Source organism: Microbacterium sp. NPDC055521, assembly GCF_053619695.1.
The window spans coordinates 1-115,343 of sequence record NZ_JBSHJX010000008.1 but is presented as its reverse complement, the minus strand read 5'-3'; the positions used below and the strand labels follow the sequence as shown (position 1 = coordinate 115,343).

The following is a 115,343-nucleotide window of genomic DNA, read 5'->3' as shown; positions in this document are numbered from 1 at the left end:
GCGCACGGTGATCGAGGCGTGGGCAGACCGCACAGCCGCTCTGTCGTCGCTGCCCGGCATCCAGCAGGTGTTCCCGTTCGAGAACCGCGGCGAGGCGATCGGCGTGACGCTGCCCCACCCGCACGGACAGATCTACGCCTACCCGTACGTCACGCCGCGCACGCAGCGGCTGCTCGACAGCATCCATCGCACCGCACCGGACCTGATGACGCGGGTGCTCGACTCCGAGCGCGACTCCGACCGCGTCGTGCTGCAGGGCGAGCACTGGACCGCCTTCGTGCCGTTCGCGGCACGCTGGCCGCTCGAGGTGCAGCTCATGCCGCACCGCCACGCACCCGACTTCGCGGCGCTCACCGACGCCGAGCGCGACGAGCTCGCGCCTCTTTATCTGCGCCTGCTGCGCGGGGTGGATGCGCTGTACCCGACCCCCACGGCCTACATCGCCGGATGGCACCAGGCCCCCGTGAACACCGGCCGTGACACCGTGCGCATGCGCCTCGAGCTGACCAGCCCGCGCCGCGCGGAGGACAAGCTGAAGTTCCTCGCCGGGTCCGAGGCCGCGATGGGCGCGTGGACCGCCGAGATCCTTCCCGAGGTCGCCGCCGAGCGCCTCCGCACCGCCATCCAATCCGTTCCCGAGGTCACCGCATGAGCGCTCTCGACGCCGCCCGCACGCTGTTCACCCGGCTCACCGGCCGCGATCCCGAGGGCGTCTGGTCGGCGCCCGGCCGGGTGAACCTCATCGGCGAGCACACCGACTACAACGAGGGGTTCGTGCTGCCGTTCGCGATCCCGCATCGCACGTTCGCCGCCGCGAGCCTTCGTGACGACGACCGCATCCGGGTGACCTCGACCTTCGCTCCGGACCCGGTCGAGGTCGGCCTGGACGAACTGGCGACGCTGTTCCCGACGGCGTCGGGAGCGGAGCCCGCCGTGCCGGAGTGGTCTGCGTACGTGCTCGGTGTCGCCTGGGCCCTGCAGCTGGCAGCACCCGAGGCCCCGCTGCGCGGCGTCGACATCGCGATCGCATCCGACGTGCCGGTCGGGGCGGGCCTGTCGTCGTCCGCCGCGATCGAAGGCGCCGTGGCATCCGCCCTGAACGACCTGTGGAGCCTCGACCTCGACCCCGTCGCCCTCGCGCAGGTCGGTCGGCGCGCCGAGAACGAGGCGGTCGGCGCACCGACCGGGATCATGGATCAGATGGCGTCGATGCTCGGCCGCCCGGACGCGGCCACGTTCATCGACTGCCGTTCGCTGACCGCCGACTCGGTGCCCACCGGGTTCACCGGCGAAGGGCTCGAGGTGCTCGTCATCGACACGCAGGTGAGCCACTCGCACTCCACCGGCGGGTACCGCGAGCGGCGCGACGCCTGCGAGCGGGGAGCGGCGCTGATGGGCATTCCGTCGCTGCGCGATGCGGCCGAAGCCGACCTGCCGCGCGCCGCCGAGCTGATGGACGAGGTCACGTTCCGCCGTGTGCGCCACGTGATCACCGAGAACCAGCGCGTGCTCGACACCGTACTGGTGCTCAGATTCGACGGGCCGCGAGCGATCGGCGACCTGCTGGTCGCCTCGCACGCGTCGATGCGCGACGACTTCGAGATCTCGGTTCCCGAACTCGACCTCGCCGTCGAGACGGCGCTCGCGCACGGTGCTGTCGGGGCGCGGATGACCGGCGGCGGCTTCGGCGGCGCCGCGATCGCGCTCGTCGAGCGCGACGCCGTCGACCGGATGACGGATGCCGTCGCCCAGGCGTTCGCGGATGCCGGATTCGGCGCGCCGCACGTGTTCACCGTGCACCCCTCTGACGGCCCGCGCCGGGACGCCTGACGTCCCCATCCGGCAGCTCGTCGTCGAGCACGACGGCCGCGCCGCCGGCTGGGCGAGCTACGGTGACACACGCGAGGCCGATGCGCCCGGCCCGGGTGAACTGTGCCGCACCTACGCGCATCCGGATGCCTGGTCGACCGGCGTCGGCCACGCGCTGATCACCGCGGCGGAGGATGCCCTGCGCTCAGACGGCCACGAGACCGCGTACCTGTGGGCGCTCTCCTTCATTCTGCGGATTCGGGAGTTTTAGCGGGTTCTGTCTTCGGATCCGGTTGCATACGATGGGTTCTCATGTCAGGATCGGCGCATGACTGACAAGCCGAAGACCGCGACGCTGGACGACGTCTCGAAGCGGATCATCGAGCTGCTGCAGCAGGACGGCCGTCGGCCCTACGCCGAGATCGGCCGGGCGGTCGGTCTCAGCGAAGCCGCGGTCCGGCAGCGCGTGCAGCGTCTCACCGACTCGGGCGTCATGCAGATCGTGGCGGTCACTGACCCCCGGCAGCTCGGCTTCGCGCGGATGGCGATGATCGGCATCCGCACCTCCGGCGATCCGCGCGAGGTCGCCGAAGCCGTGAAGGCGTTCGACGAGATCGCGTACGTCGTCGTGACGCTCGGCACCTTCGACGTGCTCGCCGAGGCGATCTGCGAGACCGACGAAGACCTTCTCGAGCTGGTGTCGATGCGCGTGCGCGCGATCCCCGGGGTCGAGCACACCGAGAGCCTCATCTACGCCGGCCTGCACAAGGACTTCTACAACTGGGGCACGCGCTGACATCCGGCCCGACCCTCTTCACGAGAGAACGAGAACCATGGGCACCACCGTGTTCGAACGCTCGCGCCCGCGCGACAGCCTGATCGACGCCGCCCTGCGCGACACCAGGCACGCGACCTTCTGGCTCGACGACATCGAGCGCCCGAGCTACCCGCCGTTGGCCGACAGCACCCGCGCCGACCTCGTCATCGTCGGCGGCGGATATGCCGGTCTCTGGACGGCCGTGCGCGCCAAGGAGCGCGACCCGCAGCGCTCTGTCGTCGTGCTCGAGGCCGCCCGGATCGGCTGGGCGGCATCCGGTCGCAACGGTGGCTTCTGCGAGGCCAGCCTCACCCACGGCTACGAGAACGGCATGAGCCGCTGGCCGGGCGAGATGGAGCAGCTCGAGCGGCTCGGGCTCGAGAACCTCGACGGCATCCAGGAGGCGGTCGAGCGCTACGGCATGGACGTCGACTGGGAGCGCACCGGGCAGCTCGCCGTCGCCGTCGAGCCGCATCAGGTCGACTGGATGCAGGGCGAGGGCTTCCTGGATCAGGATGCCGTGCGCGCTGAGGTGCACTCCCCCACCTACCTCGCAGGCAGCTGGGACCGCATCGGATGCGCCATGATCCACCCGGCCAAGCTCGCGGTGGAGCTGGCGAGGGTGGCCACCGGGCTGGGCGTCGTGATCCACGAGCGCAGCCGCGTCACCGGCATCCGCGGGTCGGGTCGCCAGACCGTCGCCGTCGCGGGCGGGGCGACCGTCACCGCCGACCACGTCGCTCTCGCCACGAACGTGTTCCCGTCGCTGCTCAAGCGCAACCGGCTGATGACCGTGCCGGTGTACGACTACGTTCTGATGACCGAGCCGCTCAGCGCCGAGCAGCTGCGGTCCATCGGCTGGCGGAACAGGCAGGGGCTCGCCGACAGCGCCAACCAGTTCCACTATTGCCGGCTCAGCGCCGATGACCGCATCCTGTTCGGCGGCTACGACGCGATCTATCACTTCGGCGGCAAGGTGCGCGCCGAGCACGAGGAGCGCCCCGAGAGCTTCCGCAAGCTCGCCTCGCACTTCTTCACGACGTTCCCGCAGCTGGAAGGCGTTCGTTTCACCCACCGCTGGGCCGGCGCGATCGACTCGTGCAGCCGCTTCTGCGCGTTCTTCGGCACGGCCCGCGGTGGGCGCGTCGCGTACGCGACGGGGTTCACCGGCCTCGGCGTCGGCGCGAGCCGATTCGCCGCCGACGTCATGCTCGACGAACTCGAGGGGCTCACGACCGAGCGCACCGAGCTCGAGATGGTGCGCACACGCCCGATCCCGTTCCCGCCCGAACCCGCTGCGGCGCTCGGCGTCAACCTCGTGCGCCGAGCGATGGATCGCGCAGATCACAACGCGGGCAAGCGCGGCCTGCTGCTGAAGACCCTCGACGCCGTCGGAATGGGGTTCGACTCGTGAGCCTGCCGCTGGATGCCGCCGGAATCGTGAGCCCCTCACGCATGACCGGCTGCCCGCAGAGGTGGTTCGGGCGGGGGCGCCCGCTGTCGGCATCCGGGAATTCGGCCCGTTCGCCGGAGTCGAACTGGGCATCTGGGAGATGACCGGGGGTGCGGCGGTCGATACCGAGGTCGACGAGGTGTTCATCGCCTGACCCGGATACACACGGGGGGCCGACACTCCAGGTGTCGGACGTATTCGCAGGATGGGTCCGACATCTGGAGTGTCGGCCCCCGTTCTGTATGCGGGCGGACATGCGGGCAGGCGGGCGACGGGCGGGTCAGCCGCGGGCCAGCAGCGCGAGGTGCAGCGCCGCGACGGTCTCACCGTCGTCGAGGTCGACGCCGAGCAGGTCGGAGATCAGGGAGAGACGCTGGTAGAACACCGACCGTGACAGGTGGGATGCCGATGCCGCCGCGGTGCGGCTGCCGGGATGCGCCACGACGGCGGCGAGCACCCGCACCAGGTCGCCCTGGTGCTGCTCGTCGTACTGGATCAGCGGCGCGAGCAGACGCTCGCTGTGCTCCTGCAGCCGGTGGTCGTCGCCGAGCTCGCTGACCAGCCGGGTGAGCGGCCGGTCGTCGACACGACGCACCTCGCCCGCCCGCAGTCGCGCGGCGAGCAGACGAGTGGGACGGACGGATGCCAGCAGCTGAGCCACCGTGGCCGCATCGGGCCCCACGGCGAGACCCACCGCGGCCTCGCGCGCGGCTCGGCTCAGCGCGTTCGAGCGCAGCGCAGACGGTGCGGACACCAGCATCACGGCCGAACCGTCATACACGGCACCCAGCGCCCTGGCAGCGCCGCGATCGGTGGCCTCGGCTGCGGTGAGGATGGCGATCAGGGCATCCAGCGCCGCCTCATCCGCACCCTCGGCGACCAGCACCCCCAGCAGCCGCCCCCGCACCGGGAGCCCCGCCGCCTGCAGGCGGGCGGCGACATCCTCGTCGCCGGTGTGCCTGCCGCTGAGCACCGCGTCGACCAGATCGCGCGCGGGCAGCACGGCCCATTCGTCGGGTCCGTCCGCCAGCCGCGCGAGCGCGAGGGCGGTCGCGGCGAGCTCGAGCACGGTCACCCGTCCCGCCGGATGCTCGGGCCCCGGCAGCGCGACGAGGGAGCCCCAGCGCACGCCGCGGGCCTCGACCGGCACCGCGAGCAGTCCGCGTCCGGACCGCGAGCGCGCCGGCCAGTCATCGAGCGCCTCGCTCGCCGCCTCCCCCCACAGCTCGGCGGTGACCACCTCGCGGCTCAGCGTCTCGAGCACGACCGGCGCACCCAGCGCCCGCGCGGCGGCGTGCACGACGGTGTCGGCCGGAGCTCCGCGCAGCGTCAGGCCGGTGAACAGCTCGTGCAGGCGCTGCCGTTCCTGCAGCGCCTCCCACTGTCCCGCGATGATGCGCCGGTGCACCGCCTCGGTGACCGCCACGAACTTGACAACGCGCTCCAGCGCGATCAGAGCGAGACCGTGCGCGCGGCATGCCGCGATCAGTGCGGGCGGCGCGAGCGGGAACCGGGTGCCGAGCTCGAGCACGACACCCGCCACCCCGGCATCGGCCAGGCTCGCGGCGACCGAGCGCAGCGCGGCATCCGTTCCGCTCCACCCTGCCGCTGTCGTCAGCAGCAGCTCACCGCCGTCGAGCAGACCCGCGACTTCGTCGCTGTCCGACACGTGCACCCAGCGCACCCGGGCATCGAGCGCGGCGCCGCCGACGAGCACCTGCGGGTCACCCCGGCTCAGCACTCCGGCATCGAGCACGTCACGCACCCGCGGCAGCGCGATATCGTCCGGACTATCTGTCCGGATGCATCGATTCTCCGTACGCTTTGCGGCCATGCATCCATCCTGCCCAATGCTTTGATGAGAAACGAGCCGGATCGTTCTTCCGGACAGTCTGTGCGAACGCGCCCATCTCGACGAGGAGAATCCCCGTGACAACGATCCGTCACTACATCGACGGCGCCGAGACCGGCGCCACCGACCGAACGCTGCCGGTCTACAACCCCGCCACAGGCGAGGCGCACCGCCAGGTCGCCGCCGCCAGCGCGCACGAGGTCGAGGCGGCGATCGCGTCGGCCAAGGCCGCGCAGCCGGCGTGGCGCGCCTCGAGCCTGATCAAGCGCGCCGATGTGTTCTTCCGCCTGCGGCAGATCCTCGCCGAGCGCACGCATGAGCTGGCTGCGATCGTCACCAGCGAGCACGGCAAGGTGCTCTCGGATGCCGCCGGCGAGGTGTCGCGGGGCATCGAGAATGTCGAGTTCGCGGCCGGCCTGCTGCACCACCTCAAGGGCGAGCGCGCCGAGCAGGTCTCGCGCGGCGTCGACGTGCACTCGGTCAAGCAGCCGGTCGGCGTCGTCGCCTGCATCACGCCGTTCAACTTCCCGGTGATGGTGCCGCTGTGGATGGTCGCCTCGGCGATCGCCTGCGGCAACACCGTCGTGCTCAAGCCCAGCGAGAAGGATCCGTCTGCGGCGATCTGGCTGGCGAAGGCGTTTCAGGAGGCGGGCCTGCCCGACGGCGTGCTCAACGTCGTGAACGGCGACAAGGAAGCCGTCGACACCCTGCTCGATTCGAAGGACATCGGCGCAGTGAGCTTCGTCGGCTCGACGCCGATCGCCCGGTCGATCTATCAGCGCGCGTCTGCCAACGGCAAGCGCGTGCAGGCTCTGGGTGGCGCGAAGAACCACATGGTCGTCATGCCCGACGCCGACCTCGACGGCGCGGTCGCGGCGGCGATCTCGGCCGCGTACGGCTCGGCGGGCGAGCGCTGCATGGCCGTGTCGGTGCTGGTCGCGGTCGGCGACATCGCAGACGACCTGATCGACGGCATCCGCTCCCGCATCGCCGACCTGCGCATCGGTGACGGCACCGACGCCGCCAGCGAGATGGGTCCGCTGATCACCCGCGAGCACCGCGACCGGGTCGCCTCGTACGTCGCCGGCGCCGCAGCGGAGGGCGCCACCGTCGTCGTCGACGGCACACAGAAGGCGTTCGACGGCGACGGCTTCTTCACCGGCGTGAGCCTGATCGACGGCGTCGAGCCGGGCATGAAGGTCTACGAGGACGAGATCTTCGGTCCGGTGCTCTCGGTCGTGCGCGTCGACAGCTACGCCGAGGCCGTCGAGCTGATCAACGCCAATCAGTACGGCAACGGCACGGCGATTTTCACCCGCGACGGCGGCACCGCGCGTCAGTTCGAGTTCGACATCGAGGTCGGCATGGTCGGCGTCAATGTTCCGATCCCCGTGCCGGTCGGGGCGTTCTCGTTCGGCGGCTGGAAGGACTCGCTGTTCGGCGACTCGCACATCTACGGCCCGGAGTCGATCAGCTTCTACACGCGCTCGAAGGTCGTCACCACACGCTGGCCCGACCACACCCCGGCGCAGGTCGACCTCGGCTTCCCGAGCAACCACTGAGGGAGAGGATCATGAGCCAGTACACCGACCGCCACGGAACCACGCACCCGCTGCCGGATGCCGAGGCCGAGGCGCAGGTGCGCGCCGACGACCGCGCGCACGTCTTCCACTCGTGGAGCGCACAGGCGCTCATCGACCCGGTTCCGGTCGCTGCCGGAGCGAGATCGACGTTCTGGGACTACGCCGGAAACGCGTACCTCGACTTCGCGAGCCAGCTGGTCAACCTGAACCTCGGGCACCAGCATCCGGATCTCGTCGCGGCGATCCAGCAGCAGGCGGGACGCCTGGCGACCATCCAGCCGTCGGTGGCGAACGACGTGCGCGGAGAGCTCGCCCGGCTGATCGCCGGCGTCGCTCCCGACGGCCTCGAGAAGGTGTTCTTCACCAACGGCGGCGCCGAGGCGAACGAATACGCGGTGCGCCTCGCACGCCAGTCGACGGGCCGCCGCAAGGTGCTCTCGATGTATCGCAGCTACCACGGCTCGACGTCGACGGCCATCTCGCTCACCGGCGACCCGCGGCGATGGGCCAATGACGTCAGCGACACCGGAGCCGTGCGCTTCTTCGGACCGTACCTGTACCGGACGCCGTTCCACTCGTCGACTCTGCAGGAGGAGTCGCAACGCGCTCTCGAGCACCTCGAACAGACCATTCTGCTGGAGGGGCCGTCGACGATCGCGGCGATCATCATCGAATCGGTGGTCGGCACGAACGGCGTGCTCGTGCCACCGCCCGGGTACCTGCAGGGCGTGCGCGAGCTGTGCGACCGGCACGGCATCGTCTACATCGCCGACGAGGTCATGGTCGGCTTCGGCCGCATGGGCGAATGGTTCGGGTTCCAGGCGTACGGCGGGCAGCCCGACCTGATCACGTTCGCGAAGGGGGTGAACTCGGGATACGTGCCGCTGGGCGGCGTGGTCATCTCCGACCGGATCGCCGAGCACTTCGACACGACGCCGTTCGGCGGGGGACTCACTTATTCGGGGCATCCGCTGGCGTGCGCCGCCGGCGTGGCGACCTTCGAGGTGTTCGCGCGCGACGGGATCCTCGAGCGGGTGCGCGACCTCGGTGAGCGGGTCGTCGAGCCGACGATGCGCTCGTGGGTCGACTCGCATCCGAGTGTGGGCGAGGTGCGCGGGCGCGGACTGTTCTGGGCCGTCGAGCTGGTTCGCGACCTCGAGACCCGCGAGCCGCTCGTGCCGTTCAACGCGTCGGGAGCGGATGCCGCCCCCATGGGCGCGTTCGCCGCCGCCGCGAAGAAGGCGGGCGTCTGGCCGTTCGTGCACTTCAACCGCACGCACATCGCCCCGCCGCTCGTGATCACCGAGGACGAGCTGGTGCGCGGCCTGTCGGCGATCGACGAGGCCCTGACGGTGGCGGACGAGTACACCGCCTGACGCCTCGTACGCGGCGGGCGCCGCCCGCGGGGATGGAAGACGCCGGTGAGCACAGCCGCGCACCGGCGTTTTCCATCCCGGGGTTCGCCCGGCGGGTGAGAAACGCCGGTGAGCACACCCCCGAAAGGGGTGGATACGCTGATGCGGTGGAGCAGCAGTCGCAGACAGAGGTCGCGCAGACGGCCGAGGGGCCGGTGCGCGGCATCCGCCGGCCGGATGGATCGCTTGCGTTTCTCGGCATCCCGTACGCCGCCCCGCCCACCGGGCGCCGACGCTTCCAGCCGCCGCAACCCGTCACGCCGTGGACCGAACCGCTCGACGCGACCCGGTACGGCCCGACGCCGCAGCGCCGCGAGGAGCCGAACGCGATCATCCCCGAACCGAGCATCCCCGGCGCCGGGACCCTCAACCTCAACATCTTCACCGGTTCGCTCGACGGATCCCGCCCCGTGCTCGTCTGGATCCATGGCGGCGGGTACTCATCGGGTTCGTCGGCGAGCCCGTGGTACGACGGCCGCGCCTTCGTGCGCGACGGGATCGTCGTGGTCGCGATCTCGTACCGCCTCGGCTTCGACGGCTTCGGTGTGATCGACGGAGCACCCGACAATCGCGGCGTGCGCGACTGGCTCGCCGCTCTCGATTGGGTGCAGCGCAGCATCGCAGCCTTCGGCGGCGACCCGTCGCGCGTGACGGTCGCGGGGCAGTCGGCCGGCGGCGGGGCGGTGCTCACGCTGCTCGGGATGCCCGAAGCGCAGCACCTGTTCCGCGCGGGCATCTCGATCAGCGGCGCCCTCAGCGACCTGCCGCGCGACCGCGCGAGGAAGCGCAGCGAGCGCCTCGCGTCGATGGTCGGCTGCGAACCGACGCTCGACGGGTTCCGCGGTGTGAAGGAGCGCGAGCTCACGCGGCGCCAGTACGAGGCATCCCTGCTCGGCAAGACCGGCCTCGCCGCGACGACCGCCACGCTCACCGACGGGCTGCCCTGGGGGCCGGTGATCGACGGCGAGCTGATCACCCGCCCGACCGTCGACTCGTACGCCGCGGGCGTCGGCGCCGACAAGCCGCTGCTGCTCGGCGCGACCGACGACGAGTTCACGATGGTGTTCGATCACGCCCCGCGCATCCTGCGCTGGGTGCCCGTGCCGCTCGCGCTGCTCATCGTCGAGAAGACCCCCGCGCTGCGCCGCGGCTGGCGCCGGGCGAACCGCACGCGACGCCGTGCGGGCGCCGCGCTGGGTCGTTTCGTCACCGATCGCGTCTTCCGCTCACTCGTCGTGCGGATCGCCGAGACCAGACGGGATGCCCGCACCTGGGCGTACCGGTTCGCCTGGACGTCGCCGACGAACGGGTGGTCGTACCACTGCCTCGACGTGCCGTTCTGGTTCGACTGCCTCGCCGACCCGCACGTGGCCCGCATCGCCGGCGAGCGTCCTCCCCAGCGCCTCGCCGACGAGATGCACGCCGCGGCGGTCGCGTTCATCCGCGACGTCGATCCCGGCTGGCCTGCCTGGCGCAGCGAGCCGGGCATCACCCGCGTGTTCGGCGACCAGCCTGCGCTCTCGCGCTCGGCCTACGACGACGCGCTGCCGCTGATCTGAGCCGCCGCTCGCGCGTCCCTGCCGCTACACGCCCTCCGCTGGGCCCGAATGGCGGCCTCGCCCGAGAGGAGGCGACCATTCGGGACCAGTCAGCGAGCACAGACGAGGAGTCCACATTGATTCCTCATCTTCCCCGCTCCTAGGGTCGCTGCCAACGACCGAAGGAGTTCGCATGTTCAGCCCCACCCGTCGCACCCTCTTGCAGCTCGGCGGCGTCGCCGTGGCGTCGGCACTGCTCATGGATGCCGCCCGCCCGCTGACGGCCACCGCATCTGCGCGACCGCTCGGTGTCGGCGCGCCCGAGATCGAGGCCCTCCGTGCCCGCTGGGTGGAGACGCTTACCGGACGCAGCGTCATCACCGGTTCTCCCGCGACGTTCGCCTCGGCGATCGCTCGTCTGGATCGGGGCACCGATGCCCTGCTCGCGAAGGTGCGTCCCACGGCCACCCGCTACTTCTCCGACCAGGACTGGTCGGTGGGTGCCACCGAGATCGCCAAGTCCAACGCCATGCGCATGAACTACTCGGGCATTCAGAACCTGGCTGTCTCGTGGTCGACCCCGGGGTCGAAGCACGAAGGCTCGGCTGTCGTGCTCGACGCGGCGCTGCGCGGTCTCGCGCACATGCATGAACACGTCTACAACCCCAACACTCAGTGGTGGGGAAACTGGTGGTCGTGGAACATCGGCGCCGCCCAGCCGCTGGCGAACACGATGGCCCTGCTGCACGACGAACTCGATCAGACCGCGATCGACGCGTACTGCGCATCGATCGACCACTTCCTCCCCGGCCGCGACCCGAGCATGCAGCAGCATCCGTCAGGACCGCAGAAGTCGGACGGCGCGAATCGCGTCGACATCTGCCAGGCGATCATCGTGCGGGCCATCGCGCAGCCCGATCCCGATCTGCTGCGCGCCGCGGTCGCCGCGCTGAGCGACACCTGGCAGTATGTCACCGGTGGCAACGGGTTCTTCCGCGACGGCTCATTCGTGCAGCACTCCACGATCGGCTACACCGGGACCTACGGGCTGGTGCTGCTGGGCGGGCTGGCAAAGCTCTTCGCGCTGCTCGCCGGAAGCTCGTTCGACGTCACCGATCCCAGCCGAGCCAACGTCAGTGGTTTCGTCGAGGGATCCTTCGCGCCCCTGATGTTCCGCGGTCAGATGATGGATGCCGTGCGCGGGCGCGCCGTAGCCCGCTACGCCGAGCGCAGCATCAACAACGGCAACGACCTGATCGAGCACACCCTGCGCCTCGCCCAGTCCGCCGATGCCGAGACCGCGGCGCGCTGGCGCGGCCTGTGCCGACAGTGGATCGAGAGCAACTCGGCGACGAACATCACTTCGACGACCAGCATCGTGCGTCTCTCGCTGGTCACCGAGCTGCTGAACTCGGATGCATCGGCCGTCGCCGACCCGACCGGACCTCGCTTGTTCCCCGCGATGGACAGGCTGGTGCACCGCTCAGCGGATGCCTCCTGGGCTCTCGCCATCGCGATGTGCTCGAACCGCATCGCCTGGCACGAGGGCACCGAAGCCGAGAACTTCGAAGGAGTGAAGACCAGCCAGGGAATGACGTACCTGTACCTGCGCGGCGACGAGGACCACTTCGACGACGAGTTCTGGTCGACCTCCGATCTCACCGCGCCTCCGGGAACCACGGTCGATCTGACCCCGCTGCCGCGCAACCCGGAAGGCGAGTGGGGCGAGCGCACGCCCGACAACGAGTGGACGGGCGGAGTCACCTTCGAAGACACCGCCCTCGCCGCCATGCATCTCGTCGCTCCCGGAGGGACGGGCCTGGTGGCCCGCAAGATGTGGGTCACGCTCCCGGATGCCTACATCGCCCTGGGAGCGGACATCTCCACCCGCAGCGAGGGCGAGGTGCGCACGATCATCGAGCATCGCAACCTCGGCACATCCGCTCGCCGGCTCCTCGTCGACGGCGCGGCGGTGACGACCTCGCAGACGGTCGAAGGGGCGCGGTGGGCGCACCTGGAGGGTGTCGGCGGCTATGTGCTTCTCGACGGCCCTGCCGACCTCATCGCCGGGGTCGAGGAGCGCGAGGGAACCTGGCGGCGCAACAGCACCAACGCCGCGACCGGCACGGATGCGCTGCAGCGCCGCTGGTACGGGACGGTCAGCCTGTCCCATGGCGTGGGTGCCCAGGCGCACGGCGGGTACGCCTATGCGGTGCATCCCGGAGCGGATGCCGATGCGACCGCGGCCGCCGCTCGCGCTCGGCGCTTCCGGGTGATTCGCAACGACGGCGTCGCGCAGGCGGTCCAGCTCTCCAAGCACGTCACCGCGGCAGCCTTCTGGTCGGCCGGCAGCGCCGGTGCGCTCACCTCCGACCGTGCGGCCTGCGTGATCGCCCGCGTCACACCGGGTATGGCGCGGATGTCGGTCAGCGACCCGACGCAGAGCGCCGCAACTCTGGTGATCGACGTCGCCGGCAGTCGCGTGACGAGGGTCAAGGGCGACGACGCTGACCGCGTCAGGGTGGCCCGCCGCGGCGACGGCATCCGGCTCACCATCGACACCGCAGGCACCGCGGGTACGACCCTGGAGTTCTCCTTGCACCGCTGATCGGGGCCGGTCTCCGGCATCCACTGGGCCCGAATGGCCGCCTCACCCGAGGGGAGGCGACCATTCGGGCCCAGTCGGCGCGAAGCGAGAGAGCCGACCCGCGACTCAGCGCACGGGCTCGAGCAGCGGAACCTCGTACCGGTGCGGGGTGCCGAAGCGGTGCGCCGTGATCGACACGGCCTGCTCGCGCACGAAGGTGAGCATCTCGACGCGACCGGCCGAGACCACCGGGTTCGCGTAGATGGCCAGGCTCGGCGAGCCCTCGACGGCCGTCGCGGTCGCGAGCGCGTCGGCGCCGATCAGGCGCACGCGTCCGCCCGCGGCGGCGAGGCGACGCGCGTGGGATGCCCAGGCCGCGGCGTCCTCGGTGACCACGACGACATCGTGTGCGCCCAGCCAGGTGACGACCGGCGCGGGCAGAGCGGATGCCGTGCTCACCGTGACCCGTGCGCGCAGACGCGCGCCGGCCGCGGCGACGCGCAGCAGCTCGGCCACACGGTCGCCCTCGTAGCGGATGGTGACCGGCAGCGCCTGGTAGCGCAGCGCGTTCTGCTCGGTGACGAGGCCGGTGGCATCCCGCACGACACCGAACTCGGCCGCCAGCACGTCGATGTCGGTGGCCAGCGCGCCGCGCAGCCACTCGGCGTCAGCACCCTCGACAAGAGCGACGGCCGACGACGCGAGCGCGTCGAGCGACGTGCCCGACTGCACCGGGGCATCCGTCCACTCCGCCAGCCCGACGAGGTAGTTCGGGCCACCGGCCTTGGAGCCGGCGCCGACGGCGGCCTTCTTCCAGCCGCCGAACGGTTGCCGCTGCACGATGGCGCCGGTGGTGCCGCGGTTGACGTACACGTTGCCGGCCTGGATGTTCGCCAGCCACTGCTGCACCTCGTCGACGTCGAGGGAGTGGATGCCGCTGGTCAGGCCGTAGTCGATGTCGTTGACGATGTCGATCGCCTCGGTCAGCGAGTCGGCGGTCATCACGCCGAGCACGGGCCCGAAGTACTCGACCCGGTGGAACTCGCTGCCGCGCTGCACGCCGTCGCGGATGCCCGGGGTCCAGAGCTGCCCGGCGTCGTCGAGCTTCTTCGGCTCCAGCATCCAGGTCTGTCCCGGGTGCAGCTGGGTGAGGGCGCCGAGCAGCTTGCCCTCGGCCGGCCCGATCAGCGGTCCGATGCGGTTCGTGCCGTCCTCCGGCGCGCCCACGTCGTATGCGCGCACGGCGTCGATGAGCTGACGACGGAACCGCTCCGACTTCGCGACCGACCCGACGAGCACGACGAGCGAGGCGGCAGAGCACTTCTGGCCGGCGTGACCGAAGGCCGAGTACGCGACATCCTTCGCGGCCAGGTCGAGGTCGGCCGACGGCGTGACGATGATGGCGTTCTTGCCGCTGGTCTCGGCGAGCAGCGGCAGGTCGGCCCGGAAGCCGCGGAACAGCTCCGCGGTCTCGAAGCCACCGGTGAGGATGACGCGGCCGACGGCCGGATCGCTGACCAGCTGCTCACCCAGCGAGCGGCCGTCGAGCTGCACGTACTGCAGCACATCGCGCGGTACTCCGGCCTCCCACAGCGCCTCGACCATCACGGCGCCCGAGCGGCGGGCCTGGCGGGCGGGCTTGATGATCACCGGCGAACCGGTGGCGAGCGCCGACAGGGTGGAGCCGGCGGGGATGGCGACCGGGAAGTTCCACGGCGGGGTGACCACGGTGAGTCCGACGGGCTGCATGACCGCGCCGTCGACCTCGGTGAGCTTCTTGGCGCTTTCGGCGTAGTAGTGCGCGAAGTCGATCGCCTCCGACACCTCGGGGTCGCCCTGCTCGATGATCTTGCCCGCCTCGGAGCCCATGACCTCGAGCAGGTCGGCGCGGCGCGCCTCGAGGATGTCGCCCGCGCGGTGCAGGATCTCGGCACGACCGGCGGCGCCGAGCGCGCGCCATGCCTCGCCGGATGCCACGGCCGTGGCGATCCGCTCGGAGACCTGCTCGGAGGTGCTGAGCGTGTTGGCGGCCACCGTGTCGTCGCCCAGGGTCGAGCCGGTCATGCGCGAGCGGATCGCGTCGGCCCAGGCGCGGTTTCCGGCCAGCGACGGGTCGGTGTCGGGGGTGTTCACGAAGCCGTCACGCTGCGCCGGTTCAGCGGGCAGCTGACGGTTCTGGGTGCGGTTCGCGGGAGGCACCTCCGTCGGGATGGTCTGGATGGATGCCAGGAAGCGCTGCTTCTCGCGCTCGAACAGCGCGGGGTCGGTGTCGAGATCGAACACGGCCGACATGAAGTTCTCGTGTGACGCGCCCTCTTCGAGGCGGCGGATCAGGTAGGCGATCGCGACGTCGAACTCGTCGGGGTGCACGACGGGGGTGTACAGCAGCAGCGACCCGACGGTGCGCTTGACGACCTCGGCCTGGGCGGTGGCCATGCCGAGCAGCATCTCGAACTCGACGCCCTCGGTGACACCGCGCTTCTCGGCGAGCAGCCAGGCGAGGGCGATGTCGAACAGGTTGTGGCCGGCGACGCCGATACGCACGTTGCCGATGTGCTCGGGGCGCAGCGCGTACTCGATCACGGCCTTGTACGAGGAGTCGGACTGCTGCTTCGACGACCAGGTGGCGAGCGGCCAGCCGTGCGTCTCGGCGTCGACGGTCTCCATCGGCAGGTTGGCGCCCTTCACGACGCGCACCTTGATCGGCGCTCCGCCCGAGGCGACGCGAGCGGCGGCCCACTCCTGCAGGCGCATCATCGCCGAGAGCGCGTCGGGCAGGTACGCCTGCAACACGATGCCCGCCTCGAGGTTCTGGAACTCGGGTCGGTCGAGGATGCCGGTGAAGACCGCGATGGTGAGGTCGAGGTCCTTGTACTCCTCCATGTCGAGGTTGATGAACTTCCCGGTCCGGGAGCCCGTCGAAAGGCCGCGCGCGGCGATCCGGTACAGCGGCAGCAGCGCCTCGGCGGCGTCGGCGACGGCCTTGTCGAAGGCCCAGGGGCTGTGCGGGGCGACGGTCGAGGAGACCTTGATCGACACGTAGTCGACGTCGTCGCGCTCGAGCAGCCGACGTGTGCCGTCCAGGCGGCGCTTCGCCTCTTCGCGGCCGAGGATGGCCTCGCCGAGCAGGTTGATGTTGAGCTTCACGCCCTGCGACTCGCGGATGTGCTTGATCGCCGCACCCAGCTTCTCGTCGCGGGCGTCGACGATGAGGTGGCGCACCATCTGGCGCAGCACGGCGCGTGCCGACGGCACGACGACACGGGGCAGGACGCCTGCGGTCGCACCGCCGAGGCCGATCGCGGCGCGCATCGGCGCGGGCAGGAAGCCCGGCGTCAGCGGCACGAGCTCCTTGAGCTTGGTCGCCGCGACCTTGAGGTCTTCGGGGCGCACGACCCCGTCGACGAACCCGACGGTGAAGTCGAGGCCGTTCGGGTCGCGCAGCACTCCCGCGAGACGCTCACCGGCGGCATCCGTCGGCACGTCGCGACTCTCGACGAGCCACTTCTTCACCAGGGCTACGGCTTCGTCGCCGAGTGAGGCGAGTTCGGCGATGGATGCTTCGGAGGCGGGCGCAGGAGTGCTCATTGCTACAGGATGCCGCCGCGCACCGTACAAGAAAAGCGATCGTTTCTGAATGATAATGTTCGATGAAGACGACGAATCAGAGAGGTCCCAGATGCTCGAGTTGAGACGGCTCCGCCTACTGCACGAACTGGCCCTGCGCGGCACGATCGCCCAGGTCGCTGCGTCGCTCTCGTACTCCCCCTCGACCGTTTCGCAGCAGCTCGGCCTGCTCGAGAAAGAGACCGGAGTCACGCTGCTCGAACCCGACGGACGCAGGGTGCGTCTGACCCCGCAGGGACGAATGCTGGCCGAGCACGCCGCCCGGGCTCTCGAGCTCGATGAAGAGGCTCGCGCAGCTCTGACGGCGCACGCGGGCTGGGAGGCGGTGCGCATCGCCGCGATGCCCACCGCGGCGCAGACCCTCGCACCGGCCGCTCTGACCCTGCTCGCCGAGCGCGCGCCGGGCCTGCGTGTCGAGCTCGCCGAACTGCCGCCCGAGGAGAGCCTGTTCGAGCTGTGGGCGCGCCGGTTCGACCTGGTGATCGCCGAGCAGTACCCCGGGCAGACCCGCGAGCAGCGCGACGGCGTCGTGCACGAGCTGCTGGGCGAGGATCCGATTCGCATCGTGCTGCCGCCGACCGAGCATCCGCTCTCGCTGTCCGAGCTGCGCGATCGGGTGTGGGTGATGGAACCCGAGGGGACCGCCGTGCGGCAGTGGACCGTGCAGCAGTGCCGGGCCGCCGGGTTCGAACCCGACGTGCGCTTCGAAGCGGCCGACCTCACCGCGCACGTCCGCCTGGTGGCATCCGGTCACGCCGTGGGCATGCTGCCCGACCTCATCTGGGGCGACGAGCCCAGCCCGCTCACCGTCGCGGACCTGCCCGACTCCCCCGTGCGCGAGGTCTTCACCGCCGTGCGCGCGGCGTCGCGTGCGCACGAGGCCGTTGATGTCGTGCGCACCGCGCTGCGCGACGCCTTCGCGGCGCACCGCCGCATCGCGCGGTAGACAGCGCCGTGCGTCAGACCCCGTCGCGCGGTAGACCGCGTCGGCGCCCTGCGTGAAGATGGTGGCGTGACCCCCTATCTGCGCCCCGCGATCGAGTCTCCGGTCTTCCGCGACGACGACGGCCACGTGATCAACTACGGGCACAGATGGTCGGACTCCCCGCCCGACGACACCTACTCGGTCGAGCGCGACACCGAGCGCTTCGCTCCGCTGCACGCGATCGCCGATGCGCTCATCGCCCATCTCGCCAGCACCTACGACGTGCACCTGCAGGAGGGCACCGAGGTCGCCGCCGACCTGCTGCACCCGCACCACGACGTCGTGCGCGCCGTGCGGGTGTCGCCGAACGACTCGGCGTGCGCGGCGCTGACCTTCGTGTTCACCGGGTTCCCCGGCATCCTCCTGCATGCCGGACTGCTGCACGACTTCCGCTACCCGCCCTGTGGGTGCGAGGCCTGCGATGAGGAATGGTCGGGCCAGGCCGCCGATCTCGAGCAGCAGGTTCTCGCGGTCGTGACCGGAAACTACCGGGAGAGCGTCGGGCGCGGCCGTCGGCCGTGGATCGAATCCGAGACGACGTTCGACAACGGATCGAGCTCGAGCCAGTCACGTGGCGAGGATGTGCCGGCAGAGCGACGGGCATCGGCTGTCGAGGCGCTCGCCGGACGCTCGGGGCCCTGGGCTGCGTGGCCCCTGGCACCGATGCGTTGAGTCGGACCGCGCGGGGTCAGACCGCGCGTACCTCGGCATGCGGCATCCGCTCGCGCATCACCCGGATCGCCTCCGGGTTGTCGTCGACGAGCACGGCGTCGCGGCCGAGCGCCGACGCGACCGCGCCGGTGGTGCCGGAGCCCGCGAACAGGTCGAGCACCCGATCGCCCGGCCGGCTCGACGCCTGCACGATGCGGCGCAGGATCCCCTCGGGCTTCTGCGTCGGGTAGCCGGTCTTCTCACGCCCGGTGGTGGGCACGATCGTGTGCCACCACACGTCTGTGGGCAGCTTGCCGCGCGCGGCCTTCTCTGCCGTGACCAGCCCCGGAGCCATGTAGGGCTCGCGGTCGACGTCGTCGGCGTTGAACACGTGCCGCCCGGGATTCTTCGCGTAGACCAGGATCGTGTCGTGCTTGGTGGGCCAGCGGGTGCGCGGCTTCGCGCCGTAGTCGTACGCCCAGATGAGCTCGTTCAGAAAGCAGTCGCGCCCGAACACGGCATCCATCATCACCTTGGCGTAGTGCGCCTCGCGGTAGTCGAGGTGCAGGTACAGCGTGCCGTCGTCGGCGAGCAGCCGCCAGGCCTCCTCGAGCCGCGGCACGAGGAAGTCGCCGTAGTCGTCGAAGCGGTCGTCGAAGCTGCGCAGCATGCCGCGCACCCGCTCGTACGAGTGGCCGTGGAACCCGTACCGGATCTCCTTCGCCACCTCGAGCGGCTCTCCCTCGGGGGCCTCCGCGTCGGAGGGCACGAGGCGGCGTGCGGTGACGACCTCGCGGCCGCGGGTGCGGCCGGTGTTGAAGGGCGGGTCGAGGTAGACGAGGGTGAAGGATCCGGATGCCAGCGACGCGGCGACCTCGAGGTTGTCGCCCTCGATGATCTCGACGACGCCGGTCACGGCACGTCGCAGTCAGGGAACACGGTGCAGCCACGCGTCGGTCGCGAACTTGCTCTCGACGAGCGCCTCGGCGGCAGCGTACTCGTCGGCGGAGATCGCGCCGTCTTCAGCGCCGGTGAGCGCGCGGAAGGTCGCCTTGAAGCGCTCGATGATCTCGGCGCGCTCCATGCCGGTCTGCGTGCGCAGCGGGTCGACGCGCTTGGCCGCAGACGTGGTGCCCTTGTCGCTGAGCTTCTCGCGGCCGATGCGCAGCACCTCGGTCATCACCTGGCCGTCGATGTCGTACGAGATGGTGGCGTGGTGCAGCACGCCGCCGTTCGCGAGCCTCTTCTGCGCGGCGCCGCCGATCTTGCCGGTGGGCGAGGCGATGTCGTTGAGCGGCTGGTAAGTCGCGTCGATGCCGACCGAGCGCAGCGCCTGCAGCACCCAGTCGTCGAGAAAGGCGTACGAGTCGGCGAAGGTCATGCCCTGCACGAGCGACGCGGGCACGTACAGCGAGTAGGTGATGATCTGCCCGGCGGCCATCATCATCGCGCCGCCGCCCGAGATGCGGCGCACGACGTCGAAGCCGTGGCGAGCCGCGCCGTCCGGGTCGACCTCGTTGCGGTACGACTGGAACGATCCGATCACGACCGCCGACTCGTCCCATTCCCAGATGCGCAGCGTCGGGCGGCGACGCCCCTCCCCCACGCGCGATGTGAGCACCTCGTCGAGGGCCAGGTTCACGCGCGGCGAGACCGCCTTCTCGTGCACGATCTCCCAGTCGAAGTCGCGCCAGCCCGGTGCGGTCACCAGCGCGCGACGCACGGCGGTGCCGACGGCCTCGGGAGAGAATCCCAGCAGCTGGGCTCCCTCGGGAAGCGCGGCGCGCACGGCAGCGGCGATCGTGGCGGCATCCGCTTCGACCGGCATCCCTTCGACGGCGGCGTTGATCGCCTCGAGGGCCGTGTCGGGTTCGAGGAAGAAGTCCCCCGCGAGACGGAAGTCGCGGATCAGTCCGTCTGCGACCCCGAGGTCGACGACGACGAGCTTTCCACCGGGAACCTTGTACTCACCATGCACTCTTCGATCTTAACGGCGCGGGCAGGGCACCGCCGGGCCCGGACTCAACCGCGCCCGCCGCGCACGGTCGGGTCGGGCAGATCGGTGTCGATGCGCGGTTTGTCGGCGCGCGACGCGCGCATCCACACGAAGAAGCCGACGATCGTGAACGCACCGTAGAACAGGTACATGAGCGCGGTGGCGTAGTAGCCGGCCGAGAACAGCAGCGGCACGCCCACCGCATCCACCGCCACCCAGATCAGCCAGAACTCGACCCACCCCTTGGCCATCGCCCAGGTCGCCAGCAGCGACCCGACGAACGTCCACGCATCGCTCCACACCGGCTCGTACGATCCGAGCATCCGGAACAGCGGGGTGATCGCCGCCGTCCCGACCAGCAGCGCCGCGACCAGCAGAACGCGCGTGCGCCCCGACGCCCACCGCGGGGTGACGGCGTGGCCCTCGCTGTCGCGGGCCTGACGCCAGCGCACCCAGCCGTACACCGAGACGGCGATGAATATCACCTGACGGCCGGCCTGCCCGAGCAGGTTGGCCGCATGCTCGGTGCCGAACACGCTGCCGACGAAGACGGTGAGCAGCAGCACGTTGCCGACGATGCCGACCGGCCACGCCCACAGCCGCCGACGCATCGCGCCGAGAGCGCTGGCGAGGCCGAAGACGTTGCCGACGACCTCGCGCACGAGCAGCGACGACGAGCCGACGGAGATCTGAGCGTTGAATGCGTCGATCAACCACTGCAGAACGGCGGCCACCTCAGCCCTGCGCGGGGATGCGCGCGTCGAGCCAGGCCACCAGGTCGGCGCGCACGTCGTCCTGCTGTAGCTCGTTGAACAGCTCGTGGCGCGCGTCGGGGTAGACGAGCGTCGTCACGTCGGTCAGGCCGGACCGGTTGCGGTACGCGTCGGCGAGCTTGTGCACACTGCGCGGACCGCCGACCGGGTCGTCGCCGCCGACCATCAGCAGCACCGGGATGCCCTTCGGCGAGCTCTGGGACCCGAGCAGGTTCTTCTTCGGCAGTCCGTACAGCCGTGCCGCCTCGATCGGGCCGAAGAGCGTGAGCAGCGGCACCTCGGTCGTCAGCGGGTCGTCGCGGAACGACGGCCAGACCGCCTCGTCGCGCGTGAGCCATTCGAGCCCGTGCGCGTCGGGGCCCTTCCACCGGGCGTTCAGCGGGCGCGGGTTGAGATCGGTCGGAGTCCGCAGGGCGGATCCGGTGAGCACGACCGCGTCGTAGGCCTCGGGATGCCGGTTCAGCAGCATCTGCGCCAGGAACGACCCCCACGAATGGCCCAGCAGGACGAGCGGGAGGTCTCCGCGCTCGGCGCGGATGATCTCGGTCAGCTGCCCGCACGCGTCGACGGCGGCGCGCATGCCGCCGCGGCCGAGGCGCCCGAGTTTCGCCGGATCGCCGTGCTGCCGGATGCCGGTGCGCCCGTGCCCGCGGTGGTCGTCGGCGTAGACGTGGAACCCCGCCTCGACGAGCACCTCGATGGTGCGGACGTAGCGGCCGGCGTGCTCGCCCACTCCGTGCAGCAGCTGCACCACGCCCCGGGCTGTGCCTGCCGCCTCATAGACGTCGTAGACGATGGTGATGCCGTGGGCATCGACGAACTCAGCAGTGCGCGGGGTGGGCATGTCCCGAGTCTACGGAGCAGATCCCTCGAGGGCGGTCCGCTTGTCAGACCGCGTGCGACACCGCGAGCGCGTCGACGATCGAGCGCGCGGCCTCGAGGTCGGTGACCTCGTGCCCTCCGACGCCGTCGCTGGCCGAACCCAGCCGCACACCGCCGTCGACACTGACCGTGCGCTTGGCCGAGAAGTGCACGGCGTCGACGCCGGTTCCTGCGACGGCGACGACGTCGGCGGCGGTGATCCCGCTGCCCGCCATCACCTCGATGTCTCCGGCCGCTTCGCGCACGAGAACGCGCACCACGTCGAGACCGTCGGCCGCGCGCGAGGCGCCTCCCGAGGTGAGCACGCGGCGAAGCCCGATCTCGAGGGCGATACGCAGCGCGGCGACCGGGTCGGGGGTGGTGTCGATCACGCGGTGCAGGGTGACGCATGCGCCGTCGGCCGCGTCGCGGAGTCGCGCGAGACCGTCGCGGTCGAGTTCGCCGGTCGCGTCCTGGCATCCGATCACCACGCCGTGCGCGCCCGCGGCGAGCGCGTCGCGCACATCGCGCTCCATGACGGCGAATTCGTCGCGGTCGTAGTGGAAATCACCGGCGCGAGGGCGGATCAGCACGTGCACCTCGGGCCCGTCCTCCCCACCCGCTTCGCGCACAAGCTCGATCGTGCCGCGAGACGGGGTGAGCCCGCCGAGACTGAGCGCCTGCGTGAGCTCGACCCTGGCCGCGCCGATCTCGCGCGCGACGCGCATGCCGGCGGCGTTCTGGACAGCGACTTCGAGATCGAGAGGCACGAGAATTATTCTCGCATTCACACCCGGACGACCGCAGGATCAAGAACAAGATTTTCATCGGGCCGTGTCCGACGAACGTTAGTTAGACTATCTAAGTAATGACTGCCGACTCAGATGACTCCGCCGCAGAGCTGCGCTACGCGCTGTTCCGCCTCACCCGGCGCCTTCGGTCCGCCCGAGCCGTCGACGCGATGAGCGATGCGCAGCTGGCCGCCCTCGGTGCACTGCGCGTGCACGGACGGCGCACCCTCTCCGGTCTCGCCGAGCATGAGCACGTGACCGCCCCGACCATGAGCGCCACGGTGAACGGACTCGCCGAACTCGGACTCGTGATCCGCGTGCCCGATGAGCACGACCGGCGCCGGGTGTACGTCGAGCTGACCCCGCAGGGCGAGAGCGTCGTGACCGAGACGATCCGCAAACGCAACCGTCTGCTGGCCGACCTCGTCGATGCGCAGCGGTTCGACGACGACGAGCTCGCCGTGCTGGACGCCGCTTCGGCTTTGCTGAAGAGGATGGCCGACGCGTGAGCGCCTCGTCGGGCATGTTCCGCTCGTTCCGGAACTTCAACTACCGCACGTGGTTCCTCGGCGGTGTCATCTCGAACGTCGGCGGTTGGATGCAGGCCACCGCTCAGGACTGGGTGGTGCTGACCGAGCTCACCGACAACGACGCCACCGCCATGGGAGTCACCATGGCCCTGCAGTTCGGTCCTCCCCTGGTGCTCGTGGGCCTGACCGGCTGGGTGGCCGACCGCTTCGACCGGCGCAAGGTGCTGCTGTGCACCCAGACGGCGCTCCTGCTGCTCGCCCTCGGCGTGGCGGTATTGCTGCTCACCGGCGTGATGACCCTGCCGCTGATGTTCGTCTTCGCTGCCGCCTTCGGCGTCGCCAACGCGTTCGACGCCCCCGCCAGACAGGCGTTCGTCTCGGACATGGTGAGCCTCGAGGACACCTCCAACGCCGTGGCGCTGAACTCCGCGGCGTTCAACATGGCCCGCCTGGTCGGACCTGCGATCGGCGGCATCCTCATCGTGCTGCTCGGCTCGGGCTGGGTGTTCGTCGCCAACGCCGTCACCTTCCTCGCGATGATCATCGCGCTGACCCTGATCCGGGTCAACGAGCTGACCCCGCGAGTGAAGAGCAGACGCGGCGGCGGCCTCGGCGAGGGTCTTCGCTACGTGAGCGGCCGACCCGATCTCATCGTCGTGTTCGTGATGGTGTTCCTCATCGGCGCGTTCGGCATGAACTTCCCCATCTTCGCGTCGACCATGGCGCTGGAGTTCGGGCGCGATGCCGACGGGTACGGCCTGCTCAGCTCGGTGCTCGCGATCGGCTCGCTGGCCGGCGCTCTGCTCGCGGCCCGCCGCGATCGGGCCCGGGTGCGGGTGCTCGTGATCGCCGCGGGAGGGTTCGGTGTGGCATCCGTCGTCTCTGCCGCCATGCCCACCTACCCGACGTACGCCGCGGTACTGGTCCTCGTCGGCTTCTCGACGGTCTCGATGCTCACCACCGCCAACGGGTACGTGCAGACCACGACCGACGCGGCGCTGCGCGGCCGCGTGCTGGCGCTCTACATGGCGGTGATCATGGGGTCCACTCCGATCGGCGCTCCGATCGCCGGGTGGATCGTCGACACCTTCTCCGCGCGAACGGCGATCACCGTCGGCGGGATCGCGGGGATCGTCGCCTTCGGCATCGGCGTGGGGTGGATGCTGTGGTCGGGCCGACTGCGCCGCCGCGACGGACGGCGATTCCGGCTGACGCTCGACGAGACCCGACCTCTGTCCGTCATCCGCGCCATGGATCCCGGCTCGTTCGACGACCACCCCACCACTGCCACCCCGATCCGGCTCGCCGACCCCCGCGACGACGAGGCCTGACCGGCCCGGCGTCTCCTGCGCCGGCCGCGCGCTGTCAAGGGGGTATGAGCCGCCAGCGTCTCGGAATACCTTCTCGGGCATGAACGAGCAGACCCCGATGTACGGCTCCTCCGACGGTCAGCATCCGCACGTCCCCGGACACGATCCGCTCGGCAGCGGTCTGCCGCGCCAGCAGGACGCCACGCAGGCAGAGCCGGACGCACCGGCCGACGACGCGTCCGAACCTGCCGACGAAGCCGCCGGCACCGGACCCGGCGACGACGCTCCCGAATCCGTCGGCGACGGTGCCCCGCTGGGCGGCGACCAGAACACCGAAGACCAGCTGACAGCGGACACCGCCGTCGAGCGCGACGCGCTGAAGTCGCTCGACCCCGACGACACGCCCGCGTGACGCCGTCGGATCCCGGTACCGTGGCGGCATGAGCGAAAGCAGAGAGTTGTCGGGGTCGAGCGCGCCCACCGCCGAGCGCACCCCCCAGGTGCTCCGGTGGGTCTTCTGGCCGGCAGCCATCATCGTCCTCGCATTCGCGCTGTTCGCCCTGCTGCTGCCCGGTGTCGCCGAGACGGCGTTCCAGGCGGTGCAGACGAGCATCGTCAACGCGTTCAATTGGTACTACGTGCTGATCGCCGCCTTCTTCGTCGCGTTCTGCCTGTTCATGGGCTTCAGCCGATTCGGCGACATCAAGCTCGGCCGCGACGACGAAGAGCCGGAGTTCTCGGCGATGAGCTGGTTCGCGCTGCTGTTCGCCGCGGGCATGGGCATCGGGCTCGTGTTCTACGGCGTCAGCGAGCCGCTGTCTCACTTCACGAACCCGCGCCCCGGAGTCGAGGGCACGCCCGCCCAGCTCGCGCAGGCGGCGCTGGGCCAGACCTATCTGCACTGGGGCGTGCACGCGTGGTCGATCTACGTCGTGATCGGCCTCGCGCTCGCCTACGCCATCCACCGCCGCCGTCGTCCGATCTCGATCCGCTGGACCCTCGAGCCGCTGCTCGGCAAGAAGGTCGAGGGCGGCTGGGGCCACGCGATCGACGTGATCGCCCTGGTCGGCACGCTGTTCGGCGTCGCCACCTCGCTCGGCCTCGGCGTGCTGCAGATGAGCGCCGGCCTGCACTCGGCCGGCATCGCCGACCCCGACGAGACGACCCAGGTGATCCTCATCCTGGTGATCTCGGTGTTCGTGCTCATGTCGGTGCTGTCGGGCGTGACCAAGGGCATGAAGTGGCTCTCGAACGCGAACCTCGTGCTCGCGGGCATCCTCGTCGTCTATCTGCTGGCGGTGGGGCCCACCGAGTTCCTGCTGCGCGATTTCGTGCAGTCGATCGGGTACTACGTGCAGAACTTCGTCGGACTCTCGTTCAACGTCAGCGCCTATCAGGGGGCGGCGGGAGAGCAGTGGCAGGCCTCGTGGACCTCGTTCTACTGGGGCTGGTGGATCTCGTGGGCGCCGTTCGTCGGCATCTTCATCGCGCGGGTGTCGAAGGGCCGCACGGTGCGCGAGTTCGTGGTCGGCGTGATCCTCGTGCCGACGCTGCTCGGCATCCTGTGGTTCGCCGTGCTGGGCGGATCCGCCCTCGCCCTCGAGCTCAGGGAGCCCGGCACGCTCACCGGTGCCGACGGGACGGTCGACTTGCAGGGCGCCCTGTTCGCCCTGCTGCAGAACGTGCCCGGATCGACGATCGTGAGCATCGGCGCGATCCTGCTCCTGGCGATCTTCTTCATCACCTCCGCCGACTCCGGCGCGCTGGTGATGGGCATGATCGCCACCGGCGGCGAGCCGGAGCCCAAGCGCTGGATCCGCATCTTCTTCGTCGCGGTCACCGCGCTGCTCGCGATCGCGCTGCTTCTCTCGGGTGGGCTGACCGCGCTGCAGACCGCGGCGATCATGATCGCGCTGCCGTTCAGTGTCGTCATGCTGCTGATGTGCTGGTCGACGGTCGTCGCGTTCAGCCGTGAGCGCCGCGCCTACGCGAAGGCCGAGCGGGCCCAGTTCATCGACAAGATCGGCGACTACTACGGGCTCGAGGTCGAGGCGCACGACGCCACGGGTGTGTTCGGCGCTCAGCCCCGATGGGTGCGCCGCGTGCAGCGTACGTTCCGGCTGCCCGTCGCGCCGTCCGACCCCGCGCGGGCGACGCCGGGTGCGCTCTCGGCCGAGAGTCACGTCGACGCCACCCCGTCGACCCGCGACGTCGATCAGCTGATCGCCGAGGACGAGCTGGCGGGCCTCGACGATCCGGAGGCCCGCCAGCAGGACACCGGGCCGTTCCTGAACGACTGACCCCGTGCTGGTGCGCAGCGCAGCGTTCCGCGACCTCTACGCCGCAGAGCGCTCCGCGAACCGCGGCCGCGGTGCAGTCGATCGCCGCCGAGATGATCGCGGCAGGGCGACCGTCTCCTGATGGGTGCGGGCGGGGTGTCAGCCCGCGAGCACGAGGCGCAGCTGCTCGACGGCCCAGTCGAGCTCGGTCGCCCGGATCACCAGCGGCGGCGCGACGCGGATCGTCTGACCGTGCGTGTCCTTGACGAGCACACCCCGCTCGCGCAGCTTCTCGGCGACCTCGCGACCGGTGCCGAAGGCCGGGTCGATGTCGACGCCCGCCCACAGTCCGGCGATGCGCACCGCGGTGACTCCGTGGCCGATGAGCGGCTCGAGGTCGGTCGCCAGGTGAGCCCCCAGCTTCCGGGCCCGATCCTGGAACTCGCCGGTGCTCAGCATCTCGACGACCTTCCGGCCCACCGCTGCCGCCAGCGGGTTGCCGCCGAAGGTCGAGCCGTGCTCGCCGGGGCGGATGACCCCCAGCACGTCACGGTCGCCGACGACGGCCGAGACGGGCAGGATGCCACCGCCGAGGGCCTTGCCGAGCAGGTACAGGTCGGGCACGATTCCCTCGCGGTCGCACGCGAAGGTCTCGCCGACCCGACCGAGCCCCGACTGGATCTCGTCGGCGATGAACAGCACGTTCTTCTCGTCGCAGATCTCGCGCACCCGGCGCAGGTAGCCCTCGGGCGGGATGATCACGCCGCCCTCGCCCTGGATCGGCTCGATGAGCACCGCGGCGGTGTCATCGGTGATCGCGGCGGCGATGGCATCCGCATCCCCGTACGGCACCGTGTCGAAACCGGGCGTGTACGGTCCGAAGTCGTCGCGCGCCTGCTCGTCGTCGCTGAAGCTGATGATCGTGGTCGTGCGGCCGTGGAAGTTTCCGGCCGCGACGATGATGCGCGCCCTGCCCTCGGCGATGCCCTTGACCCGGTAGCCCCACGCGCGCGCGACCTTGATGCCGGTCTCGACCGCTTCGGCGCCGGTGTTCATCGGCAGCACGAGGTCTTTGCCGCACAGTTCGGCGAGCGCGGCGGCGAACGGCTCGAGCTGGTCGTTCATGAAGGCGCGGCTGGTGAGCGTGATGCGACCCAGCTGCGCGACGAGCGCCTCGACGATCTCCGGATGCCGGTGGCCGAAGTTCACGGCCGAGTATGCGGCGAGAAGGTCGAGGTAGCGCTTGCCGTCGGCATCCGTCACCCACACGCCGTCGCCCTCGGCGACGACGACGGGCAGCGGGTGGTAGTTCTCGGCGACGTGGGGCTCGGGGCCCGCTGCTCCGCGCAGCACGTCCTCAGTCTCCACGGTCGACATCATGCACCCCGCAGTTCGAGAGTGCAGCACTTGATGCCGCCGCCGCCGAGCAGCAGCTCCGACAGGTCGACGGTGATCGGGTTGTAGCCGCGCTCGCGCAGCTGCTTCTCGAAGCCCTTCGCCCGCGGCGAGATGATCACGTTGTAGCCGTCGCTGGCGGAGTTCAGGCCGAACACAGAGCCGTCCTCGTCGCTGACGAGGATCGCATCCGGAAAGCGCTCCTCGAGGATCGCGCGGCTGGCGTCGTCGAACGCGCCGGGGAGGTACGCGATGTTCGCGCGCTCCGGTCCGCCGTTCTCGACGCCCTGCACCGGGTCGAGCACCGCGATGGCTGTGTCGAGGTGGTAGAAGCGGGGATCGATCAGGGTGAGCGAGACGACCTCGCGGCCGAAGACCTCGCCCACCTCACGGTGGCTGTCGCCGGTCGAGCGGAAGCCGGTGCCGGCCAGGATCACGTCGCCGACGAGCAGGAAGTCGCCCTCGCCCTCGTTGACCTCTTCCGGCATGACGGTGTCGAAGCCGTTGGCGCGGAACCAGTCGGCGAAGGCGGGCGCCTCGCCCTGACGCTCGACGAACCGGAACTCGGGCACATAGGCGCGCCCGCCGATCACGAATCCGCCGTTGGCGGTGTAGACCATGTCGGGGTAGCCGGCGAGCGGCTCGATGAGCTCGACCTCGTGGCCCAGCTCGAGGTACAGGTCGTACAGCTTCTGCCACTGCGCGACGGCGTTGGCGGTGTCGGTGGGGCGTGCGGGCTCCATCCACGGGTTGATGGAGTAGTTGACCGTGAAGTGCTCGGGCCGGCACATCAGGTAACGACGGTGGTGCGCGGTGCGAGTGGCCACCGGGGTGCCGGCGATCGTGGCGGTTTCAGGCGTGGACATGAGTGCTCCTCAAGAAGGTGCGGCGGACGCTGTCCAGGGGCCTGGCGGAAGTTCGACCCACTCCTCGACGGGAGCACGGGGAAGATGCGACACAGGCACGCCACCTCTATTTTTGCATCCGGATGCTGGATGCCGCCACCCTCCGCGTCCGAACCCGCGAGGCTGAGGCCGTCAGCGCCAGACGCTGGGCGCCGGCTTCTTCGTCGAGGGCAGCGCCGAGGCCGAGGCCCAGTCGTGGATCCACGGCTCGACCTCCGGCAGGCCGGCAGGCTTTCCGACGGCCGCGAACAGCTCCTCGTTGGTTACGATGCCGCCGCTGCGGCGCAGCATCCGCGAGCTCACGATCACCCGCGCGTACACCTCGCCGTCGACCACGGCGCGGTGCTCGAGGAAGACCGCCTTGTCGTCGTGGCCGACGAAGCGCGACTCGACGTCGAAGCGCTGCCACAGCTCCAGCGACTTGCGGAAGGTGACCGTCTCGCTCGAGACGACCGCGTACCAGCCGCGCGAGTTCATCGCGTCGAACAGCCCGGTGCGGATCAGCAGGTCCCAGCGCCCGAGGTCGAACAGCGACAGGTAGCGGCCGTTGTTCATGTGCCGCAGGATGTCGATGTCGGTCGGCAGCGTCGTGAGCCGGATGCGGCTGACCGCCGAAGGCTCGAGCGCGCCGTCGCGGCGCGTGCGCCGTCGCGCCTGGAGGATGACGAGGAGGGTGCGCCAGATCACGTTCACAAGGGGCGATAGTAGTGATCCACGAGGGATCGCCCAACTTCGTTGGCTGGTCACGACATGCGCGCACACGTGTCTGTCGCCGATTTCACCTCCGCGACAGCGGCGCGTAGAGTCACGCACATGAGCACCGAAGCCCATACCGAGATCATCGTCCGTCCCGTCCGCGATGTCGATGCGGAGGCTCTGGGCCGCGTGCACGCGCAGTGCTGGCACGAGACCTACGACCACCTGATCAGCAAGGCCGCCCTCGAGCGCATCTCACCTCGGCGCATGGCCGAGCTGTGGACGAACTGGGCTCGCCAGGGTGACGACTTCCGTATGAGCGCGGCTCTGGTCGATGGGGAGATCGTCGGCTTCGTGGGCTCGGGTCCCGCCCGCGACAAGGATGCCCCGGCACTGCGCGAGCTGTACTTCATCTACCTGCTCGACGCGTACCACGGCACCGGCGTCGGCCAGAAGCTGTTCGATGCCGCCGTCTACGAGAGCGAGCCGTGCTACCTGTGGGTGGCCGAAGACAACCCGCGCGCGCATCGGTTCTATCAGCGCAACGGGTTCACCCTCGACGGCGAGAGCCACACCGAGCCGTTCCTGGGCGAGAAGCTCACCGAGGTCCGCTTCGTCAGGCCCTGACGGCCTCGCCCCCTTCGCCGAGACCCCTGGTTCGCGCCGAGACCCCTGGCTGTGGACGCTCGCAGCTGGGGGTCTCGGCGACTACCGGGGGTGTCGGCAGAACAGCCTCGCGGACGGGCGCCGCGACCGTGTCACAGGGCGCGGATGATGTCCTCCACCCGCTCCTTCGCGTCACCGAACAGCATCTGCGCGTTGTCGCGGAAGAACAGCGGGTTCTGCACGCCCGCATAGCCGGCCGCCATCGAGCGCTTGAACACGATGACGTTCTCGGCCTCCCAGACGTGCAGCACGGGCATCCCGGCGATCGGGCTTCCCGGATCCTCCGCCGCGGCCGGGTTCACGGTGTCGTTCGCGCCGATCACGAGCACGACGGAGGTCGACGCGAAGTCGTCGTTGATCTCGTCCATGCCGAGCACGATGTCGTACGGCACCTTCGCCTCGGCCAGCAGCACGTTCATGTGCCCGGGCAGGCGTCCGGCGACGGGATGGATGCCGAAGCGCACCTGCACGCCGCGTTCGCGCAACCGCGCGACGAGGTCGGCGACGGGGTACTGGGCCTGCGCGACGGCCATGCCGTACCCGGGGGTGATGATGACGCTGGTGGCCGCCGAGAGCATCGCCGCGGCGGCTCCCGCGGTGATCTCCCGGTATTCGCCGTGCTCGGCGTCGGAGGAGGCGGACGCCACGATCCCGAACCCTCCGGCGATGACCGACAGGAACGAGCGGTTCATCGCCCGGCACATGATGTATGACAGGTACGCACCGGACGATCCGACCAGGGCACCGGTGACGATGAGCAGGTCGTTGTTCAGCAGGAAGCCGGCGGCGGCCGCCGCCCACCCCGAGTAACTGTTCAGCATCGACACGACGACGGGCATGTCACCCCCGCCGATCGAGGCGACCAGGTGCCAGCCGAGCGCGAACGCCAGCGCCGTGACGGCAATCAGCAGCCAGAGCTGCTGATCGACGACGAACCAGACGGTCAGCGCGACGAAGGCGACGAGCGCGCCGACGTTCAGCACGTTCTTGCCGGGCAGCATCAGCGGGCGCGACGACATCTTCGCCGACAGCTTGAGGTACGCCACGATCGACCCGGTGAAGGTCACACCGCCGATGAAGACGCCGATGAACACCTCGGCGTTGTGGATGTCGACGAGCTGCGGCGGGATCGGCGCGTGCGCGAGGTGCCCGTTCCAGCCGACGAGCACGGCAGCAAGGCCGACGAAGCTGTGCAGCAGGGCGATCAGCTCGGGCATCTCGGTCATCTGCACGACCCTGGCGCGCCACAGCCCGATCGCCGCACCGATCAGCACGCCCGCGCCGAGCAGGCCGAGGCCGAGGGTCGCCCCGGGCTCACCCCAGGCGTCGGCGAGGGTGAGTGCCAGGGTCGCGCCCAGCGCGATCGCCATCCCGGCGATGCCGTAGATCACGCCCGCGCGGGCTGATTCGTGCCGGCTGAGACCGGCGAGACTGAGGACGAAGAGCAGTGCCGCGACGATGTACGCGGCGGCGGCGAAGGCGGCGACGCTCACTTGCCGGCTCCCTTCGTCGCACCGAGGGTGAACATGCTGAGCATCCGCCGGGTCACCGCGAAGCCTCCGAAGATGTTGATGCTGGCGACCAGCACCGCGACTGCCGCGACGACCTGCACGACGGGGTTCGCGTCGGTGATCTGCAGCATCGCGCCGACGATGATGACGCCGGAGATGGCGTTGGTGACCGACATGAGCGGCGTGTGCAGCGCGTGGTGCACCTTGCCGATCACGTAGAAGCCGATCACGACCGAGAGCATCAGCACGGTGAAGTGCTGCGGCAGCGGTGCGGGCGCGAACGCGTTCACAAGGAACAGCGCCGCGATGCCGGCGACGATGAGCCCGGCCTTCTTCCCGGCGGTCATCGGCTTCTTCTCGGGGACGGGTGCGGGTTCGGCCTTCGGAGCGGATGCCGCGGGCGCCGCCGCGACCTGCACCGGGGGCGGTGGCCACGTGATCTCGCCGTCTCTCACGACGGTGACCGAGCGCTGCACGACGTCGTCGAAGTCGATCGTGAGTGCGCCGTCCTTGTTCGGGGTGAGCAGGGCGACGAGGTTGGCGACGTTGGTGCCGTAGAGCTGGGATGCCTGGGTCGCCAGGCGCGACGCCAGGTCGGTGTATCCCAGGATGATCACGCCGTTCTCGGTCACGACCCGCTCGCCGGCGACGGACCCCTCGACGTTGCCGCCCTGGGCAGCCGCCATGTCGACGATGACACTGCCTGGAGTCATGAGCGCGACGTCTGCGGCGGTGATCAGCCGGGGCGCCGCCCGCCCGGGGATGAGCGCGGTGGTGATGATGATGTCGACGTCGGCGGCCTGCTCGGTGTACATCTCCGCGGCGCGGCGGTCGTAGTCGGCACTGGTGGCCTTCGCGTACCCGTCGGTCGACCTCTCGACCTGCACGTCGACGGCGAGATAGGTGCCGCCGACCGACCGCACCTGGTCGGCGACCTCGGGACGCGGATCGGTGGCGCGCACGATCGCGCCGAGGCTGGACGCCGCGCCGATCGCGGCGAGACCCGCGACGCCGGCGCCCGCGATGAGCACCTTCGCCGGAGGCACCTTGCCCGCCGCCGTGACCTGGCCGGTGAAGAAGCGGCCGAACTCGTGCGCCGCCTCGACGACCGCACGATAGCCGGCGATGTTGGCCATAGAGCTGAGCACGTCCATCGACTGCGCGCGCGAGATACGCGGCACGGCGTCGAGCGCCAGGGCGGTGATGCCCCGCTGTGCGAGCGACTCGACGAGCTCGGGGCGCAGCGCCGGCGAGAGCAGCCCGATGAGGGTGGAGTCGTCGGCGAGGCGGGCGGTCTCGGCATCCGTCGGCGGGTTGACCTTCAGCACCACCTCGCTCGCCCACGCCTGTTCAGCGGAGACCAGCCGGGCACCCGCGCGCACGTACTCCTCGTCGGGGTACGAGGCGCGCGCGCCTGCGCCCTGTTCGACGACCACCTCGTGGCCGAGCTTCATCAACGTCTGCACGGTCGCCGGGGTCGCGGCGACCCGCGCCTCGTCCGGCTGCTCCTGCACGATTCCGATCCGCGACATCGCGATCCTCTCCATCCGGCGACTTCGCCGGCTGCGCTCACACTACTGAGCGAGACGGAAGGAACGAGGCGCATTCCGCCTTATGGACGATCAAGAAGTCCGGTTCTTGCGCGGAGACGCAATCCTCGTCCCCTCTGAACGTTCGCGCCCCCTCCGGATCACAGGGACCAGAGGGGGCGCGGACGATAGGAGCAGACGGATGCCGGATCAGCGGCCGGACACCTGCCCGAACAGCTTGGCGATCGGAGCCAGCACCAGCGGACGGGCGGCGAACCAGCCGCCGGCGACGACCGCCATCGCCAGCACGAACACCCAGAACCCGGTCCACACATCCGCGTACGCGATGCCGTCGACCGATCCCTGCGCGGCGAACATGTGGTTGAGGTTGCGCAGCGCCCCGGTGAGGAACACGAGCGCGACGTGCACGATGATGAACGCGACGAAGTACAGCATCACCGGGAAGTGCAGCGCGCGAGCCCATTCGACCGGGTATGCCTTCGACAGCTTCTCGGCATTCTTCGGCCACAGCCCCGACATCCGGAATCCGGTGACGATCGCGAGCGGCGCGGCGACGAACACCGTGACGAAGTAGGCCAGCTGCTGCAGGGCGTTGTAGTTCACCCAGCCGTTGTCGGTCGGCCAGTCGAACGAGACGTACTGCAGCCCCGCCGACAGCGCGTTCGGGAAGACCTCCCAGCTCGTCGGCACGATGCGCGCCCAGTGACCGGTGGTGACGAGCAGCACGACGAAGATGACGCCGTTGATGATCCACAGCAGGTCGAGCGCCTGGTGGAACCACAGCGTCAGGCTGATCTTGCCCTTGCTGTCGCGGCGCGGAGTCCAGAACACGGTGGGTCGTTTCTCGCTGCGCACGCGCAGTCCCGAGCGGATGATCAGCACCATCAGGAAGATGTTGAAGAAGTGCGCCCAGTTCGTCCACGGGGCGAAGCCCGGCTCGACCGCGACGGCCGGGTGGTACTCACCCGGGTACGTCGCGAGGAAGTCCTGCATGAACGAAGTGCTGAGGAAGGCGCGTACGAGGAACACCCCGGCGACGGCCAGCAGGCCGAGGCCCGCCAGGCCCAGCAGCCCGCCGATGGCCTGCGGCCAGGTCGGCCGCAGCGGAGATGGTTCGGGCAGGGGTGCGGCCGCGTGCCGCGGCGCGCGGCCCGGCCAGACACTGCGCGGGAACGACAGCGGGGTGGAGATGTCGGACTTGGATGCTGCGAGGGCGACCTCCTGGTCAGCGGTCGCTTCGCTCGTCGCGGCCGTGGGCGCCTCGGTGGAGGCGGGTGCTGCCGGTGACGCGGCGGCTTCGGCGCCGGCGGTTGAGGCGCCGGCGATCGCGGCGCCGGCGATCGCGGCGAAGGTGCCGGCCGGCGGCCACGGCTCCCCTCCGGCGACGCGCGGGAGTCCCCGGCGCACCGCGCCACCGGCATCCCCCGACGCGGGAGCGGCGGTCTGCGCGGCGAGCGCAGCGCCTGTCGCCGACGTCACCTTCTCTTCACCAGGGGATGCTTCGCGCGTGGGTGATGTCGTGTCCGTGCCCGCCGGCGCCGCAGCAGCCGACACAGCGCTCGGGGCGGCGGCAGGCGAAACAGGGGCTGCGGATGCCGCGGCCGCAGCGTCCGCGGGAGGCCAGGGCTCACCGCCCGCCACACGAGGAAGCCCGCGCCGCAGGCGCACGCCGGCAGTGGCAGCGGCATCCGGAGCCGAGGCGACCGGAGCCGAGGCGACGGCAGGCGCAGCCGGAGTGGCGACCACGCCGTCGGTCGTCGACGCCGCCGCGTCTTCGGGCGACGAGGTGGCGGGCGCGGCGGCATCCGCGGCGCTCGGCGCCGCAGCGGTCGACTCTGCGGCCGCCGGAATCGGCGCCTCGATCTCGGTGGCGGGAGGCCACGGCTCGCCGCCCTTCACCCGCGGAAGGCCGCGGCGGATGGTTGCGGCCATGGTCACTTCTTCCGGGCTTCGAGCGCCTCGATCAGCTGCGGCACCACGGTGAACACGTCACCGACGATGCCGAAGTCGGCGACGTCGAAGATCGGGGCGTCGCCGTCCTTGTTGATCGCGACGATGGTCTTCGCGGTCTGCATGCCGGCGCGGTGCTGGATCGCACCCGAGATGCCGAGCGCGATGTACAGCTGCGGCGAGACCGACACGCCGGTCTGCCCGACCTGGTGCGCGTAGGGGATGTATCCGGCATCCACCGCAGCACGCGAGGCGCCGATCGCCGCGCCGAGCGCGTCGGCCAGCTGCTCGACCAGCACGAACTTCTCCTTCGATCCCAGGCCGCGACCGCCCGAGACGACCCGGGTGGCTCCGCGCAGCTCGGGCCGCGACGAGGTCTTCGCCTCGGCGGCGATGTCGCCTGCGGTCGCGGCTGCGGCGCCGGATGCCGTGACCGACAGCTCCTCGACCACGGGCGAGGCGACCGCCTCGGCACGTGTGTCGACGGCACCCTGGCGGATGGTGATCACGGGCGCGCCGAAGGTGGGCGCGGAATCGGTGAGGTACGAGCCGCCGTAGACGGAGTGCTGGGCCGTCACGCCCTCGTCGTCGCGCGAGACGCCGACCGCGTCGACCGAGAGAGCGAGCTTCTCGCGCACGGCGAAGCGGCCCGCGACATCCCGACCGGCGATCGAGTTCGAGATGAGCACGGCGTCAGGCTGCACCTGGCGGTGGGCGGCCTGCAGGGCGTCGACGACGGGAACGGTCAGCGACAACGGGTCGCCGGGTGCCGTGAGCACGACCTGCGCGCCGGCCGCCGCCGCGGCATCGGTGGCGTCCTGGCCGCCGCCGACGATGAGCGCCACGGGCGCTCCGATCGTCGAGGCCGCGCCGATGAGCGCCGCGGTGCTGCTGGCTGCAGCGCCGGACGGGTCGACATCGACGAGGACGAGGATCGACTTCTCGGGGTACGCCATGTCACACCAGCCTGTTCTGCGCGAGGAATTCGACGAGCTGCGCCGCCGCGTCGCCCTCGTCGGTGATCTTGACGCCAGCGGCGCGCGCCGGCTTCTCCGCGACACTCGTCATGATCGTGCGGGGGGCGAGTGCCGGGTCCGCCGAGACGCCCAGGTCGGCCAGCGAGAGCACCTCGAGGGGCTTCTTCTTGGCGGCCATGATGCCCTTGAAGTTGGGGAACCGGGCATCCGGAAGCGCCTCGGTGATGGAGATGACGGCCGGCAGCGGCACAGTGACGTCCTGCGTGCCCGCGTCGCCGGTGCGGGTGCCGGTCAGCTGCCCGTCACCGATCTCGACCGCGCTGAGCGCGGTCGCCTGCGCCCAGCCGAGGTGCTCGGCCAGCATGGCGGGGATGACACCGCCCACGCCGTCGGTGGAGAGGTTGCCGGTGATGACCAGGTCGGGCTCGCCGCGACGGATCGCGGCGGCGAGCGCCTCCGCCGTGAGGGTCAGGTCGGCTCCCCGCAGCTCGTCGTCGACGACGTGGACTGCGGAGCCTGCGCCGATGGCGAGTGACCGGCGAACGGATGCGGTGGCCGATTCCGGAGCCATCGACAGGCTCACGACCTCGGTGCCGGGGTTCTTGTCGGCGTACGAGAGCGCGACTTCGAGCGCTCGCTCGGTGATCTCGTCGAGCACGACATCGCCTGCCGCTCGATCGGCCAGACCGGTCTCGAGATCGAGCTTGCGGTCTCCGTAGGTGTCGGGCACTTCCTTCACCAGGACGTAGATCTTCATCGAACCTCCTTCGCGCAGGTTCGATCCTACCCGCGCGATCTTCTGGAATCAGGTGTCACATCTTATGATACTCAGTCTCGCTCTCGTGCGGGGCGGCTTGCCGATAGCGTTGACGTATGGCCCGCCCCCGCCCCCTTCCCATCGATCCTCTCGCCGAGGCGAAGAGGCAGTGGCTCGCGCACGGCTGGACCGACGCGGCGGAGGGCATGGCCGTGGTGACGTCGGTCATGCGCGCGCAGCAGCTGCTGCTGGCGCGGGTGGATGCCGCCCTGAAGCCCTTCGAGGTCACCTTCGCCCGCTACGAGGTGCTGCGACTGCTCGCGTTCAGCCGCACCGGCACACTGCCGCTCTCGAGCGTCGTCGCCCGGCTGCAGGTGCACGCGACCAGCGTCACCAGCACCGCCGAGCGCCTGGTGCGCGACGGCCTGGTGCGCCGCGACCCGCATCCGCATGACGGACGCGCCGCGCTGCTGACCCTCACCGAGTCCGGTCGCGACCTCGTCGAACGCGCCACCGCAGCGCTGAACACCGAGGTGTTCTCCTCCCCCGGCCTCGACGCCGACGATGCGGCATCCCTGGTCGGCATCGTCGCCCGGCTGCGCAAGAACGCCGGCGACTTCGCCGACCCGAGGCCGCTTCCCGACCCGCTCTGATGCCGTCGTTCACTCTCGAGCGCGTCATCCCCGCGCCGCCGGAAGAGGTGTTCGACGTCTCGCTCGACGTGGGCCTGCACCTCGCGTCGCAGCGCTCGCACGGCGAGCGCGTGGCATCGGGACGCACGTCGGGCCACCTCGAGGAAGGTGAGCAGATCACCTGGAGCGCCCGGCACTTCGGTCTGCGGTTCCGGATGACCTCGCTCGTGTTCGACGTCGATCGCCCCCGTCGCTTCCGTGACCGCCAGGTTCGCGGACCGTTCGGGTCGTTCGTGCACACGCACGAGTTCGTGCCTCTCGACGGCGCCACTCTCATGCGCGACACGATCGACTTCCGCTCTCCGCTCGGCCCGCTGGGGCGAGTCGTGGATGCCGCCGCCGTGCGCCGTCACCTGATCCGGGTGATCACAGAGCGCGACGATGCGATCAGCGCCTATTTCGCCTGACCCCCGGCGTTCGAATCGCTCATTTGGCACCGGATCCGGCAGGAACGGCGCAATTCGAGCGATTCGACGCGAGAGAGCGCAACGGCTCCTAAGCTGACCGGCATGAGCGAGCTGACGCTGCACACCGTTCTCGAGCCGATGGGCCCGGCCGGAGCCATCGTGCTCGACGACGACCAGGTGGCGGCGTTGAGCGACGCGAAGGCGTTTCCGGTCGTGGTGACGATCGGCGATCGATCGGCTCGACTGCGCCTCGCCCGCATGGGTGGCAAGAACCTCATCGGGTTCAGCAAGGCGGTGCGCGCCGAGATGGGCGTCGAACTCGGCGACGAGTTCGACGTGGTCATCGCCCCGGATGCCGGTGAGCGCACCGTCGACGTGCCCGAGGTGCTCGCCGCGGCGCTTCAGGCGGATCCGGTGGCACGCGCCGCCTTCGAGCGACTCTCGTACTCGCGCCGGAAGGAGATCGCCCGTTCGATCGCCGACGCGAAGCAGGGTGCCACCCGTCAGCGCCGTCTCGAGAAGGCACTCGCCGAGTTGCGCACCGCCGTCTGATCCTGCAACTGACCGCACCGCTCGGCGGGGCACACACCGGCGAGACTTCCGTTCCGGCACGAGACCGAGCTCCCGGAGCGCTGTCTCATGCTGAAACGCAAGTCTCGCGAGACCTGGCCGGGCATCCGGCCGCCGGTGCGCGATACGCGGGCGTCAGTCGCCCTCGTAGACGTAGTGGTCGAAGCGCTCAGGCACGCGCATCCGCTGCCAGGCGAGTTCCTCGTCGCGACGCGATCGGTCCCCGGGGAACGCCTTCGCCGTGTACCGCGGAACCTGCCGGGCATGCCCGGCCATGTGGGCGACGGCCGCCGCCTGACCGCACACGCGCGCCGCGGCGATGGCGTTCGCGTCCGTCGATTCCCGGGCCGCGGCATGGCAGGCGAACGCCCGCTCACGCACCTCGTCGATGCTGAGCTCACCGCGCAGGAACGCCTCTGCGGCATCCAGCGCCTCTCGTGGACGCGGGTCGTGCGGGCGCTCGGCGAGGAACAGCGGCAGCATCCGTTCGGCGCATGCCACCGTCCACTGCACGAGGTCGCGGCGGTCGGCTTCGGAGAGGGTCAGGTCGTCGTCGTCAGGCAGCGCTTCCATGGCGATGCTCATCGGTGTTGGAAATGAGGGGGGCGCTTCTCACGGAACGCGGCCATCCCCTCCTTCTGATCCGCCGTGTCGAACAGCGCGGCGAACTGACGCTTCTCGACGTCGAGGCCGGCTGCGAGGGTGGTCTCCATCGCGGCATCCAGCGTCGCCTTGGCGGCGTACAGCGACGGCAGCGACTTCGAGGCGATCGTCTCGGCGAGCGCGGTCGCCTCATCGAGCAGGTCGGCCGCGGGAACCACGCGCGAGACGAGCCCGATGCGCTCCGCCTCGTCGGCCTTGATCAGTCGACCCGACAGGATGAGCTCGGCAGCCTTGTAGTACCCGACCGCGCGGATGAGCCGCTGCGTACCGCCCATGCCCGGCACGACGCCGAGGTTGATCTCGGGCTGGCCGAACGTGGCAGTGTCGGCGGCGAGGATGATGTCGCACATCATCGCCAGCTCGCAGCCACCGCCGAGGGCGTAGCCCGATACGGCGGCGATCACGGGCGTCCGCACCGCGGCGAAGCGAGTCCACGCGCCGAAGTGGTCGGTGTCGAGCATCTCGGCGCCGGTCTTCGACTCCATCTCCTTGATGTCGGCGCCCGCGGCGAACGCGCGCTCCGAGCCGGTCACCACGATCGCGCCGACGCTGTCGTCGGCATCGAAGGCGGATGCCGCAGCCGCGACCTCCTCGGAAACCTGGCCGTTCAGCGCGTTCAGCGCCTCCGGCCGGTTGAGGGTGATCCAGCCCACCCGTCCTCGCTGTTCGACAAGGATCGTCTCGTACTCGGACATGTCGCTCCCCTCCCGCCGCCACATCGCGGCGCCTCCAGTATCTCAGGTCGCCACGGCGTCGCAGCCGCCCGCCGAGGTGCGGCAGGTCGTCGACCCTTCTGCCGCTGGTCCCATATGGCCGCATCCACGCGGGCGAGGCGGCCATATGGGGGCTCTTCGTAGTTGAGAGTGTGGGTCGGGTCGCGCGGCGTTGGCGGGGTGAGGTGTCGAGGTCTTCCAGGATGGAAGTTCTCACACTCACCATCGGAAGACCTCGACGTGCTCCACGCTACCTTCGCTGCGCCCGACTTGACCACGTTCTGCCGCCTCGACGAGCTCGGGCTCGAAGCTGTCGGGCAGCGACTCGATCCTGATCGGGCGGTCATCCAGTGCCGTGTCGTCGGTCCGGACCCGTGGTGCCGCAAGTGCGGTGCCGAGGGTGTGCTGCGTGACAATGAATGATCCAACCGGCTATGGTCGGCGCATCGCGACAGGAACGACAGACCTGGGAACATCCGTGGCGGCGAGACTCGCTGTTGACGGGGCTGCTCGTGTGTCAGCTCTAGCGAGGGAAGCTGCCGAGAACGACGATCACGCCACCGCTGTGAGGTACTACCTGCGTCTATTCAACGTCCAGGACTGACGACAAGTCTGCTTTGTGAGCCTCCACCCTCCGACAGGGCCAGTCTCAGCGCTACTGCCACCTGCGGCGGTTGGTCGCCCTTGCTCGCTGTCCGAGTAGATCACCCACGGCCCAGATAGTCAGACCGAGGCCCAGCAACGCAGCCCCTGCGATAACGAGTACGTCCATGCGCGACAGGTTACCGGCTCTTCGTAGTTGAGAGTGTGGGTCGGGTCGCGCGGCGTTGGCAGGTGAGGTGTCGAGGTCTTCCAGGATGGAAGTTCTCACACTCACCATCGGAAGACCTCGACGTGCTCCACGCTACCTTCGCTGCGCCCGACTTAAGGCCACATCCACGCGGACGAGGCGACCACATGGGCCCAGTCGACCTTTGTGGGCCCAGCTCCGCCGGTCCTACTGGGCCCGAAAGGCCGCATCCACGCGCACGAGGCGACCATATGGGCCCAGCCGCCGGCATCCGGACCCCCTCAGACCGTGCCCCCGCGGATGTCGGTGATGATGCCCGAGAAGTCACGGCCCGCACCCTCGCCCTCGGCGAATGCGGCGTACAGCTGCTGAGCGAGGCGGCCCATCCTGGCATCCGTCCCCGTCTGCTCGATCGCCTGCAGGGCCAGCCCGAGATCCTTCGCCATGAGCGCTCCGGCGAAGCCGGGCTGGTAGTCGCGGTTGGCCGGGCTGGTCGGCACCGGCCCAGGGACCGGACAGTTGGTCGTGATCGACCAGCACTGACCGGATGCCTGTGAGACGACGTCGAAGAGCGCCTGATGCTCGAGACCGAGTCGCTCGCCGAGCACGAACGCCTCGGCGACCGCGATCTGCGACACCGCGAGGACCATGTTGTTGCACACCTTCGCCGCCTGACCGAGGCCCGGCCCGCCGCAGTGCACGATGCGCTTGCCCATCGCCTCGAGCAACGGCAGCGCCGAGGCGAAGTCCTCGTCGGAGCCGCCGACCATGAAAGCGAGTGTGCCGTTCTCGGCGCCCACCACTCCGCCCGAGACGGGTGCGTCGACATTGCGGTGTCCCGCGGCGATCGCCAGTTCGTGCGCGGTGCGCGCCTCGTCTACGGCGATGGTCGACGATTCGATGAACAGGGTCCCCGGCGGCGCGGCCGCGAGCAGCTCGTCCTGGTATGCGGCGATCACGTGCCTGCCGGCCGGGAACATCGTGATCACGACCTCGGCATCCGCCACCGCCTGGGCACCGCTGGCGGCGACCGGCATGCCCGCCTCGCGCGCGGCGTCGATCGCGGCGGGCACGAGGTCGAACCCGTGCACGTCGTGCCCCGCCTGCACGAGATTCACGGCCATCGGCAGCCCCATGTGCCCGAGCCCGAGGAACGCGATGCGGGTCATGATGCGCTCCGCATAGACGCCGAGCCCGCCGGGCGCAGCATCTCGCGTCCGACGATGAGTCGCATGATCTCGTTCGTCCCCTCCAGGATCTGGTGCACGCGCAGGTCGCGCACCACCCGCTCGATGCCGTAGTCCTGCAGATAGCCGTAGCCGCCGTGCAGCTGCAGCGCCCGGTTGGCGACCTCGAAGCCCGCATCGGTGGCGAAGCGCTTGGCCATGGCGCAGCGCATCGTGGCATCCGGAGCCTTCTCGTCGACCGCCTGCGCACCGTCGCGCACCATCAGGCGCGCGGCCTGCAGCTCGGTGCGCATGTCGGCGATCGCGAACAGGATCGACTGCTTCTCGGCGAGCGGCTCACCGAACGCGACCCGCTCGTGCACGTACTGCACCGCCTTCTCGATCGCCCACTGCGCGCCCCCCAGCGAGCAGGCGGCGATGTTCAGCCGGCCCCCGTTGAGCGCCGACATGGCGATCGCGAAGCCGCGCCCCTCCTCCCCGAGCAGGGCGGATGCCGGAACCCGAACTCCGTCGAAGATGACCTGGCGAGTGGGCTGGGCGTGCCAGCCCATCTTCTTCTCGTTCGCGCCGAAGCTGAGGTTCTCGGTATCACCGGGCACGAGGAACGCCGAGATGCCCTTCGCACCCGAGCCCTGATCGCCGGTGCGCGCCATGACGACGTAGACCCCGGCCTCGCCCGCACCCGAGATGAACTGCTTCACACCCGTGATCAGGTAGTCGTCGCCGTCGCGAACTGCGCTGGTGGCGAGGTTGGCGGCATCCGATCCGACACCCGGCTCGGTCAGGCAGTAGCCGCCGAACTGCTGCATGGCGGTCAGCGCCGGCAGCCACTGCGCGCGCTGGTCGTCGTCGCCGTAGGTGTCGATCATCCACGCCACCATGTTGTGGATGGAGATGTACGCGGCGACCGCGGGGTCGCCCTTCGCGAGCTCCTCGAAGATGGCGATGGTGTCCGTGCGGCTCAGGGCCGTGCCGCCGAACTGCTCGCCGACGTAGATGCCGCCCAGGCCCAGTTCGCCGCCGCGACGCAGCGACTCCCGCGGGAAGATGTGCTTCTCGTCGCGCTCGGCCGCGTGCGGGGCGAGCTCGGTCTCGGCGTATTCGCGCACGGCGCCGAGGATCGCCTCGCGCTCCTCGGCGGTGACGGCGGTCGGTTCGATCATGGTCATGGCTCCGGCTCCTAGGACATCGTGGGGATGACGAAGCTCGCGCCGTCGCGGACCCCGTGGGAGGGCCAGCGGCTCGTCACCGTCTTGGTCTTCGTGTAGAAGCGGAACGCGTCGGTGCCGTGCTGGTTGAGGTCGCCGAATCCGCTGCGCTTCCAGCCGCCGAAGGTGAAGTACGCGATCGGCACGGGGATGGGCACGTTCACGCCGACCATGCCCACGTTCACGCGGGCGGTGAAGTCGCGCGCGGCGTCGCCGTCGCGGGTGAAGATCGACACCCCGTTTCCGTATTCGTGGTCGGATGCCATGGCCAGCGCCTCTTCGTAGTCGGCGGCGCGCACGATCACGAGCACCGGGCCGAAGATCTCCTCGCGATAGATCGCCATGTCAGTGGTGACGTGGTCGAACAGTGTCGGGCCGAGATAGAAGCCCTCCTGGTGGCCGTCGACCGAGAACCCTCGGCCATCCGCGAGCAGCGTGGCGCCCTCGTCGAGGCCCTGCTGGATGTAGCCGGTGACCCGGTTCACGGCGTCGCGAGTGATCAGCGGGCCGTAGTCCATGCCCTCCTCGAGCGACGGCCCGACCTTCAGCTCGGCGACGCGCTCGGTGAGCTTGGCGGCAAGGGCATCCGCCGTCTCCTCCCCCACCGGAACCGCGACCGAGATCGCCATGCAGCGCTCGCCCGCCGACCCGAAACCGGCGCCCATCAGGGCGTCCGCGACCTGATCGAGGTCGGCATCCGGCAGGACGATGAGGTGGTTCTTGGCGCCGCCGAAGCACTGGGCGCGCTTGCCGTTCGCGGTCGCGGTCGTGTAGATGTACTCGGCGATCGGGGTGGATCCGACGAAGCCCACGGCCTGGATGCGGGGGTCGGTGATCAGGGCATCCACCGCCTCCTTGTCGCCGTGCACGACGTTGAAGACGCCGGCCGGAAGGCCCGCCTCGAGGAACAGCTCGGCCAGCTTCACCGGCACGGAGGGATCGCGCTCGCTCGGCTTGAGCACGTAGCTGTTGCCGGATGCGAGGGCGGGCCCCGCCTTCCACAGCGGGATCATGGCCGGGAAGTTGAACGGGGTGATGCCGGCCACGACACCCAGCGGCTGGCGCATGGAGTAGACGTCGATGCCGGTGCCGACGCCGGTGGAGTACTCGCCCTTGAGCAGGTGCGGAGCGGCGATGCAGAACTCGATGACCTCGAGCCCGCGCTGCACGTCGCCCTTGGCATCGTCGAAGGTCTTGCCGTGCTCGCTCGAGAGCAGGCGGGCGATCTCGTCCATGTCGCGGTTCACGAGATCGACGAAGCGCATGAGCACGCGCGCTCGCTTCTGCGGATTCGTGGCGGCCCAGGCGGGCTGCGCGGCCTCGGCGACGTCGATCGCCGCGCGGACCTCGTCGGTCGTGGCGAGCGGGACGCGGGCCTGCACGGCGCCCGTGCTCGGCTCGAAGACGTCGGCCATGCGGCTGCCGGTGGGTTCGACGTGCTTTCCGCCTATGAAGTGGGGGATCATCCGAGTCATTGTGTGACACTCCTCTGCGCCGTCTTTGGCACACTGACAACGATACGCGGCCGTCCGAGTAATAACTAGGGCTTCCTAGTAATGCCCACGCGCTGAGCCTCTGCTTTGCGTCGGCTCAAGATTTCCTGCGTTTCCTCTTCCCTCTCAGCGTTTCGACAGGTAGACCCGTATATGCGCTCCGACCGGGGCGCGTCATTCGCACCGTTGCGAAACCCCTACGCGACGGTGTCCGGAGGGAGAAGCAATGTCACAACGGACTGCCCCAGCGCGACGACGCGCGGTGGCCGCGACGTCCGCCTTCGTGATCGCAGCCGCGGGCCTCACGGCCTTCGGCGGCGCGACCGCGACGGCGGCTCCGTCGCCCGACAGCGGGACGCCGATGGCGGCGCCCGAGATTGGAGCCGGCGAGTACTACATGAACTACGTCGCTCCGCGCACCGACAGCATCGTCGAGGTGCCCGCCGACACGCCCATCGCCGACACCAGCGGTCAGCAGAAGCGCTCGGTGAGCGGAAAGGCCTTCGAGCGGGCCGCCGCGCATGACCAGAAGTTCGCCCAGGGCAATCCGAAGGCCGCAGCGCAGCTGGCCAAGACCGAGGCGAAGTCGCTGAAGACGGGCAAGAGCCCGAAGCAGCTGAAGAAGGCGAAGACCACGCAGCAGGCGAAGCTGCTCACGATCCTCGTCGAGTTCGACGGCACCGACGATTTCAGCGACCTGTACGTGCCGACCGAGTTCGGCGCCACCGACTGCAAGCCGGGCAGCGTGCAGGGCCCGACCCTGCACAACAGCATCCCGAACCCGGCCGACACCGCGCATCTCGACAACAACTCGATGTGGGTGCCGGACTTCTCGAGTGAGCACTTCAACAAGATGCTGTTCACCGACGAGGGCATCACCGAGCGCGTGCGCACCGACCTCACCGGCCCCGACGGCAAGCCCGGCTTCGACATCTCGGGCTACACGATGAAGAACATGTACGAGGAGATGTCGCGCGGCGGCTACTCGCTCAGCGGCTCCGCCACCGAATGGGTCACCGTGCCGCATTCCGAGGGCTACTACGGTGCGACCGTCTGCCATAAGAACGCCGCCGGCGAATGGGAGGCGGGCCCCATGCAGGACATGCAGGGCCACCCCGACAACCCGCTCGGACCCGGGCAGCTGCCCATCGACGCCGTCGCCGCCGTGGCGGCACAGAACCCGGACTTCCCGTGGGCCGACTACGACATCGAGGATCAGGGCGACCGTGACGGCGACGGCAACGTGCTCGAGCCCGACGGCGTGATCGACCACGTGGTGCTCGTGCACGCGGGCGCCGACAAGTCCGGCGGCGGCGGCGCCGAGGGCACCTACGCCATCTGGGCGCACTCGTCGGCTGTCGCCGGGGGTGCGTCGATCCCGGGCACCGACCTGAAGATCTCCAACTACATCGTTCAGCCCGAGGACTCGGGCGTGGGCGTCTTCGCCCACGAGTACGGCCACGATCTGGGACTCCCCGACCTGTACGACACGTCGAATGCCGGCGACTCCGACATCGACTTCTGGGATCTGATGAGTTCGGGCTCGCACTCGGGTCCGATCTTCCAGTCGATGCCGACCCACATGGGCCTGTGGGACAAGTGGGTGCTCGGCTGGGTCGACCCGAAGGTCGTGAACCCCGGCGACAGGGCCAGCACCGTCAAGGTCGGCCAGACCTCGCGCCCGAAGAAGGGCACCGAGGACGGCATCAAGATCAACCTGCCCGACAAGAAGATCGTGCTGAGCACCCCGCACAGCGGCGCCGACATGTGGTACTCCGGGGCCGACCAGAGCTGGGCCGACGTCACCCTCACCCGTTCGATCGCCGACGTGCCCGCAGACGCGCGGTTCTGGATGTGGAACGACTACGTGATCGAGGAGGACTGGGACTTCGGCTTCGTCGAGGTCTCGACGGACGGCGGTGCGACGTGGGCCGAGCAGAAGGTCTTCGACGAGGCGGGCGCGCTCGTCTCGACCGATGACGGCTACTCCGACCCGAACGGACGCCTGAAGGACTTCGGGGGCAAGAAGTACGGGCTCACCGGCTCCAGCGACGGGTGGCGCCACGACTACATCGACCTGACGACGTTCGCCGGCCAGGACATCCAGGTGCGGCTGCGTCAGGCGACCGACGCGGCGTTCGAGGAGCGCGGCTGGTTCGCCGACGACTTCGCGCTGACCAGCGCCGGCGCCGCCGTGTGGACCGATGACGTCGAGTCCGGCGACAACGGCTGGACGGCCGCGGTCGGCACCTGGACCGACACGTCCGGCGCGGGGTGGCACCACGACAGCGGCACGCAGATCAAGGCGCAGTACTACCTGGTCGAGTGGCGTAACCTCGACGGCTTCGACGAGGGCCTGAAGTACGGCTACACCACGGTGTACAGCGACGAGGCGTGGAAGGTCGAGAAGGTGCCGTACAACGCACCGGGCGCACTGGTCTGGTACCGCGACACCACCTACGGCGACACCAACCACGTCGCCTCCAACCACACGGCCCTGCCGAGCTGGGGCGCCAAGGGCGGCCTGCTTCTCGTCGACAGCCACTTCGACCCGCTGCGCCGCACCGGTGCACAGGCCGAGATGGACCCGTCGCCGTTGAAGAACGTCTCGTCTCGCGCGCAGAGCTCGAACGCCGCGTTCGGCACGCAGCCGACGTACTCGTTCAAGGACTGCTCGGTCGACGCGAACTACAACGAGGCGTGCACCACGTTCGCCCCGCAGCCGGCAGTGAGCACGTTCACCGACGACAAGGGCTGGGTTCCCGGCATCGAAGTTCGTGGTGAGGACCTCTACTACCGGCTGCGCGACGCCTCGGTCGTGGTGCCCTCGGTCGGCGACGCCCCGTACACCACTCGCGTGGTGAACGCGGACGGCTCCCCGGCGACGGACCTCTACGGCCTGAACCTGGGAAGCACCGTCCTCGGCAGCGGCAACCCCGCTGACGCGGGCGTCGGCTACGGCACGGTGGTCACCGTCAAGAAGTCGATGCAGCACGACACCGCAGCCCTCATCTCGGTCACCCCGCCCAAGGCGAAGTGACCGTCGCGGGCTGACCGCACACCGGAAGCGCCGGCCGCCTCTCAGAGGCGACCGGCGCTTTCGCGTGCGCATCGGAGGCGGATGCCGGAGGTTGGCCTGTCGTTCACCTCGGCGTCACCCGCGTCGCGTAGAACTGTCGGTGCGTGGCGACAGAGCGTGACCGGATCGGGTGCCTGTCTCAGCCGCGCCGTGGTGAGCATCGGGCTCCCACCGCGGTCGCAGACCGCGAGACCCCCGCCGAATCGGGTCGGCGGGGGTCTCTTCATCTCCGCGCGGGACGCCGCGCGCTCAGGCGCTCACCGGCGCAGATGCGCCTGCACCTTCACCTCGCCCTTGGCGATGCTCACCAGCGTTCCCGGGCCGCCGGCGAGATCGAGCGTCGAAGCCCAGACGGTGCCGTTGGAGGATGCGGCCACGCCCACTGCCCCGGGCAGAGCAGCGAACTGCGACACCTGGCCGTCCTTGACGACAGATATCCCTGCACCGAACAGCTCAGCGACGTACACGCGGTTCGCGGCGATGGCGAGGCTGGTCGGGCCGGAGAAGCCCGAGGCCACCGGGCTGATCGCGCCCGTGCGGCTGTCGATCCGCCACAGCGCGCCCAGAGACGCCGACTCACCCGGGAAGCCGGGCAGCGTGGTGACGTAGATCGCACTTCCAGGCCCGACCGCCACGCCCGTGGGAACGGGCTCGGCATAGTAGACGTCTCCGATGGCGCACTCGCCCAGCCCCAGCATCCCCGCCGTCTCCGCAGTCAGGGTGACCGGAACAGGCGGCAGCACGGCGAGGGTGCTGACCTCCCCCTTGTCCGTCACCTCATAGATCGCGTTGGAGGCGGCGTCCGCGACCAGCCATCCCCTGTGCCAGGCGGCGACGCCGTAGACATGAGAGTCGTACAGGCCCGTGTAGGCCGTGCCCGCCGCGCAGCTCGTCGGGTCCGTGACGCCGTACGCATTGCCCGCATCGGGGTTGTTCGCATCCTCGTACGCCCGCAGATCGACGTACCGGGTCCCGCCGCGCGGGTCTCGGATGTTCAGGCCGCTCTCGGTGATGACGGGCGGCTCCGCGGCGCCGTCCTCGACCGAGGATCCGTAGGCCATCCACGAGCCGCGCATCGCGAGGCCCGCGAGCCCTGGAACGCCCTCGACGATGGGAGCGATGCTGCCGTCCGGCTGAAGCTGTCCGACGGTGCCCGTCCCGCCGTCGGCGATGAGCAGGCGGTGACCTTCGACGGCGAGACTGAAGGGCGCCGCGAGCTGCGTCGACCATTCCTTCACCACCGGCGTCCGGTCCGCCGCCGACGCGAGCGTCGGCGTCGTGAGAATGAGAGCCGACAGGGCGCTCACTGCGATGAGTGCACGACGAACGCGCATGATGCCTCCGATTTCCCGGTGCGGTTTCCACGCCGCACCGTGTTCAAAACCGGGCGGAGCCTCCCCAGCAGACGTCCGGATGCCGACGAGCCGACTTCGATGTCGGTTCGCCGACATCCTCCTCCGCGCTTCGTCGAAGTTCAAGAGGCTGCGCGAAGGGCAGGGTCGCGCGGAACATGGGATGCCGTCAGAGCCGCTCGAGGATGAGGGCGTTGGCCATGCCGCCGCCCTCGCACATGGTCTGCAGACCGAGACGACCGCCGGTCGCCTCGAGGTGATCGAGAAGAGTGCCGAGCAGGCGGGTGCCCGACGAGCCGAGGGCGTGCCCGAGAGCGATGGCACCACCGCGCGGGTTGAGCTTCGCCGGATCGGCGCCGAGTTCGTGGGCCCAGGCGAGCGGCACCGAGGCGAAGGCCTCATTGACTTCGTAGGCGTCGAGGTCGTCGATCGTGAGTCCGGCGCGCTCGAGCACGCGACGCGTGGCCGGGATGGGACCGGTGAGCATGAGCATCGGGTCGTCGCCGATCACGTCGAACGCGCGGAAGCGAGCGCGCGGGGTGAGCCCGAGCTGTGCGGCGCGGTCGGCGCTCATCATCAGGGCGGCGGATGCCCCGTCGGTGAGCGGCGAGGAGTTGCCGGGCGTGATCGACCACTGCAGATCGGGGAACCGCGCGGCGAGCGCCTCCGTCCGGAAGGACGCCGACAGCCCCGCCAGCTTCTCAGCCGTGGTGCCCTCCCGCACGGTTTCATCGGCCCGGGCATCCGGAGCCTCCGGCACGGCCACCACGGTGCGGTCGAAGAATCCGTCGTGCCAGGCCTGAGCCGCGCGCGCGTGGGACTCGGCGGCGAACGCGTCGAGCCGGTCACGTCCGAGACCCCAGCGCCGTGCGATGAGCTCTGCGCTGACTCCCTGATTCACGAGCCCGTCCGGGTAGCGCTCGCGCAGCCGGGGAGACATCGGCGAGCCGCCGGCCGCGGAGGCGCCGAGCGGCACGCGGCTCATCGACTCCACACCGCCGACGATGACGATGTCGTTCTCACCCGCCGCGATCCCGGCGGCGGCGAAGTGCACGGCCTGCTGACTCGAGCCGCACTGCCGGTCGATGGTCGTCGCGGGAACCGTCTCGTCGAACCCCGCGGCGAGCACCGCCTGACGGGCGACGTTCATGGCCTGGTCGCCCACCTGGCTCACGCAGCCCAGCAGCACGTCGTCGATCTGCCCCGACTCGAGGCCGTTGCGCTCGAGGATCGACTGCAGCATGCCCGCGGCGAGATCGACGGGGTGCACGCCCGACAGCATCCCGCCGGGCTTGCCCCGACCCACCGGAGTGCGGACGACGTCGACGATCACGGCTTCGCTGCTCATGTCTCCATCCTGCCCCGCTCCGGGACGTGGAGTCGCCCAGCGGCGCGATTCAGGCCGTGAGGACCGGCTCTGGTGCGAGCGGGTCGGCGAGCAGCCGATCGAAGGCGGCGTCTGCGGCGCCGATGAGCAGGCGATCGGCGCCGAGAGCGGCGGATGCCAGCTGCAGACCCTCGGCGGACGCGGCGAGCGCTTGGACCCGCACGCCCTCATCGAACGACCCACGGTCGAGGTCGCGGAGCACGGCGAGGAAGCCTCCGAGGACGATCATCGACGGGTTGAGCACGTTGACGGCATTGCGGAGAGTGGCGGCGAGGACCCGGCGCTGCCGCGCCGCCTCTTCACTCGCCTGCACGCCGGCGCTCTCGCCGAGGGCCCGGGCGAGCTCCTCATCGTCGCCGCCGCTCAGGCCCGCGGAGGCGAGCAGACGCGCGCGATTGACCTCGTCCTCCAGCACGCCGTCGTCGATGCGCCGGTCTCTGGCATCCGCGATGCACGCGGCCGTCTGACCCCACTCGCCGGCGTATCCGCCGGCGCCGCCGATCAGCCGGCCGTGCAGGATCAGGCCGCCACCGATGCCGCTTGCGCCGCCGTTGAGATACACGACATCGGCGTGCTCGCGCGCCGCTCCGAACAGCCGTTCCGCGCGCGCGCCGTACGAGGCGTCGTTGCCGACGGTGACAGGCAGTCCGAGTGCGGCGGAGAGAGGGTCGGCGATCGCGGCATCCCGCCAGCCGAGGTGCGGAGCGAGCCGCACGATCCCGTCGGCCATGCGCACCAGACCGGGCACGGCGACACCCGCGCCCACGACGCGGCATCCTGCGAGATCATCGCGCCATCCTGCCATCACGCCGGTGACCACCTCGATCACCTCATCGATGCCGGGACGGGCGGCCGCGAGGCGTTCACGCCGGCGCACCGCGCCACCCAGCGACACCGCCCCGATCTCGATCGCATCGATCTCGGGGTTGATCCCGATGGCCACCACATCACGGCTCGGCGCGACGATCGGCGAGGGGCGCCCGACCCGTCGCGTGGGGTCGGGATCGTGCTCGTCGACGAGCCCCGCGTCGGCGAGACGCGAGACCAGATCGGAGACCGTCGAGCGGTTCAGCCCGGTCTCTGCGGTGATCACCGCGCGAGAACGGGGTCCGCTGTGGTGCACCAGCCGCAGCACCTCGCCGAGATTGGTGCGCCGTACGCCCTCGACCGTCGTGGCGCGTTCGCTCATGCTTGGTCTGCTTTCTGCTGCCGTGGATCTTCAGGCTACCGAGGAGCGCACCGCACCTTCACTGCCCGTCGCCGACCGGGGCATATTCGAACGTCATGATCGACAGCTCGCCCTGGGCTGCGCTGCCCGCGCTGCTCGCGCACACTCCGAGCCACAGGCCCAGGAATCCGCCCGTCGACGACGCATCGAGCTGCCGCGCATCGACCGTCGCGAGCGAGAGTCCGTCGTACACGAACTCGAGATCGCACCCGCGGGAACGCAGACGCAGCTCGACCTCTGCCCGGCCGGGCAGCGTGTGGGAGGCGAGCTGGGTCTCGTCGCCGCCGCGCACGTGCACGACGCTCAGCACTGTGCCCGCCGCCGTTCGCGTGATGACGGCGGCGGCATGGTCCTGCTCGGACTGACGCACGACCAGCGCACCGCTCTCGCCGTCGGCCAGCCCCCCGACGTCCAGCACGCACCGCACGTCGGCGTCGGCGTGCTGCTGCCGGATGCCCAGGAACGCCACCTTCGTCGCGTCCCGCAGCGTCGCCGATCGCACCGGCATCCGCCAGATGTCGCCGTCAGCCCTGGCGATCTCATCCGGCAGCGCGCGCAGTGCCGTCCATCGCGAATCCTGCGGGAGCACGGCGCCCGCTCGACGATCGTCCGGCTGCCAGCTTCCGGCGAGGGCGGTCTCCGTCGCCCAGGGCGCTGCGATCGCGTGCGGCAGCCGCCCCTCCCCGGGGGCGAAGACGGGCCAGCCGTCCTGCCATTCGACCGGGCAGAGGAACGTCTCGCGACCCAGCGGGTAGTGGTGCCCGTCGGCCGCTCGCATCGCGAGCATCAGCGCTTGCCACGAGCCGTCCGGCGCCTGCACGAGGTCGGCGTGCCCCGCCCCGATCACGTCCGTGCGGCGACCGAGATGACGGTGCGTGAAGACGGGATTCGCCTTGCTGCCCTGATACGGGCCGGTCACCGCGTCGGCGCGCGCCACGCTCACGGCGTGGTGGAACTCGGTGCCGCCTTCCGCCGCGATGAGGTACCACTCGCCGTCGATCCGGTACAGATGCGGCGCCTCCGCCCAGACAGCTCCGTGCACGGCGCCACGCCAGATCACGTGCTCGTCCCCGATCAGGGCGCGCTGCTCGGGAGAGTACTCGCGCACCCAGACCTCGGTCTGGTGGTACCACTCCGGGTCGGCGGCGAGTCGGGTGCCGTGCATCCACACCCGTCCGTCGTCGTCGAAGGCCAGCGACGGGTCGATGCCGTCGACGTCGAGCATCACCGGGGCGCTCCACGGGCCCTGCGGCTGCTCGGCCGTGACGAGGAAGTTGCCCCCTCGATTCGGATCGGCAGGGTCGACGATCGTGCACACCACCCAGAACAGCCCGAGGCCGTGGCGGATCGTGGGTGCGTACAATCCGCCCGACGAGCGGATGCCGTCGAAGTCGAGCATGTCCGCGCGATCGATGACGTGCCCGATCGTCTCCCATCGCAGCAGGTCGCGTGATCGCAGCACCGGCAGACCGGGAAGATACTCGAAGGTCGAGGTGACCAGGTAGTACCACTCCCCGACCCGGCATACCGACGGGTCGGGATAGCAGCCGGGCAGCACGGGGTTGGACGCCATCACGCCGAAACTCCCTGCGACACCTCGACACTCACCATACGAGCGTCGGCGCCGGTCACCCGGTGCAGGTCGCCGGTGAGCATCATGCTCTGCGGCGCCGTGGCGGCGCCGGGCAGCACCACCTTCTCGCGGGTGCGCTCGTTCGAGATCGCGCCCCCGGTCGTGCCCGCGAGGTCGGCCGCCGGAGCGGATGCCGCGGCATGGGCCGCCGCCCACACCAGCACCTCTCCGGGTTCGACGACCCGGGTGAGGGTGCGGTCGGTGAAGGCGAAGCGGCCGGACGGCACGTCGAAGCTCACCCGACGGCTCTCGCCGGGCTCAAGAGTCACCCGTGCGTAGCCGAGCAGCTGCGCGACCGGCCGCGTGACGGAGGCGACCGGGTCGCGGCCGTACAGCTGCACGACGTCGTCGCCGGGCAGGTCGCCCGTGTTGGTCACGGTGACCGAGGCGGTGAAGCGCCCGCCCGTGCTCGCCTCGGCGGACAGCTCGAGGTCGTCGTAGGCGAAGCTCGTGTACGACAGCCCGAATCCGAACGGCCGCAGCGGCGTCGGGTCGGTCGCGGTCACCTCCGACGGCCCGCCGAGGATGGGATGCAGGTAGCTGTACGGCTGTGCGCCGGAGAAGCGCGGCAGGCTCATCGGCATCCGGCCTGACGGGGTGACCTCTCCGGTCAGCACCTGAGCCAGCGCCGTGCCGCCGGCCTCGCCGGGGAAGAACGACTGCAGCACCGCCGCCGGGCGATGGGCACCCTCCAGCGCCCAGTCGATCGCGTGCGGGCGGCCGGTGAGCAGCACCATGACGACCGGGGTGCCGGTCTGGACCAGCCGCTCGACGAGCTCGCGCTGCACGCCCGGAAGGTCGAGCGACTGCACGTCGTTGCCCTCGCCGACGGTGCCGCGGCCGAACAGGCCGGCCTGATCGCCGACCACGACGATGGCCAGATCGGCGTCCGCCGCGGCCCGAGCCGCGTCGTCGAATCCCGACCTGTCGGGGCCTTCGACCTCACATCCGGCGGAGTGCACGATCTCGGCATCCGGCATCGCCGCGGCCAGCGCCTCGCGCACCGTGGGAATCTCGAAGCCGATCTCGTGGTCGGGGTGATGGGCGAGCACGTGGTTGGCGAAGGAGTAGCAGCCCTGGAGCGCGTCGGATCGGTCGGCGTTCGGTCCGACGAGGGCGATGCGCAAAGCTCGATCGGCGACCGGCAGCACGCCGTCATTCGCGAGCAGCACGATCGATTCGGCGGCAAGGCGCAGCGCAGTCGCCCGGTGCTGTGCGGTGTCGAGGTCGACGACGGCCGGTGGCTCGTCCTGGAACGCCGCAGCGTCGAGCAGCCCGAGCTCCTCCTTCTGCGCGAGCACGCGGATGACCGCTCGGTCGAGGTAGGCCTCGTCGAGCTTGCCCGCGCGCACCCGCTCGACGAGCGGAGCGAGGTAGGCGTCTCCGGAGGGCAGCTCGACGTCGATGCCGGCCTTCAGCGCGAGCTCAGCAGCCTCGCCGCGATCACGCGCGACGGCGTGCATGACCTCGAGGAAGGCGACGGCGAAGTAGTCGGCCACGACCACCCCGTCGAAGCCGAGTCCATCGCGCAGGAGGTCGGTGAGCAGCGTGGGGTCGGATGCGACCGGCACGCCGTCGATCTCGGAGTAGCTGTTCATCACGCCGCGCGCGCCGCCGTCGCGGATCGCCATCTCGAACGGCGGAAGGAAGACATCAGCCACCTCGCGCGGGCCGGCCGAGACCGGTGCGTGGTTGCGCCCAGCGCGTGAGCCGGAGTAGCCCAGGAAGTGCTTGAGCGTGGCGTGCACTCCCTGCGACTGCAGCCCTTGCACATAGGCGGTGGCGATGCTGCCGACCAGGTACGGATCCTCGCCGATGCACTCGTCGACGCGCCCCCACCGCGGATCGCGGACCACATCGAGCACGGGGGCGAGCCCTTGGTGGATGCCGAGCTCGCGCATCGACTGCCCGATCAGCGCTCCCATCTCGGTCACGAGCTCCGGATCGAACGACGCGCCCCACGCGAGCGGGGTGGGGAACGTCGCCGCCTTCCAGGCCGCCAGGCCGGTCAGGCACTCCTCGTGCACGATCGCGGGGATGCCCAGACGCGTCTCGCGCTGCAGACGGCGCTGCTCATCCCACAGCCAGGCCGCCCGCTCGGCGGGCTCGACCGGACGCGTGCCGTACACGCGCGTGAAGTGACCGATGCCGTGGCGGGTGATCTCGCTCAGCGTGCTCGACGCGCCGGCGGCGGCCATCTCGTTCTGCATCGGCGCGACCACGTCGCCGCCCTGGTCGAGCCAGTAGCCGACGAGCTGCGCCGCCTTCTCGTCGAGGGTCATCTGCGCGAGGATCTCGGCGACGCGTGGCGAGGCGATCGGGAAGGCGGGCACACCGTGCGGCGTGCCCGGGGATGAGGTGTGATCGAACATGTCAGCCTTTCACGGCTCCGGTCAGTCCGCCGACGATGCGGCGCTCGAACAGGCTGAAGAAGATCAGCGCGGGCAGCATCGACAGCGAGGTGTAGGCCAGCACGCGGGCGGTGTCGACCGAGTACTGGGAGGCGAAGTCCTGCACCCCCAGCGGCAGGGTGAACAGGCTCTGGTCGCTGAGGATGAACAGCGGCAGCATGTAGCCGTTCCACGCCCCCACGAACGCCAGGATGCCGACGGTGATGACACCCGGCAGACTGAGCGGCAGCACCATGCGCCAGAAGAAGCCCAGACGCGAGGCTCCGTCGATCGAGGCCGCCTCTTCGAGCTCCTTGGGGATGGCCCGCAGGAACGGGACGAGGATGATGATCGTCATCGGCAGGGCGAAGGCGATCTGCGGGAGGATGATGCCGGCGAGGCTGTTCACCAGTCCGAGGTTGCGGATGAGGATGTACAGCGGGGTGATCGCGACAGTGACCGGGAACATCAGCCCGGCGGCGAAGAGCGAGTACATCAGACCGCGTCCGCCGAAGTCGTAGCGGGCGATCACGTAGCTGGCCATGAGGCCGAGCAGCACGGCGCCCGCGGTGGTGCCCACCGCCGAGATGGTGGAGTTCATCATGGCGACCCAGAACTCCGAGCTCGCCAGCACGTCGCCGTAGTTGGCGATCTGCCAGGGCGCCGGGAACCCCGACGGGTCGAGGGTGATCTGAGAGTTCGTGCGGAACCCGCCGATGATGATGTACAGCACCGGGGTGATGCAGATGGCGATCAGCACGAGCGCGACCAGGTAGACCGCGGGGCTGCCCCACTTGACGCCGGACTCGCGCACGCGGCGCCGACCCTTCGGCGTGATCGCCTGGATGGCGACTCGGGTGTTCAGGCTGTCGGCACTCACTTGCGCTTCCTTCCGCCGTCGCCGGTCAGTGCGCCCTCGGTGTCGCGGCGCAGAACGAAGCGCTGGTAGAACAGCGCGACGATGAGCGTGATGATGAACAGCATCACGGCGACGGCGTTTCCGAAGCCGTAGCTGCCGGCCAGGTGGCCGTTCTGGTACATGTAGGTCGCCATCGTCGAGGTGCCGGCCGTGGCGGCGATGTACTGCCCCCAGATGATGTTGACCAGGTCGAAGAGCTGCAGCGACCCGATGATCGACAGGAACGCCCAGATCCGGACGGTCGGGCCCAGCAGCGGGACGGTGATCGCCCACTGCGTCTTCCAGAAGCCGGCGCCGTCGATGGCGGCAGCCTCGTAGAGCTCTTCGGGGATCGACTGCATTCCCGCCAGCATGAGGATGACGGCAAAGCCGAGGTACTTCCAGGTGATGATGATCATCAGCGACGACATCGCGATCGCCGGATCTGCGATCCATGACTGCTGGAAGTCTGCGAGACCCCACTTCTCGAGCAGCGAGTTCAGAGCTCCGGCATCCTGCAGCATCAGACTCCAGCCGATGCCGACGATCACCTCGGAGATGACGTACGGGACGAAGATCAGGATGCGGATGATCGAGCGCCCGCGGATCTTCTGGTTCATCAGCAGAGCGAACAGGATGGCGATGGGCCCCTGCAGCAGCAGCGACAGCACGACGATGATGCCGTTGTGCATGACGGCCTGACGGAACGTGTCGTCCTGCCAGATCATGACGTAGTTGTCGAGCCCGATGAACTCGGTCGGCCAGCCGAAGCCGTTCCACTTGAAGAAGCCGTAGAACGCGGCCATCGCCACCGGCAGGATGACGAAGCCGAGGAACATGACCAGGGCGGGGCCTGAGAGGAGCGCTATCTCACCGCGCTTGCGCCAGTCGGCCCGCCGCGGCCGCCGCTCCGGGGCGGGCGCGGAGCCCGCCCCGGAGACGGCGTCCTTCTCAGGCACCGTGGTGCGCTGCAGTGCCTGGGTGTCGTGCATGGTTCGGTCAGCCTCGTGCCTGCGCCTTGGCGACGGTGTCGACGAGCTTCTCCGGGCTGCCCTGACCGGCGAGCATCTCGACGACGCTGGTGTTCAGCGCGTTTCCGACGTTCTGACCGAGAGCGGTGTCGAGCCAGAGAGCGACGTAAGGGGCCTTCTGGTACGCCTCCATCAGCGGCTTCAGCGACGGGTCGGTGACCGCGCCGGTGGCCTCCTGCGAGGCGGGGATGGTCTGGAACGCGACCGCGTACTTCTCCTGCCACTCCTTCGACGAGACGAAGTTCAGGAACTTCTCGCACGACGCCGGGGAGTCCTTGGCGCACGAGTAGCCGTCCACGCCGCCCATCATGGCGCCGGCGCCGCCGGCAGCCCCGTCGATGTCAGGGAAGGGGAACCAGCCGAGGTCGGGCAGCGGCTTCTCATCAGGTGTCAGGCTGGCGATCACGCCCACGTCCCAGGCGCCCATGAGCTCCATGGCCGCCTTGTGATTGGCGATGAGGCCGGCGGACGAGTTGGCGCCCTCCTGCGGATCGGTGGTCAGGAACCCCTTGTTGAACGGCTCGGTGGCGGCGAACTCCTGGAAGTCCTTCGCTGCCTCCAGCCAGCACGAGTCGGAGAAGTCCGCCTCGGTGGCGAGATTCTCGATCAGGCCCTGCTCGCACGCGCGCAGCGCGAAGAAGTAGTACCAGTGCGCTGCCGGCCAGGCCGCCTTCGCGCCGAGCGCGACCGGCTGGATGCCGGCGCCCTTGAGCTTGGTGACGGCATCGTTCAGCTCGTCCATGGTGGTGGGCTCGGAGGTGATGCCGGCCTGCTCGAACAGGTCCTTGCTGTAGAAGAAGCCGCCGGGGAGCACGGCGCTGGGCATGCCGTAGATCTTGCCGTCGATGGTGAACGCGCTGAAGGGCGCGTCTCCCAGAGCCTTCTTGACGTCGTCGTCGATGAGGTCGGTGAGGTCCTTCACCTTGTCGGCGTTGACGATGTCCGCCAGCTTGCCGCCACCGCGGGCCATGAAGATGTCAGGCATGTCACCGGAGTTGACGGCGGTCTGCAGCTTGCCGTCCATGTCCTCGTTCTGGATCGAGGTGACCTTGATCGTGACGTCCTTGTTCTCCTTCTGGAACGCGGCCGCCGCGTCCTCCCAGTACTGCTTCCCCTCGCCGGTGGTGGAGTTGTGCCACATGGTGAGCGTCTCGCCTCCACCGTCTCCGCCGGTTGAGCCCGAGCAGCCGCTCAGGCCGAGCGCTCCCACGGCCACGACGGCAGCCGCCGCAAGCCAGGTCTTCCGGATCTTCATGCTGTGTCTCCTCATCGTTGAGTGGCTGGGTGAGGCCATTTGTTGCCGACGACACCCAATCTCGTCGCCACCACTCTGACACCCGCCGCCTGATGATGTCAATCGTTATCGATAACGTTTTCGACGACTAGACTGGGACAATGGCCGCCCGCACCACCATTCACGACGTCGCAAAGGCCGCCGGAGTGTCGGTCGCCACTGTTTCGAAGGCGATCAACGGCCGCGACGGCGTCGCGCCCGCCACGCTCTCGCAGGTGATGAGTGTGGTGGAAGAGCTGGGCTACGCGAGTTCGCTCGTGGCGACGTCCATGCGCCGGCAGCAGACCAACGTGATCGGGGTGCTGGTCGCCGAGTTCGAGCCGTTCGCCGTGCAGCTGCTGCAGGGCGTGTCGGCGGCGCTGCAGAACACGCGGTACGACGTGCTCGCCTACGCGGGCAGCGTCTCGGCCGGCGAGCACCTGGGCTGGGAGCGCCGATCACTCTCCCGCCTCGGCGGGACACTGATCGACGGCGCCATCATCGTCACACCGACCACGACCCCCGCGCATGCCACCGTGCCGATCGTGGCCGTCGACCCGCACGCAGGCCCCAAGGGAACATCGACGGTGAGCGTGCACAACAACGACGGCGCGCACGCGGCTGTCGCGCACCTGATCGGCCTCGGACACCGGCGCATCGGGCATCTGCGCGGTCGCACCGACCTCGAGTCCGCGCATCAGCGCGAGGAGGGCTACCGCCGTGCACTGCACGACGCCGGCATCCCCTTCGACCCCGCCCTCGTCGTCGACGGCGGGTACCGCGCCGCCGACTCCACCGCCGGCGCTCACCAGCTGCTCGACCTCGCCGATCCCCCCACGGCGATCTTCGCCGCGAACGACCAGTCGGCGATCGAGATGATGCGGGTCGCCGCCGAGCGGGACCTGCACGTTCCGAAGGACCTGTCGGTGGTCGGGTTCGACGACGTGCCCGAGGCCGCGTCGCACGATCCACAGCTCACCACCGTGCGCCAGCCGCTGCACGAGATGGGGATGATCGCCGTGCGGGTGCTGCTGGCCATGCTCGACGACGGCACACCCGAGGATGTGCGTCTGCCCGCCGAGCTCATCGTTCGCTCATCCACAGCTGCGCTCGCACGCTGAGCACCACCGCTTGTCGGCAGCCGTTGCGCGCACGGGCGTTGCATCTTCGGCATCCCGTTGATATGTTCGGCTCTACAACATTTCACCGACGTCGCTGAAGGCGGATCACATGTCTCTCACTCCCACCAAGGCCGATCGATTCTCGTTCGGGCTCTGGACCATCGGCTACAACGGCACCGACCCGTTCGGCGGCCCCACGCGCCCGGCACTCGACGTCGTGCACGCGGTCGAGAAGCTCGACGAGCTCGGCGCGTACGGGCTCACGTTCCACGACGACGACCTGTTCGCCTTCGGCTCGACCGACGCCGAGCGGCAGAAGCAGATCGACCGGCTGAAGGGCGCGCTGGCCGCCACCGGTCTCGTCGTGCCGATGGTCACCACCAATCTCTTCAGCGCCCCGGTCTTCAAGGACGGCGGCTTCACCTCCAACGACCGGCAGGTGCGACGCTTCGCGCTGCGCAAGGTGCTGCGCAACGTCGATCTGGCCGCTGAGCTGGGCGCCAAGACGTTCGTCATGTGGGGCGGTCGCGAGGGCGCCGAGTACGACTCGGCGAAGGACATCCAGGCCGCCCTCGAGCGCTACCGCGAGGCGGTCAACCTGCTCGGGGACTACGTCACCGACAAGGGCTACGACATCCGCTTCGCCATCGAGCCGAAGCCCAACGAGCCCCGCGGCGACATCCTGCTGCCCACTCTGGGGCACGCGATCGCCTTCATCGACTCGCTCGAGCGCCCCGAGCTCGTCGGCCTGAACCCCGAGGTCGGGCACGAGCAGATGGCCGGGCTCAACTTCACAGCCGGTATCGCTCAGGCGCTGTACCACGGCAAGCTCTTCCACATCGACCTGAACGGTCAGCGCGGCATCAAGTACGACCAGGACCTCGTGTTCGGACATGGCGACCTGAACAACGCCTTCTCGCTGGTCGACCTGCTCGAGCACGGCGGTCCGAACGGCGGCGCCGCGTACGACGGTCCCCGCCACTTCGACTACAAGCCGAGCCGCACCGAAGACGAGACCGGCGTCTGGGACTCGGCTGCCGCCAACATGCGCATGTACCTGCTGCTCAAGGAGCGCGCCGAGGCGTTCCGCGCCGACCCCGAGGTGCAGGAGGCCTTGGCCGCCGCGAAGGTCGCCGAGCTCGCGCAGCCCACCCTGGGCGAGGGCGAGTCGTACGACGACCTGCTCGCCGACCGCAGCGCCTTCGAGGAGTTCGACGCCGACGCGTACCTGGGCGGACACGGCTTCGGCTTCGTGCGCTTGCAGCAGCTGGCCACCGAGCACCTGATGGGCGCGCGCTGAGCTGACCTCTCCCCGATTGCCGAGACCCCGTCCTGGCGCCGAGACCCCGTCCTGCGAACGCGGATACGACGGGGTGTCGGTGACAGCACGGGGTCTCGGCGAGGGAGCTGACGGAAGGATGCCGTGATGGCACTCGTGATGGGGGTCGATTCGTCGACCCAGTCCTGCAAGGTCGTCGTCCGCGACGCCGAGACCGGGAGCGTGGTGCGCATCGGGCGCTCCTCCCACCCCGACGGCACCGAGGTGGATCCCGAGGCGTGGTGGGATGCCCTGCAGAGGGCGCTCGCCGACGCCGCCGGCGCGCACGGCGCCGTGATGGGCGACATCGCCGCCTGGTCTGTCGGCGGTCAGCAGCACGGCATGGTCGCCCTCGACGAGCACGGGCGGGTCATTCGCCCTGCGCTGCTGTGGAACGACACCCGCTCCGCCGACGCCGCCGCCGACCTCGTGGCCGAGCTGGGTGCTGAGCAGTTCAGCATGCGCACGGGCGTCGTGCCGGTGGCATCCTTCACGGTCACCAAGCTGCGCTGGCTCGCCGACCACGAACCGCACAACGCCGCGCGCGTCGCCGCGGTAGCGCTGCCGCACGACTGGCTCACCTGGCGGCTGCGCGGCTTCGGTCCCGACGACCCGCGACTCGACGAGCTGGTGACCGACCGTTCGGATGCCAGCGGCACCGGCTACTGGGGCGCCGACGGCTACGACCGCGACATCCTCTCGCTCGCGCTGCGACGCGATGCCTCCGACATCGTCCTCCCGCGGGTGCTCGGACCGACCGAGCACGTCACCGCGAAGGACGGCGTGATCGTCGCCCCCGGGGCGGGTGACAACGCCGGAGCCGCACTGGGGCTCGGCGCCCGCAGCGGAGACGCGGTGGTGTCGATCGGCACCTCCGGCACCGTGTTCGCGGTGACCGACACCCCGGCGCACGACGCGACCGGCACCGTGGCCGGATTCGCCGACGCGGCGGGCGGCTGGCTGCCGCTGATCGCGACGCTGAACGCCGCGCGAGTGATGGATGCCACGGCGGCTCTGCTCGGTGTCGACCACCACGCGCTCAGCGACTTGGCTCTCGCCGCCGAGCCGGGCGCGGGCGGGCTGGTGCTGCAGCCCTGGTTCGAGGGTGAACGCACCCCCAACCGTCCGGATGCCACGGCCACGCTCTTCGGCATGACGCTGGCGAGCACGACTCGCGAGAACCTCGCACGCGCGGTGATCGAGGGTGTGCTGTGCGGCCTGGCCCACGGCCTGGATGCGATCCGTGCTCAGGGCGTCTCGCCGACCCGCATCCTGCTGATCGGCGGCGCCGCGCAGAGCCCGGCCGTGCAGCGGATCGCCGCGCAGGTCTTCGATCTTCCCGTCGTCGTGCCCGAGCCGCAGGAGTACGTGGCGCTCGGCGCGGCCGCTCAGGCCGCGTGGGCCCTCACCGGTGAGCGCCCCCGATGGGGCGCCGGTGGGGCGGATGCCGTGCCGGTCGCGTCGGTTCCCGGCATCCGGGCGCAGTACGCCGCTCGCCTGCCGTAGCCAGCACGGCCGACGCCGAGCTACGACGGAACGTTCAGAGCGCGCGGATGGTCCAGGAGGCCGCGTGCCGGCCGCCCGGTTCGATCGCGACGAGACCGGCGCCGGAGTTGAAGGCGTCGGGCGCGCAGGTCATCGGCTCGACCGCCAGACCGACCCGGTGCGTCGTCTCTTCAGCGGGGGTGTCGGCGGTGTGGATCTGCACCCACGGGCAGGCCTCGTCCCAGACCAGGGCCGTGCCGCTGCCGTCGGCCGAGCGCAGCTCGACCGCGGTCAGCCCGTCGGTGCGGACGAGGCCGGTGAAGGCGTGGTCGATGAACGTGTCGCCGATCGTGCGGGGCGTGCGGAAGTCCCACTGCGGATGCCGGTCGACCGACTCGACGGCGATCGGGCTCAGCCGGTCGTCGGTCACGGTGAGCACCTCGGATGCCGGCAGCGAGAGCGTCCACGCGTCGACGGCCCCGGCCAGGGGCGCGGAAGCGACCAGGTACGGGTGCGGGCCGGTGCCCCAGGGGGCGGCATCCGCTCCGAGATTGCGACCGGTGACGACCTGGGTGAGCCCGCCGGTGGTGAGGCGGTACTCCACGTCGACCTGCACTCGGAACGGGTAGCCGAGCTGCGGCTCGATCACTGCGGTCAGCACCACTCGGTCCGGCTCGACGACCTGGTCGGTGAACTCCAGCCAGGCCGCGAGGCCGTGCAGGGCGTGCCCGCGCTTCGGCTCGGTGAGCGCGAGCTGGTGCTGCGCACCACCGAACGAGTACCGCCCGTCGACGACCCGGTTCGGCCACGGTGCCAGCGTGGCACCGCGGTAGTTCGGACGCACGTCGTCGACGTCGAAGGGAACGACCAGGTCGCGTCCCTCGTGGGTCAGCGTGCGCAGGGTGGCGCCGACACTGGCGATCACCGCCTCGTAGCCGTGCCCGGCGATGGAGAGCTGACGGCCTGAGACCGGCAGCATCACAGCCCCTGAGCCAGGCGGTGGTAAGCCGCGTTCCAGCGGACCTGCTTCTGGAACTCGGGCAGGGTCGTCGACTCGTCGATGACGAGCAGCTCGACCTCGGCCATCTCGGCGAAGTCGCGGAACGCATCGATCCCCACCGCGGTGGACATGACCGTGTGGTGCGCGGCGCCGGCGGTCAGCCACGCAGCGGCGCTGGTGTTGAAGTCCGGCGCGGGCTTCCACACCGCACGTCCCACCGGCAGCTTCGGCAGCGCCGCCCGCGGCTCGACGTTCTCGACGACGTTCGCCGTGAGGCGGAACCGGTCGCGCATGTCGCTCAGCGCGACGACGACGGCCGGCCCCGGGTCGGCGGTGAAGACCAGGCGCACCGGGTCGTCCTTGCCGCCGATGCCGAGCGGGTGGATCTCGAGCGTCGGCTTCGTCGTGGTGAGCGACGGGGAGACCTCGAGCATGTGCGCGCCGAGGATCAGCTCGTCGCCGGGAGTCATGTCGTAGGTGTAGTCCTCCATGAGGCTGGCACCGCCGGGCAGGCCCGCGCCCATCACGTTCGCCACGCGCACGAGGATGGCCGTCTTCCAGTCGCCTTCGGCGCCGAACCCGTAGCCCTCGGCCATCAGGCGCTGCACCGCCAGGCCAGGCAGCTGCTTCAGGTCGCCGAGGTCTTCGAACGAGGTGGTGAACGCGCCGAAGCCGCCCTCCTCGAGGAACGAGCGCAGCCCGATCTCGATGGCGGCGCCGTCGCGCAGCGACTGGTGGCGGTCGCCGCCGCGGCGCAGCTCAGGAGCGACCTCGTACAGCTCCTCGTACTCCGCGACCAGCGCGTCGATGTCCGCCGCAGGGGCAGCGGCCACGGCATCCGCGAGGTCGTTCACGCCCCACGTGTTCACCTGCACACCGAAGCGCAGCTCGGCCTCGGTCTTGTCGCCCTCGGTGACGGCGACGAAGCGCATGTTGTCGCCGAAGCGGGCGAGCTTCAGCGAGCGGGCGGCCGCGAGGCCTGCGGCTGCGCGCTGCCAGGTCGCGAGCTCATGGCGCACGCGCGGGTCGGATGCGTGGCCGACGATCGTCTTGCGCGGCACACCGAGACGGGTCTGGATGTACCCGAACTCGCGGTCGCCGTGCGCGGCCTGGTTGAGGTTCATGAAATCGAAGTCGATGTCGGCCCACGGCAGCTCGACGTTCGCCTGCGTGTGCAGGTGCGCGAGCGGCTTCTGCAGCGCGTCGAGTCCGGCGATCCACATCTTGGCCGGGCTGAACGTGTGCATCCAGGCGACCAGGCCGATGACGCGGTCGTCGGCGTTCGCCTCGAGCGCGATGCGGCGGATCGATGCCGAGTCGGTGAGCACCGGCTTCCAGACGATCCTCACGGGCACCTCGCCCGCCTCATCGAGGGTGCGCGCGATCTGCTGCGACTGCTCGGCGACCTGGGCGAGAGTCTCGGGGCCATAGAGGTGCTGGCTTCCGGTGAGGAACCAGACCTCGTACTCGTCGAGGGTCGTGGTCAGCGGGGTGCGGGTCATGGGTGTTCCTTGCGTGTCGGCCCGGTCGGGCGGTTCAGGCTGATCGTGTCAGGGCGGTCGTGGTTCAGAGCGCGGCGACCGCGGCGGCTTCGACGGCGATGCCGGCGCGGTAGCGGTCGAGGTAGGCGGCGTACCCGGCGACGTCCTCGGCGAGCGGCTCGGCGACACGGATGTCGGCGTCGGCGAAGACCCGCTCGGCGAGGTGGTCGCCCAGCGAAAGGTCGGAGCGCAGGAATGCGGCGAGCACCGCGATGCCCCAGGCGCCGCCCTCGGATGCCGTGTCGCCGACGGCGACAGGAGCGTTCAGCGCCCCGGCGAGGAAGCGCTGCGCGACGCCGGCGGTGCGGAAGACACCGCCGTGCGCGAACATCCGCTCGATCGCGACGCCCTCGCCGGCGAGCACCTGCATGCCGAGCGCGAGCGTGCCGAACACGCCGTACAGCTGGGCGCGCATGACGTTCGCGAGGGTGAACCGGCTGTCGGGCGTGCGGACGAACAGCGGTCGTCCCTCGTCCGTGCCCGCGATGGGCTCACCCGCGAGGTGATTGTACGCGAGCAGGCCGCCCGCGTCGGGCTCGCCCCCGAGCGCTTCCCGGAACAGCGTCTCGAAGACGGCGTCCGCCGACTGCGGAGCGCCGGACGCCTCGGCGAACCGGGAGAACATGGCCACCCAGGCCGCCAGCTCGCTCGCGCCGTTGTTGCAGTGCACCATGGCGACCGCGTCACCGGCAGGGGTGGTCACGAGGTCGAGCTCGTGGTGCACCTCGGCGAGAGGCCGCTCGAGCACGACCATCGCGAAGATGCTCGTGCCCGCGCTGACGTTGCCCGTGCGCGGTGAGACGGCGTTGGTCGCGACCATGCCTGTGCCCGCGTCGCCTTCGGGCGGGCAGAACGGGATGCCCGGCTGCAGCGCCCCGGTCGGATCGAGCAGCGCAGAGCCCGCCGCGGTCAGGGCCCCTGCCTCTCGGCCGGCGACGACCGCCTCGGGCAGCATGGCGCGCAGGTCGCCGCCGGTGTGCGCGTCGTACCGTTCGATGAGTGCCTGGTCGTAGTCGCGGGTCGCGGAGTCGACCGGGAACATGCCGGATGCGTCGCCGACGCCGAGCACACGACGACCGGTCAGCTGCCAGTGCACGTAGCCGGCGAGCGTGGTGAAGAAGCGCACCTCGTCGACGTGCGGCTCGGCGTCGAGCTGGGCCTGCCGCAGATGCGCGATCGACCAGCGCAGCGGGATGTTCACTCCGAGCAGCTCGGTCAGCTCTTCGGCGGCCGGTCCGGTGCTCGTGTTGCGCCACGTGCGGAACGGCACGAGCAGCTCGCCGGAGCGGTCGAACGACAGGTAGCCGTGCATCATCGCCGAGACGCCGATCGCGCCGAACGTCGTGGGGCGGATGCCGTAGCGGTCGTGCGCATCGGCGACGAGACCCGCATACGCCTCCTGCAGGCCTGTCCACACGGCGTCGAGCGAGTAGGTCCACAGACGGTTCTCGAACCGGTTCTCCCAGTCGTGGAAGCCGGTGGCGAGCACCTGGTGGGTGTCGGCGTCGATGAGGCACGCCTTGATGCGCGTCGATCCGAGCTCGATGCCGAGCGCCGTACGGCCGGAGCGGATCGTGTCTGCCGTGGCGCTCATCGACGTGCGTCCGAGTTCTGGCCGTACACGTTCTGGTAGCGGTCGAAGAGGGCGTCGATCGCGTGCTGCGGGATCGGGATGAGCGGCCCCGCCTCGCGGGCATGGTGCACCGTGCGCGCCACATCCTCGACCATCACGGCCGCCTTCACGGCATCCTTCGCGTCGACCCCGATCGTGAAGGGACCGTGGTTCTGCATCAGCACGGCGCGCGAGCGGTGACCGGTGAGGGTGTCGACGATGCCGCGGCCGATGGAGTCGTCGCCGATGATCGCGAACGGCCCGACCGGGATCGGCCCGCCGAACTCGTCGGCCATCGCCGTGATCACGCAGGGGATCTCCTCGCCGCGTGCGGCCCAGGCGACCGCGTAGGTGGAGTGGGTGTGCACCACCCCGCCCACCTCTGGCATGTGCCGGTACACGTACGCATGCGCGGCCGTGTCGCTGGAGGGCGACCGATCGCTGCCGGCACTGCCCGGGACGACGTTGCCGTCGAGGTCGCAGAGGATCATGTTCTCGGGCGCCAGGTCGTCGTACGAGACACCGCTCGGCTTGATCACGAAGAGATCGGCGCCACCGTCGTCGGAGATGCGGACGCGGCCGGACACGTTTCCGCCCGTCCAGACGACCAGACCGTAACGGACGAGTTCTGCGTGCAGGCGCGCGACGTCGGTGCGCACCGCCTGGATCGCGGCTTCCACCTCGGGGGTGAAGGGGGCTTCATTGCTCACGGATACCTCGTGGATCGGCGGGGAGTCGGTCACTGTGACCGGTCACAGAAGTCTGACACGTGAGCACCGCCGGGTCAACCGTGCACCACGGCCGACTCGTCAGCGGCGGGGTGACACGACCGACGCGCGCGCGATCAGCTCGGGCTGCACCGGATGCTGCGGCGCCGCGGCCTCGCCGATCACCGTGGCGACGGCGCGGCGAGCCAGCTCGTCGAAGTCCTGCCGGATGGTCGTCAGGGGCGGCCAGTAGTGCGCGGCGTCAGGCACGTCGTCGAAGCCGACCACGCTCACGTCCTGCGGGACGTCGAGGCCGGCCTCCCGCAGTCCGGTGATCAGCCCGAGGGCCATCTGGTCGTTCGCACTGAACACCGCGGTGACGCGCAGCTCTCGAACGGTCGCCGCTGCGGCGTGTCCGGATGCCGCGGACCAGTCCCCCACGATCACCGGCCCTGCCGTCATGCCGCGCGCGGCGAGCTCCCGCCCGTATCCCTCGGCGCGCGACTCGGCTTCGAGCCAGTCCGCAGGACCGGCCAGGTGCGCGATGCGCGTGTGGCCCGCGTCGGCGAGCTCCGCGACGGCTAGCCGAGCGCCGGCAGCCTGGTCGACCGAGAGCCCGCGCGTGCCCCGCCCCGAGGAGTGCAGCGTCACGATCGGCACGCCGATCCGCAGGGCATCCAGCGCATCCAGCGTGTGCGCGTGCGGAGCGACCACGACGATGCCCTCGACCCCCTGCGAGACGAGGTGCTGCACCGCGGCGACGACGGCGTCGGCGTCTCCGGCATCCGCGAAGGCAGCGCTGACCCAGTACCCGGCCCCGCGCGCTCGGGACTCGATGGCCGCCAGGCTGCGCGACGGGCCGTACTGCAGCGCGTCGGATGCGAGCACGCCGAGGGTGCGCGAACGTCTGGTGCCCAGCGCCCTGGCCGCGTTGTTGACGCGGTAGCCGAGCTCGGCCATCGCGGCGAGCACGCGCTCGCGCGTCTCGGCGGCGACCTCCGGATGCTCGTTGAGCACCCGCGACACCGTCTGCCGTGAGACGCCCGCACGAGCGGCGACGTCGCGCACGCCGGCCGGGCGCTTCGGCGTGACAGGCTCATCCACGGCGCTGAGTCTACGGTGTGACCCGTCACAGCGCCGTGGCTGTGCCCTCCCCCGCACGGATGTCGGCACGGCGGACGGATGCCGGCGCGGATCTCCGGATTCTGCCGACATCCGTCCGTTGCGCCGGCATCCGGCCCAGAGGGCGGCCCTCGCGGCTCAGATCCTCACTCCTTCTTGCGGATCACCGCGCGCTGCAGCAGCACGAAGACCAGCAGGATGCCGCCGGTGATGATCGTGGTCATCTCGGGCGGAATGCCGCCGTCACGGGTGATCAGCACGGTCATGAGTCCCAGCACGAGCGCGCCGACCACCGAGCCGAGCACGTAGCCGTAGGCGCCGGTGAGCACGGTGCCGCCGATGACCGCTGCGGCGATCGCGTCGAGCTCCCACCCGATGCCGGTGATGTTCTGGGCTGTGCCGAGGCGCGCCGTGTAGAGCACCGCGGCGACGCCCGCGAGCGTACCGCTGATGACGTAGACCAGCACCTTGCTGCGGTGCACGGGCAGACCCATCAGCAGAGCAGAGCTCTCCGACCCGCCGATGGCGTACACCGTGCGACCTGTTCGCGTGCGATGCAGTACGAAGAACGCGGCCGCGACCACGACGACCGCGACGATCACGGCGGGCGTGATGGTGAGGTCGTTGACCTTCGGGCCGTCGATCACCTTGATCTTCTCGCCGATCCAGCGGATGGGCGAGTCCTCGGCGAGACGCTGCGGCTTCGTGCTCAGCAGCGACGCCAGGCCCCGACCGAGGAACATCATCGCGAGCGTGGCGATGAACGGCTGCACGTTGAAGTACCGGATGAGCAGCCCCGAGCACAGCCCGAAGACCGAGCCCATGGCGATCATCGCCACCACCACGAGCAGCGGAGGCCAGCCGGCACCCGCGAGCATGACGCCGGCGACCGACGAGAACGCGATGATCGACCCGACCGACAGGTCGATGCCCCCGGTCAGGATGACGAACGTGAGCGCGACGGCCAGCACGATCAGGTGCGCGTTGTTGATGAGCAGGTTCGACAGGGTGCTCGCCTGCACGATGCGCCCGTATGCGATCTCGCCATAGACGATCATCGCGACGAAGATGACGACCGAGGCGATCGTCGGCAGGATCGACGGATTCGCGGTGATCGTGCGGCCCGCGCGCGCGGCGAGGCTCGCGCGGGCGGGAGCTGCGGGTGTCGCGGTCATGGTGGTCATGCCGCCACCTCCTTCATCTCGTTCGTCTCGGCGCTCGGGGTGGGCGCCGACGAGCGACGGCGCCGGAACCACGCGCGCACGCGCTCGGACTGCAGCAGGCAGATGACGATGATCACCGTCGCCTTGAACGCGGGGGTCGCCGACGACGAGACCCCGAGGAAGAGCACCGTCTTGTCGAGGGTCGCGATCAGCAGCGCCCCGACGAACGCTCCGGAGAGCGAGAACTTCCCGCCCATCAGGGACGCACCGCCGATGACGACGGCGAGGATGGCGTCGAGCTCGAGCTGATAGCCGGTGCGGGAGATGTCGACGGTCATCACGCTGCCCACCGACATCACTCCGGCGATGCCTGCGAGCACGCCGCTGAGGATGTACGCGGTCAGCAGCAGGCCCTTCGGCTTGATGCCGGCCATGCGGCTCGCCCTGGGGTTGATGCCGATCGCCTCTATCATCAGGCCGAGCGCGCTACGACGCACCACCCAGGCGACGGCGATCACGATCGCCGATGCGAGCAGGAAGACGACGGGGATTCCGATGACGTAGCCGTTCGCGATCCAGCGGTAGGTGTCGTTGCTGGCCGCGGTGTTCTGGCCGCCGGTGATGACCTTCGCGATTCCGCGCCCGGCGAGCATCAGCACGAGTGTGGCGATGAACGGCTGCAGCCCGACGTAGGCGACGAGCACGCCGTTCACGGCACCCAGCAGCGCGGTGATCGCCAGCGACAGGCCGACGGCGGCGAGCGCGGATCCCGGGGAGGTGCCGTCGGTGCTGCGCAGGAACTCCATCGACACGGCTCCGGCGACCGCCATGAGCGAGCCGACCGACAGGTCGATGCCCGCCGTCGCGATCACAAGCGACATGCCGATCGCGATCATCATGATCGGTGCGGCCTGGCGAAGGATGTCGATGACGTTCCCCACGAGGTGCCCGTTGTTCGGGTTGACGGACAGGGCGAGGTAGCCGGGGTCCTTCAGCACGTTCAGCAGCAGCAGCGCGACGATCGCGATGATGCCCCAGAAGAACGGTTTGTGGATCAGGTCTCGCCAGACGGTGGTCGCGTTCTTCATCGCGCCCCCTCCTCTGCGGTCGATGCGGGGATGGTATCGGGCACGGCGCCCTCGGCCTCGTCGAGTGTGGCAGCTGCGGCATCCGTCCCGTGCGCGGCGATCACGTCGACGATCTGCTGGGCGTTCACCTCGGGCCCGTTCTGGATCTCGCCGATCTTCTCGTGGTCCTTCAGCACCACGATCCGCTCGGAGAGGCGGACGACCTCCTCCAGCTCCGACGAGACGAACACCACGGCGACGCCGTCCTCCGCGAGAGCGGCGACGGCCTCCTGGATCTCGGCCTTCGCGCCCACGTCGATTCCGCGGGTGGGCTCATCGAGGATGAGCAGCTCGGGCTTGGTCGCGAGCCACCGCCCGAGCAGCACCTTCTGCTGGTTGCCGCCGGAGAGGTTCTTGATCATGCGGTTCGGGTCGGCGGGACGCACGTTCAGCTCGGCGATGTACTTCTCGACGAGGGCATCCTGCTCCTTGCGCGGCAGCGGCCGCGCCCAGCCGCGCTCGGCCTGCACCGCGAGGATGATGTTCTCGCGCACGGTGAGGTCGCCGATGATGCCCTCATCGCGCCGGTTCTCGGTCGAGAACGCGATGCGGGCGGCGAGTCCGTCGGCGGGCGAGCGCAGTTCGACGTCGCGACCGCGCAGCCGGATCGCGCCCTCGTCGACACGGTCGGCACCGTAGAGCAGGCGGGCGAGCTCGGTGCGGCCCGAGCCGAGCAGGCCGGCGAAGCCGACCACCTCGCCCGGGCGGATGTCGAGATCGGTGGGCTCGACGGAGCCGCGGCGGGCGATTCCGGATGCCGAGAGCAGCGGCTCCTCATCGGGATCGCGCGGGTCGGTGCGCCGGTTCCCGCCGAGTGAGGTGAGCGCGTCGAGGTCCTTGCCGATCATCTTCGAGATCAGCGCATGGCGGTTCAGGTCGCGGGTCAGGTACTCGCCCTCGTACCGTCCGTTGCGCAGCACGGTGAGCCGGTCGCTGATGGCGTAGATCTGGTCGAGGAAGTGCGACACGAAGAGGATCGCGACGCCCTGGTCGCGCAGCGTGCGAATCACGGTGAACAGGCCCTCGACCTCGGCCGCGTCGAGGCTGGAGGTCGGCTCGTCGAGGATGAGCACCTTGGCCTTCACAGCCATCGCACGGCTGATGGCGACGAGCTGCTGCACGGCGATCGAGAGGGTGGAGAGGGGCTTGTTGGTGTCGAGGTGCGCGAGGCCGAGCCGCCCGAGCGCTTCGGTGGCGGCTCGATGCGTCGCGCGCCAGTCGACTCCGAACGGACCTCGGATCTCGTGGCCCAGCATGACGTTCTCACCGATGCTGAGATTGGGCGCCAGGTTCACCTCCTGGTAGACCGTCGAGATCCCCGCGCTCTGCGCGTCGCCCGTGCCGCTGAACTTCCGCTCGAGGCCTGTGACCACGATCGAGCCGGAGTCGATCCGGTAGACGCCCGTGAGCGCCTTGATGAGGGTCGACTTGCCGGCGCCGTTCTCGCCCATGAGGGCGTGCACCTCGCCGGGGAAGAGCCGGAACTCGACATCGTCCAGGGCCTTCACGCCCGGGAACTCGATCGATATCCCGCGCATCTGCACGATGGGCAGTTCTTCGGTCATCGCTGTCTCTCAGTCTGTGATGACGGATGCCGGGTGGCGCGCTGCGCGCCACCCGGCCTTCCGATCAGTACTTGCGGTCGGCGAGCACGGCCTTGGCCGCGTCTGCCGAGTCGAACGCCTCGCTGGGAACGATGATGTACGAGTCCACGTCCTCACCGTCGAGCGCCTTCTTCACGACCTCCAGAGCCGTCTCACCGAAGAGCGGGTTGTACTCGTGCACGTAGCTGAGCTTGCCGTCGGCGAGCGCCTGGATGGCGTTCTTGGTGCCGTCGATCGTGGCGATCTTGATGTCCTGACCGACGACGAGGCCCGCCTCCTCGGCGGCCTGAGCCGCGCCGAGGCCCATCTCGTCGTTCTGCGCGAAGACGAACTGGATGTCGTTGCCGTTGGCCTTGAGCATCGTCTCGAGCACGCTCTTGCCCTCTTCGGTCGACCAGTTGGCGGTCTGCGCGTCGACCTTGTTCAGCGTGGAGTCGCCGAGGCCCGCTTCGAAGCCCTCGTTGCGCTCGTTGACGACACCGACACCGGCCGGCCCCTCGAGCACGACGTAGTTGCCGCCGTCGGGGAAGGCCGAAGCCGCCCACTCGCCGACCTCCTTCGCGACCTCGACGTTGTCGGGAGCGATGCGGGTGACGTAGAGGCTGTCGTCTTCGGGCTCGATGCCGCGATCGAGCAGGATGACGGGGATCTCGGCCTCCTGCGCGAGCTTCAGGGAGTCCTCCCAGCCGGTGGCCTCGGTGGCCGAGAGTAGGATCACGTCGACGCCCTGGTCGACGAATGCGGTGAAGCTGTCGATCTGCGACTTCTGGTCGAGGTTGGCGGCGGGTGCGTAGCTGAGCTTGTAACCGGCCTCCTCGGTGAACGTGTCCTTAATGTTCTGCTCGTTCGCCTGACGCCAGCCGCCCTCGGGGCCGACAGCGACGAAGCCGACGGAGACGAGGTCGCCCGACGCACCTGCGTCGGATGATGCCTTGTCGTCGCCGCCGCCGCAGGCGGTGAGACCGAGCGCGAGCGCGCCGACGGCCGCGAAGCCGAGCACCGCGCGGATGTGCTTCTTTGCAGACATAGTTCTCCTCCTTGAGAGACCGGGGCGCTGCCCGGCGGTCGGGCCGTGCGGCCCTCGGGTGATTGCAGGATGCAGAGCGTCCTGTGCCTGGATGTTACCGGGAACATTCTGCGTAACACAAGCACGTTCAGATAACGTTCGGGACTCGGCCGAGAGGCGCTCGACGCCCCGCCTCGGCCGCCCTTCGGCAGCGCCGGCGTTCTCAGTCGGCGTCGGCGCCGGACTCTGCTGCGATCATCTCCACGATCGTGTCGACGGTGACTCCGGGGCCGTTGCTGAGCTCGCCGATCTTCTCGCGATCCTTCAGGACGACGATTCGATCGCTGAGTCGCACGACCTCCTGAAGTTCGGAGGAGATGAAGACCACGGCCACCCCCTGCCCGGCCAGCACGCTGATGCTGCGCTGGATCTGGAGTTTCGCGGCGATGTCGATGCCGCGCGTCGGCTCGTCGAGGATGAGCACGTGCGGACGCACGGCCAGCGCTCGAGCGAGCAGCACCTTCTGCTGGGTTCCGCCGGACAGCTGCTCGATGGGACGGGCGAGATCGGCAGCCCTGAGATCCAGCACGTCGGTGTAGATCTCCAGCAGCATCCGCTGTTCCGTCTGGGGGATGGGCCGGGTCCAGCCGCGCAGCGCCTGCAGCGACAGCAGCATGTTCTCTCGAGCGGTGAGCCCGGCGACGATGCCGTCCGTGCGGCGGCTCTCACTCGAGGTGGCGATGCGACGGCGAAGAGCTGCCGACGGACTGTGCAGTCGCACGCGCTCTCCGTCAGCCCAGAGCTCGCCCGAGTCTGAGCGCAGTGCGCCCGACATGAGCGCGCCGAGCTCGGTGCGCCCGGCGCCGCGAAGGCCCGCGAACCCGACGATCTCGCCTCGATGCACCTCGATGTCCGTCGGATGCAGCTCGCCTCTTCGCCCGAGAGCGTCAGCGCGGAAGGCCGGCTCTCCCTCTGACACATAGTGATGGGCCTTCCGCTCCGAGCTCAGGGTGCGCAGCCCCTCCAGATCCCTGCCCAGCATCTGCGAGATGAGCTCAGCGCGCTCGAGCTCACGGGTGTGGCTCTCGGCGACCTTGCGACCACCCCGCAGCACCGTCATCCGGTCGCTGATGGCAAAGGCCTGCTCGAGGAAGTGCGACACGAACAGGATCGCGACGCCCCGATCGCGCAATCCGCGGATCACTCGCATGAGCGCCGCCACCTCGGCACTTTCGAGACTCGAGGTCGGCTCATCGAGCACGAGCACACGCGGCTCGTCCACCACCGAGCGCGCGAGCGCGACGAGCTGCTTCTGGGCGGGCGAGAGGAAGGCGAGCGGGGTGCGGGGGTCGAGGTCGTCGACGCCGAGCCGAGCCAGGGCCTGGGCGGCATCCGCCCTGTTGCGTCGCCAATCGATGCCGAACCGGCCGCGGCGCTCGCGCCCGAGCATCACCGCCTCGGTGACGGTGAGGTTGGGGCTGAGATGCATGTCCTGGAAGACGGTCGCGATGCCGGCCGCCCTGCTGTCCCCGACGCCGGTGAACGAGCGCTCCTCACCGTCGACGACGACCATGCCCGACGTGGGACGGCGAGTTCCGGTGATCACGCCGATGAGTGTCGACTTTCCTGCGCCGTTCTCGCCCATCACCGCGTGCACCTCGCCGGGGAAGAGACGGAAGTCGACCGCGTCCAGCGCCCGCACCCCCGGCAGCTCGACCGTGATCCCACGCAGCTCGATCACGGGAGCCACGGCCCGATCGCTCATCGCGACTCCCGCGGCTTGGCGGTCGAATCGCGCACCACGAGCTCGGTCGGGATGCGCGTGAACGGCGGCAGCTCGCGCTGCTCGATCGCTGCGCGCAGCATCTCAACGACGGCCCCTCCCAGGGCCTGGAAATCCTGCCGCACGGTCGTGAGCGGGGGCAGGAAGTGCCGCGCGAGCGGCACATCGTCGAACCCGACGATGCTGATGTCGCCGGGCACGTCGAATCCTCGATCATGCAGCCCGTGGATGAGCCCGATCGCGGTGTCGTCGTTGGCGGCGAAGATGGCTGTCGCCTCGGGCAGGCGCTGCAGTCCCATCGCGAAGTCGTACGCGAAGTCGGCGCTCCAGTCGCCGACCACGATCGGGCGCTCCCGGATGCCCCACGACTTCGCCCTGGTGTGGAAGGCCCGCTCTCGCGCCCTGGCGTCGAGCCAGTCGAGGGGACCCGAGATGTGCAGGATGTCGCGGTGGCCGAGGGAGACGAGGTGATCGACGACGAGCGTGGTTCCGGCGTGCTGATCGATCGAGACCGTCAGGAAGGTCGGGTCGGGGTCGGCCTTGACCACGAGCATCGGCACGCTCATCGTGACCCGCCGCAGCGCCGCCACCGACGACGACCTCGGCGCGACGACGCAGATGGCGTCGACGCCCTGAGTGGTCAGGCTGTCGACCGCGTCATGAGGTGTCATCGCGTCGCCCTCGTACAGGGCTATGGGCGTGACCGAGTACCCCGCCTGGCGCGCCGCCAGCTCGACCGCTCTCAGGATGCTGGTGGGGCCGTGCGCCACGGGGCTCTCGACGATCACCCCGATGCGCTGGCTGCGCTGCGTGGCCAGCGCACGGGCGACCAGGTTCGGCCGGTAGTCGAGCTCTTCGATCGCCTCGAGCACGCGGCGACGAGTCTCGGGCTTGATGTTCGGGTAGTCGTTGAGCACCCGCGAGACCGTCATGTGCGAGACACCGGCGATCGATGCGACCTGCCTGATGTTCGGTTTGTCGGAGCCGACGTTGGCCATGCGTCTCCTCCGTCGGCTTGCCTTCCGAAATGTTACCGAGCACAGCATGGCCCTCGCAATGGACCGCAGCGCGCGGTCGGGCGATCGGCCCGGCCGCGCCCCTTTTCGGGGCACGACCGGGCCGATGTGTCAGCAACGCGACGCGCGGTCGAGGATCAGGCCGTGGGCTCGCTCACCTCGGACCGGCGGCGGCGCAGCATCCACAGACCGGAGCCGGCAGCCAGCAGCAGTGCGGCGATCGCGGCGGCGAGGGCGCTGCCCGATCCGTCTGCTCCTGTCGTGGCCAGTGCGCCGCCAGGGCCGGCTGTCGTCGAGCCGCCGGCGCTGGAACCACCGGAGCTCGAACCGCCGGAGCCGGAACCGCCGTCACCCGGGTCGCCGCCGCCAGGGGCAGCGGCCGTCACCGTCAGCGGCAGGCGAGTCAGCTCGCCGCCGTCGGCCCGCAGCACGATCTGATGCGCACCCGGTTCGATATCGGCGGGGATCACGACAGTCGCCGAGAGGGCGCCGCCCTGGACCTGTGCCGTGGCGAGCTTGCGATAGCTGCTCTCGATTCCGATCTCGACCTCGTCGACCTCGACACCCGACGCGGTGACGGTCACCGATCCGCCCGCCGCGACCTGGTCGACCGACAGCTTCGCCGTGAGCTGCTGCTCACCCGGTCCCGAGTCCTGCGAACCGGTGAATGCCCAGTTGTCGACCTCCATGAGGTCGACACCGGCCTCCGCGCCCTCGGCTCCGGCGAACACGAAGAACACGTCGTGCTCCCCGGCTGCACCATCGACGTCGGCCTGCACGGTGCCCCATTCGCCGACCGCGCCGTCCACCGGCAGAGTGGCGACGACGGGACCGTCCGGCTGATCCAGGCGGACCTGAATGCTGCTGCCTTCGGAGAGCGGCTTCACCCGCGCCGACACGGTCTTCGCGCCGGCTCCGAAGTCCACCCCCGAGATCCCGGTGAAGTCGCCCTCGTCGATCGACGACACCACGAGGTTGCCCCCACCGTTGTGCTCGGGGAACTCGACCGAGGCCGCCTCCGTCTTCGCGGTGGTGATGCCCAGCTGCCAGGCGAGGGTCTCCGCCTCGAAGGTGCGGTACGGGTCGAACGCCTCGACCTGCTCGACGCCTGCGCGGGTTCCCTTCACGGGCTTGATCGTGCCGTCGGCGTTGAACTCCAGCTTGTCGATGTGCACCGAGCGGTAGCCCTGCGTGGCGCCTGGGCTGCCGAACGCGGCGGCCCAGGCGGCTCCGCGTGTCTGCGCGTGGTACGTGAAGTACGTCTCGCCCTTGTAGGTGAACATGTCGGAGTGGTTATTGCCGCCGTTGCCGGCGCCGAAGAACGTCGACTGGTTCAGGAAGGCCTCCCCCGCGTACTTCGAGGCCGGGAGATCCATCGGATCGTCCGTCATCATGTACGCGATCGCCCCGGTCTTCGGGTACTTGCCTGCCTCTTCCTTCACCTGGAAGTTCGAGGAGTAGGAGTAGTAGTACTTGCCGTTTCGCTTGAACATGCTGGACGCCTCGAACATGCCGGGGCCGTCGATCTCGACCGGGTCGCCGTCGAGCGTGACCATGTCGTCCTTCAGCTTCACCACTCGCGTCGACTTCGGGTCCTGCGGGCCCTGCACGTTCGGGGCGGTTCCGATCTGCGAGTTTCCGCCGAAGTACAGGTACGCCTGCCCGTCCTCGTCGTCGATGAAGACCTCGGGGTCGAACAGCCACATGCCTGCGGGGAACCCGCCGGAGGCGATGTAGTCGCGGTCGACCGTGTCGGGGATGATCTTCTTGCCGAGCGGATCGATCCACGGGCCGAGCGGCGAACCTCCGACGACGACGGCGGTTCCGGTGCCGCTGTCGCAGAAGTACAGATAGACCTTGCCGTCCTTCTCGATCGCGGCCGGAGCCCAGGAGTTGCGCGCCCAGGGTGCGGCGCCGCCCTCGCGAGCGATCGGCACCGCACCGTGATCGACCCAGTTCACCATGTCGCTGGTCGACATGACGTTGAGACGCGTGATGGCGCCGTAGCCGTTCGACTGCGTGGGCAGACCGTTGGCGTCTTTGCTGTTCGCCTCGTACTGCTGCGTGTCGTCGGTGGAGTAGATGTAGAGGCGGCCGTTGTACACGAGGTGGTGCGGGTCGGCGCCGAACTTGTGGCCGACGAGCGGGTTGTGCTCGCCGATCGGCTTGGTCTGCACGTCCTCGAGGGCCTGGAAGGCCGGCTGCTCGGGAGCGTCGGCGATCTTGATCAGCGAGATCTCATCGACGGCGAAGTCCTGCAGTGCGTTCGAACCCCACGGAGTCTCGATGAAGAACCAGTTCGCGTCAGCGTGCTTCGCCTCTGCGGTGAACTCCTGCGAGAACGAGCCCCACTCCCCCTTGGCGAAGGTGTGACCGTAGTCGGCGCAGCCGTTGAAGTTCGTCGGGCAGAAGGTGAAGTTGAAGCGCTGCGTCGCCTCGCCTTCGGTGTACTTCAGCTTGCCGCTCATCCGGTAAGTCGCGCCGGCCTCGAGCTTGCCCGAGACGTCGGCGAAGGGCCCGGACTGGGTGTTCTCTCGCTTCGTCACCGCGAGAGCATGCGAGCCGCTGGCAGCGTCGGTCGTGAGCGTGAGCTCGCCGCCGCGGGTGTTCTTCCACCCGCTCAGGCTGTCGGCGAACCGCCCGTCCGGCAGCAGGCTGCCCGGCACCGCTTCGATCTCGGCGGTCGCTGCCATGGGGATGGTCATCGGCGCTGCGAACGCGGCCTGGCCGACGACGGTCGCCGATGAGGCGACCAGCGCGGTGACTCCGATCGCCGCGGCCAAGCGCCGGGCTGATCGGCGCCGACGGAGCGCAGGGTTGTCGTGTGTTCTCACGTGTACGAACTCCTTAGTGCATCGGCCGTCTGAGCGCTCGCCGAAGAGCGGGCGCGCTCGAGCAGCGGCATGAGGGGATGCCGCTGATGCGCGCCATGAGACGGCAGGTGGGGGAAGATCGGCCCGGTCGGGCCGGCGACCGGAGTCGCGATCAGCTGAAACCGTGCCACCGGGTTCGGTGGATGGGGTGTCTCCTCCTCGAGATACGACAGATGCCACGGCAGTGGGGCCAGCTGACTCGGATGTTACCGGTATCACTACGAGGAACACAAGAGCCTGATCACCGCGTGACGCTGCCGCGTCGCGCCCGTCAGAGTCCGAGCATCTCCAGGCGCCGGTTCACGAATCGTCGGTCCGAGTCGTACGATGCGGCGAGCGCCGTGAAATCGTCCCAGCGCGGGTAGCGCGAACGTACCTCGGCTGCATCGAGAGTCGAGACCTTGCCCCAGTGCGGTCGGGCCGAACTCGGCAGCGCCGCCTCGATCGCGGGCAGCAGCCCCCGCACCGCCGCCTCATCGGGACCCCAGGTAGCCGTTCGCTGCGACGATCTGCACCTCGAGTCCATCGAGGATCCACGAGAAGCCGAGTCCGACGGTGATCAGCCAATGGAATCGCGACCACGGCAGCTGATCCATGCGCGCCGGAACCAGCGAACGCACCTCCGCGACTCTTCGTACGGACGCAGCCATGGCGCTCCCCCTTCTCGCGGGGCGACGCAGCCCCGGCATCCGTTCCTACTCCGGCAGCTGCCAGGGACAGGACACGCTTGACCAGGCGGGCGAGACGCGATAACACGCCTTCGTGTCAGGATGTCAGCATGCCAGGAACGCTCCCCCTCAACGACGGCACCCGGCTGCCCGCCCTCGGGTTCGGGCTGTACAAGGTCCCGATCGAGCAGACCGCCGAGGTGGCGCTCGCCGGCATCCATGCGGGTTACGGGCTGGTGGACGGAGCGCGGTTCTACGGCAACGAGCGCGAGCTCGGCGAGGCGATCCGGTCGTCAGGGCGACGCGACGAGCTGCTGGTCGCCTCGAAGTTCTGGGGCGATCCGGTGCAGAGCCGCGCACAGGCGCTCGCCGACTTCGCGGATTCCGAACGGGACCTGGGGGTCGGCCCGCTCGATCTCTACATGATCCACTGGCCGCGGTCGACACGTGGCGCGTTCGTCGACGTGTGGCGCGCCTTCATCGACCTGCAGCAGGCAGGACGCGTGCGCACGATCTGCGTCGCCAACTTCGAGGCCGACGATCTGCGACGCCTCGTCGACGAGACCGGTGTGGCACCGGCGCTGAACCAGGTCGAGTCGCATCCCTGGCTGCCCCAGCACGAGCTGCGCGCTCTGCATGCCGGGCTCGGCATCGTCACGCAGGCGTGGAGCCCGCTCGGCCGCGGCCGGCTGCTCGACGATCCGGCTCTTCTCACCATCGCGGCGAAGCACTCGGTTTCGGTCGCGCAGGTGGTGCTGCGCTGGCATCTGCAGCTCGGCGGGGCCGCCGTCGTGAAGTCCACCCACCCCGAACGCCTCCGCCAGAACCTCGACCTCGATGACTTCGAGCTAGACGACCGCGACATGGCGGTCATCGCCGCCCTCGAAACCGGCGAGCGCACCGGCACGCATCCACGAGACCGGCAATAGGCCAGCGCGCACGGCCGAACGCCGAGCTGATCGCCCAGGTCTTCCCCGGTGCGCCGGTGACCCGCGACCTGACGGCGAACGAGACGCTGCTCTCGATCGATCACGCCCGAGAGGTGCTCGGCTTCGCGCCGCAGCACTCCTGGCGCGACCACGTCTGAGTCCCGAGCTCACGCGCGAGAGCGGATGCCGTCAGCCGGCGGCTTCCTCCGGACGCTCCTGCACGTCGATCGCGGCGGTGTCGGGCTGGTACTGCTCGATGTGCCGCTCGTCGACGCCGTTGTACGCCGACAGCGGACGGATCAGGGCGTTCGAGGCCTGCTGCTCGAGGATGTGCGCGGTCCATCCGACGATGCGCGCGGCGATGAACAGCGGCGTGAAGGTCAGCGTGTCGTACCCGATCAGGTTGTACGCCGGGCCCGACGGGTAGTCGAGGTTCGGGTAGATGCCCTTGCGCTCGACGAACTCGCTCTCGAGCTTCTCGTAGAGCTCGGCCACGTCGGGCCGGTCGTAGTGCTCGACCAGCGTGTCGAGCGCGGCCTTCATGGTGGGCACGCGGGAGTCGCCGCGCTTGTAGACGCGGTGCCCGAAGCCCATGATCTTGCGCTTGTCGGCGAGCGCCGCGTCGAGCCACTCCTCGACGCGGTCGGCCGAGCCGATCTCGTCGAAGATGTGCATGACGGCCTCGTTGGCGCCGCCGTGCAGCGGCCCCTTGAGAGCGCCGATCGCGCCGACGACCGCCGAGTACAGGTCGCTGAGCGTCGACGTGATCACTCGTGCGGTGAAGGTGGACGCGTTGAACGAGTGCTCGGCGTACAGGATCATCGAGCGGTTGAACGCGTCGACGACCGCGTCGTGCGGCTCTTCGCCGAAGGTCAGCCACAAGAAGTTCGCGGCGTAGTCGAGGTCGTCACGCGACTCGATGATCTCCTGACCGCGGCGCCGCCGCTGACCGTATGAGACGACCGCAGGCAGCACCGCGAACAGCTGCAGGCTGCGCTGCAGGTTCTGCTCGGGGGTGCCGACCGCGTCGAGCACGTTGCCGGTCCCGGCGGTCTCGAAGGCGCCGATCACGCTGACGGCGGTGCGCACCTCGTCCATCGGGTGCGAGTCGAGCGGCAGCGCGTCGATCGCGGCCTTGACCTCGGGCGTCAGCGCGCGGTGCTTCCGCTCGGTGGCGCGGAACTCGGCCAGCTGCGCTGCGGTGGGCAGCTCACCGTGCCAGAGCAGGTAGGCCACCGCCTCGAACGACTGCGTCGCGGCGAGCTCCTGCACCGGATACCCGCGGTAGAGCAGGCTGTTGGTCTCGGGGTTGACCTTGCTGATCGCCGTCGAATCGGCGATGACGCCTGCGAGGCCCTTCCTGATCTCGGATTCGCTCATTGGGTCGCTCCTCGGTCGATGGTGAAGGTGAAGACTCCGGAGTCGAAGTGGTTGTACGACTCGTAGTCGATCAGATCATAGAGGTCGGCGCGGTGCTGCATCTCGCCGAGCTTCGAGGTCAGGTGCCCCTCGGCGTTCAGGGTATCGAGCGCCCGCCCGGCGGCGCCCATGGCGATGCGCAGCAGCGACACCGGCCAGATCACGATGTTCACGCCCACGCTCTGCAGCTGCTCCACCGAGAAGAGGTCGGACTTGCCGAACTCGGTCATGTTGGCGAGGATCGGTACGTCCACGGCATCCCGGATCGCGGCGAACTCCTCGAGCGACCGCATCGCCTCGGGGAAGATCGCGTCGGCACCGGCGTCCACCAGCGCCTTCGCCCGGTCCTTCGCCGCCTCGAGCCCGTCGACGGCCGCGATGTCGGTGCGCGCCATGATGAGGAAGTTCTCGTCGCGACGCGCGTCGACCGCGGCCCGGATGCGCTTGACCGCGGTATCCGCGTCGACCACCGACTTGCCGTCGAGGTGACCGCAGCGCTTCGGGTTGATCTGGTCCTCGATGTGCGCGCCGGCGAGACCGGCATCCTCGAGCGTCTGGATCGTGCGGGCGACGTTCATCGGCTCGCCGAAGCCGGTGTCGGCGTCGATGATGGCGGGCAGCTCGGTCATCCGCGCGATCTGCTGACCGCGGGCGGCGACCTCGGTGAGGGTGGTCAGGCCGATGTCGGGCAGCCCGAGGTCGGCTGAGAGAACGGCGCCCGAGATGTAGACACCCTCGAAGCCCTTCTGCTCGATGAGCCGCGCGCTGAGCGGGTTGAACGCGCCGGGGAAGCGCAGCAGCTCGCCGGTGGCGAGCCGAGCGCGGAACGCGCGGCGCTTTTCGTGGGCAGGCGTGGTGGCGTACAGCATCGGGATCCTCCTTCAGCTTTCGAACCGCTCAGCTGGCAGCAGATCCAGCCGGATGCCGGCCAGTCGAGCGGTTCGAAGGCGGGTCAGAATAGTCAGAACAGCCCCGTCGGAACGTCGGCGGATGCCAGGACGCCCTTCTTCGCGACGATCGAGAGCTGCTGCACCTCGTCGGCGGTCAGCTCGGGAAGGCGCTGCACGAGTTCGAGGAACCGCTCGATCTCGGCGGCGTCGAGCACGGGCTGCGCGAGCACGCGGAACTTGCGGATGTAGTTCTCGCGCACGAACGGGCGGGCGCCGAGCGGGTGCGCATCGGCGACGGCGATCTCGTCGATGACGGTGCTGCCGTCGGTCAGGGTGATCTCCACCCGGCCCCCGAACGCCTTCTCGGTGATGTCGGTCGAGTGGTAGCGGCGGGTCCACTCGGGGTCCTCGACCGTGGTGATCTTGTGCCACAGCTCGACGGTGTCGGGGCGCTGCGCACGCTCGGGCGTGTACGAGTCGACGTGGTGCCAGGTACCGTCCTGCAGTGCGACGGCGAAGATGTACGGCACCGAGTGGTCGAGCGTCTCGCGCGACGCCGTGGGGTCGTACTTCTGCGGGTCGTTGGCGCCCGAGCCGATCACGTTGTGCGTGTGATGACTGGTGTGCAGCACGATCGAGTCGATGTTCGCCGGGTCGCGCAGGGCGGGGTTGTCGGTGCCCAGTCGGCGGGCGAGGTCGATGATCGCCTGCGCCTGGTACTCCGCCGAGTGCTCCTTCGTGTACGTGTCGAGGATCGCCCGCTTCGGCTCGCCTGGTGCGGGCAGCGGCACCTCGTACGAGGCGTCCTTGCCGTCGAGCATCCAGGCGATCACGCCGTCTTCGCCTTCGTAGATCGGCGATGGCGAGGTCTGGCCGCGCATCGCGCGGTCGACGGCTTCGACGGCCATCTTCCCGGCGAACGCGGGGGCGTGCGCCTTCCAGGTCGAGATCTCACCCTTGCGGCTCTGGCGGGTGGCGGTGGTGGTGTGCAGTGCCTGGCCGATCGCCTGGTAGATCGTCTCGGCGTCGAGCCCGAGCAGGGTGCCGATGCCGGCCGCGGCCGACGGGCCGAGATGCGCGACGTGGTCGATCTTGTGCTTGTGCAGCGAGATCGCCTTCACGAGGTCGACCTGGATCTCGTAGCCGGTGGCGAGGGCGCGCACGAGCGCGTGCCCGTCGGATCCGACGTGCTGCGCGACGGCGACGATCGGCGGGATGTTGTCACCGGGGTGCGAGTAGTCGGCTGCCAGGAAGGTGTCGTGGTAGTCGAGCTCGCGAACGGCGACACCGTTCGCCCACGCCGCCCACTCGGGGCTGGTGCGCTGGTCGAGCGGGCAGCCGAACACGGTGCCGCCCTTGCCGCCGGTCGAGACCGGGTGGCTGAACGCCTGTGCGCGCGCCGCGTTGATCGGGGCACGGGTGAGCGATGCCGCGGCCACCGCCGCGTTGTCGATCACGCGGTTGATGATCATGTCGGCGACCTCGGGCTCGACCTCGACGGGGTCGACGGCGACCTGGGCGATCTTCCAGGCGAGCTGCTGTTCACGGGGCAGCTCTTCTTCCGAGCGGTAGACGCGGACGTGGTGGTTGACGGTCATCGTGTTCCTTCCGTGAGGGACTGCAGGATGCTCTCGAGAGCGTTGTGCAGGTGGACGTGGGTGGCGTGCGCGGCGAGGTCGCCGTCGCGGGATGCCAGGGCGCGGGCGATCAGCTGGTGCTCCGCCGCCGAGGCGGCGAGCCGCTCGGGCTTGTCACGCGCCATGCGCCGCACCCGCACGAGGTGCGTGCGGACGGTGCGCAGCGCCGAGCTGAGGTAGTCGTTGCCGACGGCGGCGTCGAGGTCGGTGTCGAGCCGGGCGATGAGGGCGTAGTACGCGTCACGGCCCTCGGCCCTCGCGAGATCGACGCGGCCGAACTCGTCGGCCAGAGCGGCGAAGGCACTGGCATCCCCCCGCCGTGCCGCGAGGCGGGCCGACGTCTCCTCGAGAGCCCGCCGGATCTCGAACAGCGAGCGGATGTCGTCGGCGTCGAGCCCCGCGACCACGGTGACGCGCGGCGACTGCTGCACGACCAGACCGTCCGCGGCGAGGCGACGCAACGCCTCGCGCAGGGGTGTGCGGCTCACGCCGAGACGAGCGGCCTGCTCGACCTCGGCGAGCACGGCGCCAGGCGCGAGCGCGCCCGACTGGATCTCCTCGAGCAGCGCTTCGTACGCGCGATCACTTGCGCGGATGCGTTCGACGACGGTACCCATACGAGACAGCGTATACACAACTGCCTCGATTGGCCACTGATTTAGGGTTGAACGGCTTTTACGTATACATACCGGCCACGGCGCGACCCGCGCCGTGGCACGGTCGGACCATCAGGCGGAGGGCTGCGGTTCGATGATCGGCTGCGCCACGGCGGGTTCGCCGAGCTTGACCACGACCACGCCGACGAGCACGAGCGCGCCGCCCAGCAGCTGCACGGGCCCGGGAAGCTGGCCCAGCAGCATCCACCCGAACAGCATCGCCGCGACCACCTCGGCGAGCGCGACGAACGACGCCAGACGCGAGCCGAGCATGCGGGTCGAGGCGATGCCCAGCACGTACGCCAGCGCCGTCGCGAAGATGCCGATGGCGAGCACCGGCGCGAACCAGGGCACCGTGCCGAACCGGTAGGTGACATCGTCGAGTGTCCAGGTCATGGGCAGCGCGCCGACCACGCCGGCGAGAGTCAGCCCGAGGGCGCCGAGCAGCAGCCCCGCACTCGCGAGCACGAGGGGCGGCAGGCCCGTGTCAACGCGTGCGGAGAGCACGAAGTACGTCGCCGCGCCCACCATCGCGGCCAGCGCCCAGACGATGCCGCCGGCGTCGATGCGCGCCCCGGTGAGCACATCGAGCATCAGCACGAGGCCGACGAATGCGACGACCGCGCCCAGGATGCTGCGCCGCGTCGGTCGCTCACCCCGGCGCAGCCACAGCCACAGCACCACCGCGACGGGCGCGGTGTACTCGATCAGCAGGGCGATGCCGACGTCCATCACCGCGACGGCCTGGAAGTAGCACAACTGGGTGGCGGTGACGGCGAGCAGGCCGTACGCGACGATCATGCCGGCGTTGCGGCGCAGCAGACCCCACCGCCCGCGCAGCGCCAGCACAGCGGGCACGAGCAGCACCAGAGCGGCCACCCAGATGCGGGCGGTGACGGCCGCGCCCGGCGTCCATCCCGCGTCGATCAGGCCCCGCGCCCACGCTCCCGACATACCGAACGACAGCGCCGCTCCGAGCGCGACGACGAGCCCCGCGCCGGTGCGCCGTGCTTGATGCGTAGCTGATCCCATGACCCCCGAGGCTACCGCCGCCTCGACCCGCGCGCCGCCTCTCGCTCGGGTATGAGTTCGTGCCGCATCAATCGCGCTGGAGCGGCACGAACTCATACCGGAAGCAGTAGCGGAGGGGTCAGGTCGTGCCCTCGTAGAGGCCGATGTGGTTGCCGTCGGGGTCGACGATCACGGCCCAGGAGCTGGTGTCGGTGATCGGGCTCTTGTCCAGCGCCACCGTCGCACCCGCCTGCGTCGCCGCGGCGATCGTGTCGTCGATCGAGTCGACCTCGACGTACGAGCGGGGTTGCGTGAAGCCCTCCGAGCGCGGCGCCAGCCCGCCGCCGGAGATCCCGTTCGGGGCCTGCCACATGGGGTAGCCCTCGAAACCGGGCATCTCGGCGATGCTCCAGCCGAACAGGGTTCCGTAGAAGTCGCTCGCGCGTCGCATGTCGGTCACCGGGATGTCGATGTGCGTGATGTCTCCGTGCGCCATTGCCTCGTCCTCTCATCCGTCGACGGGGCCATTGTGCGCCCGAGTGGCCGTCGGTTCAAGGGCTTGCCCGAGTCAGGCGCACCAAGCGCCTCTCGGGATGCTGCGGCTCAATAGGGGACGGTGAAGATCCGCTCCTGCGTGCCCGGTTCGGCCGCGGCAGGCAGCGGAACCAGCTTGAGGAACTCCTGGTCGTCGGTGTCGATGCACCACTGCAGCAGGCTCGCCCGCATCTGCTCGCGCACCGCGTCGAAGGTCGATTCGACGGCGAGATTGCGGCGTTCCCCCGGGTCGGCGACCACGTCGTGCAGCTGCTCGCGATGACGGCCCCAGCTGTACACCGTGTACTTGTACCGGCCGCGGTAGACCGCGCGGCCGCGGGTGAGTGGCGGGTCTGCGCGCTCGAACCGGGTCTCGACGCCGACAATGCGCCCGGAAGGCGGATGCCCGCTGCCGTCGATCGGATCGACGTCGGCCGCGCCGGCGTCCGCGGGGTCGGCGAACGGCAGCGCTCGCCCATGCAGCGCGGCGGGCACAGGCACACCGGCGGCCTCGAGCAACGTGGGCAGCACGTCCAGTCCCGCCGATACCGGGCCGGTTCGCGGTCCGGCCACCACGCCCGGCCCTGACACGATCAGCGGCACACGCACGCACTCCTCGAACAGCGCCGTCTTCTGATTCCACCGGTGCGCGGCGTCGCCGTCGCCGTGATCGCTCGTGAAGACGACCAGCGTCGTGTCGGTGAGGCCCGCGTCGTCGAGCGCATCCAGGATCCGCCCCAGCTGCGCATCCGCCCGCTCGACGAGCCGTCGGTAGGCGGCGCGGTACTGCCGCCACTCCTCGGGCGTGTACCCCGCGGTGCCGTAGGTCTGCTGCGCGGCGTGCTTCTCGAAGCGCACCGCCTCGGCCTCGAACGGCGCCGGGTCGAAGTTCGCCGGCAGGGGCGGCGCATCGCGCACCGCACCGGGATCGACGTCGCCGTAGGGCATGGGCTGGCGGCGCGCATACTCGCAGACGCTGTGCGGATCGTCGAACGATGCGAACAGCAGGAAGGGACGCGACGCATCCGCCCGGCCTTGCAGCCAGACCACCGCCGCGTCGGCGAGACCGCGATCGCCGAAGGGGTGCAGCACGTCGAAACCGGCGTCGGGCGGTGCGCTGGGCGAAATCGCGTGCCACTTGCCGGCGTAGGCGCAGTCGTAGCCGGCGGCGGCGAGCAGGTGCCCCATGCTGTCGGAGCGCGCGCCCGGCTCCGCGGCCTCCGCGCCGGTGCGGTTGCCGACGACGCCGAGCTCGTGCGGCATCCGCCCGGTCAGAAGCGACGCACGCGACGGCACGCACAGCGGGAAGGTCACGGCGGCGCGGGTGAACTCCGCCCCCGATCGGCGCAGCCGATCGAGGTGCGGAGTGTCGACCCAGCCCTCATCGCGGTCGATGACATGCGCGCCGAGCTGGTCGGCCATCACCACGAGCAGGTTCGGGCGCACCGCGGCCGTCATCACTTGCCCATGCCGAGGGTGAGCCCCTCGGTGAGGCGACGTCCCAGCCACAGGTAGATCGCCAGCATCGGCAGCACGACGATGCAGAGCCCGGCGAACAGCCCGCCCCAGTCGGCACCGGAGTACGTCTGCTGCTGGATGAACGAGATCAGCGCCACCGGCAGGGTGTACTTCTCGGTGGACTGCAGCAGCGTCAGCGCCAGGAGAGTCTCGTTCCAGTGCGAGATGACCTGCAGCACGAAGGCGGTGAGGATGCCGCCCTTGGCCAGAGGCAGCGTGATGCGCCAGAAAGTGCCGAAGGCGGTCGTGCCGTCGAGAGCCGCGGCCTCCTCCATCTCGATCGGCAGCGAGCGGAAGAACGCCGTGAGCAGGAACACGGTGAACGGCATCGAGACGCCGATGTACACGAGGTTGAGACCGATCAGGCTGTCGGTGAGGTACACCTCGTTCAGCATGACGAACAGCGGGATGACGATCACCTGGGCGGGGATGCCGAGCCCGAGCACGAAGTACATCGTCAGCGAGTTGGTGAGCCGGTTCTCGACGCGGCTCAGATAGTACGCCGCGGGAGCGGCGAGCGCGACGGTGAGGAACGACGAGACGAGCGTGGTCACGACGCTGTTCATCGTCGCCGTCGCGAAGTCGCCGACGGTCCAGGCGGTGACGAAGTTCACCGGGTCGAGCGAGGTGGGCATCCCCCACGGCTCGGCGAGGATCGAGCGGGTGTCACGGAAGGCCTGAATGACCATCCACACCATCCACGCCACGTTGAGCACGACGAAGGCCCACAGCAGCACCAGGCCGATCCCGCGGATCACGCTGCGGTCGTTTCCGATCGCGGCTCCGCTGCGGCGACGGGGGCGGCGATGCTCGGGAGGCACCACGAGGGTGCGGGTGGTGTCTTCGGTGAGTGTCGCAGTCACGATGTCTCCTAGAATTCGATCGCTTCGCGCTTCATCACGCGGCGCAGCAGCAGCACGAGCACCGACACGAGGGCGAGCGACAGCACGGCCGAGGCGGATGCGGCCCCGTAGGCGGGCACGGATTCGCCGGAGAAGGCGGTGACGTAGGTGTACACCGCGGTGGTCCAGGTCTGCGTCGGCGGCATGCCCGCACCGGTCGAGCCGCCGAAGATCCAGATGATCTCGAAGATCTTCACCGACGAGATCGTCCACAGCACGGCGCAGGTGCCGAACACGTCCCAGGTCAGCGGCAGGATGACGTGACGCAGCCGCTGCCACGCGTTCGCGCCGGCGAGGGCGCAGTCCTCGTAGTAGTACGGCGGGATGCGGTCGACGCCGGCCATGAGGATCGTGGTGAAGTATCCGGTGGTGATCCACGTCATCATCACCATGATCAGCGGGAACAGGTTGTCCTGCGAGAGCCAGGCGGGCGGATCAGTGACGCCGAAGGCGCCGAGCAGGGTGTTGACCAGGCCGCCGGGGTTGAAGATGAACCCGGCGAGGACGCCGAAGATCATCGCGTTGACCAGGTGGGGGAAGAAGATCACCGAGCGGGCGATCTTCTTGCCCGCCATGTCGCGCAGCACCAGCGTGAGGGCGAAGGCGATCACGAAGATCGCGAGCCCGACGACGAAGAGCAGCAGCAGCGTGTTGCCGAACGAGCGCAGGAACAGCTTGTCGTTGAACAGGCGAACGTAGTTGCCCCATCCGACGAACTCCATGGGGCCGGCACCGGCCCACTTGTTGAAGCTGATCCAGATCGCGTACACCGAGGGGACGACGAACAGGATCGTGTACAGCACGAAGGCGGGGCCGACGAACGGCACGAACAGGCGGCGGCGCGCCTGATCGATCGTGCTGCCCCCTCCCCGCCGCCCGCGACGGGCGGCGGGGAGGGGTGCGGCAGGCGCCAGGGCGACGTCGGTCACGAGTTCTGCTCCCAGTAGTCGATCTGACCCGTCTTCATCGTCTCGACGAACGTCTTCGCGTCGGTCTTGCCGAGCACGAGGTCGCTGAGCGCGGGCCAGAGCAGCTTCTCGGTGTAGCCGGGGAAGCTGATGCCGTCGTTCTGCATGTAGTACGAGTCCGCGGCGTCGAGCGCCTCCTTGACGGTCGACATCTCCTCGCTCACGGCGGCGTCGGCGCGGATCGGGATGATCTTGGCGTCGTTGCCCAGGGCGTCCTGGTACTTCTTGTTCAGGAAGAACGCGGCGAACTTCTGTGCGTTCTCGGCGTTCTTCGCGCGGGCCGGCACGGCGAAGCCGACGAAGTCGGCGCGCGCGCTGTCGCCCAGCGTCGGGAACGGGAACGACGAGTACTCGAAGCCGTCGGCGGCGTACGGGCCGGTCTCGGTGGGGATCCACGTGCCGTTGAAGAGCATCACGGCCTTGTCGTCAGCCCAGACCTGCTGCTGCGCGGGCCACTTGCTGGCGTTGTACCCGTCGACGAAGTAGTCGCCGTTGACGAGCTCCTCGATCATCTGCGCGGCTTCGAGCGCCTCGGGGTCGTCCCAAGCCTTACCGGTCTTGTCGGCGGCCATCTCGCGCAGCGAGCCGGGGCCCGCCAGGCCGACCATCGCGGAGGTGTACCAGTAGGCGTTGTAGCCGGCCACGTCACCGTCGATGGCGATCGGCGTCTCGCCCGCCGCCTTCATCTCGTCCATGGTCGCGAGGAAGTCGTCCCAGGTCTGCGGGGCGTTGTCGACGAGCTCGGGGTGCGCGGCCTTGTTGAACCAGATCGCGTCACTGGTGAGCGAGTAGGGCAGCATCCAGGGGGCGTCCTCGCCCTTCACCGTGAGCACGTCGTCTTCGAGATACGCCTCGGGGATCAGCGAAGACACCGTGTCGCCGTCGACGTCGGCCGCGTACGCCTCGGTGAGGGGCTTTGCCTGACCGGTCTCGGCCAGCACGGGTGCGGTCTTCGCGAACGAGCCGTCGACGAGGTCGGGCACTTTGTTCGTGTTGAGCGTGGGAACGGTCTTCTTGAGGTTGTCGCGCCCCTGCCACTGGACGTTCACCTCGATGCCGGTCTCCTTCTCGAAGTCGGCGATGGCCTGGGCTACCACCTTCTGCTGGGCTTCGCCCTCTTTCCACATCGCCCAGTAGGTGAACTCCCCGGAGTCGCTGGATCCGCCGCTTGACGCGGACGAGCATCCGGCGGCGGTGAGCGCGACCGCGCCGATGAGGGCAAGTGCTGTGACCTTACGGATCTTCGCCATCGGATTTCCTTTCGTCTGTGCGCGGCATCGTTGCCTGCATGGGTCGACTTTCGCCCCTCGATACAAGAGTATTCAATGAGTATTCCGAGATCAGTTTCGGTTTCGCTTCCTTCACGGGGCGGAACACCGGTCGCCGACGACGTGAGCAGAGGAGAGGAATCGAGGAATACGTCTTTATTCCTCTCTTCGTAGGCCGAAGAATCAAAGGAAGAACGACGGAGGGGATCGGCATGGCCGGAAAGCGTGCAGCGGTGCGCGACGCGGAAACGCGAGGGTTGAAGTTCGAGCTCCTCGCCGATCAGCTGCGTCGCGGCATTCTGGCCGGCACCTGGACCGCAGGTCAGAAGCTGCCCACCGAGCAGGAGCTGTCGAAGGAGACGGGCCTGTCGCTGACCACCGTGCGTCGGGCGTTCGACGAGCTGGTGGCCGAGCGGATCGTCGTGCGCCGCCAGGGCGCCGGCAGCTTCGTCGCGCACATGCGTCCGCGGGAGGAGCGCACCCGTCGGCGCATCGGGGTGCTGCTGCCCGACACCCAGTTGTACTACCCGCGGGTGCTGCAGGGCATCGACGAATCGCTGCAGGCAGCGGGCGCCTCGCTGCAGCTCGCCACTTACCGGTATCAGCCCGAGCGCGAAGACGACGCGATCGCGTCGCTGATGGACGCCGGCGTCGACGGCCTCATCCTGGCGCCCACGCTCACCGGGCTGGATGACCCGCTGGCCCGCGCCCACGAGCTCATGGCGCTGCCTGTGCCGGTGGTGCTCGTCGAGCGCAGCCTGGCCGACGGCGGGCCCGCCGACACCACCGAGCACGTCTGCTCGGATCACGCCGGCGGCGCCTACGACGCGATCGCTCATCTGGCCCGCCTCGGCCATTCGCGCATCGCCCTTCTCACGCGGTCGGCCACCGTCACAGAGTTCGGCATCGTGCGCGGCTACCACCGCGCCGTCGCCGATCTGGGACTGCCTGGGGGGCTCGAGTTCGCGCAGACGAAGCAGGAGTGGGAATCCGATTCCGGTTCCTCGGCCTTCACCGCGCTGCGCGAGTTCAGGGCCACCGCCGCCCTCGTGTTCGGCGACCGGGAGGCCGCCCTGCTGCAGGGTGCCGCGCGCAGGGCGGGGGTGCGCATCCCCGACGACATCGCTCTCGTCTCGTACGACGACGAGGTGGCCGACCTCGCCGAGGTGCCGCTCACCGCCGTGGCCCCGCCCAAGTACCGCATCGGCCGCATGGCCGCTGACGTCATGCTGCGCCGGCTGGTGGAGGGCGACGAATGCCCGCTGCACCAGATCCGGCTGCGGCCGCGCATCGTCATCCGTCGCTCATGCGGCGCGAGCGCACTTCACCAGGATTGATAGAGGAGACACACGTGCGGATCGGATTGATCGGAGCCGGGGCGGTCGCCTCGTACCACTGCACCGCAGCAGCGGCAGTCGACGGCGTCGAGCTGACCGCCGTCTGCGACATCGACGAGGCCGCCGCCCGCAGGGTGGCCTCCGGATGCCCTGACGCGGCCGTCTTCACCGATCATCGAGCGATGCTGCAGTCGGGAGCGGTGGATGCCGTCATCGTGAACACCCCGCATTCCACCCACCTGCCGATCGCCGCGCACGCCGCGGCCGCCGGCGCGCACGTGCTGGTGGAGAAGCCCATGGCCACCACCCTCGAGGACTGCGACCGCCTGATCGCCGCGTGCGAGAGCGCGGGGGTCGCCCTGACGGTGGGGCACATCCAGCACTACCTGCCCGAGAAGGTCGCCGCCGCGAAGGTGCTCGCCTCGGGCGAGCTGGGCGCTGTGCGGATGGTGCGCGACAACCGCAGCACCGACTACCGCCCCGGCACCCGTTCGCCGTGGTTCTTCTCCCCCGACATCGCCGGTGGCGGCGCCCTGATGAACATCGGCGGGCACTGCATCGACCGCTCGCTGTGGTTCGGCGGCGGACGCGCCGTCGAGATGCTCGCCACCACGGTCAACCGCTTCGGCTCGGCGGTCGAAACCGACGGTGCGATGATGCTGCGCCTCGACAACGGGGTCTCCGTGAGCATCGTCGTGCTCAGCGACCCGGCGACCCGCAGCGACCTGCTCACCATCGTGTGCGACCGCGGCATCATCGAGGTCGATCCGCGGCACGGCACCACCGTGCACGCCGACGGCCGCTCGCAGCTGGTGCACCGGACCCACCCGGACGACATCCAGAGCGCCTTCACCGCGCAGCTCGCGGACTTCCGGCGCGTCGCGCAGGGGGCTGAGCCCACGGTGCCGATCGCGCATGCCCGGCACGTGGTCGAGCTCGTCCTCGCGGCGTACCGCTCTGCCGAAGACGGCTCCGCGCTGCTGCTCGCCGACGCGGATGCGCTGACGTGACCCGGCCGAACCTCGTCCTCATCGTCAGCGACGACCAGGGCCCGTGGGCGCTGGGCGCCGCGGGCAATGCCGAGATCCGCACGCCCGTCCTCGACGGGCTGGCCGCGCGCGGCATCCGTCTCGACCGCTTCTTCTGCGCGTCCCCGGTGTGCTCGCCGGCCCGCGCCAGCCTGCTCACCGGTCGGATCCCCTCCGCGCACGGTGTGCACGACTACCTCGACGGATCCCATTCCGGGCACGGCAGCCGCGATCACCTTGCGGGGATGCCGACCCTCACCGATGCGCTCGCCGATGCGGGCTACCGCCTCGGCCTGTCGGGCAAGTGGCACCTCGGGGCCAGTGACGTGCCGCGTCGCGGTTTCGTGCACTGGTACGCCCTCGACGGTGGCGGCAGCCCGTACCACGACGCGGTGATGCACACCGGCGACGGCCGCACCGAGCACGTCACCGACTACCTCACCGATGTGATCGCCGACGATGCGATCGCGTTCCTCGATGCCGAGCAGCAGCACGACGCCCCGTTCTTCCTGGCTCTGAACTTCACCGCGCCGCACAAGCCGTTCGCCGGTCAGCATCCCGCGGAGTTCACCGATCTCTATCGCGGCTGCGCGTTCGAGACCTGCCCGCAGGAGCAGCCCCATCCCTGGCTGCAGACGCTCGAGGGCGCGCCGATCGGCGGCGAAGCCGACACCCGCGAGGCGCTGATCGGCTACTTCGCCGCGGTGACGGCGATGGACGCGGCGATCGGCCGGGTGCTCGACCGGCTGGATGCGCACGGCATCGTCGACGACACCGTGGTGGTGTTCCTCAGCGACAACGGGTTCAGCTGCGGCCAGCACGGCTTCTGGGGCAAGGGCAACGGCACCTTCCCGATGAACATGTACGACGAGTCGGTCATGGTGCCGTTCATCGTCGCGGGCCCGGGAGTGCGGCCCGAGGGTGGGGTGCACGACGAGCTGCGCAGCGCGTACGACCTGCCCGCGACCCTGCTCGAGCTGCTCGGGTTGGATCCCGAGCGGTTCGAGCAGGGTCCGGGGCGCAGCTTCGCGCCGGCACTGCGCGGAGAGCGGCCGAGCGCGCCGCAGCGTCCCGTCGTCGTGCACAGCGAGTACGGCCCCGTCCGCATGATCCGCACCGCCGAGCGCAAGTACGTGCACCGGCATCCGTACGGCCCGCACGAGCTGTACGACCTCGTCGCCGACCCGCGCGAACGGGTGAATCTCGCCGATGATCCCGCGCACGCCGCCGAACTGGCGGGGATGCGCCGGATGCTCGACGCATGGTTCGCTGAACACGCGGATCCGCGTGTGGACGGCCGGGGGCTGCCGGTGTTCGGCGCCGGACAGACCCGCGCCCTCGACGACGACCCCCTGGGCGCCTTCGCGCCGCCCGGATGGGATGGAGCCCCATGACCCGCCGCCCGAACATCCTGCTGATCGTCTCGGACGACCACGGGTACGCCGATCGCTCCGCCCAGGGTACGCCCGGGGTGCGCACGCCGGTGCTCGACCGCCTGGCGGCCGAGGGGGCGACCTGCACCGACGCGTACGTGACCGCGCCGATCTGCTCGCCCTCGCGTGCCGGTCTCATCACCGGGCAGTACCAGCAGCGCTGGGGCGGACTGTGGTTCGACTCGGCCCACATCGGCAGCGTCCCCACCATCGCCGAGCGGCTTCGCGACGCGGGTTACGCGACCGGGTACTTCGGCAAGGTGCACTACGGCGACGAGACCGCCGCCGATCGCGGCGCACCACCGCACCACGGTTTCGACGAGTCGTTCTACGGCCTCGCCGGCCAGTCGATGGGACGCCTGCACTACCTGCACCACAGCGAGGACGCGGTCGCCGCGTACGGCGAGGCCGCGGAGGCGATGGGGGTGCAGCCGTTCTGGTCGGGCGAAGAGCCGGTCGAGTTCGACGGCTTCACGACCGACGAGATCGCCGACCGGGCGGGGGCGTTCATCGAGCGCCGTGCCGGCGAGCAGCCGTTCTTCGCGATGGTCGCCTTCAACGCCGTGCACAACTTCTGCTGGCAGCTGCCCGATGACGAGCTGGCCGCTCGCGGCCTGGAGAGCCCCGGCGACTGGCATCCGGGCGCGTCCGAGTATCTCGACTGGTACGACGGGGCGATCAGCCCGAATCTGCCCGACGGGCGCGCCTTCTACCTTGCGCAGCTCGAGCTGATGGATCGGGCCATCGGTCGCCTGCTCGACAGCCTCGACGCCTCAGGCGTCGCCGACGACACGATCGTCGTCTACCTCACCGACAACGGCGGATCGCAGTGCAACTACGGCGACAACGGCGCGCTGCGCGGCACGAAGTACACGCTGTGGGAAGGCGGCATCCGCGTGCCGTTCCTCGTGCGCTGGCCCGGCGTCGCCGCGGCCCGCACCGTGGTGGGCGAGCCGGTGAGCGCACTGGATCTCGCGGCCACGTTCGCCGCCGCCGCGGGGCTCCCCGCCGACGCCGACGACGACGGACGCGACCTGCGCGCGCTGCTCGCCGATCAGGCCGACGCCGAGACGTCCGACACCGCGGCGTCCGACACCGCATCGTCCGACACCGCGGCGTCCGACGATGCGACGAGCGGCATCCGCGAGCTGCACTGGGACTGCGGCTGGCAGTGGGCGGTGCGCCGTGGCGACTGGAAGCTGCTCTCGGTGACCGGCGACAGCCCGACCGCCGAGTACGTGCGCGAGGTCGAGCACACCAGCACCGGCGACGGGCTGATCCTCACGGATCTTTCCGGTGACCCCGGCGAGCGCGACAATCTCGCCTCCCGCCGTCCGCGGCTGGTCGCTCAGCTCACCCGCGCGCACGAACGCTGGCGTGCGCGGGTGGGGCTGCCGGTCGACCAGACGCCCGAGGGCTGAGCACGTCGACGAGGGCTGCGGCGCCCTCCCATTCGTCGCCCGCGCGCTCGAGCTCGTCGTTCAGCCGTCCGGCGAGCGCCGTGGCACGCGGGTCGTCGGGGCGGTCGTCGAGCTCGTAGGGATCGGCGACGAGGTCGAAGAACTGCATCGTCAGACCCGAGGCCGGATGCCAGGTCGCGACGACCTTCGCCGTGCGCGTGCGCAGCCCGCGCACGCTGCTCGCATCCGACCGCGAGGCGAAGCGGGTGTAGAGCGTCGCGTCGTCGTCGGCGGATGCCGGTGCGTCGGGCGCGCCGCGCAGCGCATCCGAGCGGTCGCGGCCGGCGACGCGAGCGTCGCGCGCGGTGACACCCGCAAGGCCCAGGATGGTGGGCGCGAAGTCGAGGGAGTCCACGACGGTGTGCGACTCCCCCGCCGGGACCAGCCCGGGCGCATGCACGATCAGCGGCAGGCGCATCGACTCCTCGTACGCGACGTTCTTGTACATCAGGGCGTGACTGCCCAACTGCATCCCGTGGTCGGAGGTGAACAGGATCACCGTCGGCCGGGTCGTGTTCTGTGCGGCGACGGCGGATGTCAGTCGTCCGACCTGCTCGTCGACACCCGTGATCGCCGCGAAGTAGTCGCGGGCGACCGCCGCGGCCTCGGACGCGACGGCGGTGCCGTGCGGCACGTTGGGGCGGTTCAGCAGAGTGCGTTCGTCGAGGCCGGCGTAGCGCGTGCGGTAGCGATCGGGGACCTGGTCGAACGGCTGGTGCGGCGGGTTGAGCGAGACCATCAGCGCGTAGGGCTCGTCGCCGGCATCCCGCACGAACTCGATCGCGACGTCGATCTCGTGCTCGGCCGACCACTCGTCCACGTCGACCCGCTGCTCCCGGCCGGCGTCGGTCGTCCAGTAGTGGGGTGCGAGGTGACGGTCGGCCGCGCCGTACGAGTACCAGTACTCGAAGCCGAAGCGCCGGTGCGGGGGTGACCAGGCATCCCACACCTTGCCGTCGTCGCGGCGTCCCTCGCCGAACCGCTCGTCGTCGGCGACCGGCGGCTCGAGATGCCACTTGCCGATGTAGCCGGTGCGCCACCCGTGCTCGCGCAGGGCGCTGGCCCAGGTGGGCAGTCCGTCGCGCAGGCCGACGCCGTCCTGCGCGCTCTCGGAGTTCACGTTCAAGGTCACGCCGTTCAGCTGCGGCCGCATGCCCGTGAGGAACATCGCGCGATGCGGGCTGCACACCGGGTACCCGCTCACCGCCTGACGCATGACGCGCCCGCTCGCGGCGAGGGCGTCGAGGTGCGGGGTGTGCACCGGGTCCTCTCCGGCGACGCCGAGGGATGCGGCGCGGAACTGGTCGGCCATGACGACGAGGATGTTCGGGCGATGCGGCAAGGCGGCCTCCTGGCTCGGATGCCCGCCAGTCAACGCGGTCAGGACGAGAGGATTCAACACCTTCTCCTCTTGAATCCTCTCCTCCCCCGTCGCGACGATCGAGGCATGCCCGCGACCGCCGCCGCCTGGATGCCGCCCGCCGACCCACTCTCCGCTCCGTACACGGGGTACACCCGTGCGCACTGGGTGGCCGCCGCCGACCGGATCCTCGACGCGGCGCGACAGCGCTCGACGCACGGCGGAGCGATGGTGGACTTCGCCGTCCGCCCGGGCGCGGTGGATGCCGACGCGGGCTCGCCCATGGACCGGCTCGAGGGGTTCGCGCGCACCTTTCTGCTCGCGGCCCTGCGCATCGCCGGCGACCCGGCCGGCACGGAGGGCACCGCGCCGCTGATCGCGCATTACGTCGAGGCCGTGCAGCACGCGATCGGGCAGCGCATCTGGCCGCAGCTCACCGACCACAGCCAGGCCACCGTCGAGGCGGCATCCATCGCGATCGCGTTGCATCTCACGCGCGACTCGATCTGGGCCGCGCTCGACGACGCCACCCGCGACGGCGTGCACATCTGGTTCGCGCAGGCACGCGGCACGTGGTGCGCCGACAACAACCACGTGCTGCTGGGCGCCACTCTGGCGGCGTTCACCCACGCCGGCGGATTCGCCGACGGCCGCGACACGGTCGAGAACGCGCTCGACCGGATGGACGACTGGCACCGGGCCGACGGCTGGTACACCGACGGCGACGGCCGGCGCTTCGACCATTACAACGCCTTCGCGTTCCACTGGTACCCGTTCTTCATCGACGAGATGATGGGCGCCGGCTTCGACGACCGGCGTTCCCTGCACCGCGAGCGCCTGGGAGCGTTCGTCGACGGCTATCAGCACCTGTTCGACGCGCGCTGCGCGCCGGTGTTCCAGGGCCGCTCGCTGATCTACCGCTGGGCGACGGCGGCGCCGTTCTGGATGGCGCGCCGCGAGGGTCTCGAGGTGCTCGACGCCTCACGCACCCGGCGGCTGACCAGCGGCATCCTGAAGCACTTCGTCGACGGCGGCAGCCTCGACACCGGCGTGCTGTCGCTGGGCTGGCAGCGAGAGCCGATTCCGAGCATGGTGCAGTCGTACAGCGGCCCGGGGTCGCCGTACTGGGCGGCGAAGGGCTTCCTGGGTCTCGCGCTGCCGGCGGACGACCCGGCGTGGACGGCGACGGAGACGGCGCTGCCCATCGAGCAGCACGACGTGCGGCGCGTGCTCGACGGCCCGCGGTGGCTGATCGATGCCCGCCGCGACGACGGCATCGTGCGGCTGCACAACTTCGGCAGCGACGGGCACCCGACCCGCGACGACCCCCTGTACCGCCGGCTGCAGTTCACCTCCGCCACCCGGCCGATCTCGGGCGGCGACGTGCGCGACAGCGACCTGACGATCGAGGGCGCCGTGCACCGCCCCGCCCTCCGGGCGAGCGTCGGCGCCCGCGGCGGCGCGGTCACCCGCGCGCTCGACGCGGATGGGCGGCACGTGCTGTGCCAGGTGGCGACGAAGATCGTCGGGAGCAGCGTCGTGCACGTGGCACGGCTCTCGGGCTGCGTCGGGCTCGCCGGGCGGGTGGGCGGTGCCGCCCTGGTGGTCGCCGGCGACGCCCCGGACGACGACGGCGCCTGGGATGCGGGCGACGCCGCAGATGTCGGCAGCAACGCAACGCGCTCTGCGCGGGTGCAGTGCCGCGACCTGGTCAGCGTCGTGCACCTGCTCGGCGCCTGGGCGGCGTCGCCGTCTTCCCCGCCGGTGGCCGTGCCGCTGACATCCGCCGGCGTGGTCGAGCGGGTCGTCGACGGCGCCGACACGCTGCTCTGCCCGGCCGTCCGTCTGGGGTCGCTGCCTGCCGAGGTGGTCGTCGCCTGGCAGACGGGCCTGTCACGGGCATCCGTGCCCGCGGTCGAGGTCGGCGAGGTCATCCTGCATGACGATCACGTCGCCCTGAGCATCGACGGCGAACGAGAGGTGTTCCGCTGGTCGCTGTCCGAGCCGTTCCCCGCCGACGTCGAGGCGCAGCGCATCCGTCGCCCGTGACCCGCCTGCGCCCGCTTCTCTCCGCTGCGCGCACCGCTACCCTCGAACCATGAGCGAATGGGTCAGTTCCGCCATCCAAGTGCTCGAGGCGGACGCCAACCGCTCGGCAGACACGCACCTGCACCTGTTCCCCCTGCCGGCGAGCTGGGGCATCGACCTGTACCTGAAAGACGAGTCGGTGCATCCCACCGGTTCGCTCAAGCACCGCCTGGCTCGCTCGCTCATCCTCTACGGGCTGGTCAACGGCCTGATCGATGAGGACACCACGCTCGTCGAATCGTCGAGTGGGTCGACGGCGGTCTCCGAGGCCTACTTCGCCCGGATGCTCGGACTGCCGTTCATCACGGTGGTGCCACGCTCGACGAGCCAGGAGAAGATCGACCTCATCGAGTTCTACGGGGGCCTCTGCCACTTCGTCGACCACGCCGAGGAGATCTCGCCCGAAGCGCGGCGCCTCGCCGCGGGGTGCCACGGCCACTACCTCGACCAGTTCACCTTCGCCGAGCGGGCGACCGACTGGCGCGGCAACAACAACATCGCCGAGAGCGTGTTCAGCCAGCTGTCACTCGAGAGGCATCCCGTCCCCCGCTGGATCGTCGTCGGCGCCGGCACCGGCGGCACCAGCGCCACCTTCGGCCGCTACGTGCGCTACCGCCGGCATCCGACCGAGGTGGCCGTCGTCGACCCCGAAGGCTCGGCGTTCTACGCCGCCTGGCAGGGGGATCCGGACGCCACGGGCGAGCCCTCGATGATCGAGGGCATCGGCCGGCCCCGAATGGAGCCGTCGTTCGTGCCGAGCGTCATCGACGAGATGATCCCCGTTCCCGACGCGGCGTCCGTCGCCGCGATCCGCCTGCTGCGCGAGCGGACGCTGCACCTCGCGGGCGGTTCGACCGGCACCAACCTCTACGGCGCGTTCGAGCTGATCTCGCGCATGCGCGACGCCGGTGAGACGGGCAGCGTCGTCACGCTGATCTGCGACAGCGGCATCCGCTACACGCAGACGTACTACGACGACGACTGGGTCGCCGCGAGGGGCTGGGATCTGACCCCGCATCGCGAGCGGATGGTGCGCTTCCTCGACGGCGGCGCGTGGTGAGCGCGCTACGCTGAGCGCATGACCACGCTCATCCTCACGGTCGCGGGAGCGGATCGACCCGGGCTCGTGTCCGCCGTCGCCGACATCGTCGCGGCGCACGGCGGCAACTGGGAGAACAGCCAGCTCGCCGAGCTCGCCGGCACCTTCGCCGGAGTGATCGAGATCTCCGTCGCCGACGAGCGCGTGGATGCCCTGCGGGGCGACCTCGACGCGCTCGACGGGATGCTCGCGATCACGGTCCACGCGGGCGCCGGCGCCCCGGCATCCGACGCCGCGCAGCGCATCTCGCTCAGCGTGCTCGGCAACGACCGGGCGGGCATCGTGCGCGAGATCTCGGGTGTGCTGAGCTCTCACGCCCTGAGCATCGAGCGCATGACCACCCAGACCCGGGATGCCGCGATGGCGGGCGGCCGGCTGTTCGAGTCGTCGGTCACGGCGACCCTGCCACCCTCGGCGGATCTCGAGGCGCTGCGCGCCGACATCGAACAGCTCACCCACGACCTGCAGGTCGACATCACGACGCTCTGACCCGTCTGCGGTGAGACGCAGCCGGTCACGCTCTGCGGGCGGGGCACACAACGGGTGCGCGCACCGCCCGCAGGGCCGAGCTCAGACCAGGCGGGTCTTCGGCGACACGTCGTAGGTGTCCTGCGGGTCGGTGTTCGCCACGTCACCGAGCGCGTCGTCGATCGCCGTCATCACATCGGCGCCGAGGCGCACGCCCGAGGCCTTCACGGTCTCGGCGAGCTGCTCGGGGCGCGACGCGCCCACCAGGGCGGCGGCGACGTTCTGGTTCTGCAGCACCCACGCGATCGCGAGCTGCGGCATGGTCAGGCCCGCGTCAGCCGCGATCGGCTTGAGCTTCTGCACCGCGGCGAGGATGTCGTCGCGCAGCAGTTCCTTGATGAAGTGCGACCCCGAGTGCGGGTCGGTGGCCCGCGAGCCGTCGGGCACGGGCTGGCCGGGCAGGTACTTGCCGCTCAGCACGCCCTGCGCCATCGGCGACCAGACGATCTGCGAGATGCCGAGGCTCTCGGAGGTCGGCACGACCTTGCCCTCGATCACCCGGTGCAGCATCGAGTACTGCGGCTGGTTCGAGATCAGCTGGAATCCGAGCTGACGTGACAGGGCGTGCCCTTCGCGCAGCTGCTCCGCGGTCCATTCCGAGACGCCGATGTACAGCGCCTTGCCCTGACGCACGACATCGGCGAACGCCTGCATCGTCTCTTCGAGGGGAGTCTCGGAGTCGTAGCGGTGCGCCTGGTACAGATCGACGTAATCGGTGCCGAGACGCTGCAGCGAGCCGTCGATCGACTCGAAGATGTGCTTGCGGCTGAGGCCGGTGTCGTTGGGGCCCTTCGGCCCGGTCGGGAAGTACACCTTCGTGAAGATCTCAAGTCCGGCACGACGCTGACCGGCGAGCGCCTTGCCGAGCACGACCTCGGCGGCGGTGTTCGCGTAGGTGTCGGCCGTGTCGAAGGTGGTGATCCCGGCATCCAGCGCGGCGTGCACCGTCGCGATCGCCGCCTCGTCACCCACCTGCGAGGCGTGCGTCACCCAGTTTCCGTAGGTGATCTCCGAGACTTTGAGTCCGCTGTTTCCGAGGTAGCGATAGTTGACCATGTTCACACGCTATCCGTGATCGGCGTGGTCGCCGAGCGATGCGTCAGGCCTTGACAGCAGCCGGCCGCCCGCCCTTCATCCTCAGCGCGAGCACCACCGCCGCGCCGGCCGCGCCGAGGCTCACCGCGAAGAGCACCAGCGACCACCGGCTGTGGTCGGCCCCGCCGATCATGAACGTGTCAGCCAGGTTCATGCCGGGGCCGAACGAGGCGACGAAGTACCCCGGCGCGCCCAGCACGAGCAGCAGCAGGAAGAGCAGAGCGCTGTGGGCAGGCTCCAGCCGCGACCGGATGCTGAACAGGGCCACCACGATCGCCGCCGCGACGCCGACGCCGAGGATCAGCAGCGGCATCGTCACCGGCATGGTCTCCCCGGCGGCATCCATCTCGGCGTAGATCGCCGCGATCTTCTCACCCGGCACCGCGGCAAGCGGATTCAGCACGAGTATCTGCACGGCGGCGAGCACCGCGTACCCGGCGACCGCGAGCACACCGAGGTGATCGGCTCGGTGGGCGCCGGACCGCCGGGAGCGACTCCGGATGCCGAGGATCGGCCGGGCTCGGCATCCGCCGCCGTCACGATCGCAGCACGATCGCGGAAGCCCTCGGCCGTGACCCGGTCGAGGTCGACCTGCTTGCGGATCGTCCTGGTCTTCTCATACAGCGACGGGTCGCCCCAGCTGGTGAGCACCTTCACGAGCACGGGCAGCAGCTCGATCATGAAGAACAGGGCGGCGATCAGCCAGTGCGCCCAGAAGATCGTCGGCTCCTTCTCGCCGAGGCGGTTGAGCCCGGTGATCTGGCTGAGCAGTCCGATGGCACCGGCGTTGCCCTGCGCGACCGAGTCGGCACGCGCGTTGTACGCGGCCAGCGCCTGTTCGTAGGTCTTCTTCGCCGCGGGGAGCTGATCCTTCGCCTGTTGGCGGTTGGTCGTCTCCGATGCCGCGGTGTTGGCCTGCGCCCCGTTCTCGGCGGCCGAGAGGTCGTCGTTCGCCGAGCGCAGCTGCGCGGCGAGCGCGTCGTAGGTCTGCTGGGCTTGGGCGAGCTGCGCCTTGGCTGCGTCGGAGCTGGACCCCTGCCCGTTCACCCCGGTGCAGCCGGGCACGGTGCCCGCGCCCTCGCCGGTCAGCTCGCACTGGTACAGCGCACGAGCCGAATCGATGACCTTCTGCTGCTCGGCGATCTTGCCGGTCAGCTCGTCGACGGTCGCCTGGGCCGCGGAGGTGGTCGCCGAGCCGGATTCCGTGCCGGCGACGACACCGGTCGCGGCCTGGTTCTCGAGAGCCGCGACGCGCTCGGTCGCAGCGTCCAGCGCCTTCTTCTCGGGCCCCTTCTCGAGGGCGTCCTGGTCGGACTGCGACTGGGTGATGTTGGTGGATGCCACCTCGCGGGCGATGTCGTTGTGGAACACCTGCAGCACGAGGGGCTCAGCGACGAGGAACCCGATCAGCGCGGCCATCGCCACACGGGGCAGGGCGAGCGCGAGCATCTTGCCGACATTGCGGGTCGACGTCATGGACGAGGTGAGGAACCGGTCGAGGTTGAAGATGATGGCCGCCCACACCAGGGCCAGCGGGATGGCGACCCAGATCGCGACCTGCACGCCGGTGGTCAGCGCGAACATCATCGAGATCGCCGAGACCAGAGCGGTTCCGAGCAGCACGAAGAACATCTGCACGAATCGGGGCGTCTCGCCGGGCACGCGGTCGAGGATCTCGCCCTCCGCGCCGCCGAGGATGGCCATGGTGCGCAGCCGCGATCCGGGGGTGCGCTCGCGCTTCGACCGCCGGGTCCGCGCCGATGCCGGTGTCGCGTCGTCTGGTGCGGCCGCCGCTTCGTCACTGGACACGGGCACCGCTCTCTCCCCGAACCCGGGCACCGCACTCTCACCGGGTGCCTGAGCCGGCCGAGGGGTCTCGGCGCTGCCGCCCGTGGGCTCGTACTGGCGGAGGAAATCGAGGTCGTCGTCGGTGACCGCGCCTTCGGGGCCGTCGGATTCGAACGAGATCCGCCCCTGGGAATCCATCCGTCCAGGGCGATGTGCGGAATAGGACATCCTTCGAGGGTATGAAACCGCGGCTGTGCGAGTCCCGGATGCTCCCTGCGAGGCGTTCACAGACAAGGGTGCGTCATGCGGATCCGGATGTCAGGCTGGGGCACATGAAGACCCTGCTGCTCGCCCGCCACGCGAAGTCCGACTGGGGCGATCCGTCGGTGCGCGATCACGACCGCACGCTCAACGCGCGCGGCCGGCGCGACGCCCCCGCCATGGCATCCCGACTCGTCGACGAGGGCGTGCGCCTGCAGCACATCGTGGCGAGCACGGCGCTGCGGGCCCGCATCACCGCCGATGCCTACGCCGCCGCGTTCCTCCTCGAGGTGGCCGACGAGCCCACGCTCTACGCCGCGTCGGCGCGCACCATCCTGTCGGTCGCCGCCTCGCTTCCGGATGAGGTCGACGTCGCGATGCTCGTCGGGCACAACCCCGGAATGGCGGATGCCGTGCCCGACCTCACCGGGCAGTTCGTCGAGTTCCCGACCTGCGCCATCGCCGAATGCGCGGTCGACGTGGACTCGTGGGCCGAGCTGATCGAGGGCAGCGGCCGGATGCTGAGACTGCGCACCCCGAGAAAGTAGCCGGTCAGGCCATCGCGGCGGCTTCGGCCTCGTCTTCGGTGGTCGCGACGAGCTGGCCGCAGGCCCCGTCGATCTCTTTGCCGCGCGTATCGCGCAGCGTGGTCGGGATGCCCGCGGCGTTGAGCCGGCGCACGAACTCGTTCTGCACATCGACCTCGGACGCCGTCCAGATCGATCCCGGCGTCGGGTTCAGCGGGATGGGGTTCACATGCACCCAGCCGCGACCGCGGGAGTTCAGCTTCGAGGCCAGCAGATCCGCGCGCCACGGGTGGTCGTTCATGTCCTTGATCAGCGCGTACTCGATCGACACGCGACGACCGGTCTTGTCGAAGTACTCGCGAGCGGCATCCAGCGCCTCGCCGACCTTCCAGCGCGAGTTGACGGGGATGAGCTCGTCGCGCAGCTCGTCGTCAGGCGCATGCAGCGAGAGCGCGAAGGTGACGGGGATGTCCTCGTCGGCGAGCTTCCTGATCGCGGGCGCCAGACCGACCGTCGACACCGTGATGCCGCGAGCGCTCATGCCGAGCCCGTCGGGCTGCGGGGCGACCATGATGCGCACCGCATCCATCACCCGCTTGTAGTTGGCGAGCGGCTCACCCATGCCCATGAAGACGATGTTCGACACGCGCTCCATGGAGTGGTCGTTCGACCTCTTGCCGCCGAGCTCGCCGTCGGCGATGGCCCGATTCGCCCGCACGATCTGCTCGATGATCTCGGCGGTCGACATGTTGCGGGTGAGCCCCGCCTGGCCGGTGGCGCAGAACGGGCAGTTCATGCCGCAGCCGGCCTGTGACGACACGCACAGGGTGATGCGGCCCGGGTAGCGCATGAGCACCGACTCGACGAGCGCGCCGTCGTGCAGGCGCCAGAGGAACTTGATCGTGTCGCCGCGATCGGTCTCGAGCCGCTTCACCTCGGTCATCAGCGGGGGCAGCATGCCGCCGACCAGCTCATCGCGCTGCGCAGCAGGGAGGTCGGTCATCTGCGCGGGGTCGGAGGTGTAGTGCGTGAAGTAGTGGGTCGACAGCTGCTTCGCCCGGAAGCCGGGCAGTCCCAGCTCCTTCACCTTCTCGACGCGCTCGGCGGGGGTCAGGTCGGCCAGGTGCACCGGCGGCTTGCCCCGCTTGGGGCTGGCGAACTGCAGAAGCGGTCGGCCCTCGGCATCCTTCTGCTGCGTCCAGCCCTCTGTCGTCGGGCGCACCTGAGAGCCGCGGGCGGGACCCGTCTTGCGCACAGGCGTGCTGCGGGAGGGCGGCGTCTTGTCGGATGCGGGCATACCTCCAGGGTACGGCGTGCCGACTGGGAGACTGGAGGGCATGGAGATCTGGGCGTGGGCGCTGCTGGCGTTCGCCGCACTCATCGCGGGGCTCGGCAAGACCGCGCTGCCGGGCAGCTCAACGATCGCGGTCGTGATCCTGGCATCCGTCCTTCCCGCCCGCACGTCCACCGCGGCGATGCTGCTGCTGTTCATCGTCGGAGACGTCTTCGCGCTCATCGCCTACCGACGGCACGCCGACTGGCGCACGCTGCTGCGGCTCGCGCCTGCCGTCGTGGTCGGCCTGCTGGTGGGAGCCGCCTTCCTCGCGGTCAGCACCGACGGCATCGTGCGCCGCACGATCGGCGTCATCCTGCTGGCGATGGTGGGGCTCACGCTGTGGCGCAGGCGGCGGACCGGAGTCCGGACGGTCGGTTCCGATCAGACCGGCGCCAGGGCATCCGGTCGCATCACCGCCGCCGGGTACGGGACTCTCGCCGGATTCACCACGATGGTCGCCAACTCGGGCGGACCGGTCATGTCGATGTACTTCCTGGCGACGCGCACTCCGGTGAAGGTCTTCCTCGGCACCTCGGCGTGGTTCTTCGCGATCGTCAACCTCACCAAGGTGCCGTTCCTGGCGGGCATCGGGCTGCTCACGCCCGAGGTGCTGCTGCTCGACCTCACGCTCGCGCCGATGGTGGTGATCGGTGCGCTGATCGGCATCCGCCTCGCCAGACGGATGCCGCAGCAGCTTTTCGACCGGCTGGTGATCATCCTCACGATCGCCGGGTCCGTCTACCTGCTGTTCTGACCGACCGCCGGGTCGCACGCTTGTCGGTCCAGAACACGGATGTCGGCGCGAACAGCCGGTTCGCGCCGACATCCGTTCAATCCGCCGACATCCGTGCAGGCAGCTCTACGTATCAGTCGAGGAAGATGTCCGGGAACAGGCGGTCGTCGGGGGTGCCGGGCACAGCGGCGTACTTCGAGAAGTCGGTGACACCGTCGGCCTCGAGCACGTCTTCGACGATCAGGGTCTGACCGGTGTACTCGCGTGCGGGCTTGGTGATCACCGAGTACGCCGCGTCGGCGTAGATCTCAGCGGTGCGACTGGCGGCCATCACGCTGTCGCCGCCGAGCAGGTTCTGCACCGCCGCAGTGGCGATCGTGGTGCGCGGCCACAGCGTGTTGGCCGCGATGCCGGCATCCGCGAACTCGGCAGCAAGACCCAGCGTCGCCATCGTCATCCCGTACTTGGCGAGGGTGTACCCCGTGTGCGCACCCAGCCACTTCGGCGTCAGGTTCAGCGGCGGCGACAGCGACAGGATGTGCGGGTTCGCCGACTCGCGCAGCACCGGAACCGCGGCGCGGGAGAGCATGAACGTGCCGCGTACGTTGACGTCCTGCATCAGGTCGTACTTCTTCGCCGCCAGATCCAGCGAGCGCGACAGATCGATGACGCTGGCGTTGTTGATCACGACGTCGATGCCGCCGAACTCGCCCTGCGTCTTCATGACCGCCTCGGTCACCTGGTCGTCGTCGCGCACGTCGCCGACGATCGGCAGGGCCTGCCCGCCGGCCGCGCGGATCGCCTCCGCCGCGGAATGCACGGTGCCTTCGAGCTTGGGATGCGGGGTGTCGGTCTTGGCGAGCATCGCGATGTTCGCGCCGTCGGCTGCGGCGCGCAGCGCGATGGCGAGGCCGATGCCGCGGCTGCCGCCCGACATCAGGATGGTCTTGCCTGCAAGGGACATGTTCTTCTCCTTACTTCGGCGCCATGCGGATGGCGCCGTCGAGACGAATGGTCTCGCCGTTGAGGTAGCCGTTGGCGATGATGTGCTCGACGAGCGCCGCGTACTCGTCCGGCCTGCCGAGCCGCGACGGGTAGGGCACCTGCTGGCCGAGCGAGTCCTGGGCGGCCTGCGGGAGACCTGCGAGCATCGGGGTCTCCATGATGCCGGGAGCGATCGTGCAGACCCGGATGCCGTGCCGCGCGAGCTCGCGTGCGATCGGCAGGGTCATCGCGTGCACCCCGCCCTTCGATGCCGAGTAGGCGGGCTGGCCGATCTGGCCGTCGAACGCGGCCACGCTCGCGGTGTTGACGATGACGCCCCGGTCGCCGCCCTCGGTGGGCTCGGTCTGCGCGATCACCGCCGCAGCCTGGGAGATCACGTTGAAGGTGCCCACGAGGTTGATGCGGATGACGCGCTCGAAGGCGTCGAGGTCGGCAGGATTGCCGTCCCGGTCGAGCACCTTGGCGGGCGGGGCGATGCCCGCGCAGTTGACGACGACGCGCAGGGGGGCTGCGGCGTGGGCGGATGCCACGGCCGCGGCGATCTGTTCGGAGCTGGTCACGTCGGCCGGCAGGAACAGTCCGCCGAGCTCGGCGGCGATCTCCTCGCCTGCGGACGTCGGCAGGTCGATGATCGCGACCCGTGCTCCCGCGGCGGACAGCCGGCGGGCGGTGGCGAGGCCGAGTCCGCTGGCGCCGCCCGTGATGAGCGCGCCCTGTCCCGTGATCTGCATCGTGTTCTCCTTCGAACGGCTCGACGCCGGTCCGACGCCGAATGCGACTGAGTCTCAGCATACGTGGTTCTGAGTGTCCAGCTGGCGGGTGGTCGCGAGCGGGGGGATGCTGAGGTCATGGACCTTCGTCGCAAACGAGCCTACGACAGCGCCTCTCCCGACGATGGGTACCGCGTGCTCGTCGATCGGCTCTGGCCGCGTGGCGTGTCGAAGCAGCGCGCGGCGATCGATCTGTGGGCGAAGGACGTCGCACCGTCGACCGAGCTGCGCCACGAGTGGCACGCACCGGGAGCGGACTTCGCCACCAACGCCGCGCACTACCGGTCCCAGCTCGAGGGCGAATCAGCCGAGGCGCTCGCCCGGCTTGTGGACGAGCTGCGCGAGCATCCGGTCGTCACCCTCGTCTACGCCGTCAACGACACCGAGCACAACCACGCGGTCGTCCTCGCCGACGTGCTGAAGAAGCTCCTCGGCTGAGCCGCCGCCGCTCAGCTCCAGACGAACCGGAAGACGCCCGCCGCGACCGCACCGGCGATGGCCGACGCCATGATCGCGGCACCGCCCAGCAGCGCCACGCCGTCGCGCGGGTGAAGGCGCGACGGCCGCGACCAGGTGCGCTCGATTCCCGAGCCGAAACCGCGGGCCTCCATCGCCATCGCGAGTTTCGTGCCGCGCCGCACCGCGAAGACGAGCAGCACGAACGCCATCGAGAAGAAGCGGCGCAGCGCTCCGTGGTCGCCCACGCCTCGTGCACGGCGCGCCAGCGACATGGTGCGCCAGTCGTCGATGAAGAGCCCCAGCATCCTCGCCCCGGCCAGCGCGCCGAGCACGAACCGGCTCGGCAGGTGCGCGACCTGCGCCAGCGCATCGCCCAGCTCGGTCGGGTCGGTGCGACCGAACAGCAGGATCGTCGGCAGCCCGAGAGCGATCACACGCAGTGTCACCGCCACCGCGAGGGCGATCGAGCCCTCGCTGATCGCGGCGAAGCCGAAGCTGAAGAACACCCGGCCTTCGGGCTCGGCGTACAGCAGCATGCTGAGCCCCGCGATCGGCGAGAACACCGCGATGGGCAGCAGGCGCAGCAGCACCGTGCGCACCGGAAGCCCGGTCAGCGGAAGGCACAGCAGCTGCAGGGCGATCGCCACGAGAGCGCTCACCGGGTCGATCGACGCGAACAGCGGCACCGACAGCAGCAGGGCGAGAACGATCTTCGTGACGGGGTTCACGCCGTCGAGCCACGCCGGACGGCTGCCCGCGTCGGGTCGCGACGAACGAGTCGCCGCCGATCGGTTCGTCGTGCTCGTCATCGCCGCCCCCTCTGGATGCCGGCGGTCGGCGCCGGGTCGCCACCCGCGGTCGCCGGGTCGTCGGCGGTCGATGCCGGGCGCAGCGCGATGCGGTGTCCGCCGAGGTGGTGCACCACCGCCTCGTCGTGACTGACGGCGATCACTGTGCGGCCGGCCGCGACCTCGGCCTGCAACAGCTCGACGAGGCCGATCCACCCCCGACGGTCCTGCCCGAAGGTGGGCTCGTCGAGCACCAGCACCTGCGGTGCGGCGGCCAGCACAGTCGCCACCGAGAGTCGTCGCTTCTGCCCGCCGCTGAGCGTGAACGGATTCGCGAGTGCGAGCGGAGCGAGCTGCAGCCGCTCGAGCAGGTCATCGACGATGGCGTCGACCTGCTCGTCCGGCAGCCCGAGCGCGCGGGGGCCGACGGCGAGCTCGTCGCGCAGGGTGCGGGCGAGGAACTGATGCTCCGGCTCCTGGAAGACGGTGCCGATGCGAGTGAGCAGTTCGCGGGACTTCCAGTGCGAGGGGCGACGGCCGGAGCGGCCGGCGAGGTCGGATGCGGCGAGCACCGTTCCTTCGAGTTCGGGTAGGAGACCTGCGAGGGTGAGCGCGAGTGTGGACTTGCCCGCCCCGTTGGGCCCGGTGACGACCGTGGCCGTCCCGCGTGGGATCCGCAGCTCGAGTCGGCTCTGCACGGCGGTGCGCCCGTCGCGGGACACGGCGAGATCGCTCGTCTCGAGCACCGCGGGGCGCGTGGGATCGGCGGGCGGCAGCATCGGCACGTCGATCTCGTGGTGCGGCACCCAGACACCCGCCTCGGCGAGCGCGTCGCCGTGCTGTGCGAACACGACCGACGGCGGACCGTCGGCGAGCAGGCCGCCGTCGGCGGCGAGCACGATGACTCGGGTCAGCAGATCGAGCCACACCTCGGTGCGGTGCTCGACGACGACGAACGTCGCGCCGGTGGCATCCAGCGCCCTGCCGACGCTGTCGCGCACCTCGCGAACCCCGACCGGGTCGAGATTCGCGGTCGGCTCGTCGAGCAGCAGCAGACCGGGTCGCATGGCGAGCACGCCGGCGAGAGCGAGTCGCTGCTTCTGCCCGCCCGAGAGGGCCTTCGTGGGCCGGTCGAGCGGCACGTCCAGGCCGACCGCGTCGAGCGCCGACACGACCCGGTTCGGGATCTCGTCGGCTGGCACGCCGAGGTTCTCGCAGCCGAAGGCCACGTCATCGCCGACCTTCGACAGCACGACACCGGCATCCGGATCCTGCAGCACCAGGCCGATCCGGCCACGCTGCGCCTCCGGGGCGGCACCGTCGACGAGCAGAGCCCCGCTGCGCACGCCCTCGTCGGCATCGCCGAGCACGCCGGCGAGGCCGGCGAGCAGTGTCGACTTGCCCGCGCCCGAGGCGCCGAGCAACAGCACCCGCTCACCGGGCTCGATCGTGAACGTGACGTCGCTGACGGCGGGCAGCCGCCGGCCGGCGTAGCGCCAGCCCCACCCGTTCGCGGTGACGCGAGCCGGAGAAGACACGCTCAGACCTCCTGGCGCACTTCCCGGCCGGCCGCGAAGCGGCTCAGCGCACCGGTCGATGCCAGGGCGCGCACGAGCAGCCATCCCACCACGCCGGCGAGGACGGCACCCGAGATGACGAGCGCGCCGAGGTAGATGGCGTTGAACTCGATGCTCTTCAGGAAGTTCGGCGACGAGCCGTAGAACATCTCGAAGATCCACGCGGCGACGGCGGCGCCCACGCCCGAGAGCGCGGCGACGACGATGCCGAAACGACGGTAGAGGAACAGCGCGAAGATCAGCTCGGCGCCGAGGCCCTGCACCAGCCCGGAGAGCACGGTCGAGACGCCCCACACGTTGCCGATGAGCATCGAGATGATCGCGGCGATCAGCTCGACGACGAGAGCGGCGCCGGGCTTGCGGATGACCAGGCCGCCGATGACGCCGCCGATCAGCCAGATGCCGACGGCGATGCCGCCGAAGCCGGGGGTCAGAGCGTCGGCGGCTCCGAACCAGGCGCCGCCGATGATGTTCCAGCCCCAGAACAGCAGGCCGATCGCGACGCCGAGCACGGCGGCGACGACGATGTCGACGACGCGCCAGCGCAGGTTGCGCGTGGCGGGTGCGAGGGTGGTCTGCGCGGTGGACGCGGACGTGGACGTACTCATCTGAACTCCTCCCTGCGCCGGCATGATCCGGATCAGGTTCGACGGTCGAAGCGCGGATCGCTTCCTCTCAGCCCGGCTGCCCGGACTCCCGTGGTGATGACTCGATCATAGCGCCGGTGGGGGCTGCCACGGGTCGGCGTTTCGCCCCGTGAAACACCGGCCTGTAGCGTGGTCGGGTGCCCCACTCCCCCGAGTCCACGCGCCCGGTGACGCGTCGCGCGATACGCGAGCGCACGAGGGCGCGCACAGAGCGCTCATCCGGCGGCACATCCGTGCTGCCGGCGTTCGGCGAAAGCCTGGGGCCCGAACTGGCTGCGACCAGGGATACTGACGCTGTGGATCGCACCGAACCCGCCGCGGCTCCGGCGCTCTCTCCCGCTGAGCCCTCGGCGTCCGACGCCGCCGTCGAGGAGGCGCCGAAGCAATGGGCCGACGACGCGCGCCCGCCGACCGCGCTGACGTGGCTCGACGCATCCACCCTGCTCGACGAGCACATCCCCACCTCGCAGCCGCGCGAGCTGTTCGCCGGCGCCCGGCTCACCCCGGAATGGCGACGCCCCCGCGTGCTCCTGCCGCTCGGTTTCGTCGCGGCACTGTGCGTCGCGTATGTCGCGACCACGCTGCTGTGGCCGTTGCATGAGGTCGCCCCGACCGTGCAGGCCACGACGGTCGAGATCGCTCCCGCTCCGGCGGTGACCGTGACCTGGCCCACCACGGGAAGCGCGGCCGTGGGCATCCAGGGCATGGAGCCGATGGCATCCACCACCTCGGCCGACGAGATCGCGAGCATCTCGAAGGTCGTCACCGTGATGATGGTGCTCGACGAGCTGCCGCTGAAGGTCGGCGAGCAGGGGCCGAGCTTCGCGTTCACCGCAGCGGACTCCCGCGACTACTGGAGCTATCGCCGCATGGATCAGTCGTCGCTCGATGTGCCGGTCGGAGGCGGCCTGACCGAGTACCAGATGCTGCAGGGCATCCTGCTCGGGTCGGCGAACAACTACACCGACCGACTCGCGAACGAGATCTGGGGATCGCAGCGCGCGTTCGCAGAGGCATCGGCGACGTGGCTGAGCGACCGCGGCATCGAGGGCGTCACCCTGGCGTCTCCCTCAGGGTTCAGCGAGGCGAACGTGGCGCCCCCGGCAGCACTGATCCAGATCGCCGAGCTCGCGATGGCGAACCCCGTCTTCGCTGAGATCGTCGCCACCCGCTCGGCCGACATCCCCGGCGTCGGTGTGATCACCAACACCAACAAGATGCTCGACGACCCCGGCGTCGTCGGTGTCAAGACCGGAACCCTGAGCCACTGGAACCTGCTGACCGCGAAGGATGTCGCCTTCGGTGACACCACGGTGCGCCTGTACACCGCGGTTCTCGGGCAGGCCGACAACGCCGAGCGGCTGGCCGTGACCCGTCAGCTTCTCGCCGAGATGGAGACGACGCTCGCCGAGCAGCCGACGTCGGTTCCCTCGCGGACCGTCGTCGGCCACGTCACCACCGAGTGGGGCGATCACGTCGAGGTCGTGACGGATGCCGCCGTGCGGGTGCTGCTGTGGAACGGTTCGCAGGCGACGGCGACCACCTCGTTCTCCCTCGGCGACAAGGTTGCGGCCGGCGCCGAGGTCGGCACCATGACCGTCGAGGGCCCGCTCGGCACCGCTGCCGCGTCGGTCTCGCTGACCGACGAGATCACCCAGCCGAGCGCCTGGTGGCGTCTGACCCACCCGCTCGCGCTCTTCGGCCTCGACTGAGCATCCCGCTTCTCCCGCGCCGCGAGACTTCTGTTCCAGCACGAGACGGCACTCACCGGCGTACGTCTCGTGCTGGAAGACAAGTCTCGCGGGCTCGGCGCGGGCGGATGCCTGGGCGCGGCCGGCACAAGCAGAACGCCCGCCCCGTGATCTGTCTCTTATACACATCTCCGAGC

The 115,343-nt window shown here is 69.9% G+C and carries 97 protein-coding genes, 1 pseudogene and 1 riboswitch (1 of these 99 running past the window's edge); of the genes and pseudogenes, 36 read left to right on the top strand and 62 right to left on the bottom strand.

Annotated features, from left to right (window positions below; translation table 11 throughout):
• The 5 genes in view from galT to ACWGSM_RS09660 are tightly spaced (at most 57 nt apart) and all read left to right on the top strand, a layout consistent with a single transcriptional unit that may run on beyond the window.
• Positions 1-652: the 3' portion of a galactose-1-phosphate uridylyltransferase gene (galT, locus tag ACWGSM_RS09680; RefSeq protein WP_452322703.1), read on the top strand. It extends 533 nt beyond the left edge of the window; only the last 652 of its 1,185 coding nucleotides appear in the window; the start codon falls outside the window, past its left edge; its stop codon occupies positions 650-652.
• Complete coding sequence (gene galK / locus ACWGSM_RS09675; RefSeq protein WP_452322702.1) at positions 649-1,830, top strand: galactokinase; 1,182 nt, start codon at positions 649-651, stop codon at positions 1,828-1,830. Before galT ends, galK begins: the two co-directional genes overlap by 4 nt.
• Entirely contained in the window at positions 1,763-2,080 is a 318-nt protein-coding gene (locus ACWGSM_RS09670; protein WP_452322701.1) for an N-acetyltransferase family protein, read from the top strand. The genes galK and ACWGSM_RS09670 overlap by 68 nt, the downstream gene beginning before the upstream one ends.
• 57 nt (positions 2,081-2,137) lie before the next feature.
• Positions 2,138-2,605: an Lrp/AsnC family transcriptional regulator gene (locus tag ACWGSM_RS09665; RefSeq protein WP_452322700.1), complete on the top strand. Its 468-nt coding sequence runs from the start codon at positions 2,138-2,140 to the stop codon at positions 2,603-2,605.
• Between the two features lie 37 nt (positions 2,606-2,642).
• Entirely contained in the window at positions 2,643-4,040 is a 1,398-nt protein-coding gene (locus ACWGSM_RS09660; protein WP_452322699.1) for an NAD(P)/FAD-dependent oxidoreductase, read from the top strand.
• 319 nt (positions 4,041-4,359) lie between these two features.
• Here ACWGSM_RS09660 and ACWGSM_RS09655 read toward each other — a convergent pair whose 3' ends face one another.
• The gene (locus ACWGSM_RS09655) at positions 4,360-5,913 is read right to left on the bottom strand and encodes a PucR family transcriptional regulator (RefSeq protein ID WP_452322698.1); all 1,554 of its coding nucleotides are present in this window, start codon (positions 5,911-5,913) and stop codon (positions 4,360-4,362) included.
• A 95-nt stretch (positions 5,914-6,008) separates the two neighbouring features.
• Between ACWGSM_RS09655 and ACWGSM_RS09650 the strand changes: the two genes are divergently transcribed.
• The 4 genes from ACWGSM_RS09650 to ACWGSM_RS09635 all read left to right on the top strand — a co-directional run bounded on the left by ACWGSM_RS09650 (position 6,009) and on the right by ACWGSM_RS09635 (position 13,075).
• Positions 6,009-7,493, top strand: coding sequence for a CoA-acylating methylmalonate-semialdehyde dehydrogenase (locus tag ACWGSM_RS09650; RefSeq protein WP_452322697.1), 1,485 nt, complete (start codon positions 6,009-6,011; stop codon positions 7,491-7,493).
• Between the two features lie 11 nt (positions 7,494-7,504).
• Complete coding sequence (locus ACWGSM_RS09645; protein WP_452322696.1) at positions 7,505-8,890, top strand: aminotransferase class III-fold pyridoxal phosphate-dependent enzyme; 1,386 nt, start codon at positions 7,505-7,507, stop codon at positions 8,888-8,890.
• 146 nt (positions 8,891-9,036) lie between these two features.
• Entirely contained in the window at positions 9,037-10,488 is a 1,452-nt protein-coding gene (locus tag ACWGSM_RS09640; protein ID WP_452322695.1) for a carboxylesterase/lipase family protein, read from the top strand.
• A 172-nt stretch (positions 10,489-10,660) separates the two neighbouring features.
• Positions 10,661-13,075 (top strand): polysaccharide lyase 8 family protein, encoded by a 2,415-nt coding sequence (locus tag ACWGSM_RS09635; RefSeq protein ID WP_452322694.1) that lies wholly within the window; start codon positions 10,661-10,663, stop codon positions 13,073-13,075.
• Positions 13,076-13,180: 105 nt separating this feature from the next.
• On the opposite strand, the gene ACWGSM_RS09630 is transcribed toward ACWGSM_RS09635, so the two are convergent.
• On the bottom strand, positions 13,181-16,642 hold the full coding sequence (locus tag ACWGSM_RS09630; protein WP_452322693.1) for a bifunctional proline dehydrogenase/L-glutamate gamma-semialdehyde dehydrogenase: 3,462 nt from the start codon (positions 16,640-16,642) through the stop codon (positions 13,181-13,183).
• Positions 16,643-16,733: 91 nt separating this feature from the next.
• Between ACWGSM_RS09630 and ACWGSM_RS09625 the strand changes: the two genes are divergently transcribed.
• Both ACWGSM_RS09625 and ACWGSM_RS09620 read left to right on the top strand, forming a co-directional pair.
• Positions 16,734-17,627, top strand: coding sequence for a LysR family transcriptional regulator (locus ACWGSM_RS09625; RefSeq protein WP_452322692.1), 894 nt, complete (start codon positions 16,734-16,736; stop codon positions 17,625-17,627).
• A gap of 66 nt (positions 17,628-17,693) precedes the next feature.
• Positions 17,694-18,338: a DUF6226 family protein gene (locus ACWGSM_RS09620; RefSeq protein WP_452322691.1), complete on the top strand. Its 645-nt coding sequence runs from the start codon at positions 17,694-17,696 to the stop codon at positions 18,336-18,338.
• A 16-nt stretch (positions 18,339-18,354) separates the two neighbouring features.
• Here the strand turns inward: ACWGSM_RS09620 and ACWGSM_RS09615 are convergent, their stop codons facing one another.
• Genes ACWGSM_RS09615 through ACWGSM_RS09595 form a run of 5 tightly spaced genes read right to left on the bottom strand, consistent with a single transcriptional unit; the run spans position 18,355 to position 22,717 of the window.
• Positions 18,355-19,233, bottom strand: coding sequence for a DNA-methyltransferase (locus ACWGSM_RS09615; protein WP_452322690.1), 879 nt, complete (start codon positions 19,231-19,233; stop codon positions 18,355-18,357).
• 12 nt (positions 19,234-19,245) lie between these two features.
• Positions 19,246-20,295 (bottom strand): lipoate--protein ligase family protein, encoded by a 1,050-nt coding sequence (locus tag ACWGSM_RS09610; RefSeq protein WP_452322689.1) that lies wholly within the window; start codon positions 20,293-20,295, stop codon positions 19,246-19,248.
• Positions 20,296-20,339: 44 nt separating this feature from the next.
• The gene (gene pnuC, locus ACWGSM_RS09605; RefSeq protein WP_452322688.1) at positions 20,340-21,047 is read right to left on the bottom strand and encodes a nicotinamide riboside transporter PnuC; all 708 of its coding nucleotides are present in this window, start codon (positions 21,045-21,047) and stop codon (positions 20,340-20,342) included.
• Between the two features lies 1 nt (position 21,048).
• Positions 21,049-21,930, bottom strand: coding sequence for an alpha/beta fold hydrolase (locus ACWGSM_RS09600; protein ID WP_452322687.1), 882 nt, complete (start codon positions 21,928-21,930; stop codon positions 21,049-21,051).
• Between the two features lie 43 nt (positions 21,931-21,973).
• The gene (locus ACWGSM_RS09595) at positions 21,974-22,717 is read right to left on the bottom strand and encodes a copper homeostasis protein CutC (RefSeq protein ID WP_452322686.1); all 744 of its coding nucleotides are present in this window, start codon (positions 22,715-22,717) and stop codon (positions 21,974-21,976) included.
• A 98-nt stretch (positions 22,718-22,815) separates the two neighbouring features.
• Here ACWGSM_RS09595 and ACWGSM_RS09590 point away from each other — a divergent pair, with 98 nt between their 5' ends.
• From ACWGSM_RS09590 to ACWGSM_RS09575, 4 genes are all read left to right on the top strand, one after another.
• Complete coding sequence (locus tag ACWGSM_RS09590; RefSeq protein ID WP_452322685.1) at positions 22,816-23,247, top strand: MarR family winged helix-turn-helix transcriptional regulator; 432 nt, start codon at positions 22,816-22,818, stop codon at positions 23,245-23,247.
• A gap of 14 nt (positions 23,248-23,261) precedes the next feature.
• A complete protein-coding gene (locus ACWGSM_RS09585) occupies positions 23,262-24,599 on the top strand; it encodes an MFS transporter (RefSeq protein WP_452322736.1) in 1,338 nt (445 codons plus the stop codon).
• Positions 24,600-24,678: 79 nt separating this feature from the next.
• Positions 24,679-24,990 carry a hypothetical protein gene (locus tag ACWGSM_RS09580; RefSeq protein WP_452322684.1) on the top strand — a complete coding sequence of 104 codons (312 nt, stop codon included), beginning with the start codon at positions 24,679-24,681 and terminating at the stop codon, positions 24,988-24,990.
• Between the two features lie 28 nt (positions 24,991-25,018).
• Positions 25,019-26,878, top strand: coding sequence for a BCCT family transporter (locus ACWGSM_RS09575; RefSeq protein WP_452322683.1), 1,860 nt, complete (start codon positions 25,019-25,021; stop codon positions 26,876-26,878).
• A 138-nt stretch (positions 26,879-27,016) separates the two neighbouring features.
• On the opposite strand, the gene rocD is transcribed toward ACWGSM_RS09575, so the two are convergent.
• The 3 genes from rocD to ACWGSM_RS09560 all read right to left on the bottom strand — a co-directional run bounded on the left by rocD (position 27,017) and on the right by ACWGSM_RS09560 (position 29,850).
• Positions 27,017-28,234 carry an ornithine--oxo-acid transaminase gene (gene rocD, locus ACWGSM_RS09570; protein ID WP_452322735.1) on the bottom strand — a complete coding sequence of 406 codons (1,218 nt, stop codon included), beginning with the start codon at positions 28,232-28,234 and terminating at the stop codon, positions 27,017-27,019.
• Positions 28,234-29,118 carry a dimethylargininase gene (gene ddaH / locus ACWGSM_RS09565; RefSeq protein ID WP_452322682.1) on the bottom strand — a complete coding sequence of 295 codons (885 nt, stop codon included), beginning with the start codon at positions 29,116-29,118 and terminating at the stop codon, positions 28,234-28,236. Before ddaH ends, rocD begins: the two co-directional genes overlap by 1 nt.
• Before the next feature lie 171 nt (positions 29,119-29,289).
• Entirely contained in the window at positions 29,290-29,850 is a 561-nt protein-coding gene (locus tag ACWGSM_RS09560) for an acyl-CoA thioesterase (RefSeq protein ID WP_452322681.1), read from the bottom strand.
• Positions 29,851-29,970: 120 nt separating this feature from the next.
• Here ACWGSM_RS09560 and ACWGSM_RS09555 point away from each other — a divergent pair, with 120 nt between their 5' ends.
• Complete coding sequence (locus ACWGSM_RS09555; RefSeq protein WP_452322680.1) at positions 29,971-30,480, top strand: N-acetyltransferase family protein; 510 nt, start codon at positions 29,971-29,973, stop codon at positions 30,478-30,480.
• Between the two features lie 131 nt (positions 30,481-30,611).
• On the opposite strand, the gene pntB is transcribed toward ACWGSM_RS09555, so the two are convergent.
• The 5 genes from pntB to ACWGSM_RS09530 form a co-directional block, all read right to left on the bottom strand.
• On the bottom strand, positions 30,612-32,012 hold the full coding sequence (gene pntB, locus ACWGSM_RS09550; protein ID WP_452322679.1) for a Re/Si-specific NAD(P)(+) transhydrogenase subunit beta: 1,401 nt from the start codon (positions 32,010-32,012) through the stop codon (positions 30,612-30,614).
• Positions 32,009-33,562 (bottom strand): Re/Si-specific NAD(P)(+) transhydrogenase subunit alpha, encoded by a 1,554-nt coding sequence (locus tag ACWGSM_RS09545; RefSeq protein ID WP_452322678.1) that lies wholly within the window; start codon positions 33,560-33,562, stop codon positions 32,009-32,011. Before ACWGSM_RS09545 ends, pntB begins: the two co-directional genes overlap by 4 nt.
• Before the next feature lie 207 nt (positions 33,563-33,769).
• Positions 33,770-35,512, bottom strand: coding sequence for a cytochrome b/b6 domain-containing protein (locus ACWGSM_RS09540; RefSeq protein ID WP_452322677.1), 1,743 nt, complete (start codon positions 35,510-35,512; stop codon positions 33,770-33,772).
• 2 nt (positions 35,513-35,514) lie between these two features.
• Positions 35,515-36,486 (bottom strand): electron transfer flavoprotein subunit alpha/FixB family protein, encoded by a 972-nt coding sequence (locus ACWGSM_RS09535; protein ID WP_452322676.1) that lies wholly within the window; start codon positions 36,484-36,486, stop codon positions 35,515-35,517.
• Position 36,487: 1 nt separating this feature from the next.
• On the bottom strand, positions 36,488-37,264 hold the full coding sequence (locus ACWGSM_RS09530; RefSeq protein WP_452322675.1) for an electron transfer flavoprotein subunit beta/FixA family protein: 777 nt from the start codon (positions 37,262-37,264) through the stop codon (positions 36,488-36,490).
• Positions 37,265-37,380: 116 nt separating this feature from the next.
• Between ACWGSM_RS09530 and ACWGSM_RS09525 the strand changes: the two genes are divergently transcribed.
• The 3 genes from ACWGSM_RS09525 to ACWGSM_RS09515 all read left to right on the top strand — a co-directional run bounded on the left by ACWGSM_RS09525 (position 37,381) and on the right by ACWGSM_RS09515 (position 38,915).
• A complete protein-coding gene (locus ACWGSM_RS09525) occupies positions 37,381-37,917 on the top strand; it encodes a MarR family winged helix-turn-helix transcriptional regulator (RefSeq protein ID WP_452322674.1) in 537 nt (178 codons plus the stop codon).
• Positions 37,917-38,363, top strand: a complete 447-nt coding sequence (locus ACWGSM_RS09520; RefSeq protein WP_452322673.1) for an SRPBCC family protein — start codon at positions 37,917-37,919, stop codon at positions 38,361-38,363. The genes ACWGSM_RS09525 and ACWGSM_RS09520 overlap by 1 nt, the downstream gene beginning before the upstream one ends.
• A 102-nt stretch (positions 38,364-38,465) precedes the next feature.
• Positions 38,466-38,915, top strand: coding sequence for a YdeI/OmpD-associated family protein (locus ACWGSM_RS09515; RefSeq protein WP_452322672.1), 450 nt, complete (start codon positions 38,466-38,468; stop codon positions 38,913-38,915).
• A 153-nt stretch (positions 38,916-39,068) separates the two neighbouring features.
• On the opposite strand, the gene ACWGSM_RS09510 is transcribed toward ACWGSM_RS09515, so the two are convergent.
• Together ACWGSM_RS09510 and ACWGSM_RS09505 are read right to left on the bottom strand one after the other, a co-directional pair.
• Positions 39,069-39,506: a putative immunity protein gene (locus ACWGSM_RS09510; RefSeq protein WP_452322671.1), complete on the bottom strand. Its 438-nt coding sequence runs from the start codon at positions 39,504-39,506 to the stop codon at positions 39,069-39,071.
• An 8-nt stretch (positions 39,507-39,514) separates the two neighbouring features.
• Complete coding sequence (locus tag ACWGSM_RS09505) at positions 39,515-40,291, bottom strand: enoyl-CoA hydratase-related protein (protein WP_452322670.1); 777 nt, start codon at positions 40,289-40,291, stop codon at positions 39,515-39,517.
• 258 nt (positions 40,292-40,549) lie between these two features.
• Here ACWGSM_RS09505 and ACWGSM_RS09500 point away from each other — a divergent pair.
• A pseudogene (locus ACWGSM_RS09500) lies at positions 40,550-40,723 on the top strand (ISL3 family transposase); the annotation flags it as partial.
• 657 nt (positions 40,724-41,380) lie between these two features.
• On the opposite strand, the gene mmsB reads toward ACWGSM_RS09500, so the two are convergent.
• From mmsB to ACWGSM_RS09485, 3 genes are read right to left on the bottom strand one after another with little or no spacing between them, the layout of a single operon-like run.
• Positions 41,381-42,268: a 3-hydroxyisobutyrate dehydrogenase gene (mmsB, locus tag ACWGSM_RS09495; RefSeq protein ID WP_452322669.1), complete on the bottom strand. Its 888-nt coding sequence runs from the start codon at positions 42,266-42,268 to the stop codon at positions 41,381-41,383.
• On the bottom strand, positions 42,265-43,455 hold the full coding sequence (locus ACWGSM_RS09490; RefSeq protein WP_452322668.1) for an acyl-CoA dehydrogenase family protein: 1,191 nt from the start codon (positions 43,453-43,455) through the stop codon (positions 42,265-42,267). The genes mmsB and ACWGSM_RS09490 overlap by 4 nt, the downstream gene beginning before the upstream one ends.
• Positions 43,456-43,466: 11 nt before the next feature.
• Positions 43,467-44,969, bottom strand: a complete 1,503-nt coding sequence (locus ACWGSM_RS09485) for a CoA-acylating methylmalonate-semialdehyde dehydrogenase (RefSeq protein ID WP_452322667.1) — start codon at positions 44,967-44,969, stop codon at positions 43,467-43,469.
• Positions 44,970-45,249: 280 nt separating this feature from the next.
• On the opposite strand from ACWGSM_RS09485, the gene ACWGSM_RS09480 reads away from it, so the two are divergent.
• Positions 45,250-48,027 (top strand): immune inhibitor A domain-containing protein, encoded by a 2,778-nt coding sequence (locus ACWGSM_RS09480; protein WP_452322666.1) that lies wholly within the window; start codon positions 45,250-45,252, stop codon positions 48,025-48,027.
• A 296-nt stretch (positions 48,028-48,323) separates the two neighbouring features.
• On the opposite strand, the gene ACWGSM_RS09475 is transcribed toward ACWGSM_RS09480, so the two are convergent.
• The 8 genes from ACWGSM_RS09475 to ACWGSM_RS09440 form a co-directional block, all read right to left on the bottom strand.
• Positions 48,324-49,400 (bottom strand): ScyD/ScyE family protein, encoded by a 1,077-nt coding sequence (locus tag ACWGSM_RS09475; protein WP_452322665.1) that lies wholly within the window; start codon positions 49,398-49,400, stop codon positions 48,324-48,326.
• A gap of 187 nt (positions 49,401-49,587) precedes the next feature.
• Positions 49,588-50,766: a thiolase family protein gene (locus tag ACWGSM_RS09470; protein WP_452322664.1), complete on the bottom strand. Its 1,179-nt coding sequence runs from the start codon at positions 50,764-50,766 to the stop codon at positions 49,588-49,590.
• A gap of 49 nt (positions 50,767-50,815) precedes the next feature.
• On the bottom strand, positions 50,816-51,994 hold the full coding sequence (locus ACWGSM_RS09465) for an ROK family transcriptional regulator (protein WP_452322663.1): 1,179 nt from the start codon (positions 51,992-51,994) through the stop codon (positions 50,816-50,818).
• A gap of 58 nt (positions 51,995-52,052) precedes the next feature.
• Positions 52,053-53,606, bottom strand: coding sequence for a family 43 glycosylhydrolase (locus ACWGSM_RS09460; protein ID WP_452322734.1), 1,554 nt, complete (start codon positions 53,604-53,606; stop codon positions 52,053-52,055).
• Positions 53,606-56,038 carry a beta-xylosidase/alpha-l-arabinosidase gene (locus tag ACWGSM_RS09455; RefSeq protein ID WP_452322662.1) on the bottom strand — a complete coding sequence of 811 codons (2,433 nt, stop codon included), beginning with the start codon at positions 56,036-56,038 and terminating at the stop codon, positions 53,606-53,608. Before ACWGSM_RS09455 ends, ACWGSM_RS09460 begins: the two co-directional genes overlap by 1 nt.
• A 1-nt stretch (position 56,039) precedes the next feature.
• Complete coding sequence (locus ACWGSM_RS09450; protein ID WP_452322733.1) at positions 56,040-56,903, bottom strand: carbohydrate ABC transporter permease; 864 nt, start codon at positions 56,901-56,903, stop codon at positions 56,040-56,042.
• Positions 56,904-56,932: 29 nt separating this feature from the next.
• Positions 56,933-57,946, bottom strand: coding sequence for a carbohydrate ABC transporter permease (locus tag ACWGSM_RS09445; RefSeq protein ID WP_452322661.1), 1,014 nt, complete (start codon positions 57,944-57,946; stop codon positions 56,933-56,935).
• 7 nt (positions 57,947-57,953) lie between these two features.
• Positions 57,954-59,240 carry an extracellular solute-binding protein gene (locus tag ACWGSM_RS09440; RefSeq protein WP_452322660.1) on the bottom strand — a complete coding sequence of 429 codons (1,287 nt, stop codon included), beginning with the start codon at positions 59,238-59,240 and terminating at the stop codon, positions 57,954-57,956.
• A gap of 140 nt (positions 59,241-59,380) precedes the next feature.
• Here ACWGSM_RS09440 and ACWGSM_RS09435 point away from each other — a divergent pair, with 140 nt between their 5' ends.
• The 3 genes from ACWGSM_RS09435 to xylB all read left to right on the top strand — a co-directional run bounded on the left by ACWGSM_RS09435 (position 59,381) and on the right by xylB (position 63,203).
• Positions 59,381-60,379 (top strand): LacI family DNA-binding transcriptional regulator, encoded by a 999-nt coding sequence (locus tag ACWGSM_RS09435; protein ID WP_452322659.1) that lies wholly within the window; start codon positions 59,381-59,383, stop codon positions 60,377-60,379.
• A gap of 109 nt (positions 60,380-60,488) precedes the next feature.
• Entirely contained in the window at positions 60,489-61,679 is a 1,191-nt protein-coding gene (xylA, locus tag ACWGSM_RS09430; RefSeq protein WP_452322658.1) for a xylose isomerase, read from the top strand.
• Between the two features lie 126 nt (positions 61,680-61,805).
• On the top strand, positions 61,806-63,203 hold the full coding sequence (xylB, locus tag ACWGSM_RS09425; RefSeq protein ID WP_452322657.1) for a xylulokinase: 1,398 nt from the start codon (positions 61,806-61,808) through the stop codon (positions 63,201-63,203).
• 34 nt (positions 63,204-63,237) lie between these two features.
• Here xylB and ACWGSM_RS09420 read toward each other — a convergent pair whose 3' ends face one another.
• The 14 genes from ACWGSM_RS09420 to ACWGSM_RS09355 form a co-directional block, all read right to left on the bottom strand.
• On the bottom strand, positions 63,238-64,161 hold the full coding sequence (locus ACWGSM_RS09420) for an aldose 1-epimerase family protein (RefSeq protein ID WP_452322656.1): 924 nt from the start codon (positions 64,159-64,161) through the stop codon (positions 63,238-63,240).
• Positions 64,161-65,684 carry an L-arabinose isomerase gene (gene araA / locus ACWGSM_RS09415; RefSeq protein WP_452322655.1) on the bottom strand — a complete coding sequence of 508 codons (1,524 nt, stop codon included), beginning with the start codon at positions 65,682-65,684 and terminating at the stop codon, positions 64,161-64,163. The genes ACWGSM_RS09420 and araA overlap by 1 nt, the downstream gene beginning before the upstream one ends.
• 64 nt (positions 65,685-65,748) lie before the next feature.
• A complete protein-coding gene (locus tag ACWGSM_RS09410) occupies positions 65,749-67,317 on the bottom strand; it encodes a xylulokinase (RefSeq protein WP_452322654.1) in 1,569 nt (522 codons plus the stop codon).
• Complete coding sequence (locus ACWGSM_RS09405) at positions 67,314-68,045, bottom strand: L-ribulose-5-phosphate 4-epimerase (protein WP_452322653.1); 732 nt, start codon at positions 68,043-68,045, stop codon at positions 67,314-67,316. Before ACWGSM_RS09405 ends, ACWGSM_RS09410 begins: the two co-directional genes overlap by 4 nt.
• Before the next feature lie 99 nt (positions 68,046-68,144).
• Complete coding sequence (locus tag ACWGSM_RS09400; protein WP_452322652.1) at positions 68,145-69,146, bottom strand: LacI family DNA-binding transcriptional regulator; 1,002 nt, start codon at positions 69,144-69,146, stop codon at positions 68,145-68,147.
• 164 nt (positions 69,147-69,310) lie between these two features.
• On the bottom strand, positions 69,311-70,348 hold the full coding sequence (locus ACWGSM_RS09395) for an ABC transporter permease (protein ID WP_452322651.1): 1,038 nt from the start codon (positions 70,346-70,348) through the stop codon (positions 69,311-69,313).
• Positions 70,345-71,415, bottom strand: coding sequence for an ABC transporter permease (locus ACWGSM_RS09390; RefSeq protein ID WP_452322650.1), 1,071 nt, complete (start codon positions 71,413-71,415; stop codon positions 70,345-70,347). The genes ACWGSM_RS09395 and ACWGSM_RS09390 overlap by 4 nt, the downstream gene beginning before the upstream one ends.
• Positions 71,412-73,019 (bottom strand): sugar ABC transporter ATP-binding protein, encoded by a 1,608-nt coding sequence (locus ACWGSM_RS09385; RefSeq protein ID WP_452322649.1) that lies wholly within the window; start codon positions 73,017-73,019, stop codon positions 71,412-71,414. Before ACWGSM_RS09385 ends, ACWGSM_RS09390 begins: the two co-directional genes overlap by 4 nt.
• 64 nt (positions 73,020-73,083) lie before the next feature.
• A complete protein-coding gene (locus tag ACWGSM_RS09380; protein WP_452322648.1) occupies positions 73,084-74,085 on the bottom strand; it encodes a substrate-binding domain-containing protein in 1,002 nt (333 codons plus the stop codon).
• Between the two features lie 202 nt (positions 74,086-74,287).
• The gene (locus tag ACWGSM_RS09375) at positions 74,288-75,829 is read right to left on the bottom strand and encodes a sugar ABC transporter ATP-binding protein (RefSeq protein WP_452322647.1); all 1,542 of its coding nucleotides are present in this window, start codon (positions 75,827-75,829) and stop codon (positions 74,288-74,290) included.
• A complete protein-coding gene (locus tag ACWGSM_RS09370; protein ID WP_452322646.1) occupies positions 75,826-76,845 on the bottom strand; it encodes a LacI family DNA-binding transcriptional regulator in 1,020 nt (339 codons plus the stop codon). The genes ACWGSM_RS09375 and ACWGSM_RS09370 overlap by 4 nt, the downstream gene beginning before the upstream one ends.
• A 155-nt stretch (positions 76,846-77,000) precedes the next feature.
• A complete protein-coding gene (locus ACWGSM_RS09365) occupies positions 77,001-79,697 on the bottom strand; it encodes a family 43 glycosylhydrolase (protein WP_452322645.1) in 2,697 nt (898 codons plus the stop codon).
• Between the two features lie 310 nt (positions 79,698-80,007).
• A complete protein-coding gene (locus ACWGSM_RS09360; protein ID WP_452322644.1) occupies positions 80,008-80,202 on the bottom strand; it encodes a D-arabinono-1,4-lactone oxidase in 195 nt (64 codons plus the stop codon).
• A gap of 7 nt (positions 80,203-80,209) precedes the next feature.
• Positions 80,210-80,356 carry a hypothetical protein gene (locus ACWGSM_RS09355; protein WP_452322737.1) on the bottom strand — a complete coding sequence of 49 codons (147 nt, stop codon included), beginning with the start codon at positions 80,354-80,356 and terminating at the stop codon, positions 80,210-80,212.
• Positions 80,357-80,514: 158 nt separating this feature from the next.
• Between ACWGSM_RS09355 and ACWGSM_RS09350 the strand changes: the two genes are divergently transcribed.
• Positions 80,515-81,333 (top strand): aldo/keto reductase, encoded by an 819-nt coding sequence (locus ACWGSM_RS09350; protein WP_452322643.1) that lies wholly within the window; start codon positions 80,515-80,517, stop codon positions 81,331-81,333.
• 189 nt (positions 81,334-81,522) lie between these two features.
• On the opposite strand, the gene ACWGSM_RS09345 is transcribed toward ACWGSM_RS09350, so the two are convergent.
• From ACWGSM_RS09345 to ACWGSM_RS09300, 10 genes are all read right to left on the bottom strand, one after another.
• Positions 81,523-82,713, bottom strand: coding sequence for a bifunctional 2-methylcitrate synthase/citrate synthase (locus tag ACWGSM_RS09345; RefSeq protein WP_452322642.1), 1,191 nt, complete (start codon positions 82,711-82,713; stop codon positions 81,523-81,525).
• A complete protein-coding gene (prpB, locus tag ACWGSM_RS09340; RefSeq protein ID WP_452322641.1) occupies positions 82,710-83,621 on the bottom strand; it encodes a methylisocitrate lyase in 912 nt (303 codons plus the stop codon). Before prpB ends, ACWGSM_RS09345 begins: the two co-directional genes overlap by 4 nt.
• Positions 83,622-83,713: 92 nt before the next feature.
• Complete coding sequence (locus ACWGSM_RS09335) at positions 83,714-85,240, bottom strand: MmgE/PrpD family protein (protein WP_452322640.1); 1,527 nt, start codon at positions 85,238-85,240, stop codon at positions 83,714-83,716.
• On the bottom strand, positions 85,237-85,896 hold the full coding sequence (locus ACWGSM_RS09330; protein WP_452322639.1) for a GntR family transcriptional regulator: 660 nt from the start codon (positions 85,894-85,896) through the stop codon (positions 85,237-85,239). The genes ACWGSM_RS09335 and ACWGSM_RS09330 overlap by 4 nt, the downstream gene beginning before the upstream one ends.
• Before the next feature lie 111 nt (positions 85,897-86,007).
• Positions 86,008-86,967: an EamA family transporter gene (locus tag ACWGSM_RS09325; RefSeq protein ID WP_452322638.1), complete on the bottom strand. Its 960-nt coding sequence runs from the start codon at positions 86,965-86,967 to the stop codon at positions 86,008-86,010.
• Between the two features lie 118 nt (positions 86,968-87,085).
• Positions 87,086-87,442, bottom strand: coding sequence for a VOC family protein (locus ACWGSM_RS09320; protein ID WP_071642173.1), 357 nt, complete (start codon positions 87,440-87,442; stop codon positions 87,086-87,088).
• 107 nt (positions 87,443-87,549) lie between these two features.
• The gene (locus tag ACWGSM_RS09315; protein ID WP_452322637.1) at positions 87,550-88,938 is read right to left on the bottom strand and encodes a sulfatase family protein; all 1,389 of its coding nucleotides are present in this window, start codon (positions 88,936-88,938) and stop codon (positions 87,550-87,552) included.
• On the bottom strand, positions 88,938-89,861 hold the full coding sequence (locus tag ACWGSM_RS09310) for a carbohydrate ABC transporter permease (protein WP_452322636.1): 924 nt from the start codon (positions 89,859-89,861) through the stop codon (positions 88,938-88,940). Before ACWGSM_RS09310 ends, ACWGSM_RS09315 begins: the two co-directional genes overlap by 1 nt.
• 8 nt (positions 89,862-89,869) lie before the next feature.
• Entirely contained in the window at positions 89,870-90,829 is a 960-nt protein-coding gene (locus ACWGSM_RS09305) for a carbohydrate ABC transporter permease (RefSeq protein WP_452322635.1), read from the bottom strand.
• A complete protein-coding gene (locus ACWGSM_RS09300; RefSeq protein WP_452322634.1) occupies positions 90,826-92,118 on the bottom strand; it encodes an ABC transporter substrate-binding protein in 1,293 nt (430 codons plus the stop codon). Before ACWGSM_RS09300 ends, ACWGSM_RS09305 begins: the two co-directional genes overlap by 4 nt.
• Before the next feature lie 230 nt (positions 92,119-92,348).
• Here ACWGSM_RS09300 and ACWGSM_RS09295 point away from each other — a divergent pair, with 230 nt between their 5' ends.
• Genes ACWGSM_RS09295 through ACWGSM_RS09280 form a run of 4 tightly spaced genes read left to right on the top strand, consistent with a single transcriptional unit; the run spans position 92,349 to position 97,355 of the window.
• Positions 92,349-93,473, top strand: a complete 1,125-nt coding sequence (locus ACWGSM_RS09295) for a GntR family transcriptional regulator (RefSeq protein WP_452322633.1) — start codon at positions 92,349-92,351, stop codon at positions 93,471-93,473.
• Between the two features lie 14 nt (positions 93,474-93,487).
• Positions 93,488-94,483 carry a Gfo/Idh/MocA family protein gene (locus ACWGSM_RS09290; protein WP_452322632.1) on the top strand — a complete coding sequence of 332 codons (996 nt, stop codon included), beginning with the start codon at positions 93,488-93,490 and terminating at the stop codon, positions 94,481-94,483.
• Positions 94,480-95,895, top strand: a complete 1,416-nt coding sequence (locus ACWGSM_RS09285; protein ID WP_452322631.1) for a sulfatase family protein — start codon at positions 94,480-94,482, stop codon at positions 95,893-95,895. The genes ACWGSM_RS09290 and ACWGSM_RS09285 overlap by 4 nt, the downstream gene beginning before the upstream one ends.
• On the top strand, positions 95,892-97,355 hold the full coding sequence (locus ACWGSM_RS09280) for a sulfatase family protein (protein ID WP_452322630.1): 1,464 nt from the start codon (positions 95,892-95,894) through the stop codon (positions 97,353-97,355). The genes ACWGSM_RS09285 and ACWGSM_RS09280 overlap by 4 nt, the downstream gene beginning before the upstream one ends.
• Here the strand turns inward: ACWGSM_RS09280 and ACWGSM_RS09275 are convergent.
• Positions 97,288-98,793 (bottom strand): sulfatase family protein, encoded by a 1,506-nt coding sequence (locus ACWGSM_RS09275; protein WP_452322629.1) that lies wholly within the window; start codon positions 98,791-98,793, stop codon positions 97,288-97,290. The two genes, ACWGSM_RS09280 and ACWGSM_RS09275, sit on opposite strands and share 68 nt — an antisense overlap.
• A gap of 48 nt (positions 98,794-98,841) precedes the next feature.
• Between ACWGSM_RS09275 and ACWGSM_RS09270 the strand changes: the two genes are divergently transcribed.
• From ACWGSM_RS09270 to ACWGSM_RS09260, 3 genes are read left to right on the top strand one after another with little or no spacing between them, the layout of a single operon-like run.
• Positions 98,842-100,803 carry a DUF2264 domain-containing protein gene (locus ACWGSM_RS09270; protein WP_452322628.1) on the top strand — a complete coding sequence of 654 codons (1,962 nt, stop codon included), beginning with the start codon at positions 98,842-98,844 and terminating at the stop codon, positions 100,801-100,803.
• Between the two features lie 49 nt (positions 100,804-100,852).
• A complete protein-coding gene (locus ACWGSM_RS09265; protein WP_452322627.1) occupies positions 100,853-101,902 on the top strand; it encodes a PLP-dependent cysteine synthase family protein in 1,050 nt (349 codons plus the stop codon).
• 18 nt (positions 101,903-101,920) lie between these two features.
• Positions 101,921-102,430 carry a glycine cleavage system protein R gene (locus ACWGSM_RS09260; protein WP_452322626.1) on the top strand — a complete coding sequence of 170 codons (510 nt, stop codon included), beginning with the start codon at positions 101,921-101,923 and terminating at the stop codon, positions 102,428-102,430.
• A gap of 81 nt (positions 102,431-102,511) precedes the next feature.
• Here the strand turns inward: ACWGSM_RS09260 and ACWGSM_RS09255 are convergent, their stop codons facing one another.
• Genes ACWGSM_RS09255 through ACWGSM_RS09245 form a run of 3 tightly spaced genes read right to left on the bottom strand, consistent with a single transcriptional unit; the run spans position 102,512 to position 105,580 of the window.
• Positions 102,512-103,525, bottom strand: a complete 1,014-nt coding sequence (locus ACWGSM_RS09255) for an aldo/keto reductase family protein (RefSeq protein WP_452322625.1) — start codon at positions 103,523-103,525, stop codon at positions 102,512-102,514.
• Positions 103,526-103,568: 43 nt separating this feature from the next.
• On the bottom strand, positions 103,569-104,015 hold the full coding sequence (locus ACWGSM_RS09250) for a hypothetical protein (protein ID WP_452322624.1): 447 nt from the start codon (positions 104,013-104,015) through the stop codon (positions 103,569-103,571).
• On the bottom strand, positions 103,961-105,580 hold the full coding sequence (locus tag ACWGSM_RS09245) for a DUF4407 domain-containing protein (protein WP_452322623.1): 1,620 nt from the start codon (positions 105,578-105,580) through the stop codon (positions 103,961-103,963). The genes ACWGSM_RS09250 and ACWGSM_RS09245 overlap by 55 nt, the downstream gene beginning before the upstream one ends.
• Before the next feature lie 104 nt (positions 105,581-105,684).
• Between ACWGSM_RS09245 and ACWGSM_RS09240 the strand changes: the two genes are divergently transcribed.
• Positions 105,685-106,161 (top strand): SixA phosphatase family protein, encoded by a 477-nt coding sequence (locus ACWGSM_RS09240; RefSeq protein WP_452322622.1) that lies wholly within the window; start codon positions 105,685-105,687, stop codon positions 106,159-106,161.
• A 4-nt stretch (positions 106,162-106,165) separates the two neighbouring features.
• Here the strand turns inward: ACWGSM_RS09240 and rlmN are convergent, their stop codons facing one another.
• Complete coding sequence (rlmN, locus tag ACWGSM_RS09235) at positions 106,166-107,437, bottom strand: 23S rRNA (adenine(2503)-C(2))-methyltransferase RlmN (RefSeq protein ID WP_452322621.1); 1,272 nt, start codon at positions 107,435-107,437, stop codon at positions 106,166-106,168.
• 40 nt (positions 107,438-107,477) lie between these two features.
• Here rlmN and ACWGSM_RS09230 point away from each other — a divergent pair, with 40 nt between their 5' ends.
• Entirely contained in the window at positions 107,478-108,230 is a 753-nt protein-coding gene (locus tag ACWGSM_RS09230; protein ID WP_452322620.1) for a sulfite exporter TauE/SafE family protein, read from the top strand.
• A gap of 112 nt (positions 108,231-108,342) precedes the next feature.
• On the opposite strand, the gene ACWGSM_RS09225 is transcribed toward ACWGSM_RS09230, so the two are convergent.
• Complete coding sequence (locus tag ACWGSM_RS09225) at positions 108,343-109,173, bottom strand: SDR family oxidoreductase (RefSeq protein WP_452322619.1); 831 nt, start codon at positions 109,171-109,173, stop codon at positions 108,343-108,345.
• 10 nt (positions 109,174-109,183) lie between these two features.
• Complete coding sequence (locus tag ACWGSM_RS09220) at positions 109,184-109,945, bottom strand: SDR family NAD(P)-dependent oxidoreductase (RefSeq protein WP_452322618.1); 762 nt, start codon at positions 109,943-109,945, stop codon at positions 109,184-109,186.
• 117 nt (positions 109,946-110,062) lie between these two features.
• On the opposite strand from ACWGSM_RS09220, the gene ACWGSM_RS09215 reads away from it, so the two are divergent.
• On the top strand, positions 110,063-110,422 hold the full coding sequence (locus ACWGSM_RS09215; protein ID WP_452322617.1) for a DUF488 domain-containing protein: 360 nt from the start codon (positions 110,063-110,065) through the stop codon (positions 110,420-110,422).
• An 11-nt stretch (positions 110,423-110,433) separates the two neighbouring features.
• On the opposite strand, the gene ACWGSM_RS09210 is transcribed toward ACWGSM_RS09215, so the two are convergent.
• The 3 genes from ACWGSM_RS09210 to ACWGSM_RS09200 all read right to left on the bottom strand — a co-directional run bounded on the left by ACWGSM_RS09210 (position 110,434) and on the right by ACWGSM_RS09200 (position 113,416).
• Complete coding sequence (locus ACWGSM_RS09210) at positions 110,434-111,252, bottom strand: energy-coupling factor transporter transmembrane component T family protein (RefSeq protein ID WP_452322616.1); 819 nt, start codon at positions 111,250-111,252, stop codon at positions 110,434-110,436.
• Entirely contained in the window at positions 111,249-112,853 is a 1,605-nt protein-coding gene (locus ACWGSM_RS09205; RefSeq protein ID WP_452322615.1) for an ABC transporter ATP-binding protein, read from the bottom strand. The genes ACWGSM_RS09210 and ACWGSM_RS09205 overlap by 4 nt, the downstream gene beginning before the upstream one ends.
• Positions 112,772-113,416, bottom strand: a complete 645-nt coding sequence (locus ACWGSM_RS09200; RefSeq protein WP_452322614.1) for an ECF transporter S component — start codon at positions 113,414-113,416, stop codon at positions 112,772-112,774. The genes ACWGSM_RS09205 and ACWGSM_RS09200 overlap by 82 nt, the downstream gene beginning before the upstream one ends.
• Positions 113,409-113,518, bottom strand: a riboswitch (TPP riboswitch). It overlaps the preceding gene by 8 nt.
• Positions 113,519-113,751: 233 nt before the next feature.
• Between ACWGSM_RS09200 and ACWGSM_RS09195 the strand changes: the two genes are divergently transcribed.
• Positions 113,752-115,167 (top strand): D-alanyl-D-alanine carboxypeptidase family protein, encoded by a 1,416-nt coding sequence (locus ACWGSM_RS09195; RefSeq protein WP_452322613.1) that lies wholly within the window; start codon positions 113,752-113,754, stop codon positions 115,165-115,167.
• Positions 115,168-115,343 lie beyond the last annotated feature (176 nt).

Bases quoted from the DNA above. Each gene is read 5' to 3' on its own strand.
- galK (WP_452322702.1), top strand. From the start codon at position 649: ATGAGCGCTCTCGACGCCGCCCGCACGCTGTTCACCCGGCTCACCGGC.
- ACWGSM_RS09670 (WP_452322701.1), top strand. From the start codon at position 1,763: ATGCCGGATTCGGCGCGCCGCACGTGTTCACCGTGCACCCCTCTGACG.
- ACWGSM_RS09665 (WP_452322700.1), top strand. From the start codon at position 2,138: ATGACTGACAAGCCGAAGACCGCGACGCTGGACGACGTCTCGAAGCGG.
- ACWGSM_RS09660 (WP_452322699.1), top strand. From the start codon at position 2,643: ATGGGCACCACCGTGTTCGAACGCTCGCGCCCGCGCGACAGCCTGATC.
- ACWGSM_RS09655 (WP_452322698.1), bottom strand. From the start codon at position 5,913: ATGGCCGCAAAGCGTACGGAGAATCGATGCATCCGGACAGATAGTCCG.
- ACWGSM_RS09645 (WP_452322696.1), top strand. From the start codon at position 7,505: ATGAGCCAGTACACCGACCGCCACGGAACCACGCACCCGCTGCCGGAT.
- ACWGSM_RS09635 (WP_452322694.1), top strand. From the start codon at position 10,661: ATGTTCAGCCCCACCCGTCGCACCCTCTTGCAGCTCGGCGGCGTCGCC.
- ACWGSM_RS09630 (WP_452322693.1), bottom strand. From the start codon at position 16,642: ATGAGCACTCCTGCGCCCGCCTCCGAAGCATCCATCGCCGAACTCGCC.
- ACWGSM_RS09625 (WP_452322692.1), top strand. From the start codon at position 16,734: ATGCTCGAGTTGAGACGGCTCCGCCTACTGCACGAACTGGCCCTGCGC.
- ACWGSM_RS09600 (WP_452322687.1), bottom strand. From the start codon at position 21,930: ATGCCCACCCCGCGCACTGCTGAGTTCGTCGATGCCCACGGCATCACC.
- ACWGSM_RS09590 (WP_452322685.1), top strand. From the start codon at position 22,816: ATGACTGCCGACTCAGATGACTCCGCCGCAGAGCTGCGCTACGCGCTG.
- ACWGSM_RS09585 (WP_452322736.1), top strand. From the start codon at position 23,262: ATGTTCCGCTCGTTCCGGAACTTCAACTACCGCACGTGGTTCCTCGGC.
- ACWGSM_RS09580 (WP_452322684.1), top strand. From the start codon at position 24,679: ATGAACGAGCAGACCCCGATGTACGGCTCCTCCGACGGTCAGCATCCG.
- ACWGSM_RS09575 (WP_452322683.1), top strand. From the start codon at position 25,019: ATGAGCGAAAGCAGAGAGTTGTCGGGGTCGAGCGCGCCCACCGCCGAG.
- rocD (WP_452322735.1), bottom strand. From the start codon at position 28,234: ATGTCGACCGTGGAGACTGAGGACGTGCTGCGCGGAGCAGCGGGCCCC.
- ddaH (WP_452322682.1), bottom strand. From the start codon at position 29,118: ATGTCCACGCCTGAAACCGCCACGATCGCCGGCACCCCGGTGGCCACT.
- ACWGSM_RS09555 (WP_452322680.1), top strand. From the start codon at position 29,971: ATGAGCACCGAAGCCCATACCGAGATCATCGTCCGTCCCGTCCGCGAT.
- ACWGSM_RS09545 (WP_452322678.1), bottom strand. From the start codon at position 33,562: ATGTCGCGGATCGGAATCGTGCAGGAGCAGCCGGACGAGGCGCGGGTC.
- ACWGSM_RS09540 (WP_452322677.1), bottom strand. From the start codon at position 35,512: ATGGCCGCAACCATCCGCCGCGGCCTTCCGCGGGTGAAGGGCGGCGAG.
- ACWGSM_RS09535 (WP_452322676.1), bottom strand. From the start codon at position 36,486: ATGGCGTACCCCGAGAAGTCGATCCTCGTCCTCGTCGATGTCGACCCG.
- ACWGSM_RS09530 (WP_452322675.1), bottom strand. From the start codon at position 37,264: ATGAAGATCTACGTCCTGGTGAAGGAAGTGCCCGACACCTACGGAGAC.
- ACWGSM_RS09525 (WP_452322674.1), top strand. From the start codon at position 37,381: ATGGCCCGCCCCCGCCCCCTTCCCATCGATCCTCTCGCCGAGGCGAAG.
- ACWGSM_RS09520 (WP_452322673.1), top strand. From the start codon at position 37,917: ATGCCGTCGTTCACTCTCGAGCGCGTCATCCCCGCGCCGCCGGAAGAG.
- ACWGSM_RS09515 (WP_452322672.1), top strand. From the start codon at position 38,466: ATGAGCGAGCTGACGCTGCACACCGTTCTCGAGCCGATGGGCCCGGCC.
- ACWGSM_RS09510 (WP_452322671.1), bottom strand. From the start codon at position 39,506: ATGGAAGCGCTGCCTGACGACGACGACCTGACCCTCTCCGAAGCCGAC.
- ACWGSM_RS09505 (WP_452322670.1), bottom strand. From the start codon at position 40,291: ATGTCCGAGTACGAGACGATCCTTGTCGAACAGCGAGGACGGGTGGGC.
- mmsB (WP_452322669.1), bottom strand. From the start codon at position 42,268: ATGACCCGCATCGCGTTCCTCGGGCTCGGGCACATGGGGCTGCCGATG.
- ACWGSM_RS09490 (WP_452322668.1), bottom strand. From the start codon at position 43,455: ATGACCATGATCGAACCGACCGCCGTCACCGCCGAGGAGCGCGAGGCG.
- ACWGSM_RS09485 (WP_452322667.1), bottom strand. From the start codon at position 44,969: ATGACTCGGATGATCCCCCACTTCATAGGCGGAAAGCACGTCGAACCC.
- ACWGSM_RS09475 (WP_452322665.1), bottom strand. From the start codon at position 49,400: ATGCGCGTTCGTCGTGCACTCATCGCAGTGAGCGCCCTGTCGGCTCTC.
- ACWGSM_RS09470 (WP_452322664.1), bottom strand. From the start codon at position 50,766: ATGAGCAGCGAAGCCGTGATCGTCGACGTCGTCCGCACTCCGGTGGGT.
- ACWGSM_RS09465 (WP_452322663.1), bottom strand. From the start codon at position 51,994: ATGAGCGAACGCGCCACGACGGTCGAGGGCGTACGGCGCACCAATCTC.
- ACWGSM_RS09460 (WP_452322734.1), bottom strand. From the start codon at position 53,606: ATGGCGTCCAACCCCGTGCTGCCCGGCTGCTATCCCGACCCGTCGGTA.
- ACWGSM_RS09455 (WP_452322662.1), bottom strand. From the start codon at position 56,038: ATGTTCGATCACACCTCATCCCCGGGCACGCCGCACGGTGTGCCCGCC.
- ACWGSM_RS09445 (WP_452322661.1), bottom strand. From the start codon at position 57,946: ATGCACGACACCCAGGCACTGCAGCGCACCACGGTGCCTGAGAAGGAC.
- ACWGSM_RS09440 (WP_452322660.1), bottom strand. From the start codon at position 59,240: ATGAAGATCCGGAAGACCTGGCTTGCGGCGGCTGCCGTCGTGGCCGTG.
- ACWGSM_RS09435 (WP_452322659.1), top strand. From the start codon at position 59,381: ATGGCCGCCCGCACCACCATTCACGACGTCGCAAAGGCCGCCGGAGTG.
- xylA (WP_452322658.1), top strand. From the start codon at position 60,489: ATGTCTCTCACTCCCACCAAGGCCGATCGATTCTCGTTCGGGCTCTGG.
- xylB (WP_452322657.1), top strand. From the start codon at position 61,806: ATGGCACTCGTGATGGGGGTCGATTCGTCGACCCAGTCCTGCAAGGTC.
- ACWGSM_RS09420 (WP_452322656.1), bottom strand. From the start codon at position 64,161: ATGCTGCCGGTCTCAGGCCGTCAGCTCTCCATCGCCGGGCACGGCTAC.
- araA (WP_452322655.1), bottom strand. From the start codon at position 65,684: ATGACCCGCACCCCGCTGACCACGACCCTCGACGAGTACGAGGTCTGG.
- ACWGSM_RS09410 (WP_452322654.1), bottom strand. From the start codon at position 67,317: ATGAGCGCCACGGCAGACACGATCCGCTCCGGCCGTACGGCGCTCGGC.
- ACWGSM_RS09395 (WP_452322651.1), bottom strand. From the start codon at position 70,348: ATGACCACCATGACCGCGACACCCGCAGCTCCCGCCCGCGCGAGCCTC.
- ACWGSM_RS09390 (WP_452322650.1), bottom strand. From the start codon at position 71,415: ATGAAGAACGCGACCACCGTCTGGCGAGACCTGATCCACAAACCGTTC.
- ACWGSM_RS09385 (WP_452322649.1), bottom strand. From the start codon at position 73,019: ATGACCGAAGAACTGCCCATCGTGCAGATGCGCGGGATATCGATCGAG.
- ACWGSM_RS09380 (WP_452322648.1), bottom strand. From the start codon at position 74,085: ATGTCTGCAAAGAAGCACATCCGCGCGGTGCTCGGCTTCGCGGCCGTC.
- ACWGSM_RS09375 (WP_452322647.1), bottom strand. From the start codon at position 75,829: ATGAGCGATCGGGCCGTGGCTCCCGTGATCGAGCTGCGTGGGATCACG.
- ACWGSM_RS09370 (WP_452322646.1), bottom strand. From the start codon at position 76,845: ATGGCCAACGTCGGCTCCGACAAACCGAACATCAGGCAGGTCGCATCG.
- ACWGSM_RS09350 (WP_452322643.1), top strand. From the start codon at position 80,515: ATGCCAGGAACGCTCCCCCTCAACGACGGCACCCGGCTGCCCGCCCTC.
- ACWGSM_RS09345 (WP_452322642.1), bottom strand. From the start codon at position 82,713: ATGAGCGAATCCGAGATCAGGAAGGGCCTCGCAGGCGTCATCGCCGAT.
- prpB (WP_452322641.1), bottom strand. From the start codon at position 83,621: ATGCTGTACGCCACCACGCCTGCCCACGAAAAGCGCCGCGCGTTCCGC.
- ACWGSM_RS09335 (WP_452322640.1), bottom strand. From the start codon at position 85,240: ATGACCGTCAACCACCACGTCCGCGTCTACCGCTCGGAAGAAGAGCTG.
- ACWGSM_RS09330 (WP_452322639.1), bottom strand. From the start codon at position 85,896: ATGGGTACCGTCGTCGAACGCATCCGCGCAAGTGATCGCGCGTACGAA.
- ACWGSM_RS09325 (WP_452322638.1), bottom strand. From the start codon at position 86,967: ATGGGATCAGCTACGCATCAAGCACGGCGCACCGGCGCGGGGCTCGTC.
- ACWGSM_RS09320 (WP_071642173.1), bottom strand. From the start codon at position 87,442: ATGGCGCACGGAGACATCACGCACATCGACATCCCGGTGACCGACATG.
- ACWGSM_RS09315 (WP_452322637.1), bottom strand. From the start codon at position 88,938: ATGACGGCCGCGGTGCGCCCGAACCTGCTCGTGGTGATGGCCGACCAG.
- ACWGSM_RS09300 (WP_452322634.1), bottom strand. From the start codon at position 92,118: ATGGCGAAGATCCGTAAGGTCACAGCACTTGCCCTCATCGGCGCGGTC.
- ACWGSM_RS09295 (WP_452322633.1), top strand. From the start codon at position 92,349: ATGGCCGGAAAGCGTGCAGCGGTGCGCGACGCGGAAACGCGAGGGTTG.
- ACWGSM_RS09280 (WP_452322630.1), top strand. From the start codon at position 95,892: ATGACCCGCCGCCCGAACATCCTGCTGATCGTCTCGGACGACCACGGG.
- ACWGSM_RS09270 (WP_452322628.1), top strand. From the start codon at position 98,842: ATGCCCGCGACCGCCGCCGCCTGGATGCCGCCCGCCGACCCACTCTCC.
- ACWGSM_RS09265 (WP_452322627.1), top strand. From the start codon at position 100,853: ATGAGCGAATGGGTCAGTTCCGCCATCCAAGTGCTCGAGGCGGACGCC.
- ACWGSM_RS09260 (WP_452322626.1), top strand. From the start codon at position 101,921: ATGACCACGCTCATCCTCACGGTCGCGGGAGCGGATCGACCCGGGCTC.
- ACWGSM_RS09255 (WP_452322625.1), bottom strand. From the start codon at position 103,525: ATGGTCAACTATCGCTACCTCGGAAACAGCGGACTCAAAGTCTCGGAG.
- ACWGSM_RS09245 (WP_452322623.1), bottom strand. From the start codon at position 105,580: ATGTCCTATTCCGCACATCGCCCTGGACGGATGGATTCCCAGGGGCGG.
- ACWGSM_RS09240 (WP_452322622.1), top strand. From the start codon at position 105,685: ATGAAGACCCTGCTGCTCGCCCGCCACGCGAAGTCCGACTGGGGCGAT.
- rlmN (WP_452322621.1), bottom strand. From the start codon at position 107,437: ATGCCCGCATCCGACAAGACGCCGCCCTCCCGCAGCACGCCTGTGCGC.
- ACWGSM_RS09230 (WP_452322620.1), top strand. From the start codon at position 107,478: ATGGAGATCTGGGCGTGGGCGCTGCTGGCGTTCGCCGCACTCATCGCG.
- ACWGSM_RS09225 (WP_452322619.1), bottom strand. From the start codon at position 109,173: ATGTCCCTTGCAGGCAAGACCATCCTGATGTCGGGCGGCAGCCGCGGC.
- ACWGSM_RS09220 (WP_452322618.1), bottom strand. From the start codon at position 109,945: ATGCAGATCACGGGACAGGGCGCGCTCATCACGGGCGGCGCCAGCGGA.
- ACWGSM_RS09215 (WP_452322617.1), top strand. From the start codon at position 110,063: ATGGACCTTCGTCGCAAACGAGCCTACGACAGCGCCTCTCCCGACGAT.
- ACWGSM_RS09210 (WP_452322616.1), bottom strand. From the start codon at position 111,252: ATGACGAGCACGACGAACCGATCGGCGGCGACTCGTTCGTCGCGACCC.
- ACWGSM_RS09205 (WP_452322615.1), bottom strand. From the start codon at position 112,853: ATGGCTGCTCGTGCGCGCCCTGGCATCGACCGGTGCGCTGAGCCGCTT.
- ACWGSM_RS09200 (WP_452322614.1), bottom strand. From the start codon at position 113,416: ATGAGTACGTCCACGTCCGCGTCCACCGCGCAGACCACCCTCGCACCC.